Raw genomic sequence first — 113069 nt, 5'->3', positions numbered from 1 at the left:
AGCCGAACGCCGAGCTGCACCTCAGCCACCTGGGCATCGAGGCGGACGCGGTCATCGGCTGGCTCTGGGCGGAGGCCAAGGCGGAGGCGCTGCGCGAGTACGGGGCGTCGGTGTACGTCGGGGACCACACCGGCGACGTACGGGGCGCCCGGACGGCGGAGGCGCTGTCGGTGGCGGTCGCCACCGGGCCGTGTGCCGTGGAGGAGCTGCGCGAGGCGGGGGCGGACGTCGTGCTCGACGATCTGACCGGGTTCCCGGCGTGGCTGGAGGGCCACATCGCGGCGTAGCGTCCGCGCGGGGCGGGGCTGATGCCCCGCTACGGCTTGTCGTGCACGACCCGGGCGGCCTCTACGACCCGGGCGGCCTCGCGCCGCTGCGCCGCGATCCCGCGCAGCATCCCGGCCGCCGCGAGCGCGAAGCCGACGCCCATCAGCATGCACACGAAGTACGCCACCGACGGCAGCGGATCGGCGCCCAGGAACAGGGGCGCGACGGTCGCGAGGGTGGCGACCGCGCCGACGGCGAAGACGATCACGCCGATGCGTACGAGACGGTCGCCGGGGGCGGTGTCACCGGTTCCGTGGTGCGGGGTTTCGTTGCTCACCGCACCAGGGTAGATCCGTGCCAGAGCGCGCATACCAACCACCCGGAACCACCCGGGTACGTCTTGTCACCAGGCTCGGGACCATTAGCCTTGGTGGTGGCGGGTCTTACGACCCGCTGTAGTGCTATCCAGAGCTTTTTTCCGTGTTTTCCGACGAGCGACGAGGACGAGGACAGACGTGCCTACCGGCAAGGTCAAGTGGTTCAACAGTGAGAAGGGCTTTGGCTTTCTCTCCCGCGATGACGGCGGTGACGTCTTCGTGCACTCCTCGGTGCTTCCGGAAGGCGTGGATTCGCTGAAGCCGGGGCAGCGCGTTGAATTCGGCGTCGTGGCCGGAAACCGCGGTGACCAGGCGCTTTCGGTGACGCTTCTCGATCCGGCACCGTCCGTGGCGGCCGCGCAGCGGCGCAAGCCGGACGAGCTGGCGTCGATCGTCCAGGATCTGACCACTCTGCTGGAGAGCGTGACGCAGCAGCTGGAGCGCGGGCGTTATCCCGACAAGGCGCACGGCCACAAGATCGCGGGGATGCTGCGGGCGGTTGCCGACCAGCTCGATGTATGAGGCACGTGCTGCGCGCCGGTAAGCGTCGGGAAGCGCCGAGCAGCGCCGATAAACGAACGTAAAAGCGAACGGAATTAGGCGAATTCCAGTGCGTTCGGGCCGAGGGGCGGTACCAGTCCCTCGGCCGCCGCGCGGGTGAGCAGCCCGCGCACCGCCGCGTAGCCGTCCTCGCCGAGATCCGCGGTGAACTCGTTCACGTACAGCCCGATGTGCTGGTCCGCGACGCGCGGGTCCATCTCCTGGGCGTGCTCCAGGACGTACGGACGCGACGCCTCCGGGTCGTCCCAGGCCATCCGGACCGACGTACGGATCGTCCCGGCCAGTTCGCGCAGCCGCTCCGCGCCCAGCGAGCGCTTGGCGATGATCGCGCCGAGCGGGATGGGCAGTCCGGTGGTCAGCTCCCAGTGCTCGCCCATGTCGGCGAGGCAGTGCAGGCCGTAATTCTGATAGGTGAACCGGGCCTCGTGGATGACGAGTCCGGCGTCGACCAGACCGTCCCGTACCGCGGGCATGATCTCGTGGAACGGCAGCACCCGGATCTCCCCGACCCCGCCCGGCACCTCGGCGGCGGCCCACAGCCGGAAGAGCAGATACGCGGTCGAACGCTCGCTCGGCACCGCGACCGTCTTCCCCGCGAGGTCCTTCGCCGCGCCCGGCTCCCGGGTGAGCACGAGCGGACCGCAGCCGCGCCCGAGCGCGCCGCCGCACGGCAGCAGCGCGTACTCGTCCAGCACCCAGGGCAGCACCGCGTACGACACCTTCAGCACGTCGGACTCGCCGCGCTCGGCCATCCCGTTGGTGATGTCGATGTCGGCGAACGTGACCTCCGGCGCGGGCGCGCCCGGGATGCGGCCGTGGGCCCAGGCGTCGAAGACGAAGGTGTCGTTCGGGCAGGGCGAGTAGGCGATCGTGAGCGGCTGTGCGGCCGACGGGGTCACGGCTGGCTTCCTTTCAGGTCTGTCTCCGGGGCAGGGGCCGCGAGGGCGGGTACGGCCCGCTCGAACGCCTCCGCCAGGGCGTCCAGCGCCTCGCCGATGCGCCAGGCGGCCCGGTCGCGCGGGCCGACCGCGTTGGAGACGGCCCGCATCTCCAGTACGGGGACGGCCTGGGCGGCGGCCGCCTCGGCCACCCCGAAGCCCTCCATCGCCTCGGCGACGGCCCGCGGATGGCGCCGCAGCAGCGCGGCGGCCCGCTCGGCACTGCCGGTCACGGTCGACACGGTGAGCACGGTGCCGCGTACGGCGCCGGTGGTTCCGGTTGCCCCGATCGCCCCGGCGACGGCGGTGACGGCGGTGACGAGGGCGGGCGGCGGGCGGTGTTCGATGGTGCCGAAGCCGAGGTCGGTGACGGCGGCGAAGCCGTCGGGGGTTTCGGCGCCCAGATCGGCGGCGACGACGGCGTCGGCGACCACGACGGAGCCCAGCGGGGCGTGCGGCGCGAAGCCGCCGCCGATACCGGCCGATACGGCGAGGTCGTACGGGGCGCCTTGGGTGACGGCGACGGTCAGCGCGGTGGCGGTCCCGGCCGCCGCGGCCGCCGGTCCGACCCCGGCCGCCAGCACGTCGACGGTGAGCGGCGGCCCGTCGGGGCCGCCCGGCCGCAGCCGGTGCAGCACCCCGCCGGGCACGGCGACTTCGGTGGGCACGGCGCCCGCCGCACCGCATCCGCGGATCACCGCGTCCCGTTCCGCGGGGACGGCGGTGACGATCAGTACGCGCATCAGCGCCTCCCGGCTGTCGGGCGCGGTGACGTCACGCGACGTCACGTGATGTCAGCTGTCCCGTTCCAGCTTGAAGCGCCAGATGCCCTTCACGCCCTGCGAGCCGTCGCCGAGCTGGGCGACGGTGATGGTGACGCTCTTCGACATGGTGGTCTGCCCGGTCTGCGGGTTCTGCTGCGCGAAGAGCTGGTCGCTGTCGAAGCTGCGGTACGTCTCCTTGCTCGCCTCGGCCATGACCGGGTTGTTGGCGATCAGGCCCCAGCTGGAGTCGGCGATCTCCGGGTCCACGCCGATCCGCACCTTGTCCCCGGCGCCCACCTTGATGGTGTGGGAGGGCTTGGCGGACAGGCACTTCTTGAACGTGGCCGAGCCGAGGTTCTTCCCGTCGCCGAAGCAGCCCTTGCTCGCCTCCGCCGTCACGGTGCTCGAACCGACCGTCACCGTCGCGAGCGGAGTCGGCTTGTCGCAGGCGGAGAGGGCGATGAGCCCGAGGGCAACGGCGCAGGTGGCGGTGGTGGCCCTGCGGCCCTTGCCCCTGGAAAACAGCGCAGCGGTCATGCGGGCAGGCTATCGGGCCCTCCCGGCCGCCCGGCGCCGGGGTGGTGGATCGCGGTGCCGGGACGCGCCCCCGCGGGCATGACGGCGAGCCGAGCGTCCGTCACGCCACCCGGGGGTGCGCGGCGGTGTGCCGGGCGGCGGACAGCAGTCCCCGTACGCTCAGGGCCACGCCCAGCGCGATCATCGTCGCGGCGGCGGACATGCCCACCACCCCGCTCAGCGGCAGCGAGATGCCCACCGCGCCGCCGACCACCCACGCCATCTGGAGCGTGGTCTCGGAGCGGGAGAACGCCGACGTACGGACCTCTTCCGGCACGTCCCGCTGGATCAGCGCGTCCAGCGACAGCTTGCCCAGCGCCAGCGAGATGCCCGCGGTGGCGGCCACCACGGCGACCGTGACCGCGCCGTACAGCACCGCCGAGAAGACGATCACCCCGAGGGCGGACGTCAGCACCACGGCGATGATCCGCTCCGGGCCGCGCTCCCGCAGCCATGCGCCGATCGCCGTGCCCAGCGCGTTGCCGCCGCCCGCCGCGACCGCGACCAGGCCGAGCGAGAACTCGGGCGACAGCCCGCCCACCGGATGCTCGCGCAGCAGGAAGGCGAGGTAAAGCGTGAGAAATCCTGACAGGGCCTTGAGTGAGCAGCAGGCTTGGAGGGCGTGCAGGACGGACGGGCCGACCGTCCGGAGCCCGGGCTTCCGGCCGCGCCCGGTGAACCACCGGCCGAACCGTCCACTGCCGGGGCCCGGATTCGGGCCGGGGTTCGCCGGTGGGCTCGAGGCCAGGCTCGGGCCCGGATTGGGGTCGGCGACCGTCACCACCTTCGGCCGTGGCACCCGGGTCCCGGCCGTCCGGTGCCCGAAGTGGTGCTCGCCCGAGGTCAGCCGCGCCTTGGCCTCGCCCTTCGCCGAATCCACCTTGTGCGGCAGGGTGAACGACAGGACGCCCCCGGCGATGAAGATCACGCACGCCCCGTACAGCGGCCAGCTGGGCCCCAGCTGATGCAGCCCGGCGCCCACCGGGGCCGCCGCCCCGGTCGCCAGCAGCCCGGCCAGGGTCACCCGGGAGTTCGCCTTGACCAGCGAGAAGCGGGGCGGCAGCAGCCGCGGTACGACGGCCGATCTGACGACCCCGTACGCCTTGGACGACACCAGCACGCCCAGCGCCGCCGGATAGAGTTCGAGGCCGCCGCGCGCCACCGCGCCCGCCATGGTCAGCGCGAGCAGCGCGCGAGTGAGCATCGAGCCCGCCATCGCCGCGCGCCGCCCGTGCGGGATACGGTCCAGCAGCGGGCCGACCACGGGCGCGAGTACGGCGAACGGGGCCAGGGTGATCGCCAGGTAGAGGGCGACCCGGCCGCGCGCCTCGTCCGTCGGCACCGAGAAGAAGACCGTCGAGGCGAGCGCGACCGTGATCAGCATGTCACCGGCCGAGTTGACCGCGTGCAGCTCGATCAGCTTGCCGAGCCCTGACTCGCCCGCCCCGTGCGCGTGCGTCGCCCGCCGGATGCCGCGGCCGGCCGCGGTGAACGGCAAGTGGAGGGCGCGGCCGAGCAGGCGGCCCGATCGTCGGATCGGACCGCCATCGTGGAACCGCATGCCTGCCACCCGACCATGGTGCCGCCAAGCTGCCCGCAACGTGAGACCTACGACGGCTTTCCGGCCATGGCGTCGTCTTCCCTCATCCACGCACAGCACCGCTGGCCAGCGAAAACGACCATCCGGCGGGTGCGTCCACGAACGCCGGACGGGAGACGGGGGTGGGGGCGGCGCGGCCGGACAAGGTAGCGTGCGTTACGCGCCACCCACGGTCGTTCCTGGCCATGCGCCGAGTCGCCATCCCGCAGAATGGGACGTAACAAGGTGCGCCCGAGGCCGGATCGGGTGTGGACGTCGACGCGGTCCTACGGTCCGCTCCGTCCGCAGTCCCGCCGTCCGGCCGTACGGCTGGCGCACTCGTCAGACGACGGCTGAGACGGCGTGGAAGAGAGAATCGATCCTGTGAGTGCTGCGATGCGGAGCCGTACCCCCGACCGTCTGTGCGCCGAGGCGGTCGAACTCGCCCGCGAGGCGGCGGCCGAGGCGGCCTTCCCGGGGACGGTCGGTGAGTACGAGGGGGCGATCGCCGAGGGCGACCGCGTCGTCACCCACTTCTTCGGGAGCGCCGAACCGGGCTATCGCGGCTGGCGCTGGGCGGTCACCGTAACCCGCGCCTCCCGCGCGAAGATCGTCACCCTGGCCGAGACGGTGCTGCTCCCCGGCTCCGACGCGCTCCTCGCCCCCGAGTGGGTGCCGTGGAGCGAGCGGCTCCGCCCCGGCGACATGGGCCCCGGCGACCTGCTCCCCACCGACGCCGAGGATCTGCGCCTGGAGCCCGGCTACTCGGGCGAGGACGCCCCGCCGCCCAACTCCGTCGTCTCCGAGGAGATGCAGCAGCTCGCGGCGGTGGAGGAGGCCGACGTGACGCCCGGCCCGCCGTCCGCCCAGTCCGCCGCGCCCGTCACCGGCTCCATCGCGGGCCTCGCCGAGGAACTGGGCATGCGCCGCGCCCGGGTGCTCTCCCGCTACGGGCTGCACGTCGCCGCCGACCGCTGGGACGATGCGTACGGCGCGAAGAGCTCGATGGCGCAGGCCGCCCCCGGCACGTGCGTGACCTGCGGCTTCCTGATGCCTCTCGCGGGCTCGCTGAAGCAGGCGTTCGGCGTGTGCGCCAATGAGTTCAGCCCGGCGGACGGCCGCGTGGTCTCCCTCGCGTACGGCTGCGGCGCCCACTCCGAGGCCGCCGTGATGCCCAAGCCCCCGCGCCCGGCCGAGCCGGTGGTCGACGAGACGGTCGTCGAACCGATGCCGCTGCACCCGGACCGCACGGGCGGCTCGGTGGAGCCGGACGCCCCGGCGGAGGAACTGGGCCACTCCTGAGGCCCGGCCCGCAGGCGGGGTAGCCCCGGCGGCCGGGCGGCCGCCGCACCCGCCACCCCGCCGCGCGGGCTGCTTCGACGGCGCCTGCGGCCCCGCCCGCGCGGGCCGCGTCGGCGCGGTGCCCTGTGGCCGGTCGCTCGGGCCGAACCGTGGCCGCGCGGGGCGCGCCCGTGGCTCCGGCCACCCGCGGCCCGGCCGGGCCGGACCATCCGCGTCAGCGGGCCCCTGCTCCACCACATGCCGGGCCGCCCGTGGCATTCGCCCGCGCCCGCCGAGCGTCCCCCCCACCGCGCGGGGCGTACCCGCCCCGTCCCTGTCCCTCGCCTGGGGAGGGCGGGACGCGTGGGTGTACCGGATGGGGGTACGTTCGCGGTCTAGCAATGTGGAATGGACCCGGAGGCGATACGTGAGCAGCACGGCGATGGTGCGAGGCGCGACCGAGGACGCGGATCCCTTCGGGACCGCGCGGCTGCGGCGCGGCGTGCTGGACGCCTGGGCCGCGTCGTCCGCACGGTTCCGGGAGGACGCCAACGCGGAGGAGGACCTGGCGCTCGGCGGCCATCGCGACCGGCTGGTCGTGGAGCTGGCCCAGAACGCGGCCGACGCCGCCGCCCGCGTCGGCGTGCCCGGGCGGCTGCGGCTGACGCTGCGCCCGGCGACGGACGGCGAACCGGCCGTGCTGGTCGCCGCGAACACCGGCGCGCCGCTGGACGCCGCCGGGGCCGAGTCGCTGTCGACGCTGCGCGCGTCGGCCAAGCGGGACGAGGACCCGGGGCGGGCCGTGGGCCGGTTCGGGGTGGGCTTCGCCGCGGTGCTCGCGGTGAGCGACGAGCCCGCGGTGGTGGGCCGCTCCGGCGGGGTGCGCTGGTCACTGGCGGAGGCCCGCGAGCTGGCCCACGAGGCGGCGCTGCGCAGCCCCGGCCTCGCGGACGAGCTGCGCCGCCGTGACGGTCACGTACCGCTGCTGCGGCTGCCGCTGCCCGCCGAGGGCAGTGCGCCCGAGGGGTACGACACGGTCGTGGTGCTGCCGCTGCGCGACGGCGCGGCGCTGGACGTGGCGGAGCGGCTGCTGGCGGCGGTGGACGACGCGCTGCTGCTGACCCTGCCGGGGCTGACCGAGGTCGTGGTGGAGACGGTCGAGGGCGTGCGGACGCTGCGGCGCGCCGAGGAGGGCCCGTACGCGGTCATCGAGGACGAAGGCGCGCAGGGGCGCCGTACGACGCGTTGGCGCACCGAGCGCGCGAGCGGCGAGCTGGCCGCGGAGCTGCTCGCCGACCGCCCGGTGGAGGAGCGGCTGCGCCCGGTGTGGTCGGTGACCTGGGCGGTGCCGGTGGACGCCGAGGGCGCGCCGGTGCGGCCCGCGACGGCGCCGGTCGTGCACGCGCCGACGCCGACCGACGAGCCGCTGGGGCTGCCCGCGCTGCTGATCGCCTCGTTCCCGCTGGAGCCCACCCGCCGTCACACCGCGCCGGGACCGCTCACCGACTTCCTGGTGGAGCGCGCGGCCGAGGCGTACGCGACGCTGCTGCGCGACTGGCATCCGGTGGGGACGGGCACGATCGGCCTGGTGCCGGGCCTGCTGGGCAAGGGCGAGCTGGACGGGGAGCTGCGGGCGCGGGTGCTGGAGCGGCTGCCGCGGGTGCCGTTCCTGCCGAGCGCGGCCGCGCCGAACGCGTTCGAGCAGGAGGCGGCGGCGCAGGACGCGGACGCCGGGCTCGGCCGGGACGACGCGGTGCTCGCGCGCGGCACCTTCGAGGGCGAGCCGTACGCGCTGCGCCCGCGCGACGCGGAGATCGTGGAGGGCGCGGGCGCGGAGACCGTGGAGGTGCTGGCCGAGCTGTTCCCGACGCTGCTGCCCGCCGGGCTGGAGCGGCGGCAGGAGCTGCGGGCGCTGGAGGTGGCCCGGGTACCGCTGGGCGAGGTGATCGACCGGCTGGCGGGCGTCGAGCGCGCCCCGGCCTGGTGGCGGCGGCTGTACGACGCGCTGGCCGGGACGGACCCGGACCGGCTGAGCGGGCTGCCGGTGCCGCTGGCGGACGGCCGGACGACGATCGGGCCCCGGCAGGTGCTGCTGCCGCTGCCGGGAGACGTAGATGGAGGGGACGGCGGGAGCCCCGTCGAGGAGGGCGGCGAGGGCTCGGCGGGCGAGACGCACCGCACCCTGGCCCGCCTCGGCCTGAAGGTCGCGCATCCGGAGGCCGCGCATCCGCTGCTGGAGAAGCTGGGTGCGACGCCCGCCACCCCGCGTGCCGTGCTGAGGACGCCCCAGGTGCGGGCCGCGGTCGCGCATTCGCTGGAGGCGGAGGACGAGTACGACCCGTATCCGGAGGAGGGCGCGGTGCCCGGCGCCGCGCTGGACCCGGACACCCTGGCCGACACCGTGCTCGGCCTGGTCCAGCAGGCCCGGCTGGCGCCCGGCGACGAGCCGTGGCTGGCCGCGCTCGCGCTGCCGGACGAGGACGGGGAGCTGGCGCCCGCCGGTGAGCTGGTTCTCCCCGGCGGCGCCTTCGAGCAGGTGATGCGGGAGGGCGAGCTGGCCGCGTGCGACGCGGACCTCGCCGAGCGCTGGGGTGAGCAGCCGCTGTCAGCGGTGGGCGTGCTGGCCGGTTTCACCCTGGTCCGGGCCACCGACGTGGTGCTGGACCCGGACGAACTGGAACCCCGCGAGGGCGACTTCGCCGAGCCGGACGACGTGGGCGTGCTGGACGCCGTGGACGTGTGGTGCGAGGACGCGCTGGACCGGCTGCCGGAGACCCCGGTGCCGCCGGTGGCCACCGAGATCGTCGCCGTGCGCGATCTGGACCTGGTGGACGACGACGCCTGGCCGCGCGCCCTGGCCATGCTGGCCCAGCCGCCGCTGCGGGACGCCCTGACCCAGCGGGTGCGCGTCCTGCTGCCGGACGGCACGACGGAGTCGGTGCGCTCGTACACCGCGTGGTGGCTGCGCGGCCATCCGGTGCTGGACGGCCGCCGCCCTGCCGGGCTGCGTGCGGCCGGCGGCGATCCGCTGCTGGCCGGGCTGTACGAGGCGGTGGACGCGGCCGGGTTCGAGGACGAGCAGGTGCTGCGGGCGCTCGGCGTACGGACGTCCGTGGCGGCGCTGCTGGACGAGCCGGGCGGCGCGGCCGAGCTGCTGGGGCGGCTGTCCGACCCGGACCGCCCGGTGACCCCGGCCCAGCTGCACGCGATCTACGGCCTGCTGGCGGACCTCGACCCCGAGCAGGTGACCCTGCCGGACGAGCTGCGCGCCGTCGTGGACGGCGAGCCGCGGGTGGTCGACGCGGACGGGGTGCTGGTCGCCGACGCGCCCGATCTGATGCCGCTGGCCGAGGCGGACGGCCGCGCCCTGCTGCCGGTGCGCCCGGGGCGGGCGGCGGAGCTGGCGGAGCTGTTCCAGGTGCGGCGGCTGAGCGAGGCGTACCCGGCGCCGGTGGCCTCGCAGGGTGAGACGCACGAGGTCCCGGCGGCGGTCCGCGAACTGCTTCCGCACGCGCCGCTGTCGTACGTCGAGCACGAGGAGCTGCTGATCGAGGGCGGCACCGAGCTGGACTGGCGCTACGTGGGCGGGGCCGACGGGCCCGCGGGCACCGGCGGCACCCTGCACGCCTCGACGGTCGAGGGCGTGGCGGCGGGCCTGTCCTGGGCGGCGGGCCACTGGTCCCGCCGGTTCGAGGTGGCGGCGCTGCTGGAGGACCTGACCCGCACTGAGGAGCTGGCCCGGGCCCGCTGGTTCGACTAGGCCCTGTCCGGCGGATCTTCGCGGGCCCGCGACGCCTGGCACGGCACCTCGCTGCGTTGTCGGGATCGTCCGAGTACGACCCGGTACGAGGACGACCCTCCGCCTTGCGATGCACCGCACCAGACGCCGCGGGCTGATCCACGAAGATCCGCCGGACAGGACCTAGACGAGACCCATCAGGGTTTGCGGGCCACGCCCGCGAAGATCCACAGGTCCAGGGCCTCCGCCGCGGCCCTGGCCTCTTCGCTCTCGGGGCGCCAGTGGTGCGGCATCACCACGCCGGGTTCGACCAGCTCCAGTCCGTCGAAGAACGCCAGGATCTCCTCGCGGGTGCGGCCCTGGACGTGGATGCCGCTGGCCCGGTAGAGCCGGGTGACCGCGTCGGAGACCTCGCCGCGGGGGTCGAGCCCGCCGTGGGAGAGGACCAGATAGCTGCCGGGGGCCAGGGGTTCGAGCAGCTCCCGCACGATGTGGTGCGGCTTCTGCTCGTTCGCGATGAAGTGCATCACCGCGTTGAGCGACAGTGCGACCGGCTCGCTCAGGTCGAGCGTGTCGTGCAGCTCGTCGGCGTCCAGGATGGACCGCGGGTCGGTGATGTCGGCGTGCATGTAGGTGGTGCGACCCTCGGGCGAGGAGAGCAGCAGGGCCTGGGCGTAGGCCAGCACGATGGGGTCGTTGTCCGCGTAGAGGACCCGGGCGTCCGGGGCGGCCTTCTGGGCTATCTGGTGCAGGTTGGGCTCGGTGGGGATGCCGGTCCCGATGTCGAGGAACTGCCGGACGCCCGCCTCGGTGGCGAGCCAGTGGGTGGCCCGGTGCATGAAGGACCGGTTGGCGCGGGTCCACGGCTTGACGTCGGGCCAGACGGCCTCGACCTGCCGGGCGGCCTCGGTGTCGGCCGCGTAGTGGGTCTTGCCGCCCAGGAAGTAGTCGTACATGCGCGCCGAATGCGGCTTGCTGGTGTCGATTTCGGCGGAGCGAAAACGGTGACCGGTCATACCGGGCATGTTACTGAGTGGTTGTCAGCCAGAGGTGACGTTCTCTCAAGAAACAGGTTTCGTGAAGCCCCAGTGATGTTGTGAAAAGCCGGTGAAAATCGTACAGTTGCGCCACACTCGGCTCCAGGTTCGCGTCGGCGCCCCTCTCGGCGCAGGTCAACGCGGCGGAGCCGCTTCATCTTGTGGGGGAACACAGATGCGCAAGCGCATGACCTTTGCCGTGCTCGCCACCGCGACCGCGGCAGCCCTCGGGGGGCTCGCCGTACCGGCGGCGCAGGCGGCCGGTTCCGGCGACACGACGATCAGCGATGTGACGGTGGGCAACGTCGTCCTCGGTACCTCGGGCGCCAAGAAGTTCACGGTCTCGCTGACCGCGAAGGACGACTCGGGCATCCAGAACGTCGACATGTACCTGGAAGGCCCGTCGTACGGGTACGCGAACCCGAGCGGCTTCGCGTGCGCGACGTCGTCCGACGACCCGGCCACCTCGACCTGCAAGGCGACCTTCATCCTGGATCCGCAGGTCGACTTCGTCGACAACAGCGTGGCGGGCCGGTGGTACGCCAACGTGTGGGTCGACGCCAAGGACGGCGACTACCTGAGCGCCGACAAGGCCGGGTCCTTCGCGGTGCAGCGCGCCTCGAAGCTGACCGTCGACGCCACGCCGGAGCCGGTCAAGAAGGGCAAGACGATCACGGTCACCGGCGCCCTGACCCGCGCCAACTGGGAGACCGGTGCGTACGCGGGCTACACCGTCCAGCCGGTGAACCTTGAGTTCCGGAAGGCGGACAGCTCCACCTACTCCGTCGTGAAGACGGTGAAGTCGGGCAGCGGCGGGGCGCTCAAGACGACCGTGAAGGCCGCCCAGGACGGCTGGTTCCGCTGGAACTTCGCGGGCACCAGCACCACCCCGCCGGTCAAGGCGGGCGGTGACTACGTGGATGTGAAGTAACCCACGCCACGCACGCGCCGCGGGGCGCGGTTCATCCGGCGTCGCTCTCCGAGGAGCGCTGGATGGCCGCGTCCCGCGCCCGTACGTACCAGATGCCCAGCAGCCCGAGGCCGCCGCCGGTCAGGCAGGTCCACAGCCACCACAGATGACCGTGGTCCGCGTACCAGCCGTAGAACGGGAGCTGGGCGAGGAAGAGGACGAACCACACGATGGTGCCGCCGGTGATGGTGGCGACGACATTGCCCTCCAGGGGTGCAGGCGCTTCGTGCCGGGGTGTCCACTTCGTCATGTGTCCCAGCTTACGGGGGTGCTGGTCGCGGGTTTGCGGGCGCGGTGGGTGCGGGAGGACCGGGACGGAGCGGACGGTTTGGCGATCCGCGATTCATATATTCATACTGAACCGTTCTGGGTCTGGGTGGAATGTCCTGTGTGATCCTCCAAGAGGCCCGCTTCACGAGTTCACCATCACCTGAGGTCCGTCATGTCTCCCTCGGCCAGCGAGCCGGTCGATGCCGCACAGCAGGCGCCGACACCGCCCATGAACCGCCCGTCCTTCGTCGACGGGTTCTTCAAGATCAGCGAGCGCGGCTCCTCGCCGTCCCGGGAGATCCGCGGCGGCCTGGCCACGTTCTTTGCGATGGCGTACATCATCGTGCTGAACCCGATCATCCTTGGATCGGGCGAGGACATGTACAAGCACCATCTGGACAACGGCCAGCTGGTCACCGCGACCGCCCTGATGGCGGGCCTGACCACGCTGCTCATGGGCGTCATCGGCAACGTGCCGATCGCCCTCGCCGCGGGCCTCGGCATCAACGCCGTCGTCTCGCTCCAGCTCGCCCCCAAGATGAGCTGGCCGGACGCGATGGGCATGGTCGTCCTCGCCGGTCTGGTGCTGATGGTCCTGGTCGCCTCCGGGCTGCGGCAGCGCGTGATGGACGCGATCCCCGGCGGGCTGCGGCGCGCGATCGCGATCGGCATCGGCCTGTTCATCGCCCTGATCGGCCTGGTCGACTCCGGCTTCGTCACCCGTAACCCGGACGCCGCGCACACCACCGTTCCGCTGGGCCTCGGCATCGAGGGCAAGCTCCAGGGCTGGCCCGTGCTGATCTTCGTGGTCGGGCTCGCGCTCACCTTCGTGCTGGTCGTCCGCAAGACCCGGGGCGCGATCCTGATCGGCATCGTGGTCATGACACTGGTCGCGATCGCGATCAACGCCGTCACCTCCACCCCCGACGCGAGCTGGGGCCTGACCGTGCCCACCGTGCCGGACACGCTGGTGGCGACCCCGGACTTCGGGCTCGTGGGGCAGGTCAGCCTCTTCGGCGGCTTCGAGAAGGTCGGCGTCCTGACCGGCTGCCTCTTCGTCTTCACCGTCCTGCTGTCCGGCTTCTTCGACGCGATGGGGACGATCATCGGCGTCGGCGAGGAGGCCGGGCTGACCGACGAGCGCGGCCAGCTGCCCGGCATGGGCCGGATCCTGATGGTGGACGGCGTCGCGGTCGCGGGCGGCGGCTTCGGCTCGGCGTCGGCCAACACCTGCTTCGTGGAGTCCACGGCGGGCGTCGGGGAGGGCGCGCGCACCGGTCTGGCCAACGTGGTGACCGGCGGCCTCTTCCTGCTCGCGCTGGTCTTCACCCCGCTGGCGAAGGTCGTCCCGTCGCAGGCCGCGACCCCGGCGCTGGTGGTCGTCGGCTTCATGATCATGGCGGCGAACGTCCAGGAGATCGACTGGAGCGACTCCACGGTCGCGGTCCCGGCCTTCCTGACCATGATCGCGATGCCGTTCACGTACAGCATCACCAACGGCATCGGCCTCGGCGTGCTGTCGTACCTGCTGCTGCGCCTCGCGACCCGGCGGGTCAGGGACATCCCGTGGCTGCTGGCCGCCGTGGGCCTGTGCTTCCTGGTCTACTTCCTGCTGCACCCGATCGAGCAGGCCCTCGGCGTCGTGTGACCCCGGGTGATCCCGTGTGATCACGTGTGCTCCGGTGCGTCTCCTCACCCGTATGGGGGAGTGAGCGAGGACACCCGTCTCCAGGTTTCATTAGGCGAGGTAATGAGTTATGCTAAAGACCATGCCGGATCCGTCCCGCCTTCCGTCGCCCCCGGCGGAAGAGCCCCTTGATGACGCGGCCGCGGTCAGCGCTCTGCGGTCGGCAGTGATGCGCCTGTCGCGACGGCTGAAGCATCAGCGTGTCGACGAGTCGCTGAGCCCCACGGAGATGTCGGTGCTGGGCACCCTCGCCGGGTGCGGCTCCGCCACCCCCGGTGAGCTGGCGCGCAAGGAGCACGTGCAGCCGCCGTCGATGACGCGCATCGTGGCCCTGCTGGAGGCCAAGGGACTGGTCAGGCTGGAGCCGCACCAGGAGGACCGGCGACAGAAAGTGGTGTCGCCGACCGAGCGGGCCGAGGCCATGCTCGAAGAGAGCCGGCGCAAGCGCAACGCCTGGCTGAGCGAACTGGTCGGGCAGCTGTCCGAGGACGAGTGGGAGACGCTGCGCGCCGCCGCGCCCGTCCTGGAGAAGCTCGCGCGCATGTAGGAGAACACCGAGCAGCCTGGAGGCGAACGAACTTGAGTACGGGACCCGGAGCAGACTCCGCACCCGCACCGCACACCGACTCTTCCGCCGGTAGCCCGGCGGACTCCGCCAAGGGCGGAATGTTCCGTTCACTCAGGGTCCGCAACTATCGGCTCTTCGCGACCGGTGCCGTGATCTCCAACACCGGCACCTGGATGTCGCGTATCGCCCAGGACTGGCTGGTCCTCAGCCTCACTCACTCCTCCACGGCGGTGGGCATCACCACCGCGCTCCAGTTCCTGCCCATGCTGCTCTTCGGCCTGTACGGCGGCGTGATCGCCGACCGGTACCCGCGGCGGAAGCTGCTGCTCTTCACCCAGACCGCGCTCGGGCTGTGCGGTCTGGCGCTGGCCACGCTCACCCTGAGCGGGCACGTCCAGGTCTGGCACGTCTACCTGATCGCGTTCCTGCTCGGCATGGTCACCGTCGTCGACAACCCGACCCGTCAGGTCTTCGTCAACGAGATGGTCGGCCCCCGCGATCTGCGCAACGCGGTCAGCCTCAACTCCGCGAACTTCCAGTCCGCCCGGCTGATCGGCCCCGCGGTCGCCGGTGTCCTGATCACCGCCGTCGGCAGCGGCTGGGCCTTCCTGATCAACGGCCTCTCCTTCGGCGCCCCGCTCGTCGGCCTGCTGCTGATGCGCACCAGCGAGCTGCACCCGGTCAAGCGCGCGCCGCGCGGCAAGGGACAGCTGCGCGAGGGCCTGCGGTACGTCGGCAGCCGCCCCGATCTGCTGTGGCCGATCGTCCTGGTCGGCTTCATCGGCACCTTCGGCTTCAACTTCCCGATCTGGCTCAGCGCCTTCGCCGACGATGTCTTCCACGCAGGGCCCGGTACGTACGGCCTGCTCAACACCCTGATCGCGGCCGGTTCCGTCACCGGCGCCCTGCTCGCCGCCCGCCGTGTCACCACCCGGCGGCGGCTGCTGGTCGGGGCGGCCCTGCTGTTCGGCGTGCTGGAGGTGGCGGCCGCGGTGACCCCGTACTTCTGGCTGTTCGCCGCGCTGATGGTGCCGGTCGGGATCTTCAGCCTGACCTTCAACGTCACGGCCAACTCCAGCGTCCAGCTCGCCACCGACCCCGCGATGCGCGGCCGGGTGATGAGCCTGTTCATGATGGTCTTCGTCGGCGGCACCCCCATCGGCGGCCCGCTCATCGGCTGGGTCACCGACACCTGGGGCGCCCGGGTCGGCTTCGCCTTCGGCGGCCTGATCTCCGCCGCCGCCGCGGTCGCGGTGGGCCTGATGCTGGCCCGCGCGGGCGGCCTCCGGCTCAAGGTGGCCTGGCGCCGTGGCCACCCGCAGGTGGCGTTCGTGCCGAGGGTCCAGGAGGAACGGCTGGCTCCGGCTCCAGCTCCGGCGGCGTGATGAGACTCTTCGCCGCCGTCCTGCCCCCCGAACCGGTCCTCACCGAGCTGGGGGCCCGGGTCGACGCACTGCACCGGCTCCCCGGCGCGGACACCCTGCGTTGGACCGAGCGCCCCGGCTGGCACCTCACCCTCGCGTTCTACGGGGAGGTCACCGACGACGTCCGCCCCGAGCTGGACACCCGGCTGGCCCGCGCCGCGCACCGCCACCACCCGCATCAGCTGCGGCTGGCGGGCGGCGGCCGGTTCTCCGACCGCGCCCTGTGGGCGGGCGTCGAGGGCGACCGCACCGCCCTGCGGGGGCTCGCCGACTCCGCGGCCGCGGGCGGCCGGCGCATCGGCATCGACGTGAACCAGAAGCGCCCGTACCACCCCCACCTCACCGTCGCCCGCAACCGCTCCACCACCCGCCTCGCGCCGTTCGCCGAGGACCTCACCGGCTTCGCGGGCCGCGACTGGACGGTGCGGGAGCTGAGCCTGGTCCACAGCCGTCCTCCGGCCCCCGGGGTGCCCGGGGCGCAGCCGCGGTACGAGGTGGTGGCGGCCTGGCCGCTGGGCGGCTGAGCGGCCCGGCTAACCTCGGGGTGTGGACCCGAAGACCAGAAACATGATCATGAGTGGTGCCCTGGTGATGATCCTCGTCGTGGTGGCCGTCGCGGCCGCCTTCGGAGGATGAGCCGCCGGGGGCCCGAACAGGCGAACAGGCAGGGGGTGTGACCGCACGCGGTCACACCCCTCCGTATCTCCGGGTACGGCTACCAGGCGAACGCCTCCGGCGTCGGCCCCGGGCCCGGGAAGATCTCGTCCAGCGCGCCCAGCACCTCGTCGCTCAGCGTCAGCTCGGACGCCCGTACCGCCGAGGCCAGCTGCTCGGCCGTGCGCGGCCCCACGATGGGACCGGTGACCCCGGGGCGGGTCAGCAGCCAGGCCAGGGCCACCTCGCCGGGCTCCAGACCGTGCTTGTCGAGCAGGTCCTCGTAACGCTGGATCTGCTCGCGCACCGCCGTGTTCTTCAGCGCGTCGGCGGCCCGGCCGCCCGCGGTGCGGGCACCGGCGCCGCCCTCCCGCTCCTTGCGGATCGCGCCGCCGAGCAGCCCGCCGTGCAGCGGGGACCAGGGGATGATGCCGAGGCCGTACGCCTGCGCGGCCGGGATCACGTCCATCTCGGCGCGCCGCTCGGCCAGGTTGTACAGGCACTGCTCGCTGACCAGGCCGTACGAATTGCGGCGCCGGGCCGTCTCGTTGGCCTGCGCGATGTGCCAGCCCGCGTGGTTGGAGGACCCGGCGTAGAGGATCTTGCCCTGCTGGACGAGGACGTCGATGGCCTGCCAGATCTCGTCCCACGGGGTCGAGCGGTCGACGTGGTGGAACTGGTAGAGGTCGATGTGATCGGTGCCCAGCCGCTTGAGGCTCGCGTCCACGGCCCGGCGGATGTTGAGCGCGGAGAGCTTGTCGGTGTTGGGCCAGGGCTCGCCGTCGGCGGCCATGTTGCCGTACACCTTGGTGGCGATGACGGTCTTCTCGCGCCGTCCGCCGCCCTTGCCGAACCAGCTTCCGACGATCTCCTCGGTGCGGCCCTTGTTCTCGCCCCACCCGTACACATTGGCGGTGTCGAAGAAGTTGATGCCCGCGTCGAGCGCGGCATCCATGATGGCGTGGCTGTCGGCCTCATCGGTCTGCGGGCCGAAGTTCATGGTGCCGAGGACCAGTCGGCTGACCTTGAGACCAGTACGTCCGAGCTGTGTGTACTCCATGGACCCAGCCAATCTCTTGGAGTGCGCTCTAATCAAGAGCGGCCCCCTCAAGAGCGGCGCCTCAAGAGCAGCCTCGGGCCGGAAAACCCGGAGGCCCGCTTTTTGGCCCCCCGTCGCGGTCAAAAAGCGGGCTACCGGAATCTCCGGAATGGTGGTTGCTCCCGGCTGGTCGCTGAGCTGGTTGCTCAGCGGCTTGCGCGGGTCTTCAGGAATCCGAGGACACCGAAGACGAGAATCATCAGCGCACCGGCGAGAGCGATGTAGATTCCGGGTCCAGGAGTGAGGTCGTACAGCTTCGCGGCCTGCTCCGCCGCCTTTTCGGCGACCTTCGCGGAGACTCCTTCCTCATCCTGGAGCTTCTGGGCGAGCAGCCGCTCGGGGGACGCCATGTTGATGGCGAGGACAATCGCCGTGGCGAGCCCGGTGGCCGCCCCGATCAGGTAGACCACCCCCTTCTTGGTGGCCAGGGCGGCGAGCATGAGCACCGCTCCGACCAGGGCGATGATCAGCGTGATGATGCCGTCGCCGTCGATGCCCTTGACGCCGCCGTCGGCCGCGTCGGAGGTGGACACCACCCAGTTCACACTGGACCCGGCCGCTGCGAGGACTGCACCGACCGCTCCGAGCACCGCGAACTTCTTCGGCGGTGCGGCCGCCGCGCCTCCGCCCGGGTTACCGGCGGGGAACATCGGCGGAGGCGCGGTTTGCGCCGAAGAGGAATGGCTGTATTCGCTCATGGGTAATGACCGTAGGGGCGGCCTTTATGGAAAGCAATGCCCCCGCCCGCTATGCCGCCGATGACCGATTAATTCTTGCCGCAAATAATCCCCGGATGGATTCAAATAATCTGCGGGTTACGTGGGCGGTCCGGCCGCCACGAATTATTTACGTACGTTATCCGGCTGTAATTCAGGGGCGGGTGCGGGCGCGAGCGAAGGCGGACCGGGCAACGTGCCCCGGCGGCCGTAACGCGACGTCCGCACCCCGCCGGGATGGCAGTCTTGGGCCCATGCGTCCGCTTCCGTACGTCCTCGGTGCCGCCGTGCTGGCGGCCCTGCCCGTCGCCCTCCCCGCTCCCGCGGCGGCCGACGGCTCGTCCCCGTCCTCGTTCACGATCGAGGACCCCCGCATCACCGAGTCCAGCGGGCTCGCCGCGAGCCGGGCCCACCCCGGGGTCTACTGGACGCACAACGACAGCTCGGACGGGCCGTACGTCTACGCCGTCGACAGCAAGACCGGGAAGACGGTCGCCCGGGTCACCCTGCGCGGCATAGGCCGCCCCCGGGACGTGGAGGCGATCTCGGTAGGGCCCGACGGCAACGTGTACGTCGGCGACATCGGCGACAACCTCGGCGGCACCTGGCCCCATGTGTGGATCTACCGCTTCCCCGAGCCCAAGGTCCTCAAGGACACCACGGTCACCGCGACCCAGTACACCGTCCAGTACCAGGGCGGGCCGCGCAACGCCGAGGCGATGATGGTCCACCCGAAGACCGGCCGGGTCTACATCGCCAGCAAGAGCGACGACGACCCCGGGCTGTACGAGGCACCCGCCACGCTCTCCCCGCAGGGCACCAACGTCTTCCGCCGGGTCGCCGACCTCGACATGGAGGTCACCGACGGCGCCTTCTCCCCGGACGGCAGCCGCCTGGTGCTCCGCGGCTACTTCGCGGCCTCCGAGTACCGCTGGACGAACGGCAAGCCGCGACAGCTCAAGGACGAGCCGGGGCTGCCGATCCAGCGCCAGGGCGAGTCGGTGACCTTCACCCCGGACGGCGGCACGCTCATGTACGGCACGGAGGGCCCGAGCAGCAAGGTCACCGCGGTGGACCTCGGCGGGGAGCTGCTGCCGGACGCGACCGCGAAGAAGCAGAAGAAGGACGGGGAGTACTCCTCGCGCCCCGACGGCAAGCAGAGCGCCGACGAGGACGAGAAGAACCGCACCCTGATGAAGGCCGCCCTCACCTTCGGCGGCGCGCTGGTGCTGTTCCTCGGGCTGCGGCGGCTGGTCCGCCGCCGCCCGTCGTCGTAGGAGCGGCGTAGCGCCCGTCGTGCAGCAGCACGGAAAGGGCCCGGGGGGAACACCCCGGGCCCGTACTCCTTCAGACCGCACGCCTCACAGGCGCTCGATCACGTAGTCCACGCAGGCGGTCAGCGCCTCGACGTCGGCCGGGTCGACGGCCGGGAACATCGCCACCCGCAGCTGGTTGCGGCCCAGCTTCCGGTACGGGTCGGTGTCCACGATCCCGTTGGCGCGCAGCACCTTGGCGATCGCGGCGGCGTCGATCTCCTCGTTGAAGTCGATCGTGCCGATGACCTGCGACCGCTTGGCCGGGTCGGTGACGAACGGGGTGGCGAACTTGGACTCCTCGGCCCACCCGTACAGGGTGCGCGAGGAGGTGGCGGTGCGCCGCACGGCCCAGTCCAGGCCGCCCTGGCCGTTGATCCACTCCAGCTGGTCGTTGAGCAGGAAGAGCGTCGCGAGCGCCGGGGTGTTGTACGTCTGGTTCTTCCGCGAGTTGTCGATCGCGGTCGGCAGCGAGAAGAACTCCGGGACGTGGCGGCCGGACCCGTGGATGCGGGCGGCGCGCTCCAGCGCGGCGGGGGAGAAGATCCCGATCCACAGTCCGCCGTCCGAGGCGAAGGACTTCTGCGGCGCGAAGTAGTAGACGTCCGTCTCGGCGATGTCCACGGGCAGACCGCCCGCGCCGGACGTGGCGTCGACCAGCACCAGCGACCCCTCGTCGGCACCGGCGACCCGCTGGATGGGCATCGCGACACCGGTCGAGGTCTCGTTGTGGGTGAGGGCGTAGACGTCCGCGCCCGCCTCGGCCCGCGCCTCCGGGTGGGTGCCGGGGTCGGAGGAGATCACCGTCGGCTCGTCCAGCCACGGCGCGAGCTTGGCCGCCTTCGCGAACTTCGACGAGAACTCGCCGAAGGACAGGTGCTGGGACTTGTTGTCGATCAGGCCGTGCGTCGCGACGTCCCAGAAGGCGGTGGAGCCGCCGTTGCCGAGGACGACCTCGTAGCCCTCGGGGAGCTGGAACAGGTCGCGCACGCCGTCGCGCACCGTGCCGACCAGGTTCTTGACCGGGGCCTGCCGGTGGGAGGTGCCCAGCAGGGAACTGCCGGTCGCCGCGAGGGCGCTCAGCGCCTCGGTGCGCACCTTGGAGGGGCCAGCGCCGAAGCGACCGTCGGCGGGCTTGATGTCTTCGGGAATCCGGATCTCAGCCACGCCCGCAGCCTAATCCGTCCCAACCTGGCATTCAGCGGGGAGTCCATTCGGTGAGACGATCTGTCCACGGAAGGGGGCAGTGGGCGACATCATGTTGACAGCGCGGCACCGGCGGGCCCCGTGCACAGTGATCCATGATCACGTCACGGAAGCACAGTGTGAACGTATGCACCGGGCCCCTCCGTGGGGACCATGGGGACATGGCTGAGCACGAGGCAGAGGCAGACGAACTGGAGCAGGCGCTGCGCCGAGCCGTCCACGCGGACGTCTCCTTCGACGCGGCGAGCCGGGCCCTGATGACCATGGACGCGTCGAACTACCGGCGCGTACCGGCCGGTGTCGTCGCGCCGCGCGACGCGGACGACGTGGCGGCGGCGCTGGCCGTCTGCCGGGAGCGCGGGGTGCCGGTGGTGGCGCGCGGCGCGGGCACGTCCATCGCCGGGCAGGCCACCGGGCTCGGGGTCGTCCTCGACTTCACCCGCCACATGCGGCGCATCGTCTCCCTCGACCCGGAGCGGCGCACCGCCGTGGTCCAGCCCGGCGTCATCCTCGACGAGCTGCGGACCGCAGCGGGCGCGCACGGTTTGACCTTCGGCCCGGACCCGTCCACCCACAGCCGCTGCACCCTCGGCGGCATGATCGGCAACAACTCGTGCGGCTCGCACTCGGTGGCCTGGGGCACCACCGCCGACAACGTCCGGGAGCTGGACGTCGTGACGTACGGCGGCGAGCGGGTCCGCGCCGCCCAGGGCCTCGACACCCTCCCCGCCCGGCTCCGCGAGGCCTTGCGCTCCCTCGCCGGTGACCATCTGGCGCTGCTGCGCACCGGCTTCCCCGAGCTGCCCCGCCGCATCTCCGGCTACGCGCTGGACGAGCTGCTGCCCGAGAAGAACGCCGACGTGGCCCGTGCCCTCACCGGCAGCGAGGGCACGCTCGGCGTGCTCACCGAGGCGACCGTACGGCTCGTCGAGGCGCCCGCCGCCCGGGCGCTCGCCGTGCTCGGCTACCCGGATGAGTCCGCCGCGGCCGAGGCCGCGCACACCCTGCTGCCGTACGGGCCGCTCACCGTCGAGGGCATGGCCGCCGACCTGGTCGCGGGCGCTTCGGGGCTGCCCAAGGGCGGCGCCTGGCTGTTCGTGGAGGTCGGCGGCACCGGGCGCGAGGAGGCGTACGCCCGCGCGGAGGAGATAGCGCGCGCCGCCGCGCACGCCACCACCGACCACACCGTGGTCGCCGACCCGGCCGGGCAGCGCGCGCTGTGGCGGGTCCGCGAGGACGCCTCCGGCACGGCCACCCGGATGCCCGACGGCAGCGAGGCATGGCCCGGCTGGGAGGACTGCGCGGTGCCGCCCGCCCGGCTCGGCGCCTACCTCCGCGACTTCCGCGCCCTGCTCACCCAGCACGGGCTGCGCGGCACCCCGTACGGGCACTTCGGCGACGGCTGCATCCATGTCCGCATCGACTTCGACCTGATGCGCGAGCCCGGGGTGCGGGTCTTCCGCGACTTCTCCACCGACCTCGCCGACCTCGTCGTCGCCCACGGCGGCTCGCTCTCCGGCGAACACGGCGACGGCCTGGCCCGTGCCGAACTGCTGCCCCGCATGTACGGGGACGAGATGGTCGGGCTCTTCCACCGCTTCAAGGACCTGTGGGACCCGGCGGGCGGCCTCAACCCCGGCGTCCTCGCCCGCCCCCGCCGCCTCGACCAGGACCTGCGCTTCGACGTCCTGCCGCGCCGCCCGGTCGACGTCGAGTTCGGCTACCCGCACGACGGCGGCGACTTCTCGGCCGCCGTCCGCCGCTGCGTCGGCGTCGCCAAGTGCCGCAACGAGTCGGTGTCCGGCGCGAGCGTCATGTGCCCCTCCTACCGCGCCACCGGCGAGGAACAGCACTCCACCCGGGGCCGCGCCCGCCTGCTGCACGAGATGCTCGCGGGCGAGGTCGTGCGCGACGGCTGGCGCTCGGAGGAGGTCCGGGACGCGCTCGACCTGTGCCTGTCCTGCAAGGGCTGCCGCAGCGACTGCCCGGTCGGGGTCGACATGGCCACGTACAAGGCCGAGTTCCTGCACCACCACTACGAGGGCCGCATGCGCCCCGCCGCCCACTACTCGATGGGCTGGCTCCCGGTCTGGCTCCGCGCCGCCGCCTCCCTCCGGGCGGCCCCCGTGGCCAACGCGGCGTCCGGGGTGGGCCCGTTGGCCTCCCTGGCCAAGCGGATGGGCGGCATCGCCCCGGAGCGCGACATCCCGCAGCTGGCGCGCGAGCCGTTCACCAGGTGGTGGCGCGCACACGCCCGCAGCGTCCCCCGCTCTCCGGAACCGTCCCGCACGGTCGTTCTCTGGCCGGACACCTTCACCAACTACCTCTCCCCGTCCGTCGGACAGGCCGCCGTACGCGTACTGGAGTCGGCCGGGCTCCGGGTCGTCGTACCCCCCAAACCCGTCTGCTGCGGCCTGACCTGGGTCTCCACCGGCCAACTCGACCGCGCCCGCACGGTCATGCGGCGCACCCTCGACGTCATGGCCCCTGCCCTGGAGGCCGGTCTGCCCGTCGTCGGCCTCGAACCCAGCTGCACGGCCGCTCTCCGCACCGACCTCCCCGAACTCCTCGGCCCCGACGACGACCGCGCCGCCCGCCTCGCCTCGTCCGTACGGACCTTCGCCCAGACCCTGGAGGAGTACGCCCCCGACTGGCAGCCCCCGAAGGTCGACCGCCCGGTCGTCGGCCAGACCCACTGCCACCAGCACGCCGTCCTCGGCGACGCCGCCGACCGCCGCCTCCGCGAACGCGCGGGCCTGACCGGCGAGCTGAGCGGCGGCTGCTGCGGTCTGGCGGGCAACTTCGGCTTCGAGGCGGGCCATTACGACGTCTCCGTGGCCTGCGCGGAGGACCAGCTGCTGCCGTCCGTACGCAACGCCGAGCGACACGCCGAAGTCCTGGCCGACGGCTTCTCCTGCCGCACCCAACTCGACCACCTCTCCGACCGCCCCGCCCGCCACCTCGCCGAAATCCTGGCGGAGCGGCTGCGTTAGTCCGAGGCTCGGCCTGTCGCCCCTGCGAGGTAGGCGGTCCTCCCCACCACCGCGACACGCCCAGGAATTGGGGTTGAAGTGGCGACAGCCGACCCGGGGCCGTCCAAAGCCGTCGTTCTCTCCAATGCTGAATTCGCTCGCTTGTACGGGGAGAAGGCGCTGACGAAGCCGGTCGGAGCAGCGGTCAGCCCACTGCGGGGCCGGACGGCGACCACGTCTGAATCCGTCACGGCTCACGCATGGCACACCAGCAAATACAACAGCCGAGACGTACACGGGCGTGAGATCCCGACTCGATGGGGAAACAGCAAGCTCGGCTGGAACCACTTCTCCGGCCCCCACAACATCCACAACGAGAAGGTCGTCAAGGCGGCATACAACGAGCATCCCGAGGCCAGCAAGGGCTACCGCAAGGAGTTCGGTGCCGTGGTACTCAAGGACGGACACACGGTTGCCAAGATCAGGGTGATTTCCTGGTGGCACTGGCAGACCAAGGACCACCGTTACAAGCTGCCGGGACACAGGGGCAAGATCGGTACGATCACCGCCTTCTGCCAGGGCGTCAACCGTTGCCCTGACGTCGTGAACACCGTCTGACTCGCACTTCCAGGGAGATCGATCACCGTGGTTGAGGACGACTCCATCGCCGACAGCACCCCGCGCGACGTTCTCCTGGGGAGCCTGCTGGGGAGGCTGCGAGAGTTCGTGGCCTCCCCCTTGACGCCGGGTTCGCATGTGCTGCGAGGGCTGCTCCCACCGACAGAAATGGATCGCGGTCCGAGAGTCGTCTTGTGGGACGGCCAAGACCTTGGTTCCACGTACGCCCTGGAGATCCCGCTGCTCGACGATGACGGCGAGGAAATCCCCCACGACAATTTGATCGCCGCACTACGCGTGTGCATCGGTCAGCGTGAGGCTCTCGGCCCGCCCTTCCCCGACGAAGTGTTCCCGGTGCCTGTACTCGACGCCCGGCGTCACTTCCTCAATTCCGTCGATGCCCCGTCCCTCACTTTGGCGGATGCTGTATGCCTACCGCTGCTTTCCCTCCGTTCGGCGAACGACCCGGCGCCCCTTTCTGAAGACGTGGAAGAGGAAGCAGGTGAGGTGGAATGGCGCCTCCTCGGCTTCATGCTCGTCGACGAGCGGTACGCCCGGTACTACGTCAGATGGACAGAAACCGGCGATGTCTGGGAGCTCGACTTCTGTATGCGCGACGAGGCGGGGAAGGTCGACTCACGCGGTGGGACCGCCGACATGATCTTCCCGGCGCTGGCATCGTCCCACGACCTCGAACGATTCCATCGACCGGTCTCCGATAACCGCTGTCAGGCCGTATTCGACCTGACCACTTGGTGCTGACTCCGTTCGGCGGCTGCCGAATCGCGCTCCCGCTCCAGCCGAACCGTCCACAGCCAGGGCAGCTGGAGGTCGACCGCCCGCCCGCCGTCGAGCCACCTGTCCGCGCCCGCGAGTATCCCGGGGACACAGGCCCATTGGCACGCGGGATGGGCGAGAGGACGAACTTCGACCAGGCGCACATCAGGAGCGAGGAACAAGCGGATGACGGCACCGGTGCGGCGGGAACGAATGCGGACCCCTTGGCGGAGCGGGCCCCTGACCCACGAGCCGCGATGGGGGCGGCCTCAGCCGAGCGCGATGTCGTTGGACCGTGACTCGACGGCGTCCAGCGCGGCCAGTGTGGCGTCGTCGAACTCGACCGTTCCGGCTGCGATGTTCGCCTCCAAGTGGCCGACGTCCGCGGTGCCCGGGATGAGCAGCGTGTTCGGCGCGTGGTGGAGCAGCCAGGCGAGGCCGACCTGTGCGGGGGTGCGGCCGAGGGACTGCGCGGCGGCGGTGACGGCCGGGGCGTCGCTCACCTTGGGCAGGCCGGGGAAGGCGCCGCCGAGCGGGAAGAACGGTACCCAGGCGATCCGCTGTTCGGCGCAGAGCCGCAGCATCTCCTCGTCGTCGCGCGACACCAGGCTGTAGGCGTTCTGGACGCAGACGATACCGGCGGGAAGGGCCCGGCGCAGTCCCTCCGGGGTGACGGCGCTCAGGCCGATCGCGCCGATCTTGCCCTCGTCCCGCAGGGCGACCATCACCGCGAGCTGATCGTCGAGGTCGACCACCTGATCGCCCTCGGCCCGGATGCCCGGCCCGACGTCCGGGCGGCGCAGGTTCACCACGGGGATCTGGTCGAGGCCGAGGGATACGAGGTTGTCCTCGACGCTCGCCCGCAGCTCCTCGGGCCGCTGGGCGAAACGCAGCGGAGGGGTGCTGCCCGGAGCGGGGTCGGCGCCGACCTTGCTGACGACCACGACGCCGTCCTCGGGGCGGACGGCGTCGCGGATGACCTCGTTGACGAACCCGTTGCCGTAGAACTGGGCGGTGTCGACGTGGTCGACGCCGAGCTCGATCGCGCGGCGCAGGACTGCGATCGCGGCGTCGCGGTCGGCGTGCAGGCGCTCGAGCTGCATCGCGCCGTACCCGATGCGGGAGACCGTGTGGCCTCCGAGCGTTCCGGCCCCGCCGGCGCGCGGGGCGCCGGTGGCCGTGAGCTGAGGGGAGGGAGTGCTGTTCGTGGCCATGGGGATGCCGTCCTCATGAGACGATGAAGGAAGCGGAGGAACCTCCGCTTCATCGACTGTAACACTTATACCGGAGGTGCCTCCGCTTTGGATTCCGACGATCCCGCAGGGGCGGCCCCCGGGGGAAAGCCGCGTGGCGCCCGCGCCCCCCGCGCCGACGCGCTGCGCAACCGCGACACACTCGTCCGGGTCGCCCGGGCCGCATTCGCGGCCGCCGACGGCGCCGTCTCGCTCGAAGGCATCGCCCGGGAGGCCGGCGTCGGCATCGGCACGCTGTACCGCCACTTCCCGACCCGCGAAGACCTGGTGGAGGCCGTGTACGCCGCCGAGCTCGACGACGTCACCAGCAGCGTCCCCGCCCTGCTCCAGGAACTTCCGCCGGACGCGGCGTTCCGGGCGTGGATGGAGCGCTACGCCGCGTTCGTCGCGACGAAGCGCGGCATGCTCGACACGCTCCGGGCCGGCTGGGCCTCGGGGCGGATCGCCACACCGGCCACCCGGGAACGCATCACCGCCGCCATCGCCACGCTCCTCGCCGCCGGAGCCGACGCCGGCTCACTCCGCGCCGACGTCGAACCGGAGGATGTCGTCCTGATGCTGATGGGGATCTTCCTCGCCGCCGGGACCGTCGACAGCGCCCCCGAGCAGACCGGACGGCTGATCGACCTCGTCATGGACGCGCTGCGGCCGACGGTGACCGGCTGACCCCCGGCCCCATCGGGCGGGGGTGAAAATCGATCTCGTCCGCTCGTTGGCTCAGTGGGCTGTAGCCGTTGCCCGGAGCCAGAGTGTCGGCGTCGCGCAGGAGGGCGGGCGGGACAGGACGCAGGTCGGCGAACCGGTCGCCGGAGAAGAGGGGCGGCGCGGCCGTGATCGCCGCGCTGCCCCCTCCACGGTGGGGGACTGGTCGCCACCGCGATCGGGCACAGAGGCCGTCAGTGCGTGGCGTACCGGCTCCCAGCGTTCCCATGTGGCTTCGTCGGCGTCGTCCTCGCGGTGCCCGGCACCAGGGATCGCCGAACCGGGGTGCCCCGTGGCAGGCGGTCACTCGTGGGCGCTGATCACACCGCCGGCGCTGAGCACGATGGAGCTGCCGTTGGCGTCGAGACCGGCGTCGTGCTTGTTCGCGTCGATCGTGGCGACCTCGCCCTCGAAGCCGTAGATCTTCGCGCGGTAGTGGAGTTCGCCGACCTTCGTGACCTTGGCCTTCCAGCCGCCCGCGAGCTTGAACGTGCCCGGTCCCTGGTGTTCGCCGCCCATCCAGGAGCGGACCTCGCCGCCCAGCGTGAGCACGACGTACATGCCGTTGGCGTCGAGACCGGCGTCGTGCTTGTTCGTCTCCAGCGTGGCCAGCTCCGCGCCATCGTTGACGATCTTGAGGCGGTAGTGCTGGTCGCCGAGCTTGTAGATCTTGGCCGTGCTGCCGTCCACCAGGGTCTGGGTGCGGGACGGCGATGCCGCCTTGCCCGCCTTGGTGTCGATCGTGACGTCGGAGCCCTGCGTCCCGGGGGAGGAGGACTCGGAGGCGGCCGCGGGCTTCGCGGCGGCGGTGTCCGAGCCGGAGCAGGCGGTCAGGCTGAGGCCGGCGGCGGCGACCAGGGCCGCGGCGGCAACGCGCAGGGTGCGGCGACGAGCGGTGCGGGCAGTGGTGTTGGAGCGCATTTCAGGTCCCCCAGGGGTGGTCGGTCGTTGTCTCCTCGGTACGTCGACCACTCTGGTCGGGGGCGCTACCGAAGGGCTGCCGTCCCGCTAACTTCCGGCTAACGCGGATCTGACCCCCCCAAAGCGGTGGTAATCGCCCGGCCGTCAAAAATCATGCAAGCACGCTTGATTGTTTCCTGTGGCGCTGCCACGCTCACTCCCGACGCTCCGCACCGTTGCATCACGACCGGGAGTCCCGCGTGTCCGATACGGAAGCTCTGCTCGGCGATCTGCGCGCCGAGAGCGAGGAGTTGGACGGCCTGGTGGCCGGGTTGTCCGACGAAGCGTGGCGTACGCCGACGCCCGCGGCCGGGTGGAGCATCGCGCACCAGATCGCCCACCTCGCCTGGACCGACGCGCGGGCGGTGCAGGCGGCCGAGGACCCCGAGGGGTTCGCCGATGAGGTGCGGAAGGCATTCGCGGCGCCGGAGCGGTTCGTGGACGAGGGGGCGGAACGCGGCGCCGCCGAACCGCCCGCCGTGCTGCTGGAGCGGTGGCGGGAGGGGCGGGAGCGGCTGGCGTGGGTGCTCGCCGCGCAGCCGCCGGGCGCCCGGCTCCCGTGGTACGGGCCGCCGATGAGCGTCATGTCGATGGTCACGGCGCGGCTGATGGAGACCTGGGCGCACGGTCAGGACGTGGCCGACGCGCTGGGTGTGCGCCGTACGCCGACGGCCCGGCTGCGGCATGTGGCACGCATCGGCGTACGGGCCCGGGGCTACGCGTACGCGGCGCGCGGGCTGAAGCCGCCCGCCGAGGAGTTCCGCGTCGAACTCACCGCGCCGGACGGGGAAGTGTGGGCGTACGGTCCCGAGGACGCGGTCCAGCGCGTCACCGGCCCCGCGCTCGACTTCTGCCTCCTGGCCACGCAGCGCGCCCACCGCGACGACCTCGCCCTACGGGCCGAGGGTCCCGACGCCGACCGCTGGCTGAACATCGCCCAGGCCTTCGCCGGACCACCGGGCCCGGGCCGGAAGCCGGGCGGAGGTGGCGCATGAGTAGGCGTGGGCCCTCGCCCCTCCGCATCGGCAACGCCTCCGGCTTCTACGGCGACCGCTTCGACGCCGTGCGCGAGATGCTGACCGGCGGGCCGCTCGACGTCCTCACCGGGGACTACCTCGCCGAGTTGACCATGCTGATCCTCGGCCGGGACCGGGCCAAGGACCCTTCCCGCGGCTATGCCACCACCTTCCTCCGCCAGTTGGAGGACACCCTCGGGCTCGCCGTCGAGCGGGGCGTGCGGATCGTCACCAACGCGGGCGGGCTGAACCCCGCCGGATTGGCCGATGCCGTCCGCGCGCTCGCCGACCGGGTCGGGGTGCCGGTGCGGGTCGCGCATGTGGAGGGCGACGATCTGCTCGGGGCGCGGGACTGGGGGCCGGGGGTGGTCAGCGCCAACGCGTACCTCGGGGGCGGCGGGATCGCGGAATGCCTGCGCGGCGGCGCGGATGTCGTGGTCACCGGGCGGGTCACCGATGCCGCGCTCGTCACCGGGCCCGCCGCCGCGCACTTCGGGTGGGCGGCGGACGACTGGGACGCGTTGGCGGGCGCCGTGGTGGCCGGGCACGTCCTGGAGTGCGGGACGCAGGCGACCGGCGGCAACTACGCGTTCTTCACGGAGCTGAGCGACGTACGCCGCCCCGGCTTTCCGCTCGCCGAGATCCACCCGGACGGGTCGGCCGTCATCACCAAGCACCCCGGAACCGGCGGCGCGGTGACCGTCGGCACGGTCACCGCGCAGCTGCTGTACGAGACGGCGGGCGCCCGGTACGCAGGCCCCGACGTCACGGCGCGCCTGGACTCCGTACGGCTCACCCGGGACGGCCCCGACCGGGTGCGGATCGACGGCGTACGGGGCGAGGCGCCGCCGCCGACGCTCAAGGCCGGGCTGACCCGGCTCGGCGGGCACCGCAACGAGGTGGTGTTCGTCCTCACCGGCCTCGACATCGACGCCAAGGCCACGCTCGTACGCGACCAGATGGAGGCGGCCCTGACCAAGCGCCGCCCCGCCGAGGTCCGCTGGACGCTGGCCCGCACCGACCACGCCGACGCGGCCGTGCAGGAGGAGGCGAGCGCGCTGCTGCGGCTCGTCATGCGCGACCGCGACCCGGACACCGTGGGGCGGGCGGTCAGCGGCGCGGCCGTGGAGTTGGCTCTCGCCAGCGTGCCCGGCTTCCACCTCACCGCCCCGCCCGGCAAGGCGACCCCGTACGGGGTCTTCGAGGCGGCGTACGTCCCGCAGGATGAGGTCCCGCACGTCGCCGTGCTGCCGGACGGCACGCGGACCACCGTTCCCCCGGCCCCGCACACACAGACCCTCGCACCCGCCGACGAACCCCCGCTGCCGCCGCCCCTCGACAGCGGACCCACCCGCCGCGCGCCCCTCGGCGCGGTCGCCGGGGCCCGCAGCGGCGACAAGGGCGGCAGCGCCAACATCGGCGTCTGGGTGCGCAGAGACGACGCCTGGCGCTGGCTGGTCCACACCCTCACCCCCGACCGGCTCCGCGAACTCCTCCCGGAGACCGCCGACCTGCCGGTCACCCGCCACCAACTCCCGCAGCTGCGCGCCCTCAACTTCACCGTCGACGGCCTGCTCGGCGAGGGCGTCGCCGCGCAGGCCCGCTTCGACCCGCAGGCCAAGGCGGTCGGCGAATGGCTGCGCTCGCGCCACCTCGACATACCGGAGGTTCTCCTTTGACCGCGCTCGCGTCCGCGCTCGACCCCGCAGGCGCCGACTACACGGCCCACCGCGAGGCGATGCTCGCCAAGCTCGGTGAGCTGGAGGACGAACACGCCAAGGCGCTCGCGGGCGGCGGCGAGAAGTACGTCGAGCGGCACCGCAAGCGCGGGAAGCTGCTCGTGCGGGAGCGGATCGAACTGCTCCTGGACCCCGATACGCCCTTCCTGGAGCTGTCCCCGCTGGCCGCGTGGGGCAGCGATTACCCGGTCGGGGCGTCCGTCGTCACCGGCATCGGGGTGATCTCCGGTGTCGAGTGCCTGATCAGCGCCAACGACCCCACCGTGCGGGGCGGCGCGAGCAATCCGTGGACGCTGAAGAAGTCGCTGCGCGCCCATGAGATCGCGCGGGCGAACCGCCTCCCCGTGGTGAGCCTGGTCGAGTCCGGCGGGGCCGATCTTCCGTCCCAGAAGGAGATCTTCATTCCCGGCGGGGCCATGTTCCGGGACCTCACGCGGCTGTCCGCCGAGGGCATCCCGACCGTCGCGGTGGTCTTCGGCAACTCCACCGCCGGAGGCGCGTACATCCCCGGGATGTCCGACCACGTGATCATGGTCAGGGAGCGGGCCAAGGTCTTCCTCGGCGGGCCTCCGCTGGTGAAGATGGCGACCGGGGAGGAGAGCGACGACGAATCCCTCGGCGGCGCCGACATGCACGCCCGCACCTCCGGGCTCGCCGACTACTTCGCCGCCGACGAGCCCGACGCCCTCCACCAGGCGCGCCGCGTCGTCGCCCGGCTCAACTGGCGCAAGGCGCACCCCGATCCGGGCCCGGCCGAGCCGCCGAAGTACGACGCGGACGAACTCCTCGGCATCGTCCCCGGCGACCTCAAGGTCCCCTTCGACCCGCGCGAGGTCATCGCCCGCATCGTCGACGGCTCCGACTTCGACGAGTTCAAGCCGCTGTACGGGACGAGCCTGGCCACCGGCTGGGCGACCCTCCACGGCTATCCCGTGGGCATCCTCGCCAACGCGCAGGGCGTCCTGTTCAGCGAGGAGTCGCAGAAGGCCGCGCAGTTCATCCAGCTCGCCAACCAGCGCGACATCCCCCTCCTCTTCCTCCACAACACCACCGGCTACATGGTCGGCCGCGCCTACGAACAGGGCGGGATCATCAAGCACGGCGCCATGATGATCAACGCGGTCTCCAACTCCCGCGTCCCCCACCTCTCCGTCCTCATCGGCGCCTCCTACGGCGCGGGCCACTACGGCATGTGCGGCCGCGCGTACGACCCGCGGTTCCTCTTCGCCTGGCCCAGCGCCAAGTCCGCCGTCATGGGCCCGCAGCAGCTCGCCGGGGTGCTGTCGATCGTCGCCCGCCAGTCCGCCGCCGCCAAGGGGCAGCCGTACGACGAGGACGGCGACGCCGCGCTGCGCGCCATGGTCGAGCAGCAGATCGAGTCCGAGTCGCTGCCGCTGTTCCTCTCCGGGCGGCTGTACGACGACGGCGTCATCGACCCGCGCGACACCCGCACCGTGCTCGGCCTGTGTCTCTCCGCCCTCCACACCGCGCCCGTCGAGGGTGCGCGCGGTGGCTTCGGCGTCTTCCGGATGTGAGGAAAAACCCCGCCGTGATGTCCGTGACCCGAATGTCCGTGATCCGATCGCTCCTCGTCGCCAACCGCGGCGAGATCGCCCGCCGCATCATCCGCAGCTGCCGCGAACTCGGCATCGCCACGGTCGCCGTCCACTCCGACGCGGACGCCGACGCCCCGCACGTCCGGGAGGCCGACACCGCCGTACGGCTGCCGGGCGACGCCCCCGCCGACACGTATCTGCGCGGCGACCTGCTGACCAAGGCCGCCCTCGCGGCGGGCGCCGACGCCGTCCACCCCGGCTACGGCTTCCTCTCCGAGGACGCCGCCTTCGCCCAGGCCGTCCGCGACGCCGGGCTGCTGTGGGTCGGGCCGCCGCCCGCGGCAATGCAGGCCATGGCCTCCAAGACGCGCGCCAAGCGGCTGCTGGGCGAGGCCGGGGTGCCCCTCCTGGAGTCGCTGGACCCGGACGGGGTGACCGCGGGCGACCTGCCCGTCCTCGTCAAGGCCGCGGCGGGCGGCGGCGGCCGCGGCATGCGCGTCGTACGCGACATCGACGCACTCCCCGCCGAACTGACCTCCGCCCGCGCGGAGGCGGCGTCCGCCTTCGGGGACGGCGAGGTGTTCGTCGAGCCGTACGTCGAGGGCGCCCGCCACGTCGAGGTGCAGGTGCTGGCCGACACCCACGGCACCGTCTGGTCCCTCGGCACCCGCGACTGCTCCCTCCAGCGCCGTCACCAGAAGGTGATCGAGGAGGCCCCGGCGCCGGGGCTCGGCGACGAACTGCGCCGCCTGCTGGAGGAGTCGGCGGTGAACGCGGCCCGGGCCATCGGGTACGAGGGCGCGGGCACGGTCGAGTTCCTGGTCTCGTCGGCGGGCCGTGCGTACTTCCTGGAGATGAACACGCGCCTCCAGGTCGAGCACCCGGTGACGGAGGAGGTGTACGGGCTGGACCTGGTCGCCCTCCAGCTGCGGGTGGCGGAGGGGCAACACCTGGCCCCTGAGCCCCCGGCGGAACGCGGTCACGCGGTCGAGGCGCGGCTGTACGCGGAGGACCCGGGGCGGGGGTGGCAGCCGCAGGCGGGCGTGATGCGGCGACTCGACATCACCGCCACGGGACTGCGCGTGGACTCCGGGATCGCGGACGGGGATCTGATCGGCGTCCACTACGACCCCCTGCTGGCCAAGGTCATCGCCTGGGCGCCCACCCGCGACGAGGCGCTGCGACGGCTGGCCCACGGTCTTGAGCACGCCCGCATCCACGGCCCGGCCACCAACCGGGAGCTGCTGGTACGGGCCCTGCGGCACCCGGAGTTCGAGGCCGGGCGCATGGACACGGGCTTCCTCGAACGGCACCTCGACGCCCTCACCAAGGACAACGGGGAGGGCACGGCGCTCGCCGCCCTCGCCGCCGCGCTGGCCGACGCATCGGATCGGCCCGCGACGGTGGCGGGGCGGCTCGGGGGCTGGCGGAACGTACCGTCCCGGCCGCAGATCAAGACGTACCGCGCACCGGACGGCACCGAGCACGAGGTCCGCTACCGGCTCACCCGCGACGGCCTTGTCGCGGAGGACTTCCCGGACGTCCGGCTGCTTCAGGCGACCCCGCACCATGTCGTCCTCGAAGTGGCGGGCATCAGGCGGAAATTCGACGTTTCGCGCCACGACGACCGCATATACATCGACGCGCCACTCGGATCGCACACCCTCATCCCCCTGTCCCGCTTCCCCGACCCCTCCGCCCGTACCGCGCCCGGCTCCCTGCTGGCCCCCATGCCCGGCACGGTGGTGCGGCTCGCCGATGTCGCCGTGGGCGACCACGTGCGGGCGGGCCAACCCCTGCTGTGGCTGGAGGCCATGAAGATGGAGCACCGCGTCACGGCTCCCACCTCCGGGGTGCTCACCGCGCTGCACGCTGCCGAGGGCCGTCAGGTCGAGGTCGGGGCGCTGCTGGCGGTCGTCACGGAGGAGGCGGCGGAGGGGGAGACAGCCACCCAGGACAACGGACGGAGCCGCACATGACCCCGCAGGCGCACACCCCCGTCGACACCCCGGAGCAGGCCGACCTCCGCGCCGCCGTGGCGGCCTTCGGGAGGGACAACCACGACACGCCCACCCCCGACCTGTGGGCCAAGGCGGGCAAGCTCGGCTACCTCGGCGTCAACCTCCCCGAGGCGTACGGCGGCGGAGGGGGCGGCATAGCCGAGCTGTCCCTCGTGCTCGAGGAGCTGGGCGCGGCGGGCTGTCCGCTGCTGATGCTCGTCGTGTCGCCCGCCATCTGCGGCACGGTGATCGCCCGGTACGGCACGGACGCGCAGAAGGACCGCTGGCTGCCGGGGCTGGCGGACGGCAGCCTGACGATGGCGTTCGGCATCACGGAGCCGGACGCCGGATCGAACTCGCACCGCATCACCACCACGGCCCGCCGCGACGGCACCGACTGGGTGCTCACCGGCCGTAAGGTCTTCATCTCCGGCGTGGACATCGCCGACGCCACCCTGATCGTCGGCCGCACCGAGGACGCGCGGACGGGGAAGCTCAAGCCGTGCCTGTTCATCGTCCCGAGCGGCACCCCCGGCTTCTCGTACCGCCACATCCCCATGGAACTGGCCGCGAACGAGAAGCAGTTCGAGGTCGTCATGGACGACGTACGGCTCCCGGCGGACGCGCTGGTGGGGGACGAGGACGCGGGGCTGGCGCAGTTGTTCGCGGGTCTCAACCCGGAGCGGATCATGACGGCGGCGTTCGCGCTGGGGATGGGCCGCCACGCGCTGGCGAAGGCGGTGGACTACGCCCGTACCCGCCAGGTGTGGAAGGAGCCGATCGGTGCGCACCAGGCGATCGCGCACCCCCTCGCGCAGGCGCACATCGAGGTGGAGCTGGCCCGGCTGATGATGGCGAAGGCGGCGTATCTGTACGACGCGGGTCAGGACGCGGCGGCGGGCGAGGCGGCCAACATGGCGAAGTACGCGGCGGGCGAGGCGGCCGTGAAGGCGGTGGACCAGGCGGTGCACACGCTGGGCGGGAACGGCCTGACGGAGGAGTACGGGCTGGCGAAGCTGATCACGGCGGCGCGGGTGGCGCGGATCGCGCCGGTCAGCCGGGAGATGATCCTCAACTTCGTGTCCCACCAGACGCTGGGGCTGCCCAAGTCGTACTGATCGACAGGGTGGGGCAGAACGGACGGGAAGGCGCACAGGCAAGGCAACTGGCAGGCACAGCGACCCGAGGGGAGCGGCCATGGTGCTGCGCAGCGAGTTTCCCGATGTCCCGCCCGTCGATCTGCCCATTCACGACGCGGTGCTGGGCCGCGCGGCGAAGGAGTTCGGGGAACGTACGGCGCTGATCGACGGGGTGACGGGGGAGAGCGTCGGCTACGCGGCGCTGGACCACGCGTCGCGCCGGATCGCCGCGGAGCTGGCGGCGGCGGGGGTGCACAAGGGTGAGGTGGTGGCGCTGCACAGCCCCAACTCGCTGATGTATCCGATGGCGTTCTACGGGGTGACGCGCACGGGCGCGGCGGTGACCACGGTGCATCCGCTGGCGACGGCGGAGGAGTTCGCCCGGCAGCTGCGGGACGCGGCGGCGACGTGGATCGTGACGGTGTCGCCGCTGCTGGGGGTGGCGCGGCAGGCGGCGGAGCGGGCGGGCGGGGTGCGGGAGATCTTCGTGTGCGACGAGGCGGGCGGGCACCGTTCGCTGCGGGACATGCTGGCGGGCACGGCGCCGGAGCCGGTGGTGGAGTGCGACCCGGCGCAGGACGTGGCGGTGCTGCCGTACTCGTCGGGGACGACGGGCAGCCCGAAGGGCGTGATGCTGACGCACCGCAGCGTGGCGACCAACCTGGCGCAGGCGGAGGCGCTGGTGCCGCCCCGGCCGGGCGAGCGGGTGCTCGCGGTGCTGCCGTTCTTCCATGTGTACGGGCTGACGGCGCTCCTGAACGCCCCGCTGCGCGCCGGGAGCACGGTGATCGTGCTGCCGCGCTTCGATCTGGATCAGTTCCTGACGGCGATCGAGCGGTACGAGGCGCAGGCGCTGTACGTCGCGCCGCCGATCGTGCTGGCGCTGGCGAAGCATCCGGCGGTGGCGGAGCACGACCTGTCGTCGGTGCGGTACGTGCTGTGCGCGGCGGCGCCGCTGGACGCGCGGCTCGCGGAAGCGTGCGCGCGGCGGCTGGGCGTGCCGCCGCTGTTGCAGGCGTTCGGGATGACGGAGCTGTCCCCGGGCTGCCATGTGGTGCCCCGGTACGCGGAGGACGTTCCGCCGGGGACGGTGGGGAAGCTGCTGCCGAGCACCGAGATGCGCATCGTCGGCCTGGCGGACGGCCGGGATGTCGAGGTCGGGGAGGACGGGGAGATCCTGATCCGGGGCCCGCAGGTGATGAAGGGCTACCTGGGGCGGCCCGACGACACGGCGGCCATGGTCGACGCGGACGGCTGGCTGCACACCGGCGACGTCGGCCATGTGGACGCGGACGGCTGGCTGTTCGTCGTGGACCGGGTGAAGGAGCTGATCAAATACAAGGGCTACCAGGTCGCCCCGGCCGATCTGGAGGCCCTGCTGATCGCCCATGAGGCCGTCGCCGACGCCGCCGTGATCGGGGTGACGGACGGGGACGGCAACGAGATCCCGAAGGCGTACGTGGTGCGCGGGCCCGGTGCCCGGATCTCGGAGGACGAGCTGATCCGTTACGTTGCCGGACTGGTGGCCCCGTACAAGAAGGTGCGCCGCGTGGAGTTCACGGACACCGTGCCGCGCTCGGCCGCCGGGAAGATCCTGCGCCGTGAACTGCGTGCCAGGGAAAGGAGTTCGACCACCCCATGACCGACGCCGAGGTGGGGGCCGACGCGCCCCTGGTGCGCTCGTCCGACGACCACGGGATACGGACGCTCACGCTCGATTCGCCGCACAACCGCAACGCGCTCTCCGCCCGTCTGGTCGCCGAACTGCGCGCCGGACTGGACGCGGCCGCGGCGGACCCGGAGGTCCGGGCGGTGCTGCTCACCCACACCGGCAACACGTTCTGCGCGGGCGCCGATCTGCGCGAACCCCCGGCCGTGTCGGGGGCGCTGGGCCTGGTGGAGCTGCTGCGCGCCATCGTGGAGCTGCCCAAGCCGGTGGTCGCGCGGGTCACCGGGCATGTGCGGGCCGGTGGGCTCGGGCTGCTCGGGGCGTGCGACATTTCGGCGGCCGGGCGGGGCGCGAGCTTCGCGTTCACCGAGGCGCGGCTGGGCCTCGCCCCGGCGGTCATATCGATGCCGCTGCTGCCCCGCCTGGACGCCCGCGCGGCGGCCCGCTACTACCTCACCGGGGAGCGGTTCGACGCCGCCGAGGCGGCCCGGATCGGCCTGGTGACGGCGGCGGACCCGGAGGGCGAGGCGGACGGGGTGCTCGCGCCGGTGCTGGACGGCCTGCGCCGCGGCTCCCCGCAGGGCCTGGCGGAGTCCAAACGGCTGGTGACGGCCGAGGTGCGGCGGGCGTTCGACCGGGAAGGGGAGGGGCTCGCCGAGCTGTCGGCGCGGCTGTTCGCTTCGGCGGAGGCGCGGGAGGGGATGACGGCGTTCCGGGAGCGCCGCGACCCGGCGTGGGTGGCGGGCACAGGGGCGGAGGCCGGAGAGTGAGCCCCGGTACGGCACCGCGTACGGCCTCCCGCGACCCCAAGCAGGACCGCAGCCGAGCGACCCGGCAGCGGCTGCTGGAGGCGGCAGTGGCGTGCCTCGCTGAGCACGGCTGGGCGGGGTCGACGGTGTCGGTGGTCGCGGAGCGGGCCGGGGTGTCCCGGGGCGCGGCCCAGCACCACTTCCCGACCCGGGAGGACCTGTTCACGGCCGCGGTCGAGCGGGTCGCCGAGCAGCGTTCGGCGGAGCTGGGCGCCCTCGCCCCGGCGGGCGAGGGCACGGCCCGTACGCGCGCGGTCGTCACCGAACTGGTCGACCTGTACACCGGCCCGCTGTTCCGGGCCGCGCTCCACCTGTGGGTCGCGGCGTCGTACGAACCCCAGCTGGGCGCCCGGGTCACCGTCCTGGAGGCCCGCATCGGCCGCGAGACCCACCGCATGGCGGTGGACCTGCTGGGCGCCGACGAGACGGCCCCGGGGGTGCGGGAGGCCGTGCAGGGGCTGCTCGACATGGCCCGCGGCCTGGGCCTGGCCAATCTGCTGACGGACGACAGCGCACGCCGGGAGCGGGTGGTGGCGCAGTGGTCGCGCATTCTGGACGAGGCGCTGGCCGCGGCGCGCACGCCGGACCGGTAGCGCCCCGCCCCCTGCTACCCGCTGCCGCTACCGCGAGGAGTCCCCGTACCCGTCGACCTCCTGCGGGCTACGGGTGCCCGGCCCGATGTAGCGCGCCGAGGGGCGCACGAGGCGGCCGGTCCGCTTCTGCTCCAGGATGTGCGCGCTCCACCCCGCGGTCCGCGCGCACGTGAACATGGAGGTGAACATGGGCGCCGGGACCTCGGCGAAGTCCAGTGTGATCGCCGCCCAGAACTCGACGTTGGTGGCCAGCACCCGGTCCGGCCGCCGGTTGTGCAGCTCCTCCAGGGCAGCCCGTTCCAGCGCCTCGGCGACCTCATAGCGCGGCGCGCCCAGCTCCTTGGCGGTGCGCCGCAGCACCCGCGCCCGCGGGTCCTCGGCGCGGTAGACCCGGTGGCCGAATCCCATCAGCCGCTCGCCCCGGTCGAGGGCCTTCTTGACGTACGCCGTGGCGTCGCCGGTGCGCTCGATCTCCTCGATCATCCCGAGCACCCGCGAGGGCGCGCCCCCGTGCAGCGGCCCGGACATGGCCCCGACCGCGCCGGAGAGCGCGGCGGCGACGTCGGCGCCGGTGGAGGCGATGACGCGGGCGGTGAAGGTGGAGGCGTTCATGCCGTGCTCGGCGGCGGAGGTCCAGTACGCGTCGACGGCGGCGACGTGCTTGGGGTCGGGCTCACCGCGCCAGCGGCGCATGAAGCGCTCCACGATGGTCTCGGCCTTGTCGATCTCCCGCTGCGGCACCATCGGCAGGCCCTGCCCGCGCGCCGACTGGGCGACGTACGACAGCGCCATGACGGCCGCGCGGGCGAGGTCGTCGCGGGCCTGGGCCTCGTCGATGTCGAGGAGCGGTTTGAGGCCCCAGACGGGCGCGAGCATGGCCAGCGCGGACTGCACGTCGACCCGGACGTCGCCGGAGTGCACCGGGATGGGGAAGGGCTCGGCGGCGGGCAGCCCGGGGTTGAAGGCGCCGTCTACCAGGAGGCCCCAGACGTTCCCGAAGGACACGTGGCCCACCAGTTCCTCGATGTCGACGCCGCGGTAGCGGAGCGCGCCGCCCTCCTTGTCGGGTTCGGCGATCTCCGTCTCGAACGCGACGACTCCCTCGAGTCCGGGTACGAAGTCCGACATCGGGCGGCTCCTCATGGTGTAGGCGACAGGTGGCTTCGGATCGAACGGCTGGTGCGGATGAAACGTCAGAGGTGCGGAGAACGGTGTCATCGGGGGCGTCCGGTCCCGGGACGGCTCCGCGGCCGACGGCTCGCGGTCCGTACCGGATACCCGGTGGTGTGCCCCGTGTGCGCGGTGGTCACCCAGCGGGGGCGAAAACCGGCGCCGAGGCACCGGGCTGACAGGCGCATGTTCGGCCACCGCGCGGTGGACGCGCCAGTCACGGGGACGCGTGAGAAGTGGCACACCGCTTGTGCGACGGGCGGAGGGTTACCGATCCCCGAGGCGGGGGAGAGGGGACATCGCTCTTTCGGGGTAACCCGTGCGGTGGACCGATGATGTTGCAAGATATGCGCGTGCCTCACGTTGACCCGGAGCCCCCGGCTTCCCCCTCGGCTTACTCCGCGCGCACGTACGACCCGGCCGCCATGCGCGAGCACTACCGCGCGGCGGGCATCGACGAGGCGAGTCTCGGGGGCACCCCGTTCGAGCAGTTCACGAGGTGGTTCGAGGAGGCGGTGGGCAGCGGTCTGTACGAGCCGAACGCCATGGTCGTCTCCACGGCGGACGCGGCCGGGCGCCCCAGCTCCCGTACGGTCCTGATGAAGAGCTTCGACGGGCGCGGCTTCGTCTTCTACACCAACTACGGCTCCCGCAAGGGCCGTGAACTGGCCGAGAACCCGCAGGTCTCGCTGCTCTTCCCCTGGCATCCGATCGCCCGCCAGGTGATCGTCACGGGCGTCGCCCACCGCACCGGGCGGGACGAGACGGCCGCGTACTTCCGCACCCGCCCGCACGGCTCGCAGCTGGGCGCGTGGGCCAGCGCGCAGTCCTCCGTGGTCGGCTCGCGGGAGGAGCTGGACCGGGGGTACGCGGAGCTGGCCGACCGCTATCCGCCGGGCGAGCAGGTGCCGGTGCCGCCGGAGTGGGGCGGGTTCCGGGTGGTGCCGGAGGCGGTGGAGTTCTGGCAGGGCCGGGAGAACCGGCTGCACGACCGGCTGCGGTACGTACGGACGCCGGACGGGGAGGGCTGGCGCACCGAGCGCCTGTCGCCCTGAGGGGGTACGGAAACGAGTGCGGGAACGCAGACGACCCGCGGGTCTTTCCCCTGGCGCCGGTGAGGGCGTCTGGGGGCCGGTCGGACGTACCGGCGACCCGCGGGCCGGGTGACTGCTTGGGATTGGCCGGCTGCGCACCACTCTCTCGTGCGCCGGTCCGGCGAATGCGCTGAGCGCGACGACGGACTGCTAGCCCGCAGTCACCTCACGCGTCCGGATTTGATACATCTGCCGAACCACCTCCCTTCTCGTGTGCTCCACACCTTAGGAACCCCCTCGCGCCGCACACAAGCAAATTTCCGGGAGGCAACGATTTCGCCGAATCCGGTGTGGCGCGCGTCACGTTCGAGTTCAATGTTCCGACGTGCACCACCACAGGCAGCCACGTCCACCACGTCCCGCAGGGGGTGTCCGGTGACCGCTCCGCAGCGCTCCGAACCCGCGCGTCCCGCCCGTCCCGTCCCCGGGCAGCCAGGTGCTCCGGCCGCGCCCGTGCCCGCGGCGGACGGCCCGGGCCGGGACGATTCCGATCTGCTCGCCGCGCTCCTCGACGGCATGGACGCGGCGCTGTGCGCGTTCGACGCCGACGGCACCGTCACCCACTGGAACCGCGAGGCCGAGCGCATCCTCGGCTGGCCGGCGGCCGAGGCCGTGGGGCGCAAGGGGCTCGCGGGGTGGGCGGCCCGCGCGGAGGACGCGCGGGACGTCGAGGCGCGGCTGATGGAGGTCCTGGACGGCACCGGCCGCCGGGTGCACGAGTTCGCGCTGCTGACCAAGGACGGCGGCCGGGTCCTGGTCCGCGCGCAGTCGTCCGCCGTGCCGGGCGGGGACGGCCGCCCGGCGGGGGCGTACTGCGCGTTCAGCGAGGTGCACGCGCAGCTCGACCTGGAGCGGTCGATCGCGCTGAGCGAGGCGCTGCTGGTGGACGCGACCTGGTGCGTCGTCCTCGTCGACGCCGATCTGCGGGTCGCGGTCCTCAACGCCAACGCGGCCGCCGCCCTCGGCACGGGCCGCACGGCCGCGCTCGGGCGGCCGCTGGGCGAGTTCCTCGACCAGGGCGTGGACGACGCCGAGAACGCCCTCCAGCACGTCCTGGCCGAGGGCGCGCCCCCCGCGCCCACCGAGCTGTGGGTGACGCTGCGCGAGGCGGCCGAGGACCCCGCGGACGGCGCCGCGGACGGGCACCCGGCGCGCTGCTGCTGGCACAGCGGCTTCCTGCGGCTGGCCTCCCCGCTCACCGAGGAGCCGGTGCCGCTCGGGGTGGCCTGGATCTTCCAGGACGTGACGGAGTCGAAGGCGCACGAGCAGGAGAGCGCCCGGCTGCGCTTCCGCGGCAACCAGCTGCACCGGGCGGCCCGGGCGGCGGCCGAGTGCGAGGACCCCATGGAGGCGGCCGCGGTCCATCTGGACTTCGCCCTCGCGGGCTTCGCCGACCACGCCCTGATCGACCTGGTCCTGGACGGCGCGGGCGAGCCGGTCCGGCTCGTCCGGGCGGCGGCCACGCCGTTCGGCACCACGGGCCCGTGCTCCCCGATCTCCCCGGGCGGCATCCCGGTGTCCTACCTGGAGGGCCACCCGGCGCTCCAGGCGGCCGAGCGCTGCGGTTCGGTGCGGGCGAGTGCGACGCGTACGGACGAGGCGGCGGCGGCGCGGTGGGCGGCGGCCCGCAAGTGGCCGGAGGGCTCGGTGCACGCCCTGTGCGCGGTGCTGCGCAGCCGCGGCCGCACCCTGGGCGTGCTGACGTTCCTCCGCGGCCCGGCCCGCCGCCCCTTCGACCGCTGGGACACGGCGTACGCGGAGGACGTGGCGGCCCGGGTCGCGGCGGCGGTGGACCTGGCCCGCGGGCGGTAGCCGCCACCGCCGGGCTCCTACTGCCGGTAGAAGATCCGGTCGCCGTACTCCGCCATCACCTGGCGGTTCCATTCGCCGCCGCCGTCCACGTTGCCCGAGCGCAGCAGCGGCGGTTCCACGCCGCGGGCCACCAGCTCCTCCACCCCCGACGCCACCACGGCCTGCATCAGCGCGCTCGTCACCACGGTCGACGCGGGGGCGAACGGCGCCCCGACGCCCTCCGCCGTCAGCTCCGTGTCGCCGACCGAGATCTTGCTGTCGAGGACCAGGTCGCAGTGGTCCTTGAGGAAGCCGCCCGACGCGTTGCGGGACGTGGTCTGCTCCGCGTACGCCACGGACGTCACGCCGATCACCCTCACCCCGCGCTCCCGCGCGCCCGTCGCCATCTCCACCGGCAGGGTGTTGCGTCCGGACAGCGAGATGATGAACAGCAGGTCCCCCGCGCGCAGCGGACCGGTCTCCAGGACGGCCGTGGCCAGCCCCTCGACCCGCTCCAGCGCGCTGCCCAGGGTGGCGGGCATGACGTCCACGCCGACCACCCCCGGCACCGGGAGCAGGTTCATCAGGGCCAGTCCTCCCGCGCGGTAGACGACGTCCTGGGCGGGCAGGGAGGAGTGCCCCGCACCGAAGACGAAGATCCGCCCCCCGCCGGTGACCGTGTCGGCGACCAGGCCGCCCGCGGCGGCGATGCGGTCGGCCTCCTCGTCCCGCACCCTGTGCAGCAGCCCGATCGCGGCGTCGAAAAAGCGCCCTGCCGGCTTGCTCTGGCTCATCGCCGAGGCCCTTCGTGTCGGTGTTAACTTGGGTCCACATCCCGTGGCGCGGATCACGTTGCGATGTGGATCATGAAGCTGTCAATACCACCTCCGCCCTCGCTACGGCAGTGGCCGATCCGGCCCCGTTGTCGGTGGGATGCGTCAGAATTGGGTTCAGGGCCACCGCACGACACATCAAGGGGCACGCATGTCCGGACTGATCGACACCACGGAGATGTATCTCCGCACCATCCTCGAACTCGAGGAGGAGGGCGTGGTCCCCATGCGCGCCCGGATCGCGGAGCGGCTCGATCAGAGCGGCCCCACCGTCAGTCAGACGGTCGCGCGGATGGAGCGCGACGGGCTGGTGACGGTCGCGGGCGACCGCCACCTGGAGCTGACGGACGAGGGCCGCCGCCTGGCCACGCGCGTGATGCGCAAGCACCGGCTCGCCGAATGCCTGCTCGTCGATGTGATCGGTCTGGAGTGGGAGCAGGTCCACGCGGAGGCGTGCCGCTGGGAGCACGTCATGAGCGAGGCGGTGGAGCGCCGGGTGCTGGACCTGCTGCGCCACCCCACCGAGTCGCCGTACGGGAACCCGATCCCGGGCCTGGAGGAGCTGGGCGAGAAGGGCGAGGCCGACCCGTTCCTGGACGACAGCATGGTGAGCCTGCGCGAGCTGGCGCCCGGCACCGAGGGCAAGACCGTGGTCGTGCGCCGCATCGGCGAGCCGATCCAGATGGACGCCCAGCTGATGTACACGCTGCGCAGGGCCGGGGTGCAGCCGGGCTCGGTGGTGAGCGTGACGGAGTCCCCGGGCGGCGTCCTGGTCGGCAGCAGCGGCGAAGCGGCCGAGCTGGAGGCCGACATCGCCTCCCATGTCTTCGTGGCCAAGCGCTAACCGATCCCACCCATGTAGACCGCCGGACGCCCCGGCGACCCCGACCATCCTGACCGCCCCGGCGACTCCCGGCCGAGGCCGCCCGCGTCACCTGCGGTGACGGTTTTTGTCCAGACCGGAGTTCGGGGAAATCGAGCGGGCGGGGGCGACCCGTGCAACCCTGTCGCTGACGCATATGCACAAGCGTGCTCGCAGTCAGGGGAGGGGGCTCCTATGGGCCCGGCGGGCGGCAGCGATGCCGAGCGGGCGTTCGAACGCGAGGGCCCCGGTGCCAGGAGGCGCCGGGGCCCCGCTTCCCCATGTCCCCCCGATGGGCCCCGGCCCGTGCGGGCCGCGCGAACGCGGCCGTTACGGCCCGGGGCCTCGGCGACCCGGAGCCCCGAGCTCCCAGGGTCTTCCCCCGCGGACTTCCTTCCCCGAGTAGTCCGCCTCCCGCTAGCTGTCTCCCCTCGGCGGAGGCGGCCAATCCTTGAGCGTGGTCACTCGAATGAGGGGTGTTGCCCGGCACTTGCGGTGCGTTCGAATATGAGTTCGATACTGTGGGGTGGTTGGGGTTGCTCGGGAGAGGGATGGAGGTGCCAGACGACATGGTGCGACGCATCGACGTGACCGGGGCCGGCGGCGTGCGGCTCGCGGCCTGGGAGTACACCGATCCGCCCAAGGCCGGAGGCCGCGCGGAGGCGCGCGGCGGCCCCGGGGTGCTGCTGCTCCATGGGCTGATGGGCCGCGCCGCGCACTGGGCGGAGACCGCCCGCTGGCTCGCCACCCGGCACCGGGCCGTCGCCCTCGACCAGCGCGGCCACGGCCGCAGCGAGAAGCCCGCCGAAGGGCCGTTCGACCGCGGCACATATGTGGACGACGCCGAGGCGGCCGTCGAGCAGCTCGGGCTGGGCCCGGTGGCCCTCATCGGCCACTCCATGGGCGCCCTGACGGCCTGGCAGCTCGCCGCCCGCCGCCCCGATCTGGTCCGGGCCCTGGTGATCTGCGACATGCGCGCCTCGGCGCTGGGCGGCGCCTCGCAGCGCGAATGGGACGCGTGGTTCCGGTCCTGGCCGGTGCCGTTCGCGACCCTCGCGGACGTCCGCAGGTGGTTCGGTGAGGACGATCCGCTGCTGGAGCGCCCCAGCGCCGCCCGGGGCGACTTCTTCGCCGAGGTCATGGCGGAGCGTTCGGACGGCTGGCGCCCCGTCTTCTCCCGCCGCCAGATGCTGAAGGCCCGCGCGGCCTGGGCGCATGACGCGCACTGGGAGGAACTGGCCCTGGTGGAGTGCCCCACCCTGGTCGTCCGCGGGCTGGACGGCGAGCTGGGGCGGGCCGAGGCCCAGGAGATGGTCCGGGTCCTGCCCCGTGGGGAGTATGCGGAGGTGCCCGACGCGGGCCATCTCGTCCACTACGACCAGCCGGACGGCTGGCGCCGCGCGGTGGAGCCGTTCCTCGCCGCGGCCCTCCCCGCGCATCCCGGCCCCGAGCAGTAGCCGCGATCAGCTCCGCGCGGGGAACTTCCAGACGAACGGCTTGTCGCCGATCTCGGTCCAGGCGATCTCCAGCCGCTTCGCGGCCGCCGGGATGAGGAAGGTGTTGCAGAGGGTGTAGCTCTGGCCGTTCTTCCAGTTCTTGATGGTGTCGGAGTCGGCGCAGCCCTTCGGCGCGTCACCGCCGATGACCTTCGTGCCGCGCCGCCCGTCCGCGTACACATCCGCGTAGTCGCCGACCCGCGGCCATTCCTTGACGACGCCGCCGGTCACATGCCGGTACGTCACATAGCCGGTCGCCGGGACCTTGCCCTTGGCGTCCTCGGGGTCGGAGGCCAGGGTCTTGGCGTCGGCGGCGCTTCCGACCTCGATCCGCCGCGCGGTGATCGAGTAATACGGCTTGACGCCGGTGTCCTCCTTGAATGCCCGCCACGCGGACTGCCCCGGTTTCAGTACGGCCTTCGCCGCCGCACTCGCGCCGATCCGACCCTTCTCGTGGGCGCTCAAGCGGGAATGCGACTTCTTCTTATGGGAGTTGGTCGTATGGTTCTTATTCCCATGGGATCCGCAGGCCGTGAGAGCCAGCGCCAGTACGGCAACGGGCGTAGCGGTGCGCAGCCACGTTGTCTTGTTCAGCAAGTCGATCTCCCTGCGTGATCCTTCCCGGAGCGATGATCCTAGGGGCTGCAATTCCCCCTTCGGGGCGTCAACTGTGTGCGTACTGTGACGGCCTGAGCGCGAGTGTGTGGAAGTAGCGGGGCGATGGGGAGGGCGGGGTGCGGGCCCGGTGGATCCCGCCACGGAGGGGGTGGATGGCCGGATCGGGCCCGGTCGCGGCGCGGACGAAGATATTCCCATGCGGAATTCAACCTTCGCGGCGTCAATGGCGTCTACTGGTACGGCGCTTGTGGATTGGCGGCTGCTACCCTCAGCCACGCGCCATCACGCATTACCACCAGAACGTCAAGAAATCACTGATCTCGGGGGGAGATCGCGTGAAGCTCAAACATAAAGCCTCGATGGTCATGCTCTCGGCGGTGCTCATGCTGGGCGGCACGGTCGCGATGGCACCCACGGCATCCGCCGTGGGCTCTTCGGCATGCCGGTTCAATTCGCCGGATGTCAATTTCAAGGTGGCGACCAGTGGTGCCAGATTCCGCACCGGACCGGGAAACAAGTACCGCGTGAAGGGGACGCTGTACCGGGGAGACTCCTTCCGGTACTTCTGCCGCACCGGGGGGCTGGGCGGATTCATGAAGAGCTGGTCCTACGGAAAGATCCTCAAGCGGACGACCTCGGGCATCAAGCCCGGGACCAGGGGCTGGGTCTACAGCAAGTATCTGGACTAGCGGGAAACGGCGCGGGAGCGGGACCTGACCAGTCCCGCTCCCGCGCCACACGTCCGCGCCCCGGATTTCCGGGCTCAACCCCGGCCTCCCGGGCTCAGCCCTTGGTCACCGCCGCCAGGATCTCCGGCAGCCGCCGCACCGTCCGCGGCGCGGCCACCCGCAGCCCCGCCTCGGCGATGGCGGCGCCGTACACCACGCCCAGCGGCAGCAGCACCCACAGCAGGTCGTGCGCCCCGCTGGTGTGCAGCCAGATCGTCAGGCCCAGCAGCGGCGCGCACAGCAGGGCGCCCGCGATCATGCCACCGAAGATGCCCATCAAGGCGAGCCCCGCCTGCCCCGGCGCCACGTTCTTGGCGCTCTCCTGCGGGATGGAGTACGGGACCAGCGCCGACGCCAGCGCCCCGGTCGCCATCATCCCGCCGAGCAGGCCGAACGCGAGCCCGAGCGCTTCCGGGACGGCGGCCAGGTCGTGCAGGAAGGCGGCCGAGCCCACCACCGCCAGGAGCACGTACGGCACTCCGGCCAGCGCGATCGCGAACGCCCGTCCGCGCAGCTCCAGATAGGCGTCCCGGGGAGAGGCGATCGTCTGCGCGACCATCCAGAAGGCGGAGGAGTCCTGCCCGAACTGGTTGTTCATCTGCATGCCGAGCATCCCGGTGGCCCAGCACGCCCAGTAGACGCTGCCGTTGCCCTGGACGGAGGTGATGAACGGCAGCAGCAGGCCGACCCCCAGCGAGCTGACCCAGCTGGCCTTGGTCTTGGGGTCCCGCACCGCGTACCGCAGCGTGCGCTGCATGGCGGTACCGCTGCGCCCCGCGGGCAGCAGCCGCGCGAACGGGCCGCCCGCGCCGGCGGACGCGTCCGCGTCCTTGCCGCCCCGCCGCGGCTTCTCCGGCTGGATCGTGGAGCTGTCCGGCGTGGTCATCAGGTGGGTGAGGCTGCGCGACCACCACCACATCAGCAGCGCCAGCGCGACCGCGCTCAGGGCGAACTGGGCGGCGGCGGGCCCGTACGAGCCCTCGCTCACGCCCTGTACGGCGTCGACGGCCGACGCGGGCGGCACCCAGCGCAGGACGTCCGCGGCGGGCCGCAGCACGCCCAGCCCGCCCGCGCCGGACAGCTTCTGCATCCCCAGGTTCACGAACTGCGCGCCGATCGCCACGAACAGACCGCTCAGCAGCGCCAGATCGCGGCCCTTGCGGCTGCTCAGCAGCCGGGTGTTGGCGGTCGCGACGGCCCGCGCCAGCGCCACGCACGTCAGCACGGTCAGCACCCCGGCGAGGACGGCCGCGACCGCGGCCGCCGCCCCGTGCGCGACGGCGATCAGCGAACCCGCCACCAGGGTCAGAGTGAACAGCGGGCCCACGCCGATCAGCGAGGACACCAGCAGCGCGCTGATCAGCGGCCGGGGCCGCAGCGGCAGCATCACCAGCCGGGTGGGGTCCAGGGTCTCGTCACCGCTGGGGAAGAACAGCGGCATCACCGCCCAGCCCAGCGCGAGCACCGCGGTGAGCACGGTGACCAGCGCGTCCGCGCCGTCGTTGCCGCGCAGCAGCACCAGGCCGAGCAGCTGGAGGGCGGCGAAGAGCACGGTGAGGACGAGCGAGGTGATGTACGCGGCGCGGCGGCCGGCGGACTGCCGCAGCCCGTTGCGCATCAGCGACAGCTTCAGCTGGACGAAGACGGGCAGCAGCGAGCCGGTGGGGACCGCCGGGGGAGCGGGCGCCGCGGTGTCGAGCGGGCCCTTGGCGTCGAGCGGGCCGGTGAGCGTCATCGGGCGCCGCCGCCGAGCCAGTCGAGGTTGTCGCCGCCGGAGCCCTGGCCGCGGGCGCCCACCAGCTCCAGGAACGCGTCCTGGAGGGACGCCGCGTCGCCGCGTACGTCCGCGAGCGCGCCCTGCGCCCGGATCTTGCCGCGCGCCATCACCGCGACCCAGTCGCACAGCGACTCCACCAGCTCCATCACATGGCTGGAGAAGACGACCGTCGCACCGGAGCGGGTGTAGCGCTCCAGCACGCCGCGGATGGTCTGCGCGGAGACCGGGTCGACGCCCTCGAAGGGCTCGTCGAGGAAGAGGACTTCCGGGTTGTGGAGCAGCGCGGCGGCCAGGCCGATCTTCTTCCGCATACCGGTCGAGTAGTCCACGACCAGTTTGTTCTGCGCACCGGCCAGGTCCAGGACGTCCAGCAGCTGGGTCGCGCGCTTGTCGACCTCGTCGCCGGGCAGCCCGCGCAGCCGCCCGGTGTACGCGAGGAGTTCGCGCCCGGACAGCCGCTCGAACAGCCGCAGCCCCTCCGGCAGCACCCCGATCCGCGCCTTGACCTCGGCCGGGTCCTGCCAGACGTCGTACCCGCCGATCTCGACCGTGCCGGAGTCGGGGCGCAGCAACCCGGTGATCATCGAGAGGGTCGTGGTCTTGCCCGCGCCGTTGGGGCCGACGAGCCCGATGAACTGCCCGGCGGGCAGTTCGAGATCGATGCCCTGGACCGCGATCTGCTCCCCGTACCGCTTCCACAGACCCCGCACCTGCACGGCGGGCCGCTGCTGCGCGGCGGCGGGCTCGGTCGGCGCCTCGGCGGGTGCGTGTACGTCTGCGTCTGCGTGTGCGTCCGGCACTGAAATCCCCGTCTCCCAACGTCAGGCTGGTCCGGGGACTGGTCGCTGGTCGTGCGGTCGTGTCCCCGTCCGCGTCCACGATACGGGGGGCCTCCGGCGGCGCCCAGGTGTGTCAGGCGCGCCCTGGCGCGTCGGCGGCGGCCCGGGAGGACCGGGGGTCGCGGCCGCGCGGCTCGCGGCCCCGGGTCTCGCGGGCGAGGGTTTCGCGGACGCGGGTCTCCCGGCCACCGCTTTCGCGGGCGCGGGTCTCCCGTCCCCCGGTTTCGCGGCCGCACGCGTAGGCGAGCGTGCTCACCAGCTCCTCGGCGTCCGGTAGCCAGCGGTTGGCGGCGGTCGGCCGCCGGACCCACTGGGTCGGGCCGTGGCGTCCGACCCGGGTCGGGGGCGCGACCGCGTAGTCCCCGTCGCCGCGTGCCGCCAGGTCGACCGAGGCCGGTGGCCAGCCCAGGTTCCGCAGCAGGTCCGGGATCTTCGCGGCGGCGCCGGGGAGCACGAAGAAGAGCATCCGGCGGTCCGGGGTGGACGTGACCGGGCCGAGGTCGACGTTGCGGCGCTCCATCCGGGCCAGCGCCAGGCAGCCCGCCGACTCCGGTACGTCCAGGGCGTCGAAGGTGCGGCCGGTCGGCAGCAGGATCGAAGCGCCGGGGGCGCGCGCCCACATCCGCCGGACCACCACCGGGCTGCCGGTCGCCTGGTTCACCCAGTCCGGGGCGGTCGGATGGGCGCCGGGGGCCGGGCAGTCGGCCTGTCCGCAGGAGCAGCACTGAAGCCCGTTCACGGTGTTCAGCCAGGCGCCCGCGAGCACGTCCCAGTGCCGTTCCTCGGCGTAGCGCACCGCGGCGTCGAGCAGTCGTTCGCCCCGCTGCTCCGGAATCTGTGGTGTTCCTGTCACGTCCATGGTCTCCTCCACGACCAAGACAACTTCCGCGGTCAGCAAGGGTTACGGGCGGGTTCGCCGCGGGGATCACGGCCGTGAGCACGACCGCGCCCCGGGCGCGCGCGTACGGCATGGCGGGGCGCATGGGTGCATGACCGGGGGCGCGTATGGGGTTCCGGCTGTGTAAGCGGGTAGCCACCATGCGTGACAGGCGTACGAGGGCGTTTTGGCGCGGCCGTACGCACGTACGTGAACCAAGCGGTCTATGTGGTCAATACGGGCAAGTTCCGCATTCGCCGTATACCCGCGATACCCGCGGGGAACTGATCAACAGGGACGGCATCCGCCGAGAACGCACAGCAGTCACTGGGGGTAAAACCATGGCCGCTAGGCCGCTTGTGGCGCGACAGCCGAACGAACGGCTGCAGGCGCTCATTCAGGAAGCCGCGTGCTCCAATGCCGGTTTGGCCCGCAGGGTCAACATGTGCGGTGCCGAGCACGGTCTCGATCTGCGCTACGACAAGACGTCGGTCGCCCGGTGGCTGCGCGGTCAGCAGCCCCGGGGCCGCGCCCCGGGCATCATCGCCGAGGCGCTCGGCCGCAAGCTCGGTCGTACGGTCACGATCGACGAGATCGGCATGGCCAACGGCAAGAACCTGGCGTCGGGCGTGGGGCTCCAGTTCTCGCCGACCGTCCTCGGCGCCATAGAGCAGGTCTGCGAGTTGTGGCGCAGCGACGTCGGCCGCCGCGACTTCCTGACCGGCTCGACGGTCGCCGCCTCGGCGCTGGTCGAGCCCAGCCGCGACTGGCTGATCACCGGCGCTGACGCGCAGGTCGCGCGCACCGCCGGGGCCCGGGTCGGCCGCTCCGACGTCGCCGCGGTGCGGGCCACCACGGACGCCCTGGTCGAACTGGATCACCGGTACGGCAGCGGCCATGTGCGCCCCGTCGTCGTCCACTACCTCAACAGCGTGGTCTCCGGGCTGCTCGCCGGGTCCTACCGGGAGTCGGTCGGGCGCGAACTGTTCGCGTCGGTCGCCCGCTTGACGGAGCTGGCCGGGTACATGGCGATCGACACCGGCCAGTCCGGGCTCGCCCAGCGCTACTACATCCAGGCGCTGCGGCTCGCCCAGGCCGCCGGGGACCGGGGCTACGGCGGCTATGTGCTGGCCGCCAGCATGAGCCATCTCGCCGCCCAGCTCGGCAACCCCCGGGAGATCGCGCAGCTCGCCAAGGCCGCGCAGGAGGGTTCGCGCGGTCAGGTGCCGCCGCGCGCCGAGTCGATGTTCCTGGCCGCCGAGGCGCGCGGGCACGCGCTGATGGGGGACGCCACGGCCTGCCAGCACGCGTCCGGGCGCGCGCAGGACGCGATGGAGCGGGCGCTGGGCAGCGGCGGGCCGTCCGGCGACGAACCGCCGTGGATCCAGCACTTCGATAACGCCTATCTCGCCGACGAACTGGCCCACTGCCACCGCGACCTGGGCCAGGCCGAGCCCGCCCGGCGGCGCGCCGAAGAGGCCCTGGCGGGCCATCCGGAGGGCCGGGTGCGCCGCCGCGCGATCGGGCTGCTGCTGCTGGCCACGGCGCACGTCCAGGGGCGCGAGGTGGAGCAGGCGTGCCATGTCGGCGGCCAGGCGGTGGACCTCCTCCAGACGCTGCGCTCCAACCGGGGCGCGGAGTACCTGGACGACTTCCAGCAGCGGTTGGAGCCGTACCGGGACGAGCCGGTGGTGCGGGAGTTCGGGGCGCGGCTGGAGGTGCGGGCGGCCTGAGCCGAGGTCACTGGCGCCTGCGGCGGGCCTTCCCCACCCCGCCCCTTCCCGAAGCCGGGGGCTCCGCCCCCGGCCCCCGGCTGGGGCGCAGCCCCAGACCCCCGCGGGGGCGTGGCTGGAGGTGCGGGCGGCCTGGTGACGTCTCCGGTGACGCCGCTGGTGACGCGCCTGAAGCCGCCCTCGCCGCCGCTGTCGCCGGGCCGGGGCCGGTGACCAGTCTCTCCCTCCGGCGGGCTCATACCCCCGCGGGTAACCGGTAGCGTGACCCGACGATTCGGTAATCGCTTCTTCAAGGAGACCCGGTGACGCAGAGCGGACAGGGGAACGAGCCGCAGCTTCCTGCGGTCCGTGAGGGCGTTGTGCTGCCCGCTCAGGGCGGCCAGTGGCCCTCGGACCCCTCGGAGCCTTCGGCACCCGCCGAGCCCTCGGCGCCCTCGGGGCAGCAGCACGGCGCCCCGGCCGGTGGGCAGGCGTGGGGCCAGCCCTGGGGGCCCCAGGACGCGCCGCAGGGGCCACCCCCGCAGGGCGCGGGCCCGCTGCCGCCGGAGGGAGCGCCGTACGGTCAGCCGGATCAGTCCTTCGGCCCGCCGCCGCAGGCCCCGGGCCAGTCGTTCGGGGCTCCGGAGCAGCCGTACGGGGCTCCGGAGCAGCCGTACGGAGCGCCGCAGGGTCCGGAGCAGGCGTACGGGCAGCAGCAGCCGGAGCAGTCGTTCGGCCCGCCGCCGCAGGGTCCGCAGCAGGCGTTCGGGGCGCCGCAGGGCTGGGCGTCGCAACAGCCTCTGCCGCCACAGCAGTCGCCGCAGCCGCACCAGCCGCCCGCGTACCAGCAGCCGCCCGCGTACGGGCAACCGCAGCAGCCCCCTGCGTACCAGGAGCCCCCACAGCCGCAGCCGCCCGCGTACGGGCAGCCGCTGCCGGACAGACAGCCGCAGCCGCAGCCGTACGCCGGTGCCGCCGACGAGACGCAGATGCTGCCGCCGCAGCCCGCAGGAGACGCGGACGCCACGCAGATGCTGCCGCCGACCGTGGGGGACGCGGACGCGACCCAGTACATACCCCCCGTACCCGGCGGCCCCGCTGCCACCGGGCAGCCGCCGCAGCCGTCCGCCAGCGCGCCGCTGCCGCCGGAGAACCGGCCCGCCAAGGCCGAGGCGCCCGGCGAGTCCACGACCCAGCTGCGCACCGTGCGCCCCGGCCGGGGCGCACACCGCGGCGGCGGGCAGAAGTCTGCCCCAGCGGGGGCCGCCGAGGAGACCGCCGTCCTGCCGGCCCCGGTCCCGGCCGCCCAGCCGCCGCAGACCGCCGCCCCGTCCCGGCGCGGTCGGCAGCAGCAGCAACAGCAGCAGCCGCCGAAGCCGACCGCCTCCCCCTTCGCGATCCGTCCGGGCCGTCCCGGCGACCGGCCGCCGCCCTCCGAGTTCGACGGGCTGTTCCGGGCCGACGGCGGCGGCGCGGGCGCCGCCGGTGCCCAATCCCCCGGCGAGACGCAGCAGCTGCCGCAGTTCAACGCCCCGACCCCGGCCCCTTCCTCGTCGGACGGGGGCGGCGGGCACGGTGGCCACGGGCGCGGCGGCCGCCGTCGCCGGATGTCGCCCGCGGTGCTCATCGGCATCGTGGTCGCGGGCTGCGGGATCGCCGGGCTCGCCGCCGGGGCCGCGCTCAGCGCGGGCGGCGACGACGAGAAGAAGGACGACAACACGACGCTGGGCAGCACGGAGCCGAGCGCCGGTGAGGACGAGCCGAGCAAGACGGCCGATCCCGCGGAGCCGCAGGCGAAGGCGCTGGACGCGTTGCTCAAGGACAGCAACAACAGCCGGTCGGCGGTGATCAACGCCGTGAACAACATCAAGTCCTGCAAGGCGCTGCCCAAGGCCGCCTCGGACCTGCGGACGGCCGCCCGGCAGCGCAGCGAGTTGGTGACCCGGCTGGGCAAGCTGTCGCTGGACAAGCTGCCGAACCACACCGAGCTGACCGCGTCGCTGACCAAGGCGTGGAAGTCCTCAGCGCAGGCCGACAACCAGTACGCGGCGTGGGCCGGGCAGGTCGGCGGCAAGAAGGGCTGTCACAAGGGCCAGGCCCGCCGGACCGGTCGGGTCGGGGCGGCCGAGCGGGCCAGCGGCGAGGCGACCACGGCCAAGCGGAAGGCGGCCGAGCTGTGGAACCCGCTCGCCGGGAAGTACGGCCTCACCAAGCACGAGGCCACCCAGCTCTGACGGCCACGGCTCAGGCGAACAGGCGGATCAGGCGGCCCCGGGCTCAGTCCCGGGGGCCGTACCGCTCCAGCGTCTTCGCCACGTCGACGAACCCCTTGCGCACCGCGACCAGCCGCCCGTCGCGCACCACCTGGTAGGTGACGTCGGGGTTCACGATCCGCGGGTAGTCCGGCACGTTCAGCGGGTCGTCGTATCCCCAGCGCAGCGTGGGCGTCAGCCCGCCCGTGTCCACCTTGTGGCCGTGGTCCAGCGCGTTGCGCACGGTGCGCGCGCTGATGCCGTCGGGGTTCAGGGACATCAGGACGGAACGCAGCGCGGTGTACGCGATCCAGGTGGTCTGCGTTCCGGCGTCGTCGGGGTCGATCCGGTTGTCGTCGAACGCGTACGTGTTGATGACCTTCTTCATGGGATCCCACCGCGGGTCGTCCGGGGCCGGGTACCAGCTCGTGGCGTACGTCCCCTCCAGCGGGCTGCTCTTGCCGCCCGTGCTGTCGACGAGGGACTGCCGGACGCTGCCCGTGATGGACGCGATCCGCACCTTCGGATGGTCCTCCTGGACGCGCCGGAAGGAGTCGAAGAAGGTGCCGGTGCGGTTGCCGAGCGCGGCGGTGACGCAGGAGTCGTCCAGCTCGGCGCCCGCGGCGGCGGTGCCCAGGGACTTGTCGGCGCCGACGTCCTCCAGGGCGGTGGTGGCCTGCGAGCTGTAGTCGGCGGCGCCCTCGGGGGCGCGTATGTCGTGGGCGGGCTTGCGGCCCGCCGCCCTGAGACCGGCGTCGAGGAGTTCGGGGAGTTCGTCGCCCGCGATGGTGTCGGGGCGTACCAGCGAGACGCGGTCGCAGCGGGAGCCCAGCTGGCGGCCGTTGCCCGCGAGCAGCGTGGCCTGGCCGCCGTTGACGGGGTAGGAGTACGGGCTGTTGAACTCCTCCTGGGTCAGCCCGTAGCCGCCGATGTACGGGATGCCCGCGACCTCCAGCGGGGAGGTGAAGGAGCGTCCGTGCTGGCTGTACGAGCCGACGACGGCGACGGCCTTCGCCCTGCCCGCCTGCTGGGCGCAGCGCGCGGCCTGCACGGAGTCGTTGCGCTCGTTGCAGGTGATCACCTTGAGCTTGCGGCCGTGGATGCCGCCGCTGGCGTTGACCCAGCGGGCGTACGCCTGCGCCATGGCGGGCATTCCCGGCATATTGGTCGCCTTGGTGCCCTCGGGGGCCCATGTCATCACGACGATGGGCTTGTTGCCGTCGGACCCCTGCGCCATTCCCGGCAGCGAGCCGCAGCCGGTGAGCGAGGTGGTGCCGACCGCGGTGCACAGTGCGGCGACGGTGGCTGTTCGGAGGGTGCGGGGGGAAGGGCGTCGCCGTCCGGTCATGGCATGGGAGCCTGGTGCTCCGGGCGGAACACATGCGCTATGCCGGGGAACGAGAGGGTATCGGGAAGGTGAACACCGGGGGGTTATGCGCCCCTCTGTGTGAAGAACGTACGATCGGTCACTGTGCAAGGTTCAGAGAAGTCTTCCCGTCGCGGCCATCGCTCGACCACCATGGGTGGTATGCCTGTCAACGACATGCCGTGGTGGCGCTGGCGTACCAATGTGCGCTCGGGGCTGCACATGCTCTCCGACCCCGTCTTCCAGCAGGAGTGCTGGCTGGCCGGGCAGCCCGGATACGGCGATGTGACCGATGCCGTCTACCGACTGGTCGAGGACACCTGGCTGGACAACTGGTCCGCCGAGAAGTACGTCGGGACGATCTTCCGCGACTCCCAGGAGGCGGCGCTCGTCGACGTCGCCGTGCTGCGGGTGCTGAGGATCCTCCACCAGGTCGGCGCGGACGCCCCGGTCTCGGCGTACCTCGAACACCACGGCTGGCCGGAGGCGATGCGGGCGGCCCGCGACGCCCATGTGCGGCTGGCCACCAACGACGGCGAGGACCCGGACGTGCCGCCGCGCACCCTGGAAGTGCTGGCGATCATGACGCAGGTGGCATAGGCCGCCGGAGGCGTTCCGGCTGGTCACGACGGCGGCGGTCCTGAGGAGTGCCGCGGGTGTGCGACGCTATGGAGTCATGAGCGAGTCGCATTCCGTTCCCGACCAGTACATCCTCACGCTGTCCTGCCCGGACAAGCAGGGCATCGTGCACGCCGTGTCGAGTTACCTCTTCATGACCGGCTGCAACATCGAGGACAGCCAGCAGTTCGGGGACCGCGACACGGGACTCTTCTTCATGCGGGTGCACTTCCGCGCCGTCTCCCCGGTGAAGGTGGAGGGCCTGCGGGCGAGCTTCGCCGCGGTCGGGGACTCCTTCGGGATGGACTGGCAGATCCACCGGGCGGACCAGAAGATGCGCATCGTGCTGATGGTCAGCAAGTTCGGGCACTGCCTGAACGACCTGCTGTTCCGCTCCCGGATCGGCGCGCTCCCGGTGGAGATCGCCGCGGTGGTCTCCAACCACACCGACTTCGCGGAGCTGGTGGGCTCGTACGGGATTCCGTTCCGGCACATCCCGGTGACCAAGGACACCAAGGCGCAGGCCGAGGCGGAGCTGCTGGAGCTGGTGCGCGCGGAGAACGTCGAGCTGGTGGTGCTGGCCCGCTACATGCAGGTGCTCTCGGACGACCTGTGCAAGGAGCTGTCCGGCCGGATCATCAACATCCACCATTCCTTCCTCCCGAGCTTCAAGGGCGCCAAGCCGTACCACCAGGCGCATGCGCGCGGCGTGAAGCTGATCGGTGCGACGGCGCACTATGTGACGGCCGACCTGGACGAGGGCCCGATCATCGAGCAGGAGGTCGAGCGCGTCGGCCACGAGGTGACCCCGGACCAGCTGGTCGCGGTCGGCCGCGACGTGGAGTGCCAGGCGCTGGCGCGTGCGGTGAAGTGGCACAGCGAGCGCCGCGTGCTGCTGAACGGCCACCGGACGGTCGTCTTCGGCTGAGTCCCGTTCTCGCTGTCGCGTCTACAGCCGCGACAGCGAGGCCGTCGCGAACAGCACGTCGCGGATCGCCTCCACGTCCCCCAGCTGCCCCACCGCCGCCTCCTGCGGCGGCACATGCCCGGCGGCCAGCTGGTAGAACGCCTCCGGATCCAGTGCGATGTGCGCCACCGCCTCCTCCGCCGTGCCCACGGCGGCCGGTGAGTCCAGCGGGATGTACCAGTTGCCGCCGCCGATGCCCTCGACCTCCAGATGGAGCGTACGGCCCGGGGCACCCGCCTCGACCAGACGGCGCGGCGGGGCGGCGAGCCCGGCCCGGCGCCGCTCGGCCAGCGCGTCGGGCAGCAGCCGGGCACACAGGTCGATCATGGCCTTGAGGTGGGCGGACGCGGGGAGTTCATACGGGTAGTCGACGGCCTCGGCGATGTCCCCGGCGTGCACCCAGCACTCGAAGGCGCGGTCCAGGAACGCGTCGCGCACCGGCAGCGTGAAGTCCCCGAACGGGACGGAGAGATCCGACGCCCCGCGCCCGGCGAACGACACCGTACGCACCAGCGCGTGCCCCTGCTCCCGCCACGACTCCCGCAGCGCGGTGGACGGCCCGGTGCCGCCCGCGGCGTCGGGCTCCGTGCGCCAGTACGCCTCCGTACGGGCCGCGAGCGAACCCGTCGCGCCCTCGCCGAGCGGATCGGCCAGCCCGAGGGAGGCCGCGACGACGCCGTCCACCACCATCAGATGCCCGATCACCCCGGCGACGGTGGTGTCCCGGCTGGTGAGCCGCTGCCCGTCGAACCACTTGAGCCGCACCGGAGCGCGCCATTCGGCCTCGCCCATGTCCCGCAGCAGCGCGTCCAGCCGGGCGGCCTCCGCGTCGTACGCGGCGGCCCACCCGGGCACCGGTATCCGCGCCGGGCGGCGGCCGAGACACCCGGCCAGCACCCGGGAGCGCAGCAGCGGGTCGAGGTCGAGGCTGTGCTCGGCGTGCAACAGCCCCACGGCCTCGCGCAGCCGCAGCGCCTCCTCGGCGCAGGAGGGGCAGTGGTTGAGATGCCCCTCGACGGAGGCGGTCTCGTCCGGGGAGCAGGCGGTGAGCGCCCAGGCGCCGAGGAGCGACCGCAGGACGTCGTGGGAGGGCGGCCGTGAGGCGTCGGCGGGCCGGGGCAAGGAGGGCGCGCCGACCGAACTTTGGGACTCCTCTGAACTATCTACGTTTTCCGGACTATTCGGTACTTCCGGACCATTAACCCCTTCTGGGTCCGGACTTACCGCTTCCTCCAGCTCCTCCGGTTCGGGCAGCAGCGGCAAGGGGCCCGGCCACCCGCTGGTGTCCTCGGCGGCGGGCCGCGGTGTGGGGATACGGGGCGGCCCGGCCGGTTCGGGCGGAGTCCCCGACGTATCGCCGGGCCCGTCTCTGCCGTCGCCGAACCCGTCGCCCGAGCCCTCGCCGTGGCTGTCGCCGCGGCCGTACTCGGAGTAGTCGCCGGGGTCGTACCGCTCCGGGCCGCCCGCGCCGCTCACAGCGCCCGCCCGTAGCCGGGAGGCGCCATGGTGCGCGGCGGTGGGACGTAGGCGGTGGACAGCAGTTGGAGCCCGAGCCGCAGCCGGCGCCGGGCCTCGTCCTCGGTCACCCCCAGGGCGAGGGCGGCCTGGCGGTAGTCACGGCGGTCGAAGTAGGCCAGTTCCAGGGCGGCGCGCAGCGGGGCGGGCATCGAGGTGACGATGTAGTCGGCGCGGGCCGCGACGGAGGCGTCCCGGATGCGCTCCTCGACGGCGACCTCATCGCCCTCGCCGCCCTCCTCGGCGGTCGCCGACCGGAGCCGGTGCACCGCCTGGCGGTGGGCGAGCGTGGCGATCCAGGAGCGCAGGGAGCCCTGTTTGGGGTCGTACGCGTCCGGGTTCTCCCAGACGTAGGCGAAGACCTCGCGGGTGATCCGGTCGGCCGCGTCCTCGTCTTCCAGGACGCGATGGGCGAGATGGTGGACGAGGGAGGCGAAGCGGTCGTACAGCTCACCGAGCGCGGCGGCTTCGCCGCGCGCGAGCCGCTGCTGCATCCTGCGGTCCCAGCGGGGCGGTGCGTCGTTCGCCATGCGGCCCCCATCCCTTTTCGTCGGCCGGGTCTCCTGGCACTATGCCCACCTTCATATCGAATGTAGTGCCGGGGGCTGACACAACGCGCGTCCATGCGGCAAAGTGCGGCACAACGAGGCTGCGGATGGTATTGGGCCGGTCACGGTCCGCAGGACCGGCGCGACGAAACGCTTCGGCGGGGCATAGGCTCGGCACCATGGCGCGAGACGGGGGGAGTTTTATGCGGTGCCGGGCGGGCAGCCGCTTTGGAACAGCAAATTCCGGTTAGCTGCGAGCGAAGGGCTTCGAGCGCGTGACGTTGAAGGTGATGGAGGACGGACGGGGGGAGTGGGTCGTCCTGCAGGTCTCCGGTGAGATGGACCTGGTGACCTCGCCCGCTGTCCGGCAACACGTGCACGACGCGGTCGCCGAGGGCCGCCACTCACTGGTGCTCGACCTGTCCGAGGTCCGCTTCTGCGACTCCAGCGGCGTCGGCGTCCTGATCGCCGCCCGCCGGCTGATGCGGTCGTGCTCGGGCCGACTGCGGCTGATCCTCCCACCCCAGGACGCCGCCCACGGCTCCCATGTGCACCGGGTCCTCGCGGCCCTGGGCGTGCGCCGCTTGTTCGACGTGTATCCCAACTTGATGGTGGCGACGGAACCGGACGACGACGAACGGAACACCGCCGACTCCCTCTCGGCCTAGCCCACCACTTCTTCGCGTCCCGCCCGCGGTGCGGCGACCTCAACCTGACGGCCGCTCCGGCGCGGTGTCGGACGTCCCTCACGATGCCCGGGCCTGAGGTTGCGCCCGAGAGGCGCGCGGGGCCCGGCGGCGTCGGCCGCGCCAGCTCGCCGACCGTGCCAGCCCGGTGCCGTTTGTTTCCGCCCGCCGACCGTTCCGGCCCGGTGTCAGGCGTCCCAACCCGCTGTCCGCTTCCCGGCCCGGTGCTGGCCAGCCTGCCGACTTCCCAGCCCGGTGCGGCCCATCCGCCCTCGTGTCGGGCCCTCAGCCCCCGCCTTGGCCGTCCCGAACGCCGCCCGCCCCTGAGTCCGCGCCCGAACGGCGCCCGGGGGTCCGGGGCGGAGCCCCCGCAATCGGGGTCCGGGGCTGGCCCCGGTTCGGGAAGGGGCGGGGTGGGGAACAACCCCCGGTGCCCTACGGCCGGGGCGTCGGCACCTTGGGGAAGTCCGCCAGCACCACGAAGCCCCCCTCCTCCGTAGGCCCCGCCGTCAGCGTGCCGCCCAGCAGCGCCGCCCGCTCCCGCAGTCCCACCAGCCCGTGCCCGCCGCCCGGCAGACCCGGTGCCACCGCTGACGCGTCGGGCGGCCCGTTCCGGACCTCGACCCGCAGCCCCCGCCCCTCGGCGGCCGACTCCGTGACGCGTACGGTCACCCGCGCACCGGGCGCGTGCTTGCGCACGTTGGTCAACGCCTCCTGCACGATGCGGAACGCGGCCCGCTCCACCGCCTCCGGCTGCCCCGCCCGCCGCGCGTCGTCGGCTTCCTCGTACGCAACGTCCAGCGCGCTCAGCTCGATCAGCCGTGGCAGGTCCTCCAGCCGGGGCTGCGGGGTGAGCTGTTCGAGGTCGCCGCCCGCGGCCCGCAGGATGCCGACCATGTGGCGGAGTTCGTCCAGGGTCCGTACGGACAGCTCGCGGATCGTCCGCGCGCCCTCTCGCGCCCGCGCGTCCTCCGCGCTGATCTGGACGGCCCCGGCCTGGAGGCTGATCAGGCTGACCTGATGGGCGACGACGTCGTGCATCTCGCGGGCGAGCCGGGCGCGTTCGGTGCTCAGCACCTGCTCGGCGATCAGCTCGTCGGCGTGGCGGCGGCTGCGGGTCAGGTCGTCGAGGCGGGCGGCGAGTTCGCCGCGGGTGCGCACCAGCAGGCCCAGCGCGATGGGCCCGACGGAGGTGATGCACGCGTCGATGAGCGTGAGCGTGTTCTCCCGGTACGCGGTGGGCTCGAAGTCGGACACCGGCCACGGGATGAAGTGCGCGGCGGCCAGCAGCAGTGCGGAGACGCCGAGGAGCCGTGCGCCGGGACGGCGTTCGGCCACCGTATAGAGCGCGATCATCGGCGCGAACCAGATGTAGCCGATGAGGATGCCGGGCAGGGTGGCCAGGAAGACCGGCGCGGGGAAGCGGCGGCGCAGCAGCAGGGCGGCGGCCGCGACCAGGGAAGTGTTCAGCTCCAGGCCGAGGGTGACGCCGTTGACGAGCAGCGCGTCGGCCACGGCGAACACGACGGGGAACAGCAGCGGTCCCCACCGCCGCACCCACCCCGGCAGTCGCCGCCACCACCACAACGACCGCGGCGCAGACGGCAATGCCGACGGCAGCGACCTGGGAGGCGGCGGCCTCACCGCGGTCCGCCCGCCCCCGGGCGGCTGGTGATCAGCCCGGCCCGGTCGGCGAGGATGGCGGCCTGCACCCGGTTCAGCCCGCCCAGTTTGCCGAGCACGGCCCGCACATGGTCCTTGACGGTGCTGGGCGCGAGCCCCATGCGTTCAGCGATCTGCGGATTGGCAAGCCCCTCGCCCAGCAGCGCGAGCACTTCGCGTTCGCGCGGGGTGAGGGCGCCGACGGCGGTGGACGCGGTGGCCTCGGCCTCGGCGGCGAGGTAGCCGCCGATGACGGCCCCGGTGACGCCGGGATCGAGGACGCTGCCGCCCTGGGCGAGGGTGCGTACGGCGCGCACGAGCTGTTCCGGGTCGGTGTCCTTGAGGAGGAAACCGGCCGCCCCGGCGCGCAGCGCCGCGGTCAGGTATTCCTGGGCGTCGAAGGTGGTCAGCATGGCGACGGTGGGGGAGCGTGGCGCGGCCCGCAACTGGCCGAGCACGGTGAGCCCGTCGGCGTCGGGCATGCGGATGTCGAGGAGGACGACGTCGGCCTCGCTGCCGAGCACGGTCTCGACCGCGGTTCCGCCGGAACATTCGGCGACCACGTCGATGTCCGGGGCCGTGCCCAGGATCAGCCGCAGGCCGGATCGTACGAGCGCCTCGTCGTCGACCACCGCAACACGGATCACCGGCCGCTCCCTCCCTCAGCTGTCATGCGCATTGTCCGCACAGCCTGCCCCATCGGAGCACCAATATGGAGTGCTCTCCTCCGCCCTGTTGGGGGGATCACCCCTCCGATCGGCGGGGGGCGAGGGAAGACCAGGGACGGATGTCCGTGCCTCGGCGGCCGGGCAGAGTGGATCACATGCCGCACCACTCCGCGGGGTCCACCCGAACCCCCGCCCCCGCAACGCGTCTTACGGCCTCTCGGCGCGTCGTGACCGCCGTGGCCGAAAAGAGCCGCGGCTGGGGGCTGGAAGCGGGGCGTTACGGCGCCAGGCAGGCCGCCGCGACCCCCACACGCGGCGGCCTGTCCCCCCTTTGACCCGCCCGCCGTGCCGTGCCGACCGGCCCTCGCTGGGGGAGGACCGGCCCGTCGGGGCCTGACCAACCCCGAGCGGCCCCGGCCCGGCGGGCGCACCAACCGCGCCACATCCGTACGGCCGGTCTCAGCGCGCGCCCTCGATGGGCGGTTCGGCCGGGGCCGGGCCCAGCGTGGTGGTGCCCGGTGCGGCCCGGTGTCCCAGGCCCGTGCGGTACGCGTCCATCGCGGCCTCCAACCGTCCCTCGCGCCGCAGCAGATCGCCCAGCAGTCGGCACAGGTCGGCCAGGTCACCGGCGGCGCCGGTGCGTTCCAGCAGCGACAGCGCCGCGCAGTAGTGCTCCTCCGCACCCTCCGCGTCGCCGCGCTCGTCGGCTATCAGCCCGAGCAGCCGGTGCGCGCCGCCCGCGTGTACGGCGCCGCGCTCCGCGGTGAGTTCGACCGCGTCCTGCCCGGAAGCCCCGGCACCAGTGGCCTCCACCTCGGCTCCGGAAGAGCCCTCGGCGGAGCTCCCGGGGCCGCCGGATCTCGCCACCAGCGGCAGCAGCAGCGCCTCCGCTTCGGCGGTACGGCCGCGCCGCCGCAGCACGTCCGCGAGCTCCACCTCCACCTGCACCGTGAACAGCGCGGCCCGCTTGGACGCGAGCATGTCGCGGGCGATGCGCAGTTCGCTCTCCGCGCGCTCCAGGTCGCCGTCCTGCGCGTGGACGTAGCCGCGCATCCAGTGGCAGTGCGCCAGGTCGGTGCGCAGCCGCAGCTGTTCGTACAGCTCCTGCGCCTTGGCCAGCGAGGCGTCGGCCTCCGCGGTGCGGCCCTCCGCGATCAGGGTGCGGGCCACGCCGCGGTGCATCTGGGCGACGAGTTCCGGGTTGTCGACGCTGGGCGCGAGCGCGAGGGAGAGTTCGGCGGCGCGCACCGCACGGGCATGCGCCCCCATGTCCATGTACGGGGCTATCGAGGCGGTGTAGAGCAGCAGAAGGGCGTTCGGGTCGTGCAGCCCGGAGGCGTTCAGCTCGTCGATGGCGCTCTCCAGCAGGTAGCAGGAGTAGCGCAGTTCGCCCGCGAGCAGATGGGACACGGCGCGGCCGCGGAGCGCGGGCACGCGGCGCGGCAGCGGCTCATCGGCGAGCAGCTTCTCGGCGGCCTCGAAGTGGTCGCGGGCAGTGGTCAGTTCGCCGGTCTCCATGGCGCAGTCGCCGAGCCCCAGCAGGGCGGCGGCCCGCTCGTCGGGGAAGCCCAGCCGGTCTGCTTCGGCGCTCAGCGCGGCGAAGCGGGCGGCCGCGTCCTCGGTGTCGCCGGTGGCCAGCGTCTTCCGCGCGTCGGTGAGTCCGGCGCGCAGCCGGGTGGCGTCCTGCGGCGAACGGCCGGTGGCCAGCTCCTCGTAGGTGACGCCGAGCCGGTCGGCGAGGTGGCGCAGGGCGACCTCGGAGGGGCGGACCTTCCCGGACTCCAGCGTGGAGACGTACGCCGCGGTGTACGCCGGTTCGGCCAGCTGCCGCTGGGTGAACCCGCGTTCCGTACGCAGCCTGAGCACCCGGCGCCCGATCTCCGCCGTAGCCCCCGCCCCCGCCGCCCGACCGTCTCCGGCGCTCTTTTCGGCCACCGTGCCCTCTTCTCCCCGGCGGTAACTTAATCGCCGAGCTAAGTCCATTTATGTGAGGATTAACAAGATGCAGCAGGCGATGGATACAGCACCGGAGGGGCCGGGCGCCACGGCGACCGTCCGTCAGCCGGGACTGCTCCTCACCGACCACCATTTCGACGTACCGCTCGACCATAAGGCTCCCGGAGGCGAACAGATCCGGCTTTACGCCCGAGAGGTGGCAGCCGCGGGCCTGTCGGACGCCGAGCGCGAGCGGATGCCGTGGCTGCTCTACCTCCAGGGCGGGCCCGGGTTCGGCGCCGACCGCCCGGTGGGCCGCTCCGGCTGGCTCGACCGCGCGCTCGACGAATACCGGGTGCTCCTCCTCGACCAGCGCGGCACCGGCCGCTCCACGCCCGCCACCCGCCAGACCCTGCCGCTGCGCGGCACCCCCGAGCAGCAGGCCGACTACCTGGCCCACTTCCGCGCGGACTCCATCGTCCGCGACTGCGAGCTGATCCGGCCCCGGCTGGCCGGCGGCCGCCCCTGGACCGTGCTCGGCCAGAGCTTCGGCGGCTTCTGCGCGGTCAGCTACCTGTCGTACGCGCCCGAAGGGCTCGACACCGTGCTGCTCACCGGAGGGCTGCCCGGGCTCGACGTCGGCGCGGACGACGTGTACCGGGCCGCCTATCCGCGGATGGAACGCAAGACCCTGGCCCACTACGACCGTTACCCCGGCGACGCCGACACCGTCGCCCGTATCGTGCGCCACCTCGCCGCCCACGACGAGGTGCTGCCGGAGGGCACCCGGCTGACCCCCGAGGCGTTCCAGCAACTCGGCATCCTGCTCGGCGGCGGCGACGGATCGCACCGCCTCCACTACCTCCTGGAGGGCGCCTTCGTGGAGACGCCGTCCGGGCCGCGGCTCGCCGACGCGTTCGCCGAGCAGGTCGCCGCCGTGCTCTCGCGCGCCGGAAGCCCCCTGTACACCCTGCTGCACGAGCCCGTCTACGCCCAGGACGGCCGCGCCACCGCCTGGTCCGCGCACCGCGTACGGGACGAATTCCCGCGCTTCGACGCCGTACGGGCGGCCGCCGAGGACCGGCCCGTCCTGCTGACCGGGGAGACCGTCCACCCCTGGATGCTGGACACCCACGCCGCGCTGCGCCCGCTGCGCCGCACCGCCGAGCTGCTGGCCGAACGTACCGGCTGGGGCCCGCTGTACGACCCGGAACGGCTCGCCCGCAACACCGTCCCGGTGGCCGCCGCGATCTACCACGACGATCTGTACGTCGACACCGCCCACGCCCTGGCCACCGCCCGCGCGATCCGGGGGCTGCGCACCTGGGTGACGGACGAGTTCGAGCACGACGGGGTACGGGCGGGCGGCCGCCGCGTCATGGACCGGCTGCTGGCGCTGGCCCGGGACGAAGCGGTGTGAAGGCGTGCGGGGCGGGGGTGACGCGCAGTCACCCTTGCCCGGGGCGAGAGCGGACATAGGGCCCGATGGTCTATTTCTTTAGCGATTCCCCTAGTTCCCATTGCTCGCGACTTCCTTTGGCCTTAGGTTGAGCCGCGAATTAATCGTGTTTAACAGGCCGCTTACGGAGTAGACGTCGGGAGCCCCCGTGCGCACAGGGATTGGGCGACGCCGCCACACCCCCTTACGCTCCGCTGTCGGCGCCGTAGGTGTGGCGCTGACGGCGGCGCTCGCCGTGACCGTGAACGGCACCGCGACCGCCGCCCAGGCGGGTGGGGCCCAGCGCGCCCGTGAGGTCCACGAGGTCGAGTACTTCACCGGCCCCGGTGCCCACCCCCGGCACACCGAGGTCCCGGCCGCCACCCCCGCCCGGCTCACCCGCGGCGACCGCGCGCTCTCCGCCGCCGAGACGGCGGCCGACGGCGACGTCTCGTCCGTCATCGACAACGGCCCCACGGCCGACAAGGTCGACGTCGTCTTCGTCGGCGACGGCTACACCGCCGCCCAGCAGGACGACTTCCACGCCGACGTGCGCTCCAAGTGGGCGCAGATCTCCGCGGTCGAGCCGTACGCCGCCTACCGCGAGCTGTTCAACGTCTGGTCCGTGGACGCCGTCTCCAACCAGTCCGGCGTCTCCGGCGACCCCTCCAAGGACGTCGTCAAGGACACCGCCCTCGACTCCTACTTCTGGTGCGACGGCACCGAGCGGCTGCTGTGCGTCGACACCGGCAAGGTCGAGTCGTACGCCGCGAAGGCCCCGCAGGCCGACCTGGTGATCGTGCTGTCCAACTCCACCAAGTACGGCGGCGCGGGCTACACGCTCAGCTCCGGCGTCGGATACGACGGCATCGCCACCGCATCCTCCGACCACCCCGACTCCGACCAGGTCGCCGTCCACGAGACCGGCCACTCCGTCGGTGGCCTCGCCGACGAGTACGTGTACGCCACGAACGGCACCTACACCGGCGCCGAACCCGACGAGCCCAACGCCACCAAGCTGACCGCCGCCCAGCTCACCGCGCAGAAGCGGAAGTGGTACCGCTGGATCGGCCAGACCTCGCCGGACGGCGGCACCGTCGGCGCGTACGAGGGCAGCCGCTACTACCCCGTGGGCCTCAACCGGCCCACCGAGAACTCGATCATGCGCACGCTCGGCCGCGAGTACAGCCTGCCCGGGCGCGAGGCGATGATCGCGGGCTTCTACCGCCACGCCAGCGTGCTGAGCAGTCGCACCGGACGGGGCGCCTCGCTCGCGCGGGCGGCGAGCCTGAAGGTGAGCGTGCCCAAGGGGGCCTCGGTGAAGTGGTACCGCGACGGTGCCGAAGTCACCGCGGCGCGCGGCAAGAAGAACGTGACCCCCGCGTCGCTCGGCGTCCCGTCGGATGGCAAGCGCCATACCGTCACCGCCAGAGCCGTGGACCACACCCGCGCGGTGAAGGACCCCGCGCTGCGCAAGCTGCTGACCGCCTCCCGCACCTGGAAGGTCTCCGCCACCAGCTGACGCGCCCTCCCAGCCGCCGCCCCGTGGACCCCCGCCGCGGGGCGGCTCACACCCTTTTTGAGGCTCGGTTCTCCCCCAGCTACCGCTGGGAGGTGCCCCCAGCCGGAAGAACGGGGGCACCCGAGCGCCGGGCGTACCCACAAGTCCATCGTGGTCGATGCGGGGCGGCCGCGGTCCGCCCCTGTAACATCGGCACGCTCCACGATCCCCGACGCGGCCCGTCCGCTCAATCGCCCCCAAGGGCGAGCGCGCACGCTCGCGTTCCCCCGGCGCGCGGCTCATCCGACAAGGCGCCGGAGGCGCCTACCCCCGCCGGGGCGGCCGAAGTCGTGAGGCAAGATGAGCCCATGGGTAACTCCGGGGGAATAACCGGCCTGCTGGCCGGGCGTTATCGGCTGGTCTCGCGGCTCGGCCGCGGCGGCATGGGAACGGTCTGGCGGGCCGTCGACGAACTGCTCGGCCGCGATGTCGCGGTCAAGGAACTCCACGTGGACGAGGGCTTCGGCCCCGACGACCGACTGCGCGGTGAGCGCGCGCTGCGCGAGGCCCGTACGGTCGCGCAGATCAAGCACCCCAACGTGATCGTCCTCCACGACGTCGTGGAGCAGGACGACCATCCGTGGATCGTCATGGAGCTGGTCGACGGCTCCTCGCTCGCCGACCGGCTGGGCGCGCAGGGCCCGCTCCGGCCGCATGAGGCGGGCCGGGTGGCGGCGGCGCTGCTGGACGCGCTGCGGGTGGCGCATGCGCGCGGGGTGCTGCACCGGGACATCAAACCGGCGAACGTGCTGGTCGAGGCGGGCACCTGGCGGGTCGTGCTGACGGACTTCGGGATCGCGCAGGTCGACGGGGCGACGACGCTCACCGAGGCCGGCGCGTTCGTGGGCTCGCCGGAGTACACCGCGCCGGAGCGGATGTCGGGGCGCCGTACCGGGCCGGAGTCGGACCTGTGGTCGCTCGGCGTGCTGCTGTGCACGCTGGTCAGCGGCCAGTCCCCGTTCCACCGGGACTCGGTGGCGGCGGTGCTGCACGCCGTCGTCTACGACGAGGTCCACGTCCCCGAGGCCGCCGGGCCGCTGCGGCCGCTCATCGAGGGGCTGTTGCGGCGCGATACGCAGATGCGGCTGACCGCGGACGAGGCGACGCGGATGCTGCGTTCGTACCTGGGCTCGGGGGACACCTCGGGGTTCCGCGTGGAGCGCACCCCGACGCAGTCCGGCACGCCGCTCGCGCCCCCGGCGGGCACGCCGGTCGCGCCGGTCGCCTCGACCGTCCCCGCCCCGCAGCAACGCCGCGTCCCCAAGCGCCGGGCGGCGCTGATGGCCGTCGCCGCGGTGGTCGCCGTCGCCGCGCTGGGCGCGGGCACCATGGCGCTGCTGGACGACGGCGACAAGGGCAAGCCGACCGCCGACCGCGGCGCGACCCAGGCCGGGGAGAAGGGGAAGGGCACCGGCAAGGACGCGAGCACGGACGGCGACGCGGAACCGGCAGTGCGGGAGACTGACCGTACGGCCTCCCCGAAGGCGTCCACCGGCCCGACGGCCTCCCCGGAGCCGAAGGCGTCCACGTCGCCCGGGACCTCCCCCGGCGCGGTGCCCGCGGGGTTCGAGCGGGTCCATGATCCGGCCGGGTTCTCGCTCGCCGTGCCGAAGGGCTTCGCCCGCCAGGACAAGTCGCCCCGGGTCTACTACAACTCGCCCGGCCTGGAGTTCCGCATCGGCATCCACCCCCAGCAGCCGGACCCGCGGGGTCCGCTGGCGGTGAGCCAGTCGGCGGACGCCAAGGGACCGGCCAACTACGAGGGCTACCGCAACGGGCAGGTCATCCGGACCACGCACAACGGGCATCCGGCGGCGCTGTGGGCGTTCGTCTGGAACGGTTCGGCCGATGACGGCGGCTCGCGGCAGACCTTCGACCTGAGCTGGAACGAGGGCGGCAAGATGTACGACCTGTGGCTTTCTGTCCCGGTCGGGAAGAAGTCCGAGGGGAAACGTTACTTCGATACGGCTGTCGCCACTTTCGCCCGGTCCGGCGCCTCGGGCTGACCCGGTCGCAACGGCTTTGTCACGAGCTGTCCCCGCAGGCCCGCCGTGGGTGGCGGTGTTCACCGTCCACCAGGTAATGATTTGCGCATGACGAACGACGGGGGACGGGCGAACGAGCCCAGCAGCTACGATCTGCGGCCGCCGCAGCAGGCGGTGCCGCCCGCGCCGCCGCCGCGCCAGGCGGGGTCCGGTGCGTACGAGCCCACGCAGGCATCCGGGCAGCGCCCCGCGCCCGTACGGCCCGCACCGCAAGGCCCGCGCGCACCGCACGATCCTCGCGACCCGCGCGCGGCCGCCCCCGGCGCGCAACCGATCCCCGACGCCGGGCCCGGCCACAGCGCGCGACCGGGCCCCGACGCCGCCCCCGCCCCCGACGCGGGGCGGCTCATCGGCGGCCGCTACCGGCTGCTCGGGCGCCTCGGCCACGGCGGCATGGGCACCGTCTGGAAGGCCCACGACCAGATCGTGGACCGCGAGGTGGCGGTCAAGGAGCCGCGCGTCCCGGACCATGTGCCGGACCGCGAGCGGCAGACCGTCTACCAGCGGATGGAGCGCGAGGCGCGCGCCGCGGCCCGGATCGACCACCCCTCCGTCGTCACCGTGCACGACGTGGTGGTCGAGGACGGCCGCCCCTGGATCGTCATGGAGCTGGTGCGCGGCGACTCGCTGGCCGACCGGCTGGCGGAGGGCACGCTCGACCCGCGCGAGGCGGCCCGGATCGGGCTCGCCGTGCTGGGCGCGCTGTCGGCCGCGCACGAGGCGGGCGTGCTGCACCGGGACGTCAAGCCGGACAACGTGCTGCTCGGCAGGGGCGACCGGGTGGTCCTCACCGACTTCGGTATCGCGCAGGTCGAGGGCGAACAGGGACTGACCGAGACCGGCGGCTTCGTCGGCTCGCCCGAGTTCATCTCGCCCGAGCGGGTGCTGGGCCAGCGGCCGGGCCCGGCGTCGGACCTGTGGTCACTGGGCGTCGTGCTGTACGCGGCTGTCGAGGGCATGTCCCCGTTCCGCCGCTCGCACACCCCCGCGACCCTCCAGGCCGTGTTGTCGGCCGAACCGCAGCGGCCCGCGCGTGCCCCGGACGCGCTCGGCTCCATCACCATGCGACTGCTGCTCAAGGACCCGGCCATGCGCCCGTCGGCGGCCGAGACGCGGGAGGCGCTGGAGTCGGTCGTACGGCCGGTGCCGCAGCCGCTTCCGACGGTGCCCACGGCGGGCGGCTACGGCGGCCCGCCGATCCACAACGCGGTACGGGGCGGCAGCCGCTTCGTCCCGCCCGTCCTGCACAAGAACCGCCCCGCGCAGTTCGGCCTGGGTGCCGCCCTCGTGGTGATCGCGTCCGTTCTCGTGCTGGTCCTCGCCCAGCCGTTCGCGACCGAGGACCCCCTGCCGTCCGGCTGGACGGTCCGCGAGGAGCGCGATGTGGTGGCCGCCTCGCTGGCGGTGCCGAGCGCGTACAAGCGGGTGCAGAACGACAGCGACGAGAACGCGCCGAGCGTCACCTTCGACGACCCCAGCGGCGTCTACACCATCACCCTCACCAAGCGGATCTCCGACCCGGAGCAGAAGATCACCGACACCGCGGGACTGACCGCGGACACCGTCGCGTACTACAAGAGCGGCGCCCTGTCGACGATGGAAGAGGCGAGCAGCGCGAAGCCGAAGGCGACGCGGCAGCAGGACAAACCGGCGCGGGACCTGAACACCACCTTCTACAAGCCCGGCACCAGCAGCGACGAGAACCGCATCCTCTATCTGAACCGGGATCACCTCTACGTCAGCGACGATCACATCGCCTGGCAGCTGACGGTGAGGATGCCCGCCAGGGGCGACGCCCGGGGGACCGGCGACACGCTCTACGAGGGCGTCGTGAAGAACCTCAAGATCGAGGGCATCTGAGCGGCGGTTCGAACAGCGGCCCGAGTGGCAGCTGAGCAGTGGCCACAAATTGTTACCGCCGGGTACCCAAACCGCCCGGCCGGGGCCTACGCTCGCCCCCATGACCGACTCGCAGGACAGCGCACAGGACCTGGCAACGCCCGCGCCGGAGGCCCCCGTCGACGGAAACCCGGTCGCCGCCAAGGGCAACCGGACCGCCGCCGACGTGGTCACCCCCGAGCTGGTCGCCCAGCTCTCCCGGGGCATCGTGGGCAGCGGCAGCACCGCCAACCACACCCCGTTCACCGGGGAGGTCCTGGCCTCCGGGCTGCCCGAGTCCACCCCCGAGGACGTCGCCACCGCCTTCGAGCAGGCCCGCGCGGCCCAGCGGGCCTGGGCCGCGACCCCTGTGCGCACCCGCGCCGCCGTCTTCCTGCGCTTCCACGACCTGCTGCTGCGCCGCCAGTCGGAGGTCCTGGACCTCATCCAGCTGGAGACCGGCAAGACCCGGCTGCACGCCCATGAGGAGATCCAGGGCGTCGTGCTGGCCGCCCGCCACTACGGCCGCAAGGCCCACGCGTATCTGCGCCCAAAGTCCCATGTGGGCGTCGTCCCCACGCTCACCAAGGTCACCGAACTGCGCCAGCCGCGCGGTGTCATCGGCCAGATCGTGCCGTGGAACTACCCGCTGGAGCTGTCGGTCGGGGACGCGATACCCGCCTTCGTCGCGGGCAACGCGGTCGTCATGAAGCCGGACACCGAGACCGTGCTGACCGCCCTGTGGGCGCGCGAACTGATGGTGGAGGCCGGAATGCCGCGCGGCGTGTGGCAGATCGTCGTCGGGGACGGCCCGGTCGTCGGCCCCGCCGTGGTCGAGCACGCCGACTACGTCTCGTTCACCGGCTCCACCCGCACCGGCCGCGGCGTCGCCCAGGCCGCCGCCGCCCGCCTGGTGGGCTGCTCGCTCGAACTCGGCGGCAAGAACGCCATGCTGGTGCTGGGCGACGCCGACCTCGACCGGGCCGCCGAGGGCGCGGTCCGCGCGTGCTTCGCCTCCGCCGGGCAGCTGTGCATCTCCATCGAGCGGCTGTACGTCCACGAATCCGTCGCCGACGACTTCGTGGCGCGGTTCGCGGCCCGTACGAAGGCCATGCGGCTCGGCTCGGCCCTCGCGTACGGCGCCGAGATGGGCTCGCTCGTCTCCGAACGCCAGCTGGACACCGTCACCCGCCATGTGGAGGAGGCCGTCGCCAAGGGCGCCACGGTCGTCGCGGGCGGCCGTCCCCGCCCGGACATCGGCCCGTACTTCTACGAGCCGACGATCCTGGACGGCGTGGAGGCACCGATGGCGGTGTGCACCGAGGAGACCTTCGGCCCGGTGGTGTCCATCTACCGCTTCTCGGACGAGGACGAGGCGGTCGAGCGCGCCAACGCCACCCCGTACGGCCTGAACGCCAGCGTCTGGTCCAAGGACGGCCGCCGCGCCCGCGGGGTCGCCGCCCGGCTGCGCGCGGGCACCGTCAACGTCAACGAGGCGTACGCCGCCGCGTACGGCAGCGTCGCGTCCCCCATGGGCGGCATGGGAGACTCCGGCCTCGGCCGCCGCCATGGCTCGGAGGGCATCCTCAAGTACACCGAGGCGCAGACGGTCGCCCAGCAGCGGCTGATGCCGCTCGGCCCGTCCTTCGGCCTGACGGACGAGAAGTACGCGGAGTTCATGAGCCGCAGCCTGCGCGCGATGAAGGCACTGCGGCTGCGCTGACCGGTACGCATCGAACGGGGAGGTACCCGTGTCAGAGGACAAGCGCGCCGACGACACCGATGAGGGCCTGTACGACTACGACGTCATCGTCGTCGGCTCGGGCTTCGGAGGCGCCGTCTCGGCCCTCCGGCTGACCGAGAAGGGCTACCGGGTCGGCGTCCTGGAGGCGGGCCGCCGCTTCACGCCCGAGACCCTGCCCAAGAACTCCTGGGACCTCCGCAACTACCTCTGGGCCCCGGCCCTCGGCCTCTTCGGTATCCAGCGCATCCACCTCCTCGGCAAGGTGATGGTGCTGGCGGGCGCCGGGGTCGGGGGCGGCTCGCTCAACTACGCCAACACGCTCTACGTACCGCCCGAGCCCTTCTTCCGCGACCCGCAGTGGGGCGGCATCACCGACTGGCAGGAGGAGCTGAAGCCGTACTACGACCAGGCGCGGCGGATGCTCGGCGCCCGCCTCAACCGGACCATGACCCCCTCCGACGTCCACCTCAAGGCGGCCGCCGAGAAGATGGGCGTGGGCGAGACGTTCCACATGGCGCCCGTCGGCGTCTTCTTCGGAGACGGCGAGGACTCCGACGGCTCGGCCAGGGCGAAGCCGGGGGAGGAGGTCCCCGACCCGTACTTCGGCGGCGCGGGCCCGGCCCGCCGGGCGTGCACCCAGTGCGGGGAGTGCATGACGGGCTGCCGCCGCGGCGCCAAGAACACCCTCAACGAGAACTACCTCTACCTCGCCGAGCGCGCCGGTGCCGTCGTCCACCCCATGACGACCGTGGTCGCCCTGCGCGACGACCCCGACGGCGGCTACGACGTCGCCACCGTCCCGACGGCGCACCGCCGCAAGGGCAAGCCGAAGACGCTGCGCGCGCGGTACGTCGTCCTCGCCGCCGGTACGTACGGCACCCAGACCCTGCTGCACACCATGCGCGACCGGGGCCTGCTGCCGCGCCTCTCGGACCGGCTCGGCATGCTCACCCGCACCAACTCCGAGGCCCTGGTCGGCGCCCAGACCACCGACCGCCGCTACCGCGCCCGGCGCGGTGAGCGGCCCGACTTCAGCCGGGGCGTCGCGATCACCTCGTCCGTCCACCCGGACGAGAACACCCACATCGAGCCCGTCCGCTACGGCAAGGGCTCCAACGCGATGGGCATGATGTCGGTCCTCCAGATCCCGGAGGGCCGTGGCCCGGCCTGGCTGCGCTTCCTCGCGGCCAACCTCCGCCATCCGACTCTCGCCGCGCGCTCACTGTCCAACCGGCGCTGGTCCGAGCGCACCATCATCGGCCTGGTCATGCAGACCCACGACAACTCGCTGACCACGTACCGCAAGGTGAAGGGCCTGGGCAAGGGCCTGCTGACCGCCCGCCAGGGCCACGGCACGCCCAACCCGGACCACATCCCCGAGGGCGCGGCGGCGGCCCGCCACCTCGCCGAGTCGATCAACGGCTTCCCGGGCAGCAACGTCGGCGAGCTGATGGGCACCCCGCTGACCGCGCACTTCCTGGGCGGCTGCCCGATCGGCGCGTCGGCGGAGGAGGGCGTGATCGACCCGTACCACCGGCTGTACGGCCACCCGGGGATCAGCGTGGTGGACGGCGCGGCGGTCTCGGCCAACCTGGGCGTGAACCCGTCCCTGACGATCACGGCCCAGGCGGAACGAGCGATGTCCCTCTGGCCCGACAAGGGCGAGAAAGACCCCCGCCCACCCCAAAACGAGCCCTACACCCGCCTGGCGCCGATAGCCCCAGCAAACCCAGCAGTCCCGAAAAACGCCTACGCCGCCCTGAGGCTGCCGCCGCCCTGACCACGTTGTGGGCACAACCCACCCACGGACCCGCACCCGGCAACGAAACCCCCAGGGGCGCTAACCCGGCCGTAGGGCCACCCCGCAAGAGGGTGACCCTACGGCCTACGCCCAACAGCCGGCCTCACGCCGAGTGGCGCCGCCGCACGACGAACACGGCCCCGCCACCGACAGCCATGGCCACGCCCCCGATGAGCCCGATCATCGGCAGCGCGGACGAAGACCCGGTCTCGGCAAGCTTCCCGGACACCGGCAGTTCGCTGAGGTCCTTGCCGCCACCCTGCGGCGCGGGCCGGTTGCCCTTGTCCCCCGGCTTCCCCTCGGCATCGTCGATCGGCCCCGGCTTGCTCCCCGCGACCAGCACATCGAACTCGTACTCCATGGCCTCGGAGTAGCCGCAGACGTCGTCCTCGTCGTGGTACGCGCCGATCGCGAAGCCGAAGCCGTAGCTGCCGGGCGTCTTGGCGTCGACCTTGAGCCGCAGCTTGGCGTCGGCGTACTCACCGGGCTTCAGCTCGCCGATCGAGCCGAAGTAGCCTGCCTCGTCGCTGATGGCCTCCCATTTGTGGGAGTCCTCGTCGTACGACTGCACGGTGAGGAGCTTGGAGACGTCCTCCAGCTCGTCCTTGCTGATGGCGTACATCTGCACGTACGCGTCCACCGACTTCATCGCCTTGTCGGAGGTGTTCGTGGTGCGGAAGGTGAACGGCACCCAGCCGGAACCGGCCACGACCTTGCTGGGCAGCCCGCGCAGCTCGGTGGTGACGGCGGCCTCGTCGGACGCGTCCTCGCAGGTCGGGTCGGTCGGCTCGTCCGTGGGCAGATCCGTGGGGCCGACCGTCGGCTCATCCGTCGGCCCGTCGGTGGGCTCATCGGTCGGCTCGTCCGTGGGCTCATCCGTCGGCCCGGCCGTCGGCTCATCGGTGGGCTCGTCCGTGGGCTCGCCGGACGGCCCGCTCGTCGGCCCGGACGTGGGCTCGGCCGTCGGGCCGGACGTGGGCTCAGCCGTCGGCTCATCCGACGGCGGCTCCGACGGCTCGTCACCCGGCTCGGTGACCGACGGAACGGGACCCGGCCCGTCCTCGGCGAAGGCGGCGGGCGCGGCGAGCAGCGCGGCGGGAGCTATCGCGGCCGTTGCGGCGGCGGCGACCAGTGCGCGGCGAATCTTCATGAAGACCTCTTCTGGAAGGCCGTTGCGGTGGGGGCGCGGAATGGCCGTGCGTTCGGTTTGCACGTACATGACCATCCCTATGGCCTAAAGGTTGCCTTCACAGTTGCTCACAGAATGGTCACAGAATCCGCAGACAGGCGTAGGGCCCCGGGGCGACCGACCGTGGCGGACGTCCCGGGGCCCTAGGCGGTCAGCACCGGCGTCAGGGCAGCGCCGGTGCTGAAGGAGCGGCGCCGGGGGGTTGCGCCGCGGGCTCGGGGTGGGGATTCGAAGAGCAAGAAGAGGCAGGAGGAGGCAGGAGGAGGGGAGGGAGGAGAGGAAGACGCGTCAGGGGCGTACGACCGCGTGGCCGGACTCGTGATCAGGCCGTGGTCGGACCAATGACGGGTGCTGACCGGGGGTGTTTTCCCTCACTGCATCGTGGTGGATGCGGCGCTCCGGGCGCAAGCGTTTCGACTGGATACGGTCGGTCCCAGGCGTCCCCGGGACCGACCGCCCTGTGGATGGTGACCGGGCTGCTGTCCCCTGCCGACCGGTCACCTCGCCGACGCGGCACCGGGCTCAACGAGCCCGTTCGCGGGCCGGTCACGCGCCGTACGGGTGACGGAAGGCGTCACGCCCGCCCACGGCACAGCTCCAGCAGAGTCATGGCGAGTCCCGTACCGGGCTTGCCGAGCGCCTCGCGGTAGCGGTCGAGGATCTCCATCTCGCGGGAGAGGTTCACCCGCCGCCCGCCCGCCGCGATGCGCGCCTGCTGGATGGAGGCCGAGACCGCCATCCGGTCCCGGATGAGGCCGAGGATCTGCCCGTCCAGGGCATCGATCCGCTCGCGCGCGGAACCGATCACGGCGTCGGTATCGGTCACATCAGAGGTGGCGGCCGCGTCAGAGGTGGTGGTGCTCATATCCGTATCTCCTGGTCTCTGTGTCTGTCCTGATCGGCGGGGCCGGAACCGGCTGAGACCCGAAGCCATACGCACCAGCGCCCCGGGCCTTGACCGGCCCGGGGCGCCTGGGAAGTCGCTTGTCAGTAGTTCAAGCAGCACGACCATGGCAGCCGGACGGGCCGGTGCCATAGATAAAGACGAAGGTCATGCGCATGGACATGAGGCCGATTATGGGCTGGTTAGAATCGAAAGTCCAACCCTCCAGTTCCACCGCCGGAAGGCCGCCGAAGTGCCATCAGCGTCCCCTGCTGCCGCCCCCGACACCGTTCTGGTCGTCGACTTCGGCGCGCAGTACGCCCAGCTCATCGCCCGACGGGTCCGCGAGGCCCGGGTCTACAGCGAGATCGTGCCGTCCACCATGCCGGTGGCGGAGATGCTCGCCAAGAACCCGAAGGCGATCATCCTCTCCGGCGGGCCGTCGTCGGTGTACGCCGAGGGAGCGCCCCGGCTCGACCGCGCGATCTTCGAGGCGGGCGTCCCCGTCTTCGGCATGTGCTACGGCTTCCAGCTGATGGCCGTCACGCTTGGCGGCACCGTCGACAACACCGGGGCGCGCGAGTACGGGCGTACCGACCTGACCGTGAGCAAGCCGGGCTCGACGCTCTTCGCGGGCACCCCCGAGCAGCAGCAGGTGTGGATGTCGCACGGCGACGGCTGCTCGGCCGCGCCCGAGGGCTTCACCGTCACCGCGTCGACCTCGCAGGTCCAGGTCGCGGCGTTCGAGTGCGACGAGCGCAAGCTGTACGGCGTCCAGCACCACCCCGAGGTGATGCACTCCACCCACGGCCAGCAGGTGCTGGAGCACTTCCTGTACCGGGGCGCGGGCCTGGAGCCGACCTGGACCACCTCCAATGTGGTGGAGGAGTCCGTGGCGGCCATCCGCGAGCAGGTCGGCACCAAGCGCGCGATCTGCGGGCTGTCCGGCGGGGTGGACTCCGCCGTCGCCGCCGCCCTCGTCCAGAAGGCCATCGGTGACCAGCTCACCTGCGTGTACGTGGACCACGGGCTGATGCGCAAGGGCGAGTCCGAGCAGGTCGAGAAGGACTTCGTGGCCGCCACCGGCGTCCAGCTGAAGGTCGTCGAGGCCGAGCAGCGCTTCCTGGACGCGCTCGCCGGGGTGTCCGACCCCGAGGAGAAGCGGAAGATCATCGGCCGGGAGTTCATCCGGGTCTTCGAGCAGGCCCAGGCCGAGCTGGTGGCCGAGGCGGGCGCGGCCGGTGAGGCCGTGGAGTTCCTGGTCCAGGGCACCCTCTACCCGGATGTGGTGGAGTCCGGCGGCGGCACCGGCACCGCCAACATCAAGTCCCACCACAACGTGGGCGGGCTGCCCGACGACATCGAGTTCCAGCTGGTCGAGCCGCTGCGCAGGCTCTTCAAGGACGAGGTGCGCAACGTCGGCCAGGAGCTGGGCCTCCCGGACGACATCGTCCACCGCCAGCCCTTCCCGGGCCCGGGCCTCGGCATCCGCATCATCGGCGAGGTCACCAAGGACCGGCTCGACCTGCTCCGCGAGGCCGACGCGATCGCCCGCGAGGAGCTGACCGCCGCTGGTCTGGACCGCGAGATCTGGCAGTGCCCGGTGGTCCTGCTCGCCGACGTCCGCTCGGTCGGCGTCCAGGGCGACGGCCGCACCTACGGCCACCCCATCGTGCTGCGCCCGGTCTCCTCCGAGGACGCCATGACGGCCGACTGGTCGCGCCTCCCGTACGACGTGCTGTCGCGGATCTCGACCCGCATCACCAACGAGGTGGACGAGGTCAACCGGGTGGTCTTGGACATCACCAGCAAGCCGCCCGGCACGATCGAGTGGGAGTGACCGCCCTCCTCCCGATCATCATCTGATCGTCAAACGCCGATGCCGTCGCTCATTCGTTTGGGCGGCGGCATCGGCGTTCGTGCTCGATACGCTGGCCTCACGGCCAAGAATCCCGTCCATGGGAGGAACCATGACCGCTGAGCCGCTGCACACCACCTCGTGGCCTGTGCCGCCGCTGGATGGCTACACCGTGGACGATTTGCTGAGTCTGCCCGATCTCCCGCCGCACACCGAGCTGATCGACGGGAGCCTGGTTTTCGTGAGTCCGCAGCGCATCTTTCACAGCCTTGCGATTGATCTGCTGGTGAGCGGACTACGGCGCACTGTGCCCCCCGAACTGCGGGTCGCGCGTGAGATGACCGTGGTGATCGACAAGCGCAACGGCCCGGAGCCGGACCTCGTGGTGCTGCGTACCGAGGCCGTGCGAAGCCGTATGCAGACCTTTTTCGAGGTCGGCGATGTGATCCTCGCCGTCGAGGTTGTTTCTCCCGAGTCCGAGGCCCGCGACCACGACACCAAACCGCACAAGTACGCCAACGCGGGGATCCCGCACTTCTGGCGGGTCGAGATGACCAACCATGACGCTCGCCCCGTGGTCCACGTCTTCGAACTCGACGCCGAAACGCGCACATACCGGCATACCGGCCTCCACCACAACCAGCTCAAGCTCACCGTCCCCTTCACCATCGACATCGACCTCACCGAGATCGACCGTCTGTAAGGCCCTGACCCTGGCCTCCTGCGATACCCGGAGGTAGCTTCCGCTCCAGCACCCCAGAGGAGCGGAGCTGCTGATGACGATGCCGATACCGCGGCAAAACCCCGAGCCGATACCGACCGACCAGCTGCACATCACGATGCCGCCCACCCACGCCTCGTCGGCCGACGAGCGGCGGTACCGCAAGGAGCGGCTGGCGGCGGCGCTGCGGATCTTCGGGCGGTACGGGTACGAGGAGGGGGTCGCCGGGCACATCACCGTGCGCGACCCGGAGTTCACCGACCACTTCTGGGTGAACCCCTTCGGCATGCCCTTCGCCCACGCCACCGTGAGCGACCTGATCCTCGTCAATCAGGCGGGCCAGGTGGTCGAGGGGCGCTACCACGTCAACCAGGCGGCCTTCGTCGTTCACTCGTCCGTGCACCGAGCCCGTCCGGATGTGGTGGCGGTCGCCCACACCCGTTCCGTCCACGGCCGGGCCCTGTCCGCGCTCGGTGAGCTGCTGGAGCCGATCACCCAGGACGTGTGCGCCTTCTTCGAGGACCACGGGCTCTACGACAGCAGCACCGGCGTCGTCGTGGACGAGGAGGAGGGCCGCGGGATCGCGTCGGCGCTCGGTACGTACAAGGCCCTCATCCTGCGCAATCGCGGTCTGCTGACCGTCGGCGACTCGGTCGACGCGGCCGCTTGGTGGTTCATCACGATGGAGCGCGCGTGCCAGGCGCAGCTCGCGGCGAAGGCGGCGGGGAAGCCGGTGCTCATCGATCACCGGAGCGCGGTGCGGACCCGTGAGCAGCTCGGAAGCGATCTTGTGGCGTGGATCAACTATCAACCCCTGTATCTCCAGATCACCCGCGGTGAGCCGGACCTGCTCGACTGAGACCCGTCGCGGTGCGGCACAATCCCCTCTCAACACATGTCAGTTGGGGCGCGCCGAGCGTCACCGTACTGACGACTGAACGTACAGAACGAGTGAACGACGGAGCGGTGAGACCTCGTGGCGGTGGACACGACGAAAGACGCCACGAAGGCGAAGGCGAAGGCGGGCGGACCCGGCGGCCACAGCCACCCGGACCACGGCCCGGCGGGCTGTGAGTGCCCCCAGGGCGCCCGTGAGGGGCACCGGCGGGCGGTGGCCGCGTTCGTGGCCATGCGGGAGCGGTTCGCGGCGGGAGAGGGCCTTCCGGCGGCCCTCGCGCACTCCGCCGGGGCGTCCCGGCAGTGGGTGTCGGACGAGCTGGCCCACGCGGCCCGTACGGTCGTCGACAGCGGCCACGCCGAGAGCACCGCGTGGCGCGACGCGGTGTGGCGGCGCACCCTGCTGGTGGTCTGGGGCGCGGTCGGGGCGCTGCTGATCGGGCAGTTGGCGACGGCGCTCGGCGCCGGCTGGTCGGTCGCCCGCACCGCCGGGCTCACCGCCGCCCTCGTCACCGGCGCGCTGCTGACCCTGACCGCCCGGCTGCACTACGCCAACGGCGGCCCGCTCGCGCCGCTCGTCGGCGAGGACAACCGGATGTCCACCTCCCGCTCCCTCGCCGCCGCCTGGCTGCTGCTCGCCGTCTTCTCGGTGCTGGTCCTGGCCGTCGAACTGGCCGTCGCCCCCGGCGACCGGGACCGGATCGCCGGGGGCCTGTCCCTCGGCCACGCCGCCGGGCTGCTCACGGTCGCCGGGCTGACCTGCGTGGCCGCGGTGCTCGCCCGGCTCGTCGTCGCGGCCCGGGTGCGGGCGCAGCGGCTCCAGAAGGTCCGGGCGGTCCGCCCGCGCGCCGCCGACCTCCTCACTGACGACGCGGGCCGCGGCAGCTTCGCCGACGCCCAGTACGTCGTCGTCCACGCGGTCGCCCTCGCCTTCGCCGCCGTCCGCCTCGCCCGCGAACCGTGGCGGCTGCCGGAGCTGCCCTGGGGGCTGGTGCTGCTCGCCGTCGTCTCCGTCCTGATGTACCTCACCGGCAAGTACGCGGAGGGCGGCCGCCCGACCGTCCTGTCCGTCGTCCGGGTCCGCCCCGAGGAGGGCGGCATCGACCGCGACGCCCCGATCCGCACCGGCGACGACATCGAGATCCGCGGCAACGGCTTCGTGCCCCCGGGCGCGCAGGACCCCGACCGCCTGGCCCGCATGGTCGTCCGCATCGGCGCCGTCCACGTCCACGTCCCCCTGGTGCCGGTGGCGGGCGGCTTCAGCAACCCGACCGATACGGCGCTCACCGTGCCGGTCCCGGTGGACGTGGAGCCGGGCCGGGTGGACGTGCAGGTGGTGACGGCGTCGGGCGCGGAGACGAACCGCTACCAGATCGACGTACTGGACTGATTCGGACTGACCGGCCTGACCTCGGCTGAGTAGAAATCCCGCTCCCCTCCGTATGGTTTTGATGAGTGCGCAATGGGAGAGGCGGGCGTCATGAGGCATGCGGACCGAACGGTCGGAGGAGGCCCGGACAACGCGGGCAGTGTGAATGTGGTGAGCGGCATAGGCGGCCCCGCGACGGGCGGGGTGCGGGAGATGGCGGCGCGCTATGCGCTGCTGCCGTTGCGGATCTTCCTCGGCGTCACGTTCGTGTACGCCGGGATCGACAAGCTGACCGATTCGGCGTTCCTCGCCGACAGCGGCGCGGGCTCGATCGGCCAGCTGATGACCCAGGTGCGCGACACCTCGGCCGTCCCCTGGCTCGTCGACCAGGCCCTCAACGCCCCGACGACCTTCGGCTACGTCATCGCCTACGGCGAGCTGGCCGTCGGCCTGGGCACCCTCTTCGGCCTCCTGTCCCGCCTGGCGGCCCTGGGCGGCGCGCTGATCTCGCTGAGCCTGTGGCTGACGGTGAGCTGGCAGACGGAGCCGTACTACTACGGCAACGACCTGGCCTACCTGATGGCCTGGCTCCCCCTGGCCCTGGCCGGCGCCCCCTACCTGTCCCTGGACACGGTCTGGAGCAAACACCGCCGCCGCCAGAACTCACAGCTCTTCACGTAGCCGCAGCCCCCGCCCCGGGCCCACGGGGCCCGGGGCGGGGCCCCGGTCCGGGAAGGGGCGGGGCGGGGTGGGGAAGAGCCACGCCCCTACGGGGCGGAGCCCTCCGCACCCCGCGCCCGCTTCCGCCGAGCCACATACGTCAGGGCCGACACCAGGCCCGCCCCGCACAGACCCGCCACCAGCACCATCAGCGGCACCAGCGACCGCACGTCCCACTCACCCGCGGCGTCCAGCCCGTACACCGTGGCCACGCCCAGCACCACGAGCCCCGCCACCAGCTTTCCCGGTTCCACCGGATGCCGCTTCATGAGCGGGTCACCTCCACGTTCCCCAGGCCGATCGACAGCCGCAGCACCAGCGTTCCGTGGGCCGCGCTCGCGCCGCCCTTCGGTTCGAGGGTCACGGTCTGCTCCCGGTCCGGCTCGATGTCGATGTTGTCGGCGCGCTCGCCCGGGAGCCGGATGTCGCCGAGGCCCGTTCGTATGGTCAGCTTGAGACGGGCGTCCCCGGGCACGGTCACGGCCAGCTTTCCGGCGCCCACCTCGGCCCGGGTGCGGACGGTCTGGTCGTCCGTCAGCCGGAAGCGGTCCAGTTTGAGTTCCCCGACGCCGCCGCCCAGCTCGTACGAGGGCCGCACGGCGGCCGCGGACGTCGGGGCCCACCGCTCGCGGGACCAGTCGGTCGTGACGGACCGCGGGAGCGCCGTGGCGGCGGCCAGCAGGGCGCAGGTGACGACGGTCATGATGGCGGTCCCGGCCCCCGTCCGCCCGTACCAGCAGCTGACCACCATCCCGAGGCCGAAGACCGCCAGCGCGCTCACGAGGCCGATCTCCAGGCTGGCGCCGAGGGGGTGGGAGTACCAGGACAGCCGGGTGCCGGTGGCCGCGGCGGCGAGGGCGACCAGGAAGATCCAGCCGCCGATGGAGGACCGGTCGCGGACCCGGCGGGCCCGCTGCGCCCGCGCGGCGGCCCTGTCGTACGGACCGTCGTCCGGCCCCCACAGATACCCCGCACCCGCGCCCGCGCCGGAACGCCCCGCCGACCCCCTCGTACCGTCCTTGACGATCGGGTCCCGCCACCACGAGGGCCCCGGCCCGCCCCGCGTCGGCGGAGCCTTGGTCTCCGGGGGCGCGTCCGCGACGGCCTGGGCCGTGGCCGGATCGACCGCGCCGCCGCTCTCCGCCAACCGCCGGTGGTGCGACCAATAACCGACGCCGGCCGCTGCGAGCACCAGCATGAACGAGAACGAGATCACCCCGCCGTTGTTCAGCATGGACAGAAACAGCCCGCAGCCGACCAGCGCGCACAGCACCGCCGTCAGCGCCGGGCCCTCGACACGCCCGGAGAGCAGCCGCCGCCCCTCGTTCTCGTCCTCCCCGTTGAGGGGCACGAGCAGCCAGCAGAAGCCGTATAGGATCAGTCCGATCCCGCCCGCGACGGACAGCACCGACAGCACCACCCGGAAGATCACCGGGTCGACGTCGCAGTAGCGGCCGAGCCCGCCGCACACCCCCGCGACCATCTTCTGGTCGCGGCTGCGCCGCAGCGGCACGGCCGTACTCCGCGATTCCGCGGAACCGGCCGGGCCCTCGTCTTCGTCCGCCACGGTGGGTGCATCGGTCATGCGTCCATGGTGACAAGACGGTCGTTCCGGCGACATCCGGTGAAACCCTGGGCCTTCCCTGAGATCATCCCCGATGTCGTGGCGACTATCGTGGCGGGGCGAACATGCGCGCGCATGCGTGGAAAGCAGGCCGCCGTGGAGCGGGAGGGGAAGTGCGGTGTCGGACGTAGGGCGGCTGATTGCCGGGCGGTACCGGCTGGTCGAGCAGATCGGCCGCGGCGGCATGGGTACGGTCTGGCGCGCCGAGGACGAACTGCTGGCCCGTCAGGTCGCCGTCAAGCAGCTGCACGTCTCGCCGAACCTCAGCGAGGAAGAACTGACGACGATGCACGAGCGTACCCGCCGCGAGGCGCGGAGCGCGGCCCGCATCACCCACCCCAACGTGGTCGTCGTCCACGACGTCGTGGACGACGGGGGGCTGCCGTGCATCGTGATGGAGTACGTGCCGTCCACGACCCTGGGGGACCTGCTCAAGGGCGGCGAAACGCTCTCCCCCGACGAGACCGCCCGCGTCGGCCGCGGCATGATCGCCGCCCTGCGCGCCGCCCACGCGGCCGGCGTCCTGCACCGCGACGTCAAGCCCGGCAACGTGCTGCTCGGCGCCGACGGCCGGGTCGTGCTCACCGACTTCGGCATCGCCATGGCCACCGGCACCTCCACGCTCACCAAGACCGGCGAGGTCGTCGGCTCCATCGACTACATCGCCCCGGAGCGGGTGCGCGGCCGCAAGCCCGGCCCGGCGTCCGACCTGTGGGCGCTGGGCGCGACGCTCTATCAGGCGGTGGAGGGCCGGGCTCCGTTCCGTAAGCCGACGCCGATCGAGACCGGGTACGCGATCGCCGTGGACCCCCTGGAGCCGCCGCGGCGCGCGGGCTCGCTGGCCCCGCTGATCGAGGCCCTGCTGGCGAAGGAGCCGGAGCAGCGGCCGTCGGCGGAGGAGACGGAACGCGCGCTGCGCGGCCCGGCGTCGGAGCCGGAGACGACGGTGTATCCGGTGCAGGGGCAGGGCGGCGACCGGACGACCACGACGAGCACGCCGACCATGGTCCTGTCGACGAACCGGAGCCCGAGCCCGCCCCCGCCGGGGCCGCCCCCGCGGCGCGACGCCCCCACCCCGCAGCGGCCGAACCCCGTCCCCAACTTCTTCCCCGCCCCGCCGCCCCAGCTCCCCCGCGTCCGCAAGGCCCGGTGGGCCGCCATCGGGACGGCCCTGGTGGTCATGGTGGTGGCGGTCGGCGTCTACGCGTGGAAGAAGGACGGCAGCACCCCCTCCGCCTCCGGCTCGACCCCCTCGGCCTCTCCCTCGGCCACCCCGTCCCCCGTCCCCGATGGCTACCGCCTGGTGTCGGGGCTCAACGTGTCCTTCCCCGTCCCCGACAACTGGAAGATCGACTCCGACAACGACGGAAAGGTCGACAACACCCAGGAGGTCCGCTACCTGGACCCCACCAAGATGGCCCGACTCTCGGTCAACGTCCTGGACTTCGCCTCCAACGACCAGGTCAGGCACTTCGAGGACGTCGAGACCGCCCTGAAGAAGGACGTTCTCGCGTACGAGCGGACCCGCATGCAGGAGACCACCTTCCGAGGCATGCCCGCGGCGATCTGGGAGTTCCGCTTCAAGGGCCGCGCCCGCTGGTTCCGGGCGATCGACCTGGGCTTCGGTAACGAGGGCGACAAGGAATACGCGATCTATCTGAGCGCGCCGGAAGAAGACTGGGGCAAGTACCGCCCGATCTTCGACAAGGTCCGGGACAGCTTCCGCGTCCACTGACACGCGGTGGCGCCCTGCGCTGCCCGCCCACCCACCCCGTTCTCGGGGCTGCACCCCGGCCCCCGCTGTTGGGGCTGTGCCTCCAGACCCCCGCTCGGCGCGCTTGTGCTGCGGCCGCCTGGCAGGTCCGTCGCCGTGGTCTTGGGCAGCGCCGCGAGTGCGGGCCGGGGCTGCGGGGCCGGGGCGCAGCCCTCACGCGGCGGAGCCGCAAATCGACCGGGGCCGGGAAGGGGCGGGGTGGGGGACAGCCCGCCGCAGGCGCCCACCCACCCCCACCCCGGGAACGATCAGGGTCGACCCTGATGTCCGGACCGCGGGGGCCATGTGACGATCGGAGCATGACCGCCCCCGCGCCCCCGACCACCCCCACCGAGCCGCCCCCGCGCAAGCTGTACCGCAGCGCCGAGGGGCGCCTCCTCGGCGGCGTGGCACGGGGCCTCGCCGGGCACCTGGGGCTGCCCGTCTCCTGGGTGCGGATCGCCTTCGTCGCGTTGATCATGGCGGAAGGCTTCGGCACCCTCCTCTACGCCCTGTTCTGGTTCATCGTCCCGCTCGGCGTAGGCGGCGTGGGGGAGACGACTCCCCGCCCGCTCACCACCGTCGGCCCCGACGGACGCCGCCGCATCCTGGCCCGCAAGCCGGAGCGCGGCCAGATCATCGCCCTGGTCGCCCTCTTCGTCGGCATGGGCATCTTCGTCCAGAGCTTCCAACTGGGCCGCGCCAACACCTACATCTGGCCGCTGCTCCTCGTGGGGGCGGGCGTCGCCCTGTTCTGGCGGCAGGCGGACAACTCCCGCCGCGCCCAGTGGGTGGAGCTGAGCCGCAGCAAGCGGGTGCTGCCGCTGGCCCGGGCGGGCGCGGGGGTGGTGCTGGTCGGCGCGGGGGTGACCGGCATCCTCGTCCTCCAGGGCTCGGCCCGCCACCTCGGCGCCGTCCTCCAGGCCGCCCTCGCCGTGATCGTCGGGATCGCGCTGCTGGCGGGCCCGTACGTGATCCGGATGACGCAGGACCTCTCCGAGGAGCGCCTGATGCGCATCCGTGCCCAGGAGCGCGCGGAGGTCGCGGCGCACGTCCACGACTCCGTGCTGCACACCCTCACCCTGATCCAGCGCAGCGCCGAGGATCCGCGCGAGGTGGCCCGGCTGGCCCGTGCCCAGGAGCGGGAGTTGCGCGCCTGGCTGTACAAGCCGGAGGGCACCGGCAAGGACGAGGCCGACGAACCGGACACCCTCGCCGAGGCGGTCAAGGCGACGGCGGCCGAGGTCGAGGACCACCACGGCGTCCCGATCGAGGTCGTCGTGGTCGGCGACTGCCCGCTCGACGAGAGGCTGTCGGCCCAGATGCAGGCAGCACGCGAGGCGATGGTGAACGCCGCCAAGTACGGTGGCGACGGCGGGGCGGTCCAGGTGTTCGCCGAAGTCGAGGGCGCGACGGTCTTCCTGTCCGTACGCGACCGCGGCCCGGGCTTCGACCTGGACGCGGTACCGGACGACCGCATGGGCGTCCGCGAGTCGATCATCGGCAGGATGCGGCGCAACGGCGGCACGGCCAGGCTGAGGTCCGCGCCCGACGGGGGCACGGTAGTGGAGCTGGAGATGGAGAGGGCGGCGACGACATGACCGAGGCAACGGGCGGCACGGGGGCGGCGGACGGCGAGAGCGGCACGGGCGAGGCCGGAGAGGAACGCCGGGTCCGCGTCGTCCTCGTCGACGACCACCGCATGTTCCGCACCGGCGTCCAGGCCGAGATCGGCGAGACGGCCCGTACCGGCGTCGAGGTGGTCGGCGAGGCGGCCGACGTCGACCAGGCCGTCACCGTGATCACCGCGACCCGTCCCGAGGTGGTCCTGCTCGATGTCCACCTCCCCGGCGGCGGCGGGGTCGAGGTGCTGCGCCGCTGCGCCGCGCTGATGGGGGCCACGGAGCGCCCGGTGCGCTTCCTCGCGCTGTCCGTCTCGGACGCCGCCGAGGACGTCATCGGCGTCATCCGCGGCGGCGCCCGCGGCTACGTCACCAAGACGATCACCGGCACCGACCTGGTCGACGCGATCTTCAGCGTCTCCGAGGGCGACGCGGTGTTCTCCCCGCGCCTGGCCGGTTTCGTCCTCGACGCCTTCGCCTCCACCGACGCCCCGCCCGTGGACGAGGACATGGACCGCCTCACCCAGCGCGAACGCGAGGTGCTGCGCCTGATCGCGCGCGGCTACGCGTACAAGGAGATCGCCAAGCAGCTGTTCATCTCGGTGAAGACGGTGGAGAGCCATGTCTCGGCGGTCCTGCGCAAGCTCCAGCTCTCCAACCGCCACGAACTCACCCGCTGGGCGACGGCCCGCCGCCTGGTCTGATCACCCGGTCGTCAGGTGCTCGGCGACCGCGTCCAGCACCCCCGCACGGCACCCCTCCGCATCGTCCGCCGCCCAGCAGACGTAGCCGTCGGGCCGCAGCAGCAGTACCCCCGCGCCCAGGTCGGTGGCGCACTTGGCGCGTACGAGGTCCACGTGTCCCGGCAGCGTCACGTCGTCCGGGACGAGCCCGCCCACGTCCAGCAGCACGGCGTGCCCCGCGCCGAAGAGCGCCGACAGCCGGGTGGGGCCGTCGGCGGTGGTCAGTTCGGCGTCCGGGACGCGCCGCCCGGTGAGGGGGTGCGTGCCGGGTACGTCGTACCGCAGCGCCAGCCCGGAGATCAGTCCCGTCAGGTACCGGTTGGTGTCCGGTAGCCGCATCAGGTCGATGAAGACGTCCCGCAGGGCCGCCACGTCCTCGCTCGGATCCGGGTCCGCCAGCACGCGCTGAGCGGCGGTGTGGTGCAGCACCCTGGCCGCGACCGGGTGCCGTTCGGCGTGGTAGCTGTCCAGCAGCCCGGCCGGGGCCCGGCCCTGGAGGGTCGCGGCCAGCTTCCAGCCCAGGTTGAACGCGTCCTGCACGCCGAGGTTCAGTCCTTGCGCGCCCAGCGCCGGGTGGATGTGCGCGGCGTCCCCGGCGAACAGCACCCGGCCGTCCCGGTACCGCTCGACCTGCCGGGTCGCGTCGCTGAACCGCGAGGAGTTGTCCACCCCGCCGAGCACGGTCTCCTCGCCGTACACGGCCCGCAGCGCGGCGGCGACCTCGTCCTCGCCGATCGGGGTGTCCCGGGTGGGTTCCGCCGGGTCCGCGCCCCCGTCGTGCCCGTAGGTCAGCCGGTAGCGGTCGTCACCGAGCGGAATGAGCATGGCCCAGTAGCCGTTCGCCCGGCGCGTCAGGGTGCTGATGTGCCCCCGCTCGCGCGGCACCAGCGGCGAGGCGGCCGACAGCCGGATGTCGGCGAGGACGGCCAGATACGTCCCGGGCCGCCCGGGGAAGGGCATCCCGAGCCTTTTGCGCACCGTGCTGCGGCCCCCGTCGCACGCCACCACGTACCGCGCCCGCACCCGCAGGCCCCCGTCCGCCGTGACGGTCACCCCGTCGTCGTCCGGCTCGACGGCCGTCACGGCGGCGTCCCGCCGCACCCGCGCCCCGAGGGCGGTGGCCCGCTCCTCCAGCACCTCTTCGATCTCCCACTGCGGGAGCATGACCGGGGACGGATGCCGGGTGTCCCACGCCCCGCAGTCCAGCGGCACCGGCAGCAGCGCGAAGTTCGCGCCGACCGGAGGGCCGGGGAACGCCCGCTTCCGCATCGCCTCCAGCAGCCCGCGCGACTCCAGCAGTTCGGCGGTACGGGCATGGATCGCACCGCCCTTCGTCTGCTGGTTGCGGCTGGGCAACTTCTCCAGCACCAGGGTCTCCACCCCGGCCAGCGCCAGCTCGTACGCGAGCGTCAGCCCGGTCGGCCCGGCCCCCACGACCACGACATCGGTCTCGATCTCGTTCATCCCCACGCTCCCCTTCGCGTTCCTGCACTCGGTAAATAAGTACACCAAGTGCAGAACTATTCCAAGTGCAATTCGGTGGGGTAACGTGGGCATCGTGACGACCGAAAGTCAACCTGGCCTGCGCGAACGCAAGAAGCAGCGGACCCGAGCCGCGATCTCGGACGCCGCGATCGGCCTCTTCCTCGAATGCGGCTACCACGAGGTCTCGGTCGCCCAGATCGCCGAGGCCGCCGAGGTGTCCAAGCGCACGCTCTTCGCGTACTTCCCGACCAAGGAAGACCTCGTGGTGCACCGCATGGCCGACCACGAGGCCGAGTCCGCCCGGGTCGTACGCGCCCGCCCCGCGCGCACCGCCCCGCTGGCCGCCCTGCGCGCCCACTACCTCGACGGCCTCGCCCGCCGCGATCCGATCACCGGGATGAACGACCACCCCAGCGTCTGCGCGCTCACCCAGCTGATCTACGACACCCCCGCCCTGATCGACCGCATGCAGCGCTTCAAGGCGGGCGGCGAACGCGCCCTCGCCGAGGCCCTGCGCGACACCACCGACGCGCCGGACCTGACCGCCCGCCTGGCCGCCGTCCAGATCATCGCCGTGCAGTGGGCGCTGTCCACGGACAACTTCCAGCGCCTGGCGGGCGGCGAGTCCGCTGACGAGCGCTACCCGGGCGCCGTACGCGACGCCGAGCACGCCTACGACCTGCTGGCCGGTGGTCTCGCGGCGCTTACGTAGTCGCCAACAGCTTCAGCTCGAACCACACCGTCTTCCCGATGCCGCACGCCCGCGGATGCGCGTCCCACGCGTCCGCGAGCGCCGCGATCAGCGCCAGCCCCCGCCCCGACTCGTCGTCCGGCGTCGCCCGGCGCGGCTGAGGCATCACCTCGCTCGCGTCCGACACCTCGACGCGCAGTTTCTCGTCACGCACCACGCAGCGTGCGCGGACCTCCCGACCAGGCGAAACGCGCGCGTGGCGACAGGCGTTCGTCACCAGCTCGCTGAGCAGCAGCACGGCGACCTCGGCCTGCGGGTCCGGGATCTGCCACGTACGAGCCTGCTCACGCAGCAGCGCCCGCGCCCGGCCGATGTTCGCAGTCGCCGATGGCCTGGCGGTATTGCGGCAATCAGATCAATCAGTGAGTTGGCGGATGTAGTTTCGCCCGCATGAGCGAACTCGTGCAACGGGCGCAGTGGGGCAAGCTGGACGGCATGAACTGGGCTGGACTCACCCGGCTTTCAACGGAGGAAGCCGAGGGCGAGCCGTTGGAGGCCGACAGCCAGCCAGGCGCCGCGTCGCGGTTCATGACCGGGCGCGACATCAAGAGCACCGCCGAGCAGGAGAAGGACAATCGAGAGTTTGTCACGGGGCGCGGTGGCCGGTACGTCTACACCTACACCGAACCGGACACCTCGGCATGGAAGCGCAGGCCGGTGCGCCTGCCTGACGGGCGCGTGGTCCACCGCGTCATCCGGCCGGTTTTCGAGGGTGCGCTGGCAGACCTCAAGTCGGGCCGGGCGCCCAATGGTGAGCGCATCGACGGATTGATCGTGTACGACATCGACCGCCTGACCCGCGATTCCCGACATCTCGAAGACGACATCGAGATCGTGGAGCACTACCACCGGCCGATCATTGACATCACCGGCACGCTGGATCTTCTGACAGATAACGGCCGCGCTATGGCACGGGTCATCGTCGCGATGGCCAACAAGCAGTCAGCGGACACCGCCCGGCGAGTGAAGCGGAAGCACAAGGCCATGCAGCAAGAGGGCATCCCCGGTGGCGGTCCCCGCCCGTTCGGCTGGCAGGAAGACCGCCGCACGCTCCACCCGAAGGAAGTGAAGCTCATACGGGAGGCGGCGCGTCGCCTGATCGAGGGCGCGCCCCGGTACGCGGTCGTAGCGGACTGGAACCGACAGGGAGTGCTGACAGCGAACGGGAAGAAGTGGAGCGTACAGGTCCTCAAGAAGGTCTTGAGTAATCCGCGTATCTGCGGTTACCGCTCCCGCATCGTCATTGAGGTCGATGCGGAGACGGGGGCGCAGAGCAGGCACACGGTCATCGTCTCCGACGACAAGGGAAACCCGGTCATGGGGCAGCACGAGGCCATCTTGGCCCCCGCCGAGTGGCAGGCGCTCACCGCGATACTCGAAGAGGCTCCGAAGAGGGGCAACGGACACAACGCCCGTATGTACCTGCTGACTGGCACGCTGCGCTGCGGTAAAGACGACTGCGGCGCGAGGCTCCGAGCCCTGAAGGCGTCACCGGCCAAGAAGAAGCCAGAGGGTTACTTCTATTACATGTGCCCAGGGAAAGCGACCGGGCGCGGATGCGGGGGCGTCCTCATTCCCGGCCCCGAGGCCGATGAACTGGTGAGGAAGCTGGTCATCGCCAAGCACGAGGAAGAGGCCGCGAGCCGTGAGGCGACAACGGCTCCGGAGGTCTGGCCCGACGAGCAGAAGCTAGCGAATATCCGTGAGGACATCGCAGACCTGAAGCAAGCCCGAAAAGAACGACTCATCAGCGCACAGCGCTATTACAAGGACCTCGCCGAATACGAGGCCGAAGAGCAGCAGCTCACCAGGAACCGTAACGCGTGGCAGCGTAAAGCGCTTGCCGCTGAGGGAACGCCCGTCGATATGGCCCAGGAATGGAGTCGTGCGGATATCACGCTCGCGGAGAAACGCGCCTATGTAGAGCGTGCGTTCACTGCGATTGTTGTCTTGCCTTCGGGGAAGGGAAAGCGGATTCCGCTGCGTGACAGGCTGGTCCCGCTGTACGCCGAAGAGGAGTGACAGCGGGCCAGCCAGGGCCCGTCACGAGGTGCGTGAACGCGGGTGTGTTTCCCCACCGTCCGAGAGCTTGATCCGCATGACCGCGTTCATGTGCCGCCACTTCCGGTCAGACCACTTCGGAGCCTTCCGCGCGTGCTCTCTGGCCCATGCCCAGTCGTCGGCATCGTCTGAGAGGGTCGCAGGGAGCGCGTAAGCGCCGGATGCGTCGTTCGCTTCCTGCTTCGCGTGATCGTCTCGCTCCGGACCGGCAGAAGGCGAAGACGATTCGGCAGAGGCGCGGTCGGATGTGTTGTCGCCGGTTATTGGGCACCCTCCAGGGTGTGTAGGTCGATGGTTCGCAGCGGGCGATCATGTGTGCCCCTCTCCTTCGGTATCCGGTAAACGCCCTGGTCAGGGCGCTATTCGTTGGTCCTTGTATGGTCTCAGGCAGGACTGACACCCACCCCGCAGGCAAACGGCCCGCGTCCGGCCCCGACCGGGCGCCACAGGGCTTGGCCCCCGACTACGGCACCCCGGCATGACGTCCTCAGTAGGCCAGCCGTTCCCGACGCCGACGCCGACCGACCGCCAAGTGACCGGCGAGGTGTCGAAACTTGTCTTCACTTACTCAAGGGCGCGCCTTGCGGCGCGCCGGGCGGTCTGGCCGCCCCGCCGGGCTGCGGCGTGGCCGCCGGTCCCGGCGGACGCCCACCGCCCGCACTCCCAAGCGCACCCGCGATCGCTCGCCGAGGAGCCGACCGCTGTTCGGGGCTGGGGCGTTGTGGCTGGGGCCGACGGCCTACGCGGCTTTTAGGCAGCCACCACGGGGCGAGCCTCTAAGAACAGGGGGCCGATCGGTCGCAAACGCGGGCAGGATCACAGACCCGCCCGATTCGCCGGGCCAGCGTAAGGCCCCCTGTTCTCTCGCCCCGTGGCAGCTCCCGCCCAAAAGCCGCTACGGCCGGCGGCGTGCCCACAGCGCGCCGATCCAGCGCCGCACGCAGGCCACCGGCCAACCGCGATCAGCTCGCCCTGCCCAGTCGGGCCGCCGCCACCCTGGCCAGCATCGCCATCTCACGCGCCGTCGTCGCCGACAGTTCCAGCCTCACCACACCAGCGCCGTCCGCTCCCGTAGCAGCACACAGCCGCGCCCCGGTCGTATCCACGCCGACCAGCCGCAGCGCGCCGCCCAGCTCGGCTACCGCATCGCGCGCGTCGCGCCAGCCCCTCATGTAGTCCACTCCGCGTATCCACGTCCCCGCCTCCAGGTCTGCTATCTCACCGTCGAACCCGTCGCCCCCAGGGCAGCACATACGGTCAAGTCCCCTTCTCTGCACTTCACCTGACACCAACTCATGGAGCACGTCGAGTGAGAGCACGACGACGGCCCCGGTACCATCGGCACCGGGGATCATCGATCCCCAGCCGGACCACCCCGGAAGCTGTCCAGGCAAGGGGGTGGTCCGGTGTTGCTTCTTCGGTTGTCGTGACTGAGCCGACCTCAGTACTGCTGTCTGCCACCCGGGTAACGGACCGGCTTTCGACACTCCGGAGCGTTTGCCGGGGCAGGCTCATCGCCGAGCGCGTAACACAGGGCGGCGTGCAACTGCTCTGCCTCCACCACCGTCAGCACCAGCGAAGCCAGGGACGCGCGGCCAGGGCGAAGGACATGAAGCGGTAGCTCAAGACGGCCGCCCTCCCCGTGGCGCAGGCCACATCCCGGTGCGGGACCGACGCGCCAGCCTTCCGAGTCAGTACTCATCCGGCCGCCCCACTCCCTCGACCTGGCCCATCACCCTCGTTCTCTTGGGGCGGACCGAGGCGCATACCGCGACTTTCAGCGATCCGGAGCACATCGCGCAGTGCCTCGATCATGCGGTTCGAGAGAAAGCGAAGCTCCTCCACTTCTGCCTTGGGGTTGCCGAGCAGATCGAGAGCATGACCCAGGAGTTCGCTGGCCATATGGAGATGGAACGCCTCCATCTCGTCAGCAAGCTTCGACACATGCCCGGTACCTTCTTCGTCGGTCACGAGATAGGCGGGCTGGCCGTTCGCACCATTCCACGGCAGCAAACGGGGACGCACGCTCACAGCGCCACCGCCTTCACGCCGCGCCCGGCAGTCCCCCTCTGCCGCTCATGCGCGACCACGTATGGTCGGACAAGGCCCGTGCCCGCCACGTCCCCGCCACACGGCACCCACACGTGAGGTACAGGCACACGTGCCAGACGAACCGTCGGCGTATCCCTACACGCCATGTCGGACCGGAGCCCGACGGCGCGATGACGGCCCGGTGCGGGCAGAACCAGCCTCAGCAGCCATTCCACGAGTCGGGCGATACTCTCTTGCACGTTGACGCTCCTTCACAGCGTTGACCACGCTCCCGGGCCGCCTGCAACGGTCGCGGGAGTCTTTTCGCGATCATTGCGCTGTGAATCAGGACGTAGGAACCTCCCCTAAACCCCACTTCGGGACGTCCCGCGTCGGGTAGAACGTCCCTAGTGCCGTCCCGACATGGAGGGAGAGACTCAGAGGTGCCGAACGAGAGGCTACGTGCCGTCATGGCATCCGGAGGCTGGACATACGCCACCCTCGCGGAAAAGGTCGAGGTAGACCCCAAGTCCGTTGAAAGATGGGTCAACCTCAACCGTACGCCGCGACGCAGCACGGCCATCCTGGCAGCGGAAACGTTAGGAGAAGACGTGCACGTCCTATGGCCAGCGCTCCGTCAAGCGCGCCCCGCCCGCGCGGTCAGCCCCGAACTCGTGGCGCTCTACGACCAGCGCGCGGACATCCCCGTGTCCACGTTCGTGGAGATGCTGACTCAGGCCCGCGAACGGATCGATGTGCTCGTGTACGCCGCCGTCTTCCTCCACGAGGCGTACCCCCGCCTCAACGATCTTCTACGGGAACGAGCCGCCCAAGGCTGCGCCGTACGCATCGCCGTCGGCGACGCCGACAGCCTCAACGTCCAGCAGCGCGGCCAAGAAGAGAAGTTCGGCCACGGCATCGAGTCCCGCTGTCGGCTCGCCCTGCTGCACTACCGCCCCCTCATCAGCACCCCGGGCATCGAGGTGCGGACGCACGGAACGACCCTCTACAACTCGCTCTATCGCGCAGATGATCAAGTCATGGTCAACGCCCATGTCTGGGGCGTGAACGCGTACGGCGCGCCCGTCTGGCATCTGCGCCGACACGGCGAGGGCGGCATGTTCGACACCTACGCCCGGAGCTTCGACGCTGTATGGGCGACAGGGACACTGGTACAGGAAGGCTGACCCATGGCGCGCACCGAGTACTACGACGATCCGGACGCACCCGAGCCGAACAGCTTGGTTGTCGCTGCGTCCGCTGTCGTCACCGACGAGAGCGGACGTATCCTGCTCCAGCGCCGCCGAGACAATGATCTATGGGCACTGCCGGGCGGCGGCATGGAAATGACCGACTCCCTACCGGGGACAGCTGTCCGTGAGGTCAAGGAAGAGACCGGACTCGACGTAGAGATCACCGCGCTCGTCGGCACGTACACCGACCCGCGTCACGTGATCGCCTACACGGACGGCGAGGTTCGCCGACAGTTCAACGTCTGCTTCACTGCCCGCATCGTCAGCGGCCAGCTCGCGATCTCCGACGAGTCCACGGAACTCCGCTTCGTCCCGCCCGAAGACCTCGCCGAGTTGTCCATGCATCACACACAGCGGCTCCGACTCCGCCACTTCCTTGAACACCGCGACCGGCCATATCTCGGCTGACCCATGAACGACCAGGGCGCGAGCCGAGCCGGGGTGCCGGGGCAAACGCCCAGGTCACGGGGCACAGAAAAAACTACATCCATCGAAGCATTGCAAGCTGTGGCGTATGCAGGCCGGGGTGAGCCGCGAACAGCTGGGCAAAGAGGCCGACTACGAGTACGAGACCGTGAAGTCGATGGAGCAGGGGCGGCGCAAGCCCGCGCTGCGGCTGCTCCAGGTCGCGGACCAGATGTTCGGCGCGCGGGGGCTGCTGCTGGCGGGTCAGGAGTACCTGAAGCCGGACAAGTTCGCGTCGTACTCGGAGGACTTCATCCGGTACGAGGCCGAGGCGATCGTCCTCAACGGCTTCGAGCCTCAGCACATTCCAGGACTCCTACAGACAGGGGAAACCGTCCGAGCGTTGCTCCAGTCGGCATGTCCGGTGCTGGACGACGAGACGATCGAGGAGCGAGTCGCGGCCCGGCTGGAGCGGCACTCCCTGCTGGACAAGCAGACGAAGGCGTTCAACTTCGTGATCGGAGAGGCGGCACTGCGCTACCCAGTCGACGAGTACGACGTCCACAAGCGGCAGTTGTAGCACCTGCTGGACATAGGGGAGCGGCGCAATGTGGCCATCCAGGTGTTGTTGCTGGGAGGTGCCCACCCGGGCCTCAACGGACCGTTCGTACTGCTGGAAACCCCCGAGCACGAGCACCTTGCGTACGTAGAAGCCCAAGAGACCGGGGTCCTCTCCGCAGACCCGGCGAAGGTCAGCGTCATCGCCCAGCGGCATGCCGTGATCATTCGGCGAGCCCTCAGGCCTGAGGATTCGGCAGACTTCATCAGAAAGTTGGCGGAGGAGCTATGAGCGACGAGCTCGCGTGGTTCAAGTCCAGCTACAGCGACACCCAGGGCGGCGCCTGCGTAACGGTCGCCACCTGCCCGCACACCGTCCACGTCCGGGACTCGAAGCACAGGGCCGGGCCCCAACTGATCCTCGCCCCGGACGCCTGGGCGGAGTTCATAGCCTTCGCCGTCAGCCCCGCTTGAGGGCCACGCCCCCGTACATCGCGACCTCCTCGTCCCGGACCCCCTCCGTGGTGGCGTCGGGGCGCCAGTGATGGAGCAGGGTCACGCCGGGGTCGATGAGTTCCAGGCCGTCGAAGAACCGCTCGGCCTCGGCCTTGTCCCTGATCTTGAGGGGGATGCCGCGCTCGTTGTACTCGCGGCCGACCCCGGCGACCTCCTGGGGGGCCGTGTCGCCGGTGAAGACGGTGATGGCCAGCGCGCTGCCCGGCGCCAGTTCGGCCATCAACCGCCGTACCAGGCCCTGCGGATCGTCCTCGTCCATGACGAAGTGCACGATCGAGATCAGGGACAGCACGACCGGCTGCTCCAGGTCCAGGGTCTTGCGCAGGGAGTCCGCACCGAGGATGGAGTCGAGGTCGCGGATGTCCGCGTCGATGTACTCGGTCCGTCCCTCGGGGGTGCTCGTCATGAGGTGACGGGCGTGGGTGAGGACGATGGGGTCGTTGTCGACGTACACGACCCGAGCGTCGGGGGTGATCTCCTGCGCGACCTCGTGCAGGTTCGGGGGCGTCGGGATGCCGGTGCCGATGTCCAGGAACTGGCGTATGCCGTGCTCGCGCACCAGATGGCGGACCGACCGGTGCATGAAGTAGCGCGCCTGCTTCATGGACGTCGGCAGGCTGGGCCAGGCCCGCGCCGAGGCGTCACCGGCGGCGCGGTCCGGTGCGTAGTTGGTCTTGCCGCCCATGAGGTAGTCGTAGACGCGGGCGGAGTGCGGTACGTCGGTACGGAGGTCGACCGGCGGCTGGGCGAACTCCGACCGCGATGACATCCATTCAGTTCCTGACATTTTCCTGCGCCCCGATCGTCAATCTGCGGCAATCAGCTGACCAGTTGCGGTCAGCAGCCATCGTAAGAGGCACTGAGCTTCGGGCGCCGAGACCTCCGCGCATTTATCTAAGGAACGGGGCGTCGGCACACCCCGCCTCCCCATCTGGTGCTCAGGGCCCGGGGCTGCCCAAGCGTGAGGCAGCCATCGCCGCGTACATCGACCGGTTGCCGGACGGTGCCGCGATTGACGCCAAGACGCTCGCCAAGTGCCTGCCCGAGGCCGGTCATCTGCGGCGCGTACGCGAACACCTCATCACGGAGGACGGGGCGCGCTGGGTGACCCGTACGTTCTTCTCGCGGACGGCGCGCGGGGAGGAGTGGTGGGAGGCGTTCGTACGCGGCGACGACGCGCCGGAGCCCCGCACCACGTGCGCGGCCCCCGCCGCCCCCACCAGGACCCGGGCGTACGACGTGCTGGCGTCCCTGAGCCGTACAGTCCCCCGGATGACCCTCTCGGCCGCCGACTGCGCCCGCCTCGAACCCCTCGCCGCGGCCTGGCTGGCGCGCGACGCCGACCCGGCCCGCCTCGTCCAGGCGCTGACGGCCGGGCTGCCTGTGCCGGTGCACAGCCCGGCCGCGCTGGCCCGTACCCGGCTGGAGACCAAGCTGCCTCCGGAGCCCGCACCGGAGCCCCGGCCGGAGATCACCATCAGCCGCCTCCTGGAGTGCACCGACTGCGGCCGCCCCGGCCCGCCCGCCGAAGTTGACCGAGGCGCGGGCGGCTTCAGCACCGAGGCGCTGAGCCGTCCTTGGCTGTCGCTACCCGGCGTATACCCCCCAGGGGTATTTGACGCGACGGTGGGCGGCGGGTTAACCTCTCGTCAGATGCATACCCCGCTGGGGTATCTGGGGAAGGGGAATGGTGATGAACCAGACCAACTGGCACCTCAAGGGCGAGTGGTTCGACGTTTGCAGCTGCTCGATGCCCTGCCCTTGCACCTTCGCGCAGGCTCCGACGAACGGCGCCTGCCTGTTCACGCTCGTATGGCAGATCCATGAAGGGCACTTCGGGGACGTGCGCCTGGACGGCCTGGGCGTCGTGGCGCTCGGCGAGTTCGCGGGGAACATGTGGGTGGACGACCCTGACGCCACGATGACGGCGATGTTCTACATCGACGCGAAGGGGACGCCCGCACAGCGGGATGCCCTGGAGGAGATCTTCCGCGGCAACGCCGGGGGGTGGCCGGGCACATTCGGTTCGCTGATCAGCGACGTGCGCAGCGTGCAATACGCCCCGATTCACTTCGACGCCGCGCCGGATCTCGCGTACTGGCGGGCGACCGTGTCAGACAAGGTGAGCGTGGGCGCCACGGCGCTGACCGGTCCCACCTCGGACCCCAAGCGCCGGGTGCAGTTGATCAACGCCCCCGGGGCGGAGGTGGGGCCCGGCCAGGTCGCGACATGGGGTGTGGTGAGTGCGGACCACGCCGAAGGCTTTGACTTCTCCCGCGAGTACCGTGGCGGGTCCAGCAAGCACTTCCCGTTCGACTGGCGGCCGGACGCGTAACGGGCCGCACCACCTACCGAACCCTCAGCTCGCTCTCCGACCTCTGGCCGCCCTGTACGCGGCCAGGGGTCAGCTGCTCCCGCAGGATGTACGACGTGCCTGTCGAGGGGCGTCGCGCAGCCAGGTGAGGACCTCGTCGGCGTGCTCGTTCGGCGGGAAGACCGGGTAGAAGACGCGCTCGATCACGCCGTCGCGGATGATCAGCGTCAGGCGTTTGTAGAGGGTCAGCCCGCTGACCTCGAACGTGGGGAGACGGAGCGCCTGGGCCAGGCTGTGCGTCGGGTCGGAGAGCATGTCGAACGGCAGGCGGAGCCGTTCGACGACCTCGCTCTGGTAGTCGGTGTCCTGGCTGGACAGGCCGAACACCCGGACCGCGCCCGCGTCCAGCAGCTCCTGGTAGTGGTCGCGGAAGCCGCAGGCCTCGGGGGTACAGCCCCGGGCCCCGGGGATCGCGTCCCACCCCTCGGGCAGGTCGGTGCCCGGGCGGCCGGTGAGGGGGTAGACGTAGAGCACCGTCCGGCCCGTGCCCAGGGCGTCGAGGCGGACCGTCGTATCGCCGGTGGTGCGCAGCTCCAGGGGCGGCACGGCCGTACCGGGCAGGTGGGCGGCCGCGCCGTCGTCCTCGGGGACGGGCAGGCCGGCGGGCAGGCTCTGGTAGTCGTTCATCGGGTCCACTCCTCCTTCTGACGGGGGCGGTGAGACACGGCTGTTGCGGTGGGCGGCCTCCTGGAGGTGCGCGATCAGCGCCGTACGGCGTGCCGTGAGCCCCGTGATGCGCTGCGTCAGCTCGTCGATCGCCCGCCGGTACCCGGCCAGCGACGCGGGGCAGTCGTCGGCGTGCTGATGGCCGACCGCCAGGCAGTCCAGGAACGGCCGGGTGCGCTCCACGGGAATCCCGAGGCCGCTGAGCGCCCGGATCTCCCGCGCGAGCCGTACGCCGTGCTCGTCGTAGTCCTAAACCTTGCCCCTGAGGGTGAGGGTAAGGTCAAGCTCCACGGCGCTTGACCCTCACACCGTGTGAGGCCGTGGACTGAGGGACATCATGTTCACCATCGGAGATTTCGCCCGGCACGGGCGGGTGTCGGTCCGGATGCTGCGCCACTACGACGCGACCGGGCTGCTGCACCCCGCCCGGGTCGACCCCGCCAGCGGCTACCGGTACTACACCGCCGCCCAGCTCGCCCGTCTCAACCGCATCATCGCCCTCAAAGACCTCGGCTTCACCCTCTCGCAGGTCCGGGAGATCCTGGAGGAGAAGGCCACCACCGAGGAGCTGCGGACCATGCTGCGGGTGCGGCAGGCCGATCTGGAGGCCGCGATGACGGCCGCGGCGGCCCGGCTGGTGCGGGTCGAGGCGAGGCTCCGGTCGATCGAGAGCGAGGGACAGATGTCGTCCGACGATGTCGCGGTGAAGAGCCTGCCGGGCGTACGGATCGCCGAGCTGACCGGTGTGACGACCGGATTCGATGCCATCGGGCCGGTCATCCAGCCGCTGTACGGGGAACTGCTCCCGCGTCTGGCGGCGGCGGGGATCACGCCGACCGGGCCCGGGGTCGCCTACTACGAGGACGCGCCGGACGGCGGTGTCCTCATCCACGCCGGGATCGAGGTCGCCGCCCCGGTACAGGAGGACGACGGCCTGCGGGTCGTGGACCTGCCGCCGGTCGGGACGGCGGCGACGATCATCCACCGGGGTTCGATGGAGACGGTCCTGCCGACCATCCAGACCCTGGGCCGCTGGATCGAGGCCAACGGCTACCGGTCCGCCGGATACCCCCGGGAGATCTACCTGGAGTGCCCGGAGAACCAGGACGAGTGGGTGACGGAACTCCAGGAGCCGATCACGCCTGCCTGAGCGCCGTACCTTCCCGGGCTGCCTTATGCCGCCCGTCCGGGAGTCGGCGGGCCGTCGAAGACGGCGGCGGAGATGTTGCCGCCGAACCCGATGCCGAGTTGCAGGGTGACCCCGCTGTCGCGCTCGATGGCATCTCGCGCGAGCCGGGGGTGTCCGTTCGATACTGGTTTGGGTACCGGGAGGCGGCCCGCCCGGTACGACGCGGCCATCACCACGGTGTCCATCAGCGGCGCGGCGCCCATCGTGTGACCGAGTAGCGGCTTGAGCCCGTAGCCCGCCGCCTGGTCGAGGTGGTCCAGCACTGCCGTGTCGGCCTGGTTGCACTCTTCGGTGCCGGTCCCATGAGCGCTGTAGTACTCCACAGCGGACCGCTCGGTGCCGGCGGCGGTGAGCGCCTCGTCGACGACGCGCAGCATCTGGACGTGGTCGGGCTTGATGGCCACCGGGTGGTAGGCGTCATTGCCGAGCGTCGACGACAGCAGCCTGGCGTACGGCTGGGCCGTGGACGAGCGGCTGAGTACCACCGCGGCGGCCGCCTCCCCCAGGACGAATCCGCGGGAGCCTTCCTGGAAGGGCCGGCACACGGCCTCCGGCGGTGCGTCGTGGATGAGCGGGCCGAGCGAGGCGAACAGAGTCATCTCCTCGCCGTCGAACCCGATGTCGGCCGCGGTGACCACCACATCGGTGGCGTCTCCGCAGTCCAGCAACCGTTGCGCCACGGCCAGCGCGTGCAGCCCGGACGAACAGGCCGCACTGACCACCATGGAAGGCCCGGTGAACTGGTGCCGCATCATGGCCATGCCAGGCGGTGTGGTCCATGCTTGCTCCACGTACGACCGCCGCGGGCTGACGGACTCGGGGGCCAGATAGCGCGTACGCATGAGTTCGAGGTCGGCGCGGGTCGTCGAGTGCAGGATCGCGACCCGTTCGCCGGGCTCCCAGCCCGAGTTCCGCGCGTCCTGTAGCGCCTCGTCGACGGCGGCGGCGTAGGCCTGCGCGTACCGTGACGTGCCGCTGTTCTCGCGCTCCGGACCTTCCGGGACCCGGGCGAACCAGCAGCCCTCCGGGAATCGGCCGCCCAGTTCGTACCACTGCTGGGCGGCCGGGCGGCCGCTGGAGAGGCCGTCCCACATGGTGTCGATTCCCCAGCCGTAGCCGGTCACCGCGCCGATTCCGACGATGGATAGATTTGTGCTGTGCATGTCACACCTCGCTGAACGGGCCGGCTGCGACTGATGGCTTGTGTCGTTGAGCCGGGTGGGCTTTCGGTGTCGAGTCGTCGGAACCAGGGGGCCTGGTAGTGCTTTGTCAGGCGGTCTCCAGTACCGCCTCGAGGACGCTGACAGCGGAGGCGGTCGGAACGACTTCCCGCAGTCGGAGCCCGGCCCGGGCCAGGAGGGCCTCGTACTCCTGCGCGGTGCGCTCCCGGCCGGTGGTGAGCGTGACCATCGCGAGGTCCAGCATCTTGCCGGGGTGTGGCTCGTCGCCGGAGGGCAGCACCATCTCCACGATGAGCAGCCGACTGCGCGGGGACATCGCCGTCGCGCAGGAGCGGAGGATGCGCAGGCAGGAGTCCTCGTCGCAGTTGTGCAGGATGTGCGACAGCAGGTACGCGTCGGACCCGGGCGGCACCGCGTCGAAGAAACTGCCGCTGTCGGTGCCGCAGCGGTCCGCCATTCCGGAGGCCTCGATGTAACCGCGGGCGTGCTCCGTACCCTCCGGAAGGTCGAACAGCACACCGGACAGATGGGGATGCTCGCGGAGCACGGACAGCAGCAAGGTTCCGACGCCGCCGCCGACGTCCGTGACGTGCTCGGCCCAGGAGAAGTCGTACGCGCGGGCCACGGCCTCCGGCTCGTCACCGTGCACGGCGATCATCATGCGGTCGAACGCGGCACCTCTGTCGGGGCGTTGCCGCAGATAGTCGAACCACGGCAGGCCGAGGGCGATCTCCGTTCCGGTCCTCTCCGTGGCCAGCCGTTGGGGGAGGACGGTCAGCGCGTCCCAGATGGGCCCCTGGAGGGTGAGCACCATGTCGCGGGTGCCGCTGGGGTGGCCGGTGCACAAGGTCTCGCCGATGGGCGTCAACGCGTAGGCCTGCCCGTCTCCGTCCTTGTCCGTCCCCCCGGTCCCGTCCCCGGCCCCGGTGCCGTGAGCGGGGACGGTGCACAGCACGTCTGTGCTCGCCACGGCCCGCAGCACCTGGTGCAGCGAGTCGGCGCGTACGCCGGTCTTGTCCGCGAGGGTGCGGCAGGACCGCGGCCCGTCGCTGAGCAGGTCGGGGATGCCGAGCGAGGTGACGGCATACAGGGCTCGTGCCATGAAGACGTTGAACATCGTGTCCTGGATACCGCGTGGGGCCGTTTCGGCTGTGGGCACAGCTGTCTCCCTGCTGTAGGTGGGCTGCTGTAGGCGGCTGGGCTTCTGCCGTAACCGGTCGCCTCGGAGGCGTCAGATGAATTCGGTGATGTTTTCCTCGACGCCGAGCACGGTGCGCCCGAACACCTCCTTGTTGACCGCCGGGCTGGCGAACGCGTGCCGACTGGCCGTCTGGATGTCGCGGACGATGCCTCCGAGCGGATTCGCCTCGGCGAACGCGGAGGCACCGTGCGCGGAGACCAAGAGGTCGACCGCCTCGCAGCACTGGGCCACCACATGTCCGAAGTGCAGGCGGACCCGGGCGCGGGAGACGACATCGGGGTACGTCCCGGCGGCGGCGTAGGCGTCGATGCTGTCAGCCGCGCTGTGGGCCAGAGCGGTAGCCGCGTCCACGCGTGCCGTCGCTTCGGCGACAGCCAGCTGGAACGCCGTGGAATCGCTGCGCCTGCCGTAGGTCGTGAACGAGATACCGCGCGTCGACGCGTCCTTCGAGACGAGTTCCAGCGCGGCGCGGGCCATCCCGATGTAGGGGCCCATCATGTGGGTCACCAGGGTCGGCAGGAACGCCGTCCGATACCGGGGGCTGCCGGCGAAACCCTTCTGGAGCGCGAGATCACCGCGGACGGCCGGCATCACGGAAAGCACACGGTGGTCGGGCACGAAGAGGTGTTCACCGGAAAGGGTGTTGCTGCCGGTGCCACGCATGCCCGTGGTGAACCAGGTGTCCTCGACCCGCAGTTCGCTCATGGGGATGAGAGCGAAACCGAGATCTCCGTCGTCCGGGTGCCCTTTCTCCGCTGCGTCGGGCCGGGGAAAGCCGAGCATGGCCCACTGGGCATGTGCGCAGCCTGACGCGGGGCTCCACCGTCCGCTGACCGTCCAGCCCCCTGCGACGCGGCGCGCCGTCGCGCTGGGAGCGAAGACCGAACACACTCGCGTGTCAGGCCCGTTCGCGTACACCTCCGCCTGGCCGGCCTCGGGGAACAGCCCGACCAGCCAGTCGCCGCAGCCGAGAATCCAGTGCACCCAGCCCGCGGACGGGTCCCCCTTCGTCACCTCGATCGTGGTGTCCACCATGGTGCGAAGGTCGCATTCCCACCCCCCGAACCGCCTCGGCACCCACATCCGGGACAGTCCGGTTCCGGCGAGTTCGGCCATGACCGGATCGGTCAGGCGGCGTCGTTCATCGCCGGCGACGCGATTCCGCTCCAGTAGTCCGCGGAGTGCCGTGGCACGGCTCACGAACCCCGGACCCGGCGTATTCACCGAATCCGGCGCATCCTTGGCGGTAATTGTTGCCGCCTCCGCAGCGCTCATCACTTTCCCTTCTCGCCAGCGGATTTCCCGCGCAGCGATTACAGGGCACCCGCGCGGCATGGGGCATGAAAATTGACTGCCCTGTCGAGCAGTCCGGGGAGCACCATTGGTGTGGTGGCTTCCCCGGACTGTTCGGGATTCCGACAGTCGTCAAGCGGACGGCGGGTCGGAAAATCAGCCGCCCAGCGTACCCACGGCGGATTCCGCGATGGGGGAGAGGACATCGTCCGCCATCTTCCCGTGAACCTTGAGGTTGCCGGCCGGGTCGGTGAGCATGCTGGTCACCTCCCACGTGGGGTCACTCAAGTGGTACATCTCGACGTGGTGCCACAGGGCGCCAGCGGACTCCCCAACCGGGCTCGTGACAGAGCGCGACGGCGTCTTGTCATGCGCCGAAGCGGTGCCCGTCCCGGCGAAACCCGCGAGCGCGCCGGCCGCCACCAAAGTCCCCGCGGCCCGCATCAGCCGCCGTCGGCCGTTTGAAGGGCGACCGGTTCGTACCTCGCTGAAAGACGCAAACATGGACTCTCTCTTTCTGTGCAGGGGGTCTGCCATCGCCCTCTGGCGCTTGGTGAAGAGTTCACCAGCCCACCGGCGGCCTGGCGTTTCTCGCCAGTTGCCTGATGATGAAAGGTCAATCACGGCGTCAAAATCTCTGAATTGAGAGGCAGTTGACGCGTGAGCCACCTCGACGAAACTGCGGGGAAACGAATCTGACGCCCGCTTGGACTACGGCCGTCCAAAGGAAGAGATCCGTTGTACGCATTCACGCCCTCCGCTGGGTCATTTCGGGATTTGAACGCGAACAACGGTCATCGGGCGATCCGCCGGCACCTGTCCCGTGACGGCATTCCGCAAGATCCGTACCCAGGTCCCCCTCTGACTCAAGGAGCTCCGTTCATGCCTCCCACTCCCGCCGCTGTTGACGCACCGCCCATCAGCCCCGAGGCTTCGGCCGCTGATGGATCCACCCCCACCGCATCGGCGCACGCGTACGACACCGGGCTCTTGTTGCTCCGGATCGTGCTCGGGCTGACCATCGCGGCGCATGGCTCGCAGAAGCTGTTCGGCTGGTTCGGCGGCCTCGGCCTCGACGGCATCGGCAAGGCATTCACCGGCATGGGGTATCCGGCGGGCAGGACGATGGCCGCCGTCGCCGGGATCACCGAGATGCTCGGCGGAATCGGCCTGGTGCTCGGCGTGATCACGCCGCTCGCGGGTGCCGCGGTTTTCGGCACGATGGTCAATGCCGTCGTCGTGGACGCGAACGGCGGTTTCTTCCTGCCCGAGGGCGTGGAGTACGCGGTAGTGCTCGCCGCCGGCGCCGCGGCCCTCGCCCTGACCGGTCCCGGCCGGTACGCCGTCGACCGGCTGCTCCCGGGGCTGCGCGCACACCGCCTCACATACGGGGTGGCAGCCTTGCTGCTCGGCGCCGTGCTGGCGGCCGGGACTCTTCTGATGCGCCACTGAGCAGGGAGGGCCGAACAGTCGTGGGCAGCGGCGCGCCAAGGGCAATGCTGTCCCGGCGTCAGCTCATCCGGTCGCCGTGCCCGGCCGCGACGCCGTCCCGCGCCGCCTTGAGGTTCGCCTTCTTGACCTTGTTTCCGCAGGTCGACATGGAGCACCAGCGCCGTCGCCGACCGCGGCTGGTGTCGAGGAAGAGGCCGCCGCAGCTGCGCTGCTCGCAGCGTTTGATCACGCCGTCGCCATCGTCGCCGTGGTGCGCGCCGAGCGTCGCGACGGCGTCGACGGCGACGACGGCCAGGGCCGCGCGGGCGGGGTCGGTGTCGGGGAGCCGCCACCGGGCCCGTCCGCCGGTGAGGACGAGCCGCGCCCGGTGACGCGCGGTCCAGCGGTTGAGCAGGTCCTCGTCCGCCGGGTCCGGCACGTCGTCGGCGGCGACGGCGGTACCGGCCCGGTGGATGGCCTCGCGCAGTTCGCGGGCGTCCCGCAGGAGGGCGCCGGAGACCGGCATGTCCGTGCCGCCGCCCAGGCCGTTGGCGGCGAGCCAGGCGCGCAGCTGGTCCGGGGTGGCGATCCGTTCCACCGCTTCGCCGCGCCGCTCGCTGAGTGTGGCGACGAAGCGGAACGCCAAGATCTCGTTGCCGAGCCGGAAGGCCGTAGGTGAACCGGTCATGGGAGTTCATCGTAGACGCTCCGCCGCTGTGAGGCCAATGTTTGACATCGCTCGCGCGAACCGTTTAAACAGGTTCGCATGAACCATTTGGAACGGTTCCCCAATGACGTTGGGAAGCCCCCGGACACAAAGCCTCGAATCCCCTACGGCAAGCCGTCCGGCTCCGGGCGGTACCGGGTGGGGTTCTGGGCCGTGGCGGTGGTTTTCGCCGTCACCACCGCGTTCTCGACCGTGCCGACGCCGCTGTATCCGCTCTACGAGGAGCGGGACGGCTTCGGTTCGTTCACCGTGACGGTGGTGTTCGCGGTGTACGCGGTGGGCGTGGCGGTCGGGCTGGTGGCCGCCGGTCATCTCTCCGATCGCACCGGCCGTCGCCCGGCCCTCGTCGCGGCACTGCTGTGCCAACTGGCCGCGGCGGCCCTCTTCCTCGTGTGGCCCGCTCTCCCCGGCCTTCTCCTCGGCCGGTTCGTCACCGGACTCGGCGTGGGCGTGGCGACCCCGACCGCCACCGCCTACCTCCAGGACCTCCACATACGCTCGCGGCTCACGGCCGGGCAGGCGGGCCGCTTCGAAACGGTGTCGACGGCGGCGAACGTCGGCGGCCTCGGCGTGGGCCCGCTGGTCGCCGGGCTGCTCGCGGCGTACGCCCCGGCCCCGATCCATACGCCCTACGCCGTTTTCGCGGCACTCCTCGTCGCCGGGGCCGTCGCCGTCACCGCCCTGCCGGAGACCGTGGACCGCCCCGCCCGCCCGGTGCCGTACCGCATGCAGCGGGTGCGTCCGCACGGCGGCGCCGGGTCCTTCTGCCTGGCGGTGGCGTGCGGCTGCGCGGCCCTGGCGATCTTCGGGCTCTTCACGTCCCTGGCGCCGGGATTCGTCGCGACGACCTTGCACCAGACGTCGCCGGCCGTCGCGGGTGCCGTGGTCTTCGCCGTCTTCGCCGCCGCGGTGCTGGGCCAGAGCCTCACCGGCGCCCTGCGGCCCGCGGTGCGCCGGGGGCTCGGCGTCGCCGCGGAAGCCGCGGGATGCGCCGCCGTCGCCGTAGGAATGGTGCGAGCGGACCCCGCCCTCTTCATCGCGGGAGGCGTCATCGCCGGGATCGGCGCCGGCACGCTCTTCAAGGGCGCGGTCGCGCTGGTCACGAATGCCGCGCCCGCGGACGTGCGCGCCGAGGCCCTGGCGACCTTCTTCCTCGCCGCCTACACGGGCCTCGTCCTCACCTCCCTCGGCCTCGGCCTCGCCGCACAACTGACCGACCCGACGACAGCGACGCTGTGGTTCTCCGCCCTCCTCGCCGCACTCCTCACCGCGATCGTCTTCCTCAGCCGGACGGTTGGCGGGGCCGGTCGTCGCCCTTCCCTGTCCCCTTCACCGTGACCCGAACCCGTCACCGTGACCCGACACCCGTGCAAGGAGAACAACATGACGACGACCACCCCCACGACCACCCCCCGGCCGCTCACCGGCTTCGGCACCGTGACCGGCGTCCCCTGGCTTCCCGACGGCTTCACGGACGTCTTCGACAGCAGCCTCGTCCGCGTCGGCGACGTCGCCCTGCACACCGTGCAGGGCGGCGCCGGGCAGCCCCTGCTCCTGGTCGGCGGCTGGCCGCAGAACTGGTACGTGTGGCGCCACGTCATGCCGCGCCTCGCGGAACACTTCCGCGTCGTCGCGGTCGACCCGCGCGGCGTCGGGCCGTCCGACAAGCCGCGCGACGGATACGACACCGGCACCGTGGCGGCCGAACTCGTCGCCCTCATGCGGGCGCTCGGCCACGAGCGCTTCGCGATGGCCGGGCACGACGTCGGCATGTGGATCGGCTACGCCATCGCCGCCGACCACGGCGACGCGGTCGAACGCCTCGCCCTGCTCGACGCCATGATCCCCGGACTCGCGCCCGACATCCCCGTCTTCGGCCCCGAGGCGCAGAACGACATGCTGTGGCACTTCGCCTTCAACCGGAAGCGCGACGTCAACGAACAGCTCGTGCGCGGCCGCGAGGACATCTACTACGGCAATCAGTTCCGGGTGAAGGCGGCCCAGCCGCTGCCGGACTCGGCCATCGGCTTCTATGTCGAAACCCTCGCCCGCGACCCCGAAGCGCTGCGCGCCAGCTTCGAGTACTACCGGGCCACGGACGACAACATCGCCCAGAACAACCGCCGCAAGCAGCACCCGCTCCGCATGCCGGTCCTCGGCGTCGCCGGAGCCCGCGGCCAGGGCGAACGCCTCGCCGCCCTGCTCGACCCGGTGACCGAACGGCTCGACAGCGTCGTGCTTCCGGACTGCGGTCACTACGTGCCCGAGGAGGCCCCGGGCGCCCTGCTCGACCACCTGATCCCGTTCCTTCGCGGCTGAGCCTCAGCCGCCGACGCACACGTGCGCGCCATGTCTCGGGTGGTAGCAGGCGACTACGCGCCGGGGCGTGTCCGTCGTCAGCATGGGGGTGGTGTGGTAGCCGCCGGTCCTCGCCGGGTCGGTGTCAGCCACGCTGCGCCGCTCACCGGGCAGGGTGACGACGAGCCGGTCCCCCGGCCGGGAGAACCACATACGGCCCCACGCCGCTCCGCACGACTTGCGGTAGCGCACCTCGAACCAGGTGCCCTCGGAGGTGCGCTTCCTGACGACCGTCTCGGACCCGCTGACGCACCACGCCGCCGCGGGGTCCTCGCCCTGACAGTCGCGGCCCGTGCAGAGGGCCTGCGCGGTGGCGATCGCCGCCGGGGGGCGCGGCGCTGCCGGCCGGGGGCCTACGGCGCCGGTCAGACACCAGGCGAGCGGGAGGGTGACCGTGGCGACCAGGGCGGCGGTGACCGCCACCGCCCACACGGGGTAGCGCCGTCGGGTGGCCACGATCCGCTGGGGTACCTCGGGTGCGGGTGCGGGTGCGGGTGCGGGTGCGGACACGGACACGGGCGCGGGGCCTGCCGGTGCCTCGGTGCCGGACGGGCGGTCGCGCCAGGTGAGGTCGGCCAGCTCCCACAGGGCGAGAATGGGCCCGGCGGGCTGTCCGGCCAGTCGGCACAGGCCCTCCACCGCTTGCCGCGGCGGCAGCGTCCTGCCGTTCAGGCAGCGGTCCCACGACGACTTGCTGTACGCCGTCCGCTCGGCCAGTACCGCCAGGCTCACCCCCGCGCGGTCCTTCAGCTCCCGCAGCCTGGTGACGAACCGTGCGCACTCGGGGCTGAGCGCGTCCGGCAACGGCTTCCACTGCATGATCCCGCTCACCCCTCCCGGCGCAGCACGGGCCAGGTGTGCTGCCCGATGATCCCGTCGGGCACCACTCCGGCGTCCCGCTGCGCGCGTCGGGCGGCGTTGCGGGTGGCGATGTCGTAGAGGCCGTCCACTCGGCCGGTGTCGTAGCCGTGATGGCCGAGCAGACACTCCGCCTCGGCCACCCTCTCCCCGTAGTAGCCGAGCCCGATCGTCTCCTTCCAGGTCCGGCTGTGGCCCGCGTAGAGCGCGCCCTCTTCCGACCGCACGTCACAGCGCACCGGAGGGAGCCTGGTTGCCGCCCTTGCCTCCGGCTGCGGCCCCCGGCCGAGGAGCACTCCGGCCGCTGCGGCACCGGCGAACGCCACCGTCACCACCAGCGTGAAGACCCCGCGTGCGACGCCTCGCCCCGCCTCGTCGCCCCCGCTGTCGGCTGCCGGGCCCGCCTCGTCCTGGTCGTCCCGGTCGTTCTGGCCCTCGCCCCGGTCCTCGTCCTCGTCCATGTTCGCGTTCGCCACGGCGGACGCGCCCCAGACCGTCTCCGCGACCTCCCGAAGCGCCAGCAGCCGGGCCCGGTCCGTGCCGCTCAGCTCGCACAGGGCCGCTATCGCCTGTTGCGACGGCAGCGCGCGCCCGCTCAGGTACCGCTCCCACGACGATCTGCTGCACCCGGTCTTGGCCGCCAGCGCGGCCAGGCTCAGCCCACTGCGGTCCTTGGTCCTGCGGAGATGCGCGACCAGTCGGCGGACGCTGGGGTCCGTCTCCTCAGACAGCGGTTTCCAGCGCGGCATCCCCACCCCCGGTGTGCTCAGCGGGCGCTGATTTTGCGTTCCCCACTATTACCGACAGCGATAGAACAAACACAAATCGTGACACCTGTTCGCACCCGTTTCACCGCCCCGTCCGGGGGTGCGACGGCCGTCCCGCGCATCCCGCCGCACCGTACTCGGACCGTCCCATTCCGCAGGTCGGCGCGCGGGACGTCCCGTGTTGACCGCGGTGCCCGGCCGACGCTGGCCGGGACGGCGGCCGCGCCGACACGATCAGGGCGAACGCAGAAGCACGCTCACCGCGACGAAAGGAACGCTTCATGTCCCTCAAGCGCCTCGCACACCGTGGTTGCGCCGCCGCCGTGGCCGCAGCCGCGGCGACCGCCGTCCTCCTGCCCGCCGCCACCGCGGAGGCGAGCGGCACCAAGCTGACGCACAGCCAGGCGGCGGCCAAGCTGCGGGCGGCCGGTATCAGCTGGACCTCCAGCGGCAACTGCTCCGACCGCAACCGGAGGACCTGTACCTCCTTCACCAAAGTCAACTCCGGCACCATCACGGGCGTCATCGCCTTCAAGCGGGCCAGCCGCTGCCGGGTCACCATCACCGGGGGCACGGAGACCGGGCACGCCTCGGGTACGCGCAGCCACTGGAACGGCTACAAGGTCGACATCGCGCCCACGACCTGCGTCACCCGCTTCATCAAGCGCCAGTACGCCTACATCGGCAGGCGGGGTGACGGGGCGCCCATGTACCGGTCCTCGGCGGGCAACATCTACGCCAACGAGGGCAACCACTGGGACATCACGTACAAGTAATCGGCATGCCGGGTGGCCTCAGGCCGGGGGCCTCAAGCGGGGCGGGCCGCGCCCGCGAAGGGCATCTGGTCGATCGGGGCCACCCGGACCGGGGCGCCGGGGCGCGGGGCGTGGATCATGAGGCCGTTGCCGATGTAGAGGCCGACATGGCTGACGCCGGAGTAGAAGAAGACCAGGTCACCGGGGGCCAGTTCGCCGCGCGAGATGCGGCGGCCCGCGTTGATCTGGGTGTAGGTGGTACGCGGCAGGGACACCCCGGCGGCGCGCCAGGCGGCCTGGGTCAGGCCCGAGCAGTCGTAGCCGTGCGGCCCGGTCGCGCCCCAGACGTACGGCTTGCCGATCGCCCCGTACGCGAAGGAGATGGCGCGGGCCGCCCGGCCGCCGGTGCGGGCGGGGGTGGCGTGGTGCGGGGACGCCGAGGGGTGGGCGTCCTGGGCGGCGCGGAGGCGGTCGCGCTGCTCGCGCGTCAGCTTGGTCAGCAGCGCGTCGGCCGCGGCCA

The 113069-nt window shown here is 72.0% G+C and carries 98 protein-coding genes and 3 pseudogenes (2 of these 101 cut by a window edge); 58 read left to right on the top strand and 43 right to left on the bottom strand.

The window, feature by feature from the left end; all coding sequences use genetic code 11:
* On the top strand, positions 1–287 hold the 3' portion of the coding sequence (locus ACH4TL_RS25245; RefSeq protein WP_398319141.1) for an HAD family hydrolase. The gene continues 358 nt to the left of window position 1, outside the view; 287 of the gene's 645 nt are visible here — the last part of the coding sequence; its start codon lies off the left edge, out of view; the stop codon is at positions 285–287.
* 29 nt (positions 288–316) lie between these two features.
* Here ACH4TL_RS25245 and ACH4TL_RS25240 read toward each other — a convergent pair whose 3' ends face one another.
* A complete protein-coding gene (locus tag ACH4TL_RS25240; protein WP_398319144.1) occupies positions 317–604 on the bottom strand; it encodes a hypothetical protein in 288 nt (95 codons plus the stop codon).
* A gap of 178 nt (positions 605–782) precedes the next feature.
* On the opposite strand from ACH4TL_RS25240, the gene ACH4TL_RS25235 reads away from it, so the two are divergent.
* Positions 783–1166 (top strand): cold-shock protein, encoded by a 384-nt coding sequence (locus ACH4TL_RS25235; protein ID WP_398302816.1) that lies wholly within the window; start codon positions 783–785, stop codon positions 1164–1166.
* A 74-nt stretch (positions 1167–1240) separates the two neighbouring features.
* Here ACH4TL_RS25235 and ACH4TL_RS25230 read toward each other — a convergent pair whose 3' ends face one another.
* The 4 genes from ACH4TL_RS25230 to ACH4TL_RS25215 all read right to left on the bottom strand — a co-directional run bounded on the left by ACH4TL_RS25230 (position 1241) and on the right by ACH4TL_RS25215 (position 5053).
* Positions 1241–2104 (bottom strand): 1,4-dihydroxy-6-naphthoate synthase, encoded by an 864-nt coding sequence (locus ACH4TL_RS25230; protein WP_398319147.1) that lies wholly within the window; start codon positions 2102–2104, stop codon positions 1241–1243.
* The gene (locus tag ACH4TL_RS25225) at positions 2101–2886 is read right to left on the bottom strand and encodes a futalosine hydrolase (RefSeq protein ID WP_398319704.1); all 786 of its coding nucleotides are present in this window, start codon (positions 2884–2886) and stop codon (positions 2101–2103) included. Before ACH4TL_RS25225 ends, ACH4TL_RS25230 begins: the two co-directional genes overlap by 4 nt.
* 51 nt (positions 2887–2937) lie before the next feature.
* Complete coding sequence (locus ACH4TL_RS25220) at positions 2938–3444, bottom strand: hypothetical protein (protein WP_398319150.1); 507 nt, start codon at positions 3442–3444, stop codon at positions 2938–2940.
* A gap of 100 nt (positions 3445–3544) precedes the next feature.
* On the bottom strand, positions 3545–5053 hold the full coding sequence (locus ACH4TL_RS25215) for an MFS transporter (protein WP_398319153.1): 1509 nt from the start codon (positions 5051–5053) through the stop codon (positions 3545–3547).
* Between the two features lie 393 nt (positions 5054–5446).
* Between ACH4TL_RS25215 and ACH4TL_RS25210 the strand changes: the two genes are divergently transcribed.
* Positions 5447–6364 carry a DUF3027 domain-containing protein gene (locus ACH4TL_RS25210; RefSeq protein ID WP_398319156.1) on the top strand — a complete coding sequence of 306 codons (918 nt, stop codon included), beginning with the start codon at positions 5447–5449 and terminating at the stop codon, positions 6362–6364.
* A 421-nt stretch (positions 6365–6785) separates the two neighbouring features.
* On the top strand, positions 6786–10103 hold the full coding sequence (locus ACH4TL_RS25205; RefSeq protein ID WP_398319707.1) for a sacsin N-terminal ATP-binding-like domain-containing protein: 3318 nt from the start codon (positions 6786–6788) through the stop codon (positions 10101–10103).
* A 176-nt stretch (positions 10104–10279) separates the two neighbouring features.
* Here the strand turns inward: ACH4TL_RS25205 and ACH4TL_RS25200 are convergent, their stop codons facing one another.
* Positions 10280–11098 (bottom strand): SAM-dependent methyltransferase, encoded by an 819-nt coding sequence (locus tag ACH4TL_RS25200; RefSeq protein WP_398319159.1) that lies wholly within the window; start codon positions 11096–11098, stop codon positions 10280–10282.
* Positions 11099–11294: 196 nt separating this feature from the next.
* Here ACH4TL_RS25200 and ACH4TL_RS25195 point away from each other — a divergent pair, with 196 nt between their 5' ends.
* Complete coding sequence (locus tag ACH4TL_RS25195) at positions 11295–12050, top strand: calcium-binding protein (protein WP_398319162.1); 756 nt, start codon at positions 11295–11297, stop codon at positions 12048–12050.
* A gap of 31 nt (positions 12051–12081) precedes the next feature.
* Here the strand turns inward: ACH4TL_RS25195 and ACH4TL_RS25190 are convergent, their stop codons facing one another.
* Positions 12082–12339 (bottom strand): DUF2530 domain-containing protein, encoded by a 258-nt coding sequence (locus ACH4TL_RS25190; RefSeq protein WP_398319164.1) that lies wholly within the window; start codon positions 12337–12339, stop codon positions 12082–12084.
* 192 nt (positions 12340–12531) lie between these two features.
* Between ACH4TL_RS25190 and ACH4TL_RS25185 the strand changes: the two genes are divergently transcribed.
* The 4 genes from ACH4TL_RS25185 to thpR all read left to right on the top strand — a co-directional run bounded on the left by ACH4TL_RS25185 (position 12532) and on the right by thpR (position 16562).
* Complete coding sequence (locus tag ACH4TL_RS25185) at positions 12532–14007, top strand: NCS2 family permease (RefSeq protein ID WP_398319166.1); 1476 nt, start codon at positions 12532–12534, stop codon at positions 14005–14007.
* Positions 14008–14128: 121 nt separating this feature from the next.
* Positions 14129–14593, top strand: coding sequence for a MarR family winged helix-turn-helix transcriptional regulator (locus ACH4TL_RS25180; protein ID WP_398319169.1), 465 nt, complete (start codon positions 14129–14131; stop codon positions 14591–14593).
* 32 nt (positions 14594–14625) lie between these two features.
* Positions 14626–15999, top strand: coding sequence for an MFS transporter (locus ACH4TL_RS25175; RefSeq protein ID WP_398319172.1), 1374 nt, complete (start codon positions 14626–14628; stop codon positions 15997–15999).
* Positions 15999–16562, top strand: a complete 564-nt coding sequence (thpR, locus tag ACH4TL_RS25170) for an RNA 2',3'-cyclic phosphodiesterase (protein ID WP_398319175.1) — start codon at positions 15999–16001, stop codon at positions 16560–16562. Before ACH4TL_RS25175 ends, thpR begins: the two co-directional genes overlap by 1 nt.
* A 191-nt stretch (positions 16563–16753) precedes the next feature.
* Here the strand turns inward: thpR and ACH4TL_RS25165 are convergent, their stop codons facing one another.
* Positions 16754–17752, bottom strand: a complete 999-nt coding sequence (locus tag ACH4TL_RS25165) for an aldo/keto reductase (protein ID WP_398319178.1) — start codon at positions 17750–17752, stop codon at positions 16754–16756.
* A gap of 185 nt (positions 17753–17937) precedes the next feature.
* A complete protein-coding gene (locus ACH4TL_RS25160; protein ID WP_398319181.1) occupies positions 17938–18489 on the bottom strand; it encodes a hypothetical protein in 552 nt (183 codons plus the stop codon).
* 272 nt (positions 18490–18761) lie between these two features.
* On the opposite strand from ACH4TL_RS25160, the gene ACH4TL_RS25155 reads away from it, so the two are divergent.
* Positions 18762–19784: a hypothetical protein gene (locus ACH4TL_RS25155; RefSeq protein ID WP_398319184.1), complete on the top strand. Its 1023-nt coding sequence runs from the start codon at positions 18762–18764 to the stop codon at positions 19782–19784.
* Positions 19785–19868: 84 nt separating this feature from the next.
* Here the strand turns inward: ACH4TL_RS25155 and serC are convergent, their stop codons facing one another.
* A complete protein-coding gene (serC, locus tag ACH4TL_RS25150) occupies positions 19869–20987 on the bottom strand; it encodes a phosphoserine transaminase (RefSeq protein ID WP_398319187.1) in 1119 nt (372 codons plus the stop codon).
* A gap of 200 nt (positions 20988–21187) precedes the next feature.
* On the opposite strand from serC, the gene ACH4TL_RS25145 reads away from it, so the two are divergent.
* From ACH4TL_RS25145 to ACH4TL_RS25135, 3 genes are all read left to right on the top strand, one after another.
* A complete protein-coding gene (locus ACH4TL_RS25145; RefSeq protein ID WP_398319190.1) occupies positions 21188–24019 on the top strand; it encodes an FAD-binding and (Fe-S)-binding domain-containing protein in 2832 nt (943 codons plus the stop codon).
* 78 nt (positions 24020–24097) lie between these two features.
* Positions 24098–24616 carry a hypothetical protein gene (locus ACH4TL_RS25140; RefSeq protein WP_398319193.1) on the top strand — a complete coding sequence of 173 codons (519 nt, stop codon included), beginning with the start codon at positions 24098–24100 and terminating at the stop codon, positions 24614–24616.
* Between the two features lie 27 nt (positions 24617–24643).
* A complete protein-coding gene (locus tag ACH4TL_RS25135) occupies positions 24644–25378 on the top strand; it encodes a hypothetical protein (RefSeq protein ID WP_398319196.1) in 735 nt (244 codons plus the stop codon).
* A gap of 284 nt (positions 25379–25662) precedes the next feature.
* Here ACH4TL_RS25135 and ACH4TL_RS25130 read toward each other — a convergent pair whose 3' ends face one another.
* Complete coding sequence (locus ACH4TL_RS25130; RefSeq protein ID WP_398319199.1) at positions 25663–26607, bottom strand: aldo/keto reductase; 945 nt, start codon at positions 26605–26607, stop codon at positions 25663–25665.
* A gap of 87 nt (positions 26608–26694) precedes the next feature.
* Between ACH4TL_RS25130 and ACH4TL_RS25125 the strand changes: the two genes are divergently transcribed.
* Positions 26695–27312 (top strand): TetR/AcrR family transcriptional regulator, encoded by a 618-nt coding sequence (locus tag ACH4TL_RS25125; protein ID WP_398319202.1) that lies wholly within the window; start codon positions 26695–26697, stop codon positions 27310–27312.
* Between the two features lie 339 nt (positions 27313–27651).
* Here ACH4TL_RS25125 and ACH4TL_RS25120 read toward each other — a convergent pair whose 3' ends face one another.
* On the bottom strand, positions 27652–28269 hold the full coding sequence (locus ACH4TL_RS25120) for a hypothetical protein (protein WP_398319205.1): 618 nt from the start codon (positions 28267–28269) through the stop codon (positions 27652–27654).
* Between the two features lie 239 nt (positions 28270–28508).
* Between ACH4TL_RS25120 and ACH4TL_RS25115 the strand changes: the two genes are divergently transcribed.
* The 8 genes from ACH4TL_RS25115 (at position 28509) to ACH4TL_RS25080 (ending at position 38829) form a co-directional block, all read left to right on the top strand.
* Entirely contained in the window at positions 28509–29303 is a 795-nt protein-coding gene (locus ACH4TL_RS25115) for a TIGR03084 family metal-binding protein (RefSeq protein ID WP_398319208.1), read from the top strand.
* On the top strand, positions 29300–31003 hold the full coding sequence (locus ACH4TL_RS25110) for an acyclic terpene utilization AtuA family protein (RefSeq protein ID WP_398319211.1): 1704 nt from the start codon (positions 29300–29302) through the stop codon (positions 31001–31003). Before ACH4TL_RS25115 ends, ACH4TL_RS25110 begins: the two co-directional genes overlap by 4 nt.
* Positions 31000–32598, top strand: a complete 1599-nt coding sequence (locus ACH4TL_RS25105) for an acyl-CoA carboxylase subunit beta (protein WP_398319213.1) — start codon at positions 31000–31002, stop codon at positions 32596–32598. Before ACH4TL_RS25110 ends, ACH4TL_RS25105 begins: the two co-directional genes overlap by 4 nt.
* Before the next feature lie 17 nt (positions 32599–32615).
* Complete coding sequence (locus ACH4TL_RS25100) at positions 32616–34598, top strand: acetyl/propionyl/methylcrotonyl-CoA carboxylase subunit alpha (protein WP_398319216.1); 1983 nt, start codon at positions 32616–32618, stop codon at positions 34596–34598.
* A complete protein-coding gene (locus ACH4TL_RS25095; RefSeq protein WP_398319219.1) occupies positions 34595–35737 on the top strand; it encodes an acyl-CoA dehydrogenase family protein in 1143 nt (380 codons plus the stop codon). Before ACH4TL_RS25100 ends, ACH4TL_RS25095 begins: the two co-directional genes overlap by 4 nt.
* 79 nt (positions 35738–35816) lie before the next feature.
* Positions 35817–37400: an AMP-binding protein gene (locus ACH4TL_RS25090; protein ID WP_398319222.1), complete on the top strand. Its 1584-nt coding sequence runs from the start codon at positions 35817–35819 to the stop codon at positions 37398–37400.
* Positions 37397–38197 carry an enoyl-CoA hydratase family protein gene (locus ACH4TL_RS25085; protein WP_398319225.1) on the top strand — a complete coding sequence of 267 codons (801 nt, stop codon included), beginning with the start codon at positions 37397–37399 and terminating at the stop codon, positions 38195–38197. The genes ACH4TL_RS25090 and ACH4TL_RS25085 overlap by 4 nt, the downstream gene beginning before the upstream one ends.
* A complete protein-coding gene (locus ACH4TL_RS25080) occupies positions 38194–38829 on the top strand; it encodes a TetR/AcrR family transcriptional regulator (RefSeq protein WP_398319228.1) in 636 nt (211 codons plus the stop codon). The genes ACH4TL_RS25085 and ACH4TL_RS25080 overlap by 4 nt, the downstream gene beginning before the upstream one ends.
* 27 nt (positions 38830–38856) lie before the next feature.
* Here the strand turns inward: ACH4TL_RS25080 and ACH4TL_RS25075 are convergent, their stop codons facing one another.
* Positions 38857–39957: a citrate synthase 2 gene (locus ACH4TL_RS25075; protein ID WP_398319231.1), complete on the bottom strand. Its 1101-nt coding sequence runs from the start codon at positions 39955–39957 to the stop codon at positions 38857–38859.
* Positions 39958–40424: 467 nt separating this feature from the next.
* On the opposite strand from ACH4TL_RS25075, the gene pdxH reads away from it, so the two are divergent.
* Positions 40425–41054: a pyridoxamine 5'-phosphate oxidase gene (gene pdxH / locus ACH4TL_RS25070; protein WP_398319710.1), complete on the top strand. Its 630-nt coding sequence runs from the start codon at positions 40425–40427 to the stop codon at positions 41052–41054.
* A gap of 354 nt (positions 41055–41408) precedes the next feature.
* Positions 41409–42905, top strand: coding sequence for a PAS domain-containing protein (locus tag ACH4TL_RS25065; RefSeq protein WP_398319234.1), 1497 nt, complete (start codon positions 41409–41411; stop codon positions 42903–42905).
* Positions 42906–42922: 17 nt separating this feature from the next.
* Here ACH4TL_RS25065 and ACH4TL_RS25060 read toward each other — a convergent pair whose 3' ends face one another.
* Positions 42923–43678, bottom strand: coding sequence for an SIS domain-containing protein (locus tag ACH4TL_RS25060; RefSeq protein ID WP_398319237.1), 756 nt, complete (start codon positions 43676–43678; stop codon positions 42923–42925).
* A gap of 190 nt (positions 43679–43868) precedes the next feature.
* Here ACH4TL_RS25060 and ACH4TL_RS25055 point away from each other — a divergent pair, with 190 nt between their 5' ends.
* Positions 43869–44561: a metal-dependent transcriptional regulator gene (locus ACH4TL_RS25055; protein ID WP_398319239.1), complete on the top strand. Its 693-nt coding sequence runs from the start codon at positions 43869–43871 to the stop codon at positions 44559–44561.
* Positions 44562–45148: 587 nt separating this feature from the next.
* A complete protein-coding gene (locus tag ACH4TL_RS25050) occupies positions 45149–46036 on the top strand; it encodes an alpha/beta fold hydrolase (protein WP_398319242.1) in 888 nt (295 codons plus the stop codon).
* A gap of 6 nt (positions 46037–46042) precedes the next feature.
* Here ACH4TL_RS25050 and ACH4TL_RS25045 read toward each other — a convergent pair whose 3' ends face one another.
* Complete coding sequence (locus tag ACH4TL_RS25045; protein WP_398319245.1) at positions 46043–46540, bottom strand: hypothetical protein; 498 nt, start codon at positions 46538–46540, stop codon at positions 46043–46045.
* A gap of 305 nt (positions 46541–46845) precedes the next feature.
* Between ACH4TL_RS25045 and ACH4TL_RS25040 the strand changes: the two genes are divergently transcribed.
* Entirely contained in the window at positions 46846–47382 is a 537-nt protein-coding gene (locus ACH4TL_RS25040; protein WP_398319248.1) for an SH3 domain-containing protein, read from the top strand.
* Positions 47383–47476: 94 nt separating this feature from the next.
* On the opposite strand, the gene ACH4TL_RS25035 is transcribed toward ACH4TL_RS25040, so the two are convergent.
* The 3 genes and pseudogenes from ACH4TL_RS25035 to ACH4TL_RS25025 all read right to left on the bottom strand — a co-directional run.
* Complete coding sequence (locus ACH4TL_RS25035) at positions 47477–49156, bottom strand: transporter (protein WP_398319251.1); 1680 nt, start codon at positions 49154–49156, stop codon at positions 47477–47479.
* A complete protein-coding gene (locus ACH4TL_RS25030; protein WP_398319713.1) occupies positions 49153–49914 on the bottom strand; it encodes an ABC transporter ATP-binding protein in 762 nt (253 codons plus the stop codon). The genes ACH4TL_RS25035 and ACH4TL_RS25030 overlap by 4 nt, the downstream gene beginning before the upstream one ends.
* A 343-nt stretch (positions 49915–50257) precedes the next feature.
* A pseudogene (locus tag ACH4TL_RS25025) lies at positions 50258–50896 on the bottom strand (bifunctional DNA primase/polymerase); the annotation flags it as partial.
* Positions 50897–51255: 359 nt separating this feature from the next.
* Between ACH4TL_RS25025 and ACH4TL_RS25020 the strand changes: the two are divergent.
* Both ACH4TL_RS25020 and ACH4TL_RS25015 read left to right on the top strand, forming a co-directional pair.
* Complete coding sequence (locus ACH4TL_RS25020) at positions 51256–52647, top strand: transcriptional regulator (protein WP_398319254.1); 1392 nt, start codon at positions 51256–51258, stop codon at positions 52645–52647.
* Between the two features lie 302 nt (positions 52648–52949).
* Entirely contained in the window at positions 52950–54860 is a 1911-nt protein-coding gene (locus ACH4TL_RS25015) for a hypothetical protein (RefSeq protein WP_398319257.1), read from the top strand.
* Between the two features lie 43 nt (positions 54861–54903).
* Here ACH4TL_RS25015 and ACH4TL_RS25010 read toward each other — a convergent pair whose 3' ends face one another.
* Complete coding sequence (locus ACH4TL_RS25010) at positions 54904–56226, bottom strand: ABC transporter substrate-binding protein (protein ID WP_398319260.1); 1323 nt, start codon at positions 56224–56226, stop codon at positions 54904–54906.
* 171 nt (positions 56227–56397) lie between these two features.
* Here ACH4TL_RS25010 and ACH4TL_RS25005 point away from each other — a divergent pair, with 171 nt between their 5' ends.
* Together ACH4TL_RS25005 and purU are read left to right on the top strand one after the other, a co-directional pair.
* On the top strand, positions 56398–56844 hold the full coding sequence (locus ACH4TL_RS25005; RefSeq protein WP_398319263.1) for a hypothetical protein: 447 nt from the start codon (positions 56398–56400) through the stop codon (positions 56842–56844).
* A gap of 76 nt (positions 56845–56920) precedes the next feature.
* Entirely contained in the window at positions 56921–57790 is an 870-nt protein-coding gene (purU, locus tag ACH4TL_RS25000) for a formyltetrahydrofolate deformylase (RefSeq protein ID WP_398319266.1), read from the top strand.
* A 21-nt stretch (positions 57791–57811) separates the two neighbouring features.
* Here the strand turns inward: purU and ACH4TL_RS24995 are convergent, their stop codons facing one another.
* The gene (locus ACH4TL_RS24995) at positions 57812–59305 is read right to left on the bottom strand and encodes a maleylpyruvate isomerase N-terminal domain-containing protein (RefSeq protein WP_398319269.1); all 1494 of its coding nucleotides are present in this window, start codon (positions 59303–59305) and stop codon (positions 57812–57814) included.
* Positions 59302–59874 carry a sigma-70 family RNA polymerase sigma factor gene (locus tag ACH4TL_RS24990; RefSeq protein ID WP_398319272.1) on the bottom strand — a complete coding sequence of 191 codons (573 nt, stop codon included), beginning with the start codon at positions 59872–59874 and terminating at the stop codon, positions 59302–59304. Before ACH4TL_RS24990 ends, ACH4TL_RS24995 begins: the two co-directional genes overlap by 4 nt.
* 308 nt (positions 59875–60182) lie before the next feature.
* Here ACH4TL_RS24990 and ACH4TL_RS24985 point away from each other — a divergent pair, with 308 nt between their 5' ends.
* Complete coding sequence (locus ACH4TL_RS24985; RefSeq protein WP_398319275.1) at positions 60183–60560, top strand: STAS domain-containing protein; 378 nt, start codon at positions 60183–60185, stop codon at positions 60558–60560.
* Between the two features lie 453 nt (positions 60561–61013).
* On the opposite strand, the gene ACH4TL_RS24980 is transcribed toward ACH4TL_RS24985, so the two are convergent.
* The 3 genes from ACH4TL_RS24980 to ACH4TL_RS24970 form a co-directional block, all read right to left on the bottom strand.
* Positions 61014–62186, bottom strand: coding sequence for a sensor histidine kinase (locus ACH4TL_RS24980; RefSeq protein ID WP_398319278.1), 1173 nt, complete (start codon positions 62184–62186; stop codon positions 61014–61016).
* 32 nt (positions 62187–62218) lie between these two features.
* Entirely contained in the window at positions 62219–62887 is a 669-nt protein-coding gene (locus tag ACH4TL_RS24975) for a response regulator (protein WP_398319281.1), read from the bottom strand.
* A gap of 480 nt (positions 62888–63367) precedes the next feature.
* Positions 63368–64843 carry a tetratricopeptide repeat protein gene (locus tag ACH4TL_RS24970; RefSeq protein WP_398319284.1) on the bottom strand — a complete coding sequence of 492 codons (1476 nt, stop codon included), beginning with the start codon at positions 64841–64843 and terminating at the stop codon, positions 63368–63370.
* Positions 64844–64922: 79 nt separating this feature from the next.
* On the opposite strand from ACH4TL_RS24970, the gene ACH4TL_RS24965 reads away from it, so the two are divergent.
* The 6 genes from ACH4TL_RS24965 to ACH4TL_RS24940 all read left to right on the top strand — a co-directional run bounded on the left by ACH4TL_RS24965 (position 64923) and on the right by ACH4TL_RS24940 (position 75289).
* Positions 64923–66263: an alpha/beta fold hydrolase gene (locus tag ACH4TL_RS24965; RefSeq protein WP_398319287.1), complete on the top strand. Its 1341-nt coding sequence runs from the start codon at positions 64923–64925 to the stop codon at positions 66261–66263.
* Positions 66264–66450: 187 nt separating this feature from the next.
* Positions 66451–67803 (top strand): M64 family metallopeptidase, encoded by a 1353-nt coding sequence (locus ACH4TL_RS24960; RefSeq protein WP_398319290.1) that lies wholly within the window; start codon positions 66451–66453, stop codon positions 67801–67803.
* A 347-nt stretch (positions 67804–68150) separates the two neighbouring features.
* Positions 68151–69848, top strand: a complete 1698-nt coding sequence (locus ACH4TL_RS24955; protein WP_398319293.1) for a protein kinase — start codon at positions 68151–68153, stop codon at positions 69846–69848.
* An 87-nt stretch (positions 69849–69935) separates the two neighbouring features.
* The gene (locus ACH4TL_RS24950) at positions 69936–71747 is read left to right on the top strand and encodes a protein kinase (RefSeq protein WP_398319296.1); all 1812 of its coding nucleotides are present in this window, start codon (positions 69936–69938) and stop codon (positions 71745–71747) included.
* Positions 71748–71847: 100 nt separating this feature from the next.
* Entirely contained in the window at positions 71848–73488 is a 1641-nt protein-coding gene (locus ACH4TL_RS24945) for a succinic semialdehyde dehydrogenase (RefSeq protein WP_398319299.1), read from the top strand.
* A gap of 28 nt (positions 73489–73516) precedes the next feature.
* Complete coding sequence (locus tag ACH4TL_RS24940) at positions 73517–75289, top strand: GMC oxidoreductase (protein WP_398319302.1); 1773 nt, start codon at positions 73517–73519, stop codon at positions 75287–75289.
* Positions 75290–75413: 124 nt separating this feature from the next.
* Here ACH4TL_RS24940 and ACH4TL_RS24935 read toward each other — a convergent pair whose 3' ends face one another.
* The gene (locus ACH4TL_RS24935; protein ID WP_398319305.1) at positions 75414–76460 is read right to left on the bottom strand and encodes a PT domain-containing protein; all 1047 of its coding nucleotides are present in this window, start codon (positions 76458–76460) and stop codon (positions 75414–75416) included.
* A gap of 613 nt (positions 76461–77073) precedes the next feature.
* On the bottom strand, positions 77074–77364 hold the full coding sequence (locus ACH4TL_RS24930) for a chorismate mutase (protein ID WP_398319307.1): 291 nt from the start codon (positions 77362–77364) through the stop codon (positions 77074–77076).
* A 271-nt stretch (positions 77365–77635) separates the two neighbouring features.
* Here ACH4TL_RS24930 and guaA point away from each other — a divergent pair, with 271 nt between their 5' ends.
* The 5 genes from guaA (at position 77636) to ACH4TL_RS24905 (ending at position 82908) form a co-directional block, all read left to right on the top strand.
* Positions 77636–79222 carry a glutamine-hydrolyzing GMP synthase gene (gene guaA / locus ACH4TL_RS24925; protein ID WP_398319310.1) on the top strand — a complete coding sequence of 529 codons (1587 nt, stop codon included), beginning with the start codon at positions 77636–77638 and terminating at the stop codon, positions 79220–79222.
* A 130-nt stretch (positions 79223–79352) separates the two neighbouring features.
* The gene (locus ACH4TL_RS24920) at positions 79353–79943 is read left to right on the top strand and encodes a Uma2 family endonuclease (RefSeq protein ID WP_398319313.1); all 591 of its coding nucleotides are present in this window, start codon (positions 79353–79355) and stop codon (positions 79941–79943) included.
* A 73-nt stretch (positions 79944–80016) separates the two neighbouring features.
* Positions 80017–80820: a class II aldolase/adducin family protein gene (locus ACH4TL_RS24915; protein ID WP_398319316.1), complete on the top strand. Its 804-nt coding sequence runs from the start codon at positions 80017–80019 to the stop codon at positions 80818–80820.
* A 117-nt stretch (positions 80821–80937) separates the two neighbouring features.
* Positions 80938–82248 (top strand): hypothetical protein, encoded by a 1311-nt coding sequence (locus ACH4TL_RS24910; protein ID WP_398319319.1) that lies wholly within the window; start codon positions 80938–80940, stop codon positions 82246–82248.
* Positions 82249–82338: 90 nt separating this feature from the next.
* Complete coding sequence (locus ACH4TL_RS24905) at positions 82339–82908, top strand: DoxX family protein (RefSeq protein WP_398319322.1); 570 nt, start codon at positions 82339–82341, stop codon at positions 82906–82908.
* Positions 82909–82994: 86 nt separating this feature from the next.
* On the opposite strand, the gene ACH4TL_RS24900 is transcribed toward ACH4TL_RS24905, so the two are convergent.
* Both ACH4TL_RS24900 and ACH4TL_RS24895 read right to left on the bottom strand, forming a co-directional pair.
* Positions 82995–83216 carry a hypothetical protein gene (locus ACH4TL_RS24900; protein WP_398319325.1) on the bottom strand — a complete coding sequence of 74 codons (222 nt, stop codon included), beginning with the start codon at positions 83214–83216 and terminating at the stop codon, positions 82995–82997.
* Positions 83213–84532 (bottom strand): PspC domain-containing protein, encoded by a 1320-nt coding sequence (locus ACH4TL_RS24895; protein WP_398319328.1) that lies wholly within the window; start codon positions 84530–84532, stop codon positions 83213–83215. Before ACH4TL_RS24895 ends, ACH4TL_RS24900 begins: the two co-directional genes overlap by 4 nt.
* Before the next feature lie 157 nt (positions 84533–84689).
* Between ACH4TL_RS24895 and ACH4TL_RS24890 the strand changes: the two genes are divergently transcribed.
* The 3 genes from ACH4TL_RS24890 (at position 84690) to ACH4TL_RS24880 (ending at position 88650) form a co-directional block, all read left to right on the top strand.
* Positions 84690–86306: a serine/threonine-protein kinase gene (locus ACH4TL_RS24890; RefSeq protein ID WP_398319331.1), complete on the top strand. Its 1617-nt coding sequence runs from the start codon at positions 84690–84692 to the stop codon at positions 86304–86306.
* A gap of 338 nt (positions 86307–86644) precedes the next feature.
* Complete coding sequence (locus ACH4TL_RS24885; protein ID WP_398319334.1) at positions 86645–87925, top strand: PspC domain-containing protein; 1281 nt, start codon at positions 86645–86647, stop codon at positions 87923–87925.
* Positions 87922–88650 carry a LuxR C-terminal-related transcriptional regulator gene (locus ACH4TL_RS24880; RefSeq protein ID WP_398319337.1) on the top strand — a complete coding sequence of 243 codons (729 nt, stop codon included), beginning with the start codon at positions 87922–87924 and terminating at the stop codon, positions 88648–88650. The genes ACH4TL_RS24885 and ACH4TL_RS24880 overlap by 4 nt, the downstream gene beginning before the upstream one ends.
* Here ACH4TL_RS24880 and ACH4TL_RS24875 read toward each other — a convergent pair whose 3' ends face one another.
* Positions 88651–90153, bottom strand: coding sequence for an FAD-dependent oxidoreductase (locus tag ACH4TL_RS24875; protein ID WP_398319340.1), 1503 nt, complete (start codon positions 90151–90153; stop codon positions 88651–88653).
* Between the two features lie 94 nt (positions 90154–90247).
* On the opposite strand from ACH4TL_RS24875, the gene ACH4TL_RS24870 reads away from it, so the two are divergent.
* Positions 90248–90886, top strand: a complete 639-nt coding sequence (locus ACH4TL_RS24870) for a TetR/AcrR family transcriptional regulator (protein ID WP_398319343.1) — start codon at positions 90248–90250, stop codon at positions 90884–90886.
* On the opposite strand, the pseudogene ACH4TL_RS24865 reads toward ACH4TL_RS24870, so the two are convergent.
* Positions 90879–91241, bottom strand: a pseudogene (locus tag ACH4TL_RS24865) (ATP-binding protein); the annotation flags it as partial. The gene ACH4TL_RS24870 and the pseudogene ACH4TL_RS24865 overlap by 8 nt on opposite strands.
* A 74-nt stretch (positions 91242–91315) precedes the next feature.
* Between ACH4TL_RS24865 and ACH4TL_RS24860 the strand changes: the two are divergent.
* On the top strand, positions 91316–92947 hold the full coding sequence (locus ACH4TL_RS24860; protein WP_398319346.1) for a recombinase family protein: 1632 nt from the start codon (positions 91316–91318) through the stop codon (positions 92945–92947).
* A 1001-nt stretch (positions 92948–93948) separates the two neighbouring features.
* On the opposite strand, the gene ACH4TL_RS24855 is transcribed toward ACH4TL_RS24860, so the two are convergent.
* On the bottom strand, positions 93949–94158 hold the full coding sequence (locus tag ACH4TL_RS24855; protein ID WP_398319349.1) for a hypothetical protein: 210 nt from the start codon (positions 94156–94158) through the stop codon (positions 93949–93951).
* 526 nt (positions 94159–94684) lie between these two features.
* Entirely contained in the window at positions 94685–95017 is a 333-nt protein-coding gene (locus tag ACH4TL_RS24850; protein ID WP_398319352.1) for a hypothetical protein, read from the bottom strand.
* Positions 95018–95487: 470 nt separating this feature from the next.
* Between ACH4TL_RS24850 and ACH4TL_RS24845 the strand changes: the two genes are divergently transcribed.
* The 4 genes and pseudogenes from ACH4TL_RS24845 (at position 95488) to ACH4TL_RS24830 (ending at position 97707) form a co-directional block, all read left to right on the top strand.
* Positions 95488–96204, top strand: a complete 717-nt coding sequence (locus tag ACH4TL_RS24845) for a helix-turn-helix domain-containing protein (RefSeq protein ID WP_398319355.1) — start codon at positions 95488–95490, stop codon at positions 96202–96204.
* A 3-nt stretch (positions 96205–96207) separates the two neighbouring features.
* The gene (locus ACH4TL_RS24840; protein WP_398319358.1) at positions 96208–96678 is read left to right on the top strand and encodes an NUDIX domain-containing protein; all 471 of its coding nucleotides are present in this window, start codon (positions 96208–96210) and stop codon (positions 96676–96678) included.
* A gap of 106 nt (positions 96679–96784) precedes the next feature.
* Positions 96785–97525, top strand: a pseudogene (locus ACH4TL_RS24835) (DUF5753 domain-containing protein).
* Complete coding sequence (locus tag ACH4TL_RS24830) at positions 97522–97707, top strand: DUF397 domain-containing protein (protein ID WP_398319361.1); 186 nt, start codon at positions 97522–97524, stop codon at positions 97705–97707. Before ACH4TL_RS24835 ends, ACH4TL_RS24830 begins: the two are co-directional and overlap by 4 nt.
* Here the strand turns inward: ACH4TL_RS24830 and ACH4TL_RS24825 are convergent.
* Positions 97694–98536 (bottom strand): SAM-dependent methyltransferase, encoded by an 843-nt coding sequence (locus tag ACH4TL_RS24825; protein ID WP_398319364.1) that lies wholly within the window; start codon positions 98534–98536, stop codon positions 97694–97696. The genes ACH4TL_RS24830 and ACH4TL_RS24825 overlap by 14 nt on opposite strands.
* Positions 98537–98801: 265 nt before the next feature.
* Positions 98802–99227, bottom strand: coding sequence for a hypothetical protein (locus ACH4TL_RS24820; RefSeq protein ID WP_398319367.1), 426 nt, complete (start codon positions 99225–99227; stop codon positions 98802–98804).
* Positions 99228–99442: 215 nt separating this feature from the next.
* Here ACH4TL_RS24820 and ACH4TL_RS24815 point away from each other — a divergent pair, with 215 nt between their 5' ends.
* Positions 99443–100084, top strand: a complete 642-nt coding sequence (locus ACH4TL_RS24815) for a DUF1326 domain-containing protein (protein WP_398319716.1) — start codon at positions 99443–99445, stop codon at positions 100082–100084.
* Positions 100085–100153: 69 nt separating this feature from the next.
* On the opposite strand, the gene ACH4TL_RS24810 is transcribed toward ACH4TL_RS24815, so the two are convergent.
* Positions 100154–100972, bottom strand: a complete 819-nt coding sequence (locus ACH4TL_RS24810; protein ID WP_398319370.1) for a redoxin family protein — start codon at positions 100970–100972, stop codon at positions 100154–100156.
* A 154-nt stretch (positions 100973–101126) separates the two neighbouring features.
* Here ACH4TL_RS24810 and ACH4TL_RS24805 point away from each other — a divergent pair, with 154 nt between their 5' ends.
* On the top strand, positions 101127–101939 hold the full coding sequence (locus tag ACH4TL_RS24805) for a MerR family transcriptional regulator (protein WP_398319373.1): 813 nt from the start codon (positions 101127–101129) through the stop codon (positions 101937–101939).
* 23 nt (positions 101940–101962) lie between these two features.
* Here the strand turns inward: ACH4TL_RS24805 and ACH4TL_RS24800 are convergent, their stop codons facing one another.
* From ACH4TL_RS24800 to ACH4TL_RS24785, 4 genes are all read right to left on the bottom strand, one after another.
* Positions 101963–103141 (bottom strand): beta-ketoacyl synthase N-terminal-like domain-containing protein, encoded by a 1179-nt coding sequence (locus ACH4TL_RS24800; protein WP_398319376.1) that lies wholly within the window; start codon positions 103139–103141, stop codon positions 101963–101965.
* Positions 103142–103247: 106 nt separating this feature from the next.
* A complete protein-coding gene (locus tag ACH4TL_RS24795) occupies positions 103248–104318 on the bottom strand; it encodes a methyltransferase (protein WP_398319379.1) in 1071 nt (356 codons plus the stop codon).
* 72 nt (positions 104319–104390) lie between these two features.
* The gene (locus ACH4TL_RS24790) at positions 104391–105695 is read right to left on the bottom strand and encodes an acyl-CoA dehydrogenase family protein (protein WP_398319382.1); all 1305 of its coding nucleotides are present in this window, start codon (positions 105693–105695) and stop codon (positions 104391–104393) included.
* A gap of 114 nt (positions 105696–105809) precedes the next feature.
* Positions 105810–105941 carry a hypothetical protein gene (locus ACH4TL_RS24785; RefSeq protein WP_398425337.1) on the bottom strand — a complete coding sequence of 44 codons (132 nt, stop codon included), beginning with the start codon at positions 105939–105941 and terminating at the stop codon, positions 105810–105812.
* Between the two features lie 594 nt (positions 105942–106535).
* On the opposite strand from ACH4TL_RS24785, the gene ACH4TL_RS24780 reads away from it, so the two are divergent.
* Positions 106536–107105, top strand: coding sequence for a DoxX family protein (locus tag ACH4TL_RS24780; protein WP_398319388.1), 570 nt, complete (start codon positions 106536–106538; stop codon positions 107103–107105).
* Positions 107106–107163: 58 nt separating this feature from the next.
* Here ACH4TL_RS24780 and ACH4TL_RS24775 read toward each other — a convergent pair whose 3' ends face one another.
* Positions 107164–107772, bottom strand: a complete 609-nt coding sequence (locus ACH4TL_RS24775) for a CGNR zinc finger domain-containing protein (RefSeq protein ID WP_398319391.1) — start codon at positions 107770–107772, stop codon at positions 107164–107166.
* Between the two features lie 78 nt (positions 107773–107850).
* Between ACH4TL_RS24775 and ACH4TL_RS24770 the strand changes: the two genes are divergently transcribed.
* Both ACH4TL_RS24770 and ACH4TL_RS24765 read left to right on the top strand, forming a co-directional pair.
* Positions 107851–109149, top strand: a complete 1299-nt coding sequence (locus ACH4TL_RS24770) for an MFS transporter (protein ID WP_398319394.1) — start codon at positions 107851–107853, stop codon at positions 109147–109149.
* Positions 109150–109194: 45 nt separating this feature from the next.
* Positions 109195–110130, top strand: a complete 936-nt coding sequence (locus tag ACH4TL_RS24765) for an alpha/beta fold hydrolase (RefSeq protein ID WP_398319397.1) — start codon at positions 109195–109197, stop codon at positions 110128–110130.
* Between the two features lie 3 nt (positions 110131–110133).
* Here ACH4TL_RS24765 and ACH4TL_RS24760 read toward each other — a convergent pair whose 3' ends face one another.
* Positions 110134–110988, bottom strand: coding sequence for a DUF2690 domain-containing protein (locus tag ACH4TL_RS24760; RefSeq protein WP_398319400.1), 855 nt, complete (start codon positions 110986–110988; stop codon positions 110134–110136).
* A gap of 8 nt (positions 110989–110996) precedes the next feature.
* A complete protein-coding gene (locus ACH4TL_RS24755) occupies positions 110997–111776 on the bottom strand; it encodes a helix-turn-helix domain-containing protein (protein ID WP_398319403.1) in 780 nt (259 codons plus the stop codon).
* A gap of 299 nt (positions 111777–112075) precedes the next feature.
* Here ACH4TL_RS24755 and ACH4TL_RS24750 point away from each other — a divergent pair, with 299 nt between their 5' ends.
* Positions 112076–112570 (top strand): hypothetical protein, encoded by a 495-nt coding sequence (locus ACH4TL_RS24750; protein ID WP_398319405.1) that lies wholly within the window; start codon positions 112076–112078, stop codon positions 112568–112570.
* A 32-nt stretch (positions 112571–112602) separates the two neighbouring features.
* Here ACH4TL_RS24750 and ACH4TL_RS24745 read toward each other — a convergent pair whose 3' ends face one another.
* On the bottom strand, positions 112603–113069 hold the end of the coding sequence (locus ACH4TL_RS24745; protein ID WP_398319408.1) for an NlpC/P60 family protein. 583 nt of this gene lie beyond the right edge of the window; 467 of the gene's 1050 nt are visible here — the last part of the coding sequence; the start codon falls outside the window, past its right edge; the stop codon is at positions 112603–112605.

This window comes from Streptomyces sp. NPDC021115 (assembly GCF_044333065.1).
Taxonomy (GTDB): Bacteria; Actinomycetota; Actinomycetes; order Streptomycetales; family Streptomycetaceae; genus Streptomyces.
Note: the sequence above shows the minus strand (reverse complement) of the source record. Positions and strands in the feature narration are given on the sequence as shown.

What these genes read in the sequence shown, in the direction of transcription:
- ACH4TL_RS25220 (WP_398319150.1), bottom strand. Translation starts at nt 3,444, where the DNA reads ATGACCGCTGCGCTGTTTTCCAGGGGCAAGGGCCGCAGGGCCACCACC.
- ACH4TL_RS25145 (WP_398319190.1), top strand. Translation starts at nt 21,188, where the DNA reads ATGGCTGAGCACGAGGCAGAGGCAGACGAACTGGAGCAGGCGCTGCGC.
- purU (WP_398319266.1), top strand. Translation starts at nt 56,921, where the DNA reads ATGAGCGAGTCGCATTCCGTTCCCGACCAGTACATCCTCACGCTGTCC.
- ACH4TL_RS24815 (WP_398319716.1), top strand. Translation starts at nt 99,443, where the DNA reads ATGAACCAGACCAACTGGCACCTCAAGGGCGAGTGGTTCGACGTTTGC.
- ACH4TL_RS25130 (WP_398319199.1), bottom strand. Translation starts at nt 26,607, where the DNA reads ATGGCCACGAACAGCACTCCCTCCCCTCAGCTCACGGCCACCGGCGCC.
- ACH4TL_RS24770 (WP_398319394.1), top strand. Translation starts at nt 107,851, where the DNA reads ATGAACCATTTGGAACGGTTCCCCAATGACGTTGGGAAGCCCCCGGAC.
- ACH4TL_RS25020 (WP_398319254.1), top strand. Translation starts at nt 51,256, where the DNA reads ATGGCCGCTAGGCCGCTTGTGGCGCGACAGCCGAACGAACGGCTGCAG.
- ACH4TL_RS25110 (WP_398319211.1), top strand. Translation starts at nt 29,300, where the DNA reads ATGAGTAGGCGTGGGCCCTCGCCCCTCCGCATCGGCAACGCCTCCGGC.
- ACH4TL_RS24845 (WP_398319355.1), top strand. Translation starts at nt 95,488, where the DNA reads ATGGCATCCGGAGGCTGGACATACGCCACCCTCGCGGAAAAGGTCGAG.
- ACH4TL_RS25205 (WP_398319707.1), top strand. Translation starts at nt 6,786, where the DNA reads ATGGTGCGAGGCGCGACCGAGGACGCGGATCCCTTCGGGACCGCGCGG.
- ACH4TL_RS24775 (WP_398319391.1), bottom strand. Translation starts at nt 107,772, where the DNA reads ATGACCGGTTCACCTACGGCCTTCCGGCTCGGCAACGAGATCTTGGCG.
- ACH4TL_RS25165 (WP_398319178.1), bottom strand. Translation starts at nt 17,752, where the DNA reads ATGGAGTACACACAGCTCGGACGTACTGGTCTCAAGGTCAGCCGACTG.
- ACH4TL_RS24895 (WP_398319328.1), bottom strand. Translation starts at nt 84,532, where the DNA reads ATGACCGATGCACCCACCGTGGCGGACGAAGACGAGGGCCCGGCCGGT.
- ACH4TL_RS24965 (WP_398319287.1), top strand. Translation starts at nt 64,923, where the DNA reads ATGGATACAGCACCGGAGGGGCCGGGCGCCACGGCGACCGTCCGTCAG.
- ACH4TL_RS24900 (WP_398319325.1), bottom strand. Translation starts at nt 83,216, where the DNA reads ATGAAGCGGCATCCGGTGGAACCGGGAAAGCTGGTGGCGGGGCTCGTG.
- ACH4TL_RS24885 (WP_398319334.1), top strand. Translation starts at nt 86,645, where the DNA reads ATGACCGCCCCCGCGCCCCCGACCACCCCCACCGAGCCGCCCCCGCGC.
- ACH4TL_RS24825 (WP_398319364.1), bottom strand. Translation starts at nt 98,536, where the DNA reads ATGTCAGGAACTGAATGGATGTCATCGCGGTCGGAGTTCGCCCAGCCG.
- ACH4TL_RS25035 (WP_398319251.1), bottom strand. Translation starts at nt 49,156, where the DNA reads ATGACGCTCACCGGCCCGCTCGACGCCAAGGGCCCGCTCGACACCGCG.
- ACH4TL_RS24935 (WP_398319305.1), bottom strand. Translation starts at nt 76,460, where the DNA reads ATGAAGATTCGCCGCGCACTGGTCGCCGCCGCCGCAACGGCCGCGATA.
- ACH4TL_RS25005 (WP_398319263.1), top strand. Translation starts at nt 56,398, where the DNA reads ATGGGTGGTATGCCTGTCAACGACATGCCGTGGTGGCGCTGGCGTACC.
- ACH4TL_RS24820 (WP_398319367.1), bottom strand. Translation starts at nt 99,227, where the DNA reads ATGGTGATCTCCGGCCGGGGCTCCGGTGCGGGCTCCGGAGGCAGCTTG.
- ACH4TL_RS25055 (WP_398319239.1), top strand. Translation starts at nt 43,869, where the DNA reads ATGTCCGGACTGATCGACACCACGGAGATGTATCTCCGCACCATCCTC.
- ACH4TL_RS24915 (WP_398319316.1), top strand. Translation starts at nt 80,017, where the DNA reads ATGACGATGCCGATACCGCGGCAAAACCCCGAGCCGATACCGACCGAC.
- ACH4TL_RS25040 (WP_398319248.1), top strand. Translation starts at nt 46,846, where the DNA reads ATGGCCGGATCGGGCCCGGTCGCGGCGCGGACGAAGATATTCCCATGC.
- thpR (WP_398319175.1), top strand. Translation starts at nt 15,999, where the DNA reads ATGAGACTCTTCGCCGCCGTCCTGCCCCCCGAACCGGTCCTCACCGAG.
- ACH4TL_RS24765 (WP_398319397.1), top strand. Translation starts at nt 109,195, where the DNA reads ATGACGACGACCACCCCCACGACCACCCCCCGGCCGCTCACCGGCTTC.
- ACH4TL_RS24790 (WP_398319382.1), bottom strand. Translation starts at nt 105,695, where the DNA reads ATGCCGCGCGGGTGCCCTGTAATCGCTGCGCGGGAAATCCGCTGGCGA.
- ACH4TL_RS25120 (WP_398319205.1), bottom strand. Translation starts at nt 28,269, where the DNA reads ATGCGCTCCAACACCACTGCCCGCACCGCTCGTCGCCGCACCCTGCGC.
- ACH4TL_RS24955 (WP_398319293.1), top strand. Translation starts at nt 68,151, where the DNA reads ATGGGTAACTCCGGGGGAATAACCGGCCTGCTGGCCGGGCGTTATCGG.
- ACH4TL_RS25060 (WP_398319237.1), bottom strand. Translation starts at nt 43,678, where the DNA reads ATGAGCCAGAGCAAGCCGGCAGGGCGCTTTTTCGACGCCGCGATCGGG.
- ACH4TL_RS25085 (WP_398319225.1), top strand. Translation starts at nt 37,397, where the DNA reads ATGACCGACGCCGAGGTGGGGGCCGACGCGCCCCTGGTGCGCTCGTCC.
- ACH4TL_RS24760 (WP_398319400.1), bottom strand. Translation starts at nt 110,988, where the DNA reads ATGCAGTGGAAGCCGTTGCCGGACGCGCTCAGCCCCGAGTGCGCACGG.
- ACH4TL_RS24875 (WP_398319340.1), bottom strand. Translation starts at nt 90,153, where the DNA reads ATGAACGAGATCGAGACCGATGTCGTGGTCGTGGGGGCCGGGCCGACC.
- ACH4TL_RS24905 (WP_398319322.1), top strand. Translation starts at nt 82,339, where the DNA reads ATGAGGCATGCGGACCGAACGGTCGGAGGAGGCCCGGACAACGCGGGC.
- ACH4TL_RS24855 (WP_398319349.1), bottom strand. Translation starts at nt 94,158, where the DNA reads ATGAGGGGCTGGCGCGACGCGCGCGATGCGGTAGCCGAGCTGGGCGGC.
- ACH4TL_RS25090 (WP_398319222.1), top strand. Translation starts at nt 35,817, where the DNA reads ATGGTGCTGCGCAGCGAGTTTCCCGATGTCCCGCCCGTCGATCTGCCC.
- ACH4TL_RS24930 (WP_398319307.1), bottom strand. Translation starts at nt 77,364, where the DNA reads ATGAGCACCACCACCTCTGACGCGGCCGCCACCTCTGATGTGACCGAT.
- ACH4TL_RS24920 (WP_398319313.1), top strand. Translation starts at nt 79,353, where the DNA reads ATGACCGCTGAGCCGCTGCACACCACCTCGTGGCCTGTGCCGCCGCTG.
- ACH4TL_RS24880 (WP_398319337.1), top strand. Translation starts at nt 87,922, where the DNA reads ATGACCGAGGCAACGGGCGGCACGGGGGCGGCGGACGGCGAGAGCGGC.
- ACH4TL_RS24830 (WP_398319361.1), top strand. Translation starts at nt 97,522, where the DNA reads ATGAGCGACGAGCTCGCGTGGTTCAAGTCCAGCTACAGCGACACCCAG.
- ACH4TL_RS24755 (WP_398319403.1), bottom strand. Translation starts at nt 111,776, where the DNA reads ATGCCGCGCTGGAAACCGCTGTCTGAGGAGACGGACCCCAGCGTCCGC.
- ACH4TL_RS25095 (WP_398319219.1), top strand. Translation starts at nt 34,595, where the DNA reads ATGACCCCGCAGGCGCACACCCCCGTCGACACCCCGGAGCAGGCCGAC.
- ACH4TL_RS24945 (WP_398319299.1), top strand. Translation starts at nt 71,848, where the DNA reads ATGACCGACTCGCAGGACAGCGCACAGGACCTGGCAACGCCCGCGCCG.
- ACH4TL_RS24860 (WP_398319346.1), top strand. Translation starts at nt 91,316, where the DNA reads ATGAGCGAACTCGTGCAACGGGCGCAGTGGGGCAAGCTGGACGGCATG.
- ACH4TL_RS25065 (WP_398319234.1), top strand. Translation starts at nt 41,409, where the DNA reads ATGTTCCGACGTGCACCACCACAGGCAGCCACGTCCACCACGTCCCGC.
- ACH4TL_RS24985 (WP_398319275.1), top strand. Translation starts at nt 60,183, where the DNA reads ATGGAGGACGGACGGGGGGAGTGGGTCGTCCTGCAGGTCTCCGGTGAG.
- ACH4TL_RS24805 (WP_398319373.1), top strand. Translation starts at nt 101,127, where the DNA reads ATGTTCACCATCGGAGATTTCGCCCGGCACGGGCGGGTGTCGGTCCGG.
- ACH4TL_RS25185 (WP_398319166.1), top strand. Translation starts at nt 12,532, where the DNA reads ATGTCTCCCTCGGCCAGCGAGCCGGTCGATGCCGCACAGCAGGCGCCG.
- ACH4TL_RS24800 (WP_398319376.1), bottom strand. Translation starts at nt 103,141, where the DNA reads ATGCACAGCACAAATCTATCCATCGTCGGAATCGGCGCGGTGACCGGC.
- ACH4TL_RS25195 (WP_398319162.1), top strand. Translation starts at nt 11,295, where the DNA reads ATGCGCAAGCGCATGACCTTTGCCGTGCTCGCCACCGCGACCGCGGCA.
- ACH4TL_RS25075 (WP_398319231.1), bottom strand. Translation starts at nt 39,957, where the DNA reads ATGTCGGACTTCGTACCCGGACTCGAGGGAGTCGTCGCGTTCGAGACG.
- ACH4TL_RS25100 (WP_398319216.1), top strand. Translation starts at nt 32,616, where the DNA reads ATGTCCGTGACCCGAATGTCCGTGATCCGATCGCTCCTCGTCGCCAAC.
- ACH4TL_RS25190 (WP_398319164.1), bottom strand. Translation starts at nt 12,339, where the DNA reads ATGACGAAGTGGACACCCCGGCACGAAGCGCCTGCACCCCTGGAGGGC.
- ACH4TL_RS25225 (WP_398319704.1), bottom strand. Translation starts at nt 2,886, where the DNA reads ATGCGCGTACTGATCGTCACCGCCGTCCCCGCGGAACGGGACGCGGTG.
- ACH4TL_RS25010 (WP_398319260.1), bottom strand. Translation starts at nt 56,226, where the DNA reads ATGACCGGACGGCGACGCCCTTCCCCCCGCACCCTCCGAACAGCCACC.
- ACH4TL_RS24840 (WP_398319358.1), top strand. Translation starts at nt 96,208, where the DNA reads ATGGCGCGCACCGAGTACTACGACGATCCGGACGCACCCGAGCCGAAC.
- ACH4TL_RS24990 (WP_398319272.1), bottom strand. Translation starts at nt 59,874, where the DNA reads ATGGCGAACGACGCACCGCCCCGCTGGGACCGCAGGATGCAGCAGCGG.
- ACH4TL_RS25155 (WP_398319184.1), top strand. Translation starts at nt 18,762, where the DNA reads ATGCGTCCGCTTCCGTACGTCCTCGGTGCCGCCGTGCTGGCGGCCCTG.
- ACH4TL_RS25160 (WP_398319181.1), bottom strand. Translation starts at nt 18,489, where the DNA reads ATGAGCGAATACAGCCATTCCTCTTCGGCGCAAACCGCGCCTCCGCCG.
- pdxH (WP_398319710.1), top strand. Translation starts at nt 40,425, where the DNA reads ATGCGCGAGCACTACCGCGCGGCGGGCATCGACGAGGCGAGTCTCGGG.
- ACH4TL_RS25050 (WP_398319242.1), top strand. Translation starts at nt 45,149, where the DNA reads ATGGTGCGACGCATCGACGTGACCGGGGCCGGCGGCGTGCGGCTCGCG.
- ACH4TL_RS25180 (WP_398319169.1), top strand. Translation starts at nt 14,129, where the DNA reads ATGCCGGATCCGTCCCGCCTTCCGTCGCCCCCGGCGGAAGAGCCCCTT.
- ACH4TL_RS24780 (WP_398319388.1), top strand. Translation starts at nt 106,536, where the DNA reads ATGCCTCCCACTCCCGCCGCTGTTGACGCACCGCCCATCAGCCCCGAG.
- ACH4TL_RS24750 (WP_398319405.1), top strand. Translation starts at nt 112,076, where the DNA reads ATGTCCCTCAAGCGCCTCGCACACCGTGGTTGCGCCGCCGCCGTGGCC.
- ACH4TL_RS25200 (WP_398319159.1), bottom strand. Translation starts at nt 11,098, where the DNA reads ATGACCGGTCACCGTTTTCGCTCCGCCGAAATCGACACCAGCAAGCCG.
- ACH4TL_RS24950 (WP_398319296.1), top strand. Translation starts at nt 69,936, where the DNA reads ATGACGAACGACGGGGGACGGGCGAACGAGCCCAGCAGCTACGATCTG.